98 protein-coding genes and 2 pseudogenes (1 of these 100 cut by a window edge) are annotated in these 114,016 nt (G+C 70.4%); 47 read left to right on the top strand and 53 right to left on the bottom strand.

Annotated elements, in window-relative coordinates:
- Positions 1-5,039, bottom strand: partial view of a CARDB domain-containing protein gene (locus V4F39_RS22365; protein ID WP_332292225.1) — the start only. 14,491 nt of this gene lie to the left of the window's left edge; only the first 5,039 of its 19,530 coding nucleotides appear in the window; the start codon lies at positions 5,037-5,039; its stop codon lies beyond the left edge, outside the window.
- Positions 5,040-5,186: 147 nt separating this feature from the next.
- The gene (locus V4F39_RS22360; RefSeq protein ID WP_332292224.1) at positions 5,187-5,804 is read right to left on the bottom strand and encodes a PEP-CTERM sorting domain-containing protein; all 618 of its coding nucleotides are present in this window, start codon (positions 5,802-5,804) and stop codon (positions 5,187-5,189) included.
- A 224-nt stretch (positions 5,805-6,028) separates the two neighbouring features.
- On the opposite strand from V4F39_RS22360, the gene V4F39_RS22355 reads away from it, so the two are divergent.
- From V4F39_RS22355 to sorU, 4 genes are all read left to right on the top strand, one after another.
- The gene (locus V4F39_RS22355; RefSeq protein WP_332292223.1) at positions 6,029-6,550 is read left to right on the top strand and encodes an RNA polymerase sigma factor; all 522 of its coding nucleotides are present in this window, start codon (positions 6,029-6,031) and stop codon (positions 6,548-6,550) included.
- Positions 6,551-6,552: 2 nt separating this feature from the next.
- Positions 6,553-7,149: a hypothetical protein gene (locus tag V4F39_RS22350; RefSeq protein WP_332292220.1), complete on the top strand. Its 597-nt coding sequence runs from the start codon at positions 6,553-6,555 to the stop codon at positions 7,147-7,149.
- 32 nt (positions 7,150-7,181) lie between these two features.
- Positions 7,182-8,408 carry a SorT family sulfite dehydrogenase catalytic subunit gene (gene sorT, locus V4F39_RS22345; RefSeq protein WP_332292219.1) on the top strand — a complete coding sequence of 409 codons (1,227 nt, stop codon included), beginning with the start codon at positions 7,182-7,184 and terminating at the stop codon, positions 8,406-8,408.
- 62 nt (positions 8,409-8,470) lie between these two features.
- Positions 8,471-8,773: a SorU family sulfite dehydrogenase c-type cytochrome subunit gene (gene sorU, locus V4F39_RS22340; RefSeq protein ID WP_332292336.1), complete on the top strand. Its 303-nt coding sequence runs from the start codon at positions 8,471-8,473 to the stop codon at positions 8,771-8,773.
- 106 nt (positions 8,774-8,879) lie between these two features.
- Here the strand turns inward: sorU and V4F39_RS27230 are convergent.
- A pseudogene (locus V4F39_RS27230) lies at positions 8,880-9,272 on the bottom strand (helix-turn-helix domain-containing protein); the annotation flags it as partial.
- Between the two features lie 456 nt (positions 9,273-9,728).
- Between V4F39_RS27230 and V4F39_RS22330 the strand changes: the two are divergent.
- The 6 genes from V4F39_RS22330 (at position 9,729) to V4F39_RS22305 (ending at position 17,065) form a co-directional block, all read left to right on the top strand.
- A complete protein-coding gene (locus V4F39_RS22330; RefSeq protein ID WP_332292216.1) occupies positions 9,729-12,461 on the top strand; it encodes a S8 family serine peptidase in 2,733 nt (910 codons plus the stop codon).
- A gap of 67 nt (positions 12,462-12,528) precedes the next feature.
- Positions 12,529-13,104, top strand: coding sequence for a PEP-CTERM sorting domain-containing protein (locus V4F39_RS22325; RefSeq protein ID WP_332292215.1), 576 nt, complete (start codon positions 12,529-12,531; stop codon positions 13,102-13,104).
- 451 nt (positions 13,105-13,555) lie between these two features.
- Entirely contained in the window at positions 13,556-13,978 is a 423-nt protein-coding gene (locus tag V4F39_RS22320; RefSeq protein WP_332292213.1) for a GreA/GreB family elongation factor, read from the top strand.
- 33 nt (positions 13,979-14,011) lie between these two features.
- Positions 14,012-15,100, top strand: coding sequence for a universal stress protein (locus V4F39_RS22315; protein WP_332292211.1), 1,089 nt, complete (start codon positions 14,012-14,014; stop codon positions 15,098-15,100).
- A gap of 139 nt (positions 15,101-15,239) precedes the next feature.
- Complete coding sequence (locus V4F39_RS22310) at positions 15,240-16,121, top strand: hypothetical protein (RefSeq protein ID WP_332292210.1); 882 nt, start codon at positions 15,240-15,242, stop codon at positions 16,119-16,121.
- 32 nt (positions 16,122-16,153) lie between these two features.
- Positions 16,154-17,065 (top strand): bifunctional GNAT family N-acetyltransferase/nucleoside diphosphate kinase regulator, encoded by a 912-nt coding sequence (locus V4F39_RS22305; protein WP_332292209.1) that lies wholly within the window; start codon positions 16,154-16,156, stop codon positions 17,063-17,065.
- Positions 17,066-17,143: 78 nt separating this feature from the next.
- Here V4F39_RS22305 and V4F39_RS22300 read toward each other — a convergent pair whose 3' ends face one another.
- From V4F39_RS22300 to V4F39_RS22285, 4 genes are all read right to left on the bottom strand, one after another.
- Positions 17,144-17,815: a PEP-CTERM sorting domain-containing protein gene (locus tag V4F39_RS22300; RefSeq protein WP_332292208.1), complete on the bottom strand. Its 672-nt coding sequence runs from the start codon at positions 17,813-17,815 to the stop codon at positions 17,144-17,146.
- Between the two features lie 80 nt (positions 17,816-17,895).
- Positions 17,896-20,616 (bottom strand): outer membrane protein assembly factor BamB family protein, encoded by a 2,721-nt coding sequence (locus V4F39_RS22295; RefSeq protein ID WP_332292207.1) that lies wholly within the window; start codon positions 20,614-20,616, stop codon positions 17,896-17,898.
- Positions 20,617-20,857: 241 nt separating this feature from the next.
- Complete coding sequence (locus tag V4F39_RS22290; protein ID WP_332292206.1) at positions 20,858-23,080, bottom strand: pentapeptide repeat-containing protein; 2,223 nt, start codon at positions 23,078-23,080, stop codon at positions 20,858-20,860.
- Positions 23,077-26,412 carry a hypothetical protein gene (locus tag V4F39_RS22285; protein ID WP_332292204.1) on the bottom strand — a complete coding sequence of 1,112 codons (3,336 nt, stop codon included), beginning with the start codon at positions 26,410-26,412 and terminating at the stop codon, positions 23,077-23,079. Before V4F39_RS22285 ends, V4F39_RS22290 begins: the two co-directional genes overlap by 4 nt.
- A gap of 227 nt (positions 26,413-26,639) precedes the next feature.
- Here V4F39_RS22285 and V4F39_RS22280 point away from each other — a divergent pair, with 227 nt between their 5' ends.
- The 8 genes from V4F39_RS22280 (at position 26,640) to V4F39_RS22245 (ending at position 37,310) form a co-directional block, all read left to right on the top strand.
- Positions 26,640-27,626 carry a 2-dehydropantoate 2-reductase gene (locus tag V4F39_RS22280; protein WP_332292334.1) on the top strand — a complete coding sequence of 329 codons (987 nt, stop codon included), beginning with the start codon at positions 26,640-26,642 and terminating at the stop codon, positions 27,624-27,626.
- 93 nt (positions 27,627-27,719) lie between these two features.
- Entirely contained in the window at positions 27,720-29,216 is a 1,497-nt protein-coding gene (locus V4F39_RS22275) for an efflux transporter outer membrane subunit (protein ID WP_332292203.1), read from the top strand.
- Complete coding sequence (locus V4F39_RS22270) at positions 29,216-30,289, top strand: HlyD family secretion protein (RefSeq protein ID WP_332292202.1); 1,074 nt, start codon at positions 29,216-29,218, stop codon at positions 30,287-30,289. The genes V4F39_RS22275 and V4F39_RS22270 overlap by 1 nt, the downstream gene beginning before the upstream one ends.
- A gap of 22 nt (positions 30,290-30,311) precedes the next feature.
- Positions 30,312-33,086: a ribosome-associated ATPase/putative transporter RbbA gene (gene rbbA, locus V4F39_RS22265; protein WP_332292200.1), complete on the top strand. Its 2,775-nt coding sequence runs from the start codon at positions 30,312-30,314 to the stop codon at positions 33,084-33,086.
- Complete coding sequence (locus tag V4F39_RS22260; protein ID WP_332292199.1) at positions 33,086-34,213, top strand: ABC transporter permease; 1,128 nt, start codon at positions 33,086-33,088, stop codon at positions 34,211-34,213. Before rbbA ends, V4F39_RS22260 begins: the two co-directional genes overlap by 1 nt.
- Positions 34,210-35,604 carry a bifunctional enoyl-CoA hydratase/phosphate acetyltransferase gene (locus V4F39_RS22255; protein WP_332292197.1) on the top strand — a complete coding sequence of 465 codons (1,395 nt, stop codon included), beginning with the start codon at positions 34,210-34,212 and terminating at the stop codon, positions 35,602-35,604. Before V4F39_RS22260 ends, V4F39_RS22255 begins: the two co-directional genes overlap by 4 nt.
- Positions 35,601-36,809, top strand: a complete 1,209-nt coding sequence (locus tag V4F39_RS22250; protein ID WP_332292196.1) for an acetate/propionate family kinase — start codon at positions 35,601-35,603, stop codon at positions 36,807-36,809. The genes V4F39_RS22255 and V4F39_RS22250 overlap by 4 nt, the downstream gene beginning before the upstream one ends.
- Positions 36,810-36,839: 30 nt before the next feature.
- Entirely contained in the window at positions 36,840-37,310 is a 471-nt protein-coding gene (locus tag V4F39_RS22245) for a universal stress protein (RefSeq protein WP_332292195.1), read from the top strand.
- 6 nt (positions 37,311-37,316) lie between these two features.
- Here the strand turns inward: V4F39_RS22245 and V4F39_RS22240 are convergent, their stop codons facing one another.
- From V4F39_RS22240 to V4F39_RS22200, 9 genes are read right to left on the bottom strand one after another with little or no spacing between them, the layout of a single operon-like run.
- Entirely contained in the window at positions 37,317-37,742 is a 426-nt protein-coding gene (locus tag V4F39_RS22240) for a DUF3830 family protein (protein WP_332292194.1), read from the bottom strand.
- A 23-nt stretch (positions 37,743-37,765) separates the two neighbouring features.
- Positions 37,766-38,386, bottom strand: coding sequence for an LOG family protein (locus V4F39_RS22235; RefSeq protein WP_332292193.1), 621 nt, complete (start codon positions 38,384-38,386; stop codon positions 37,766-37,768).
- Positions 38,387-38,438: 52 nt separating this feature from the next.
- Entirely contained in the window at positions 38,439-39,323 is an 885-nt protein-coding gene (locus V4F39_RS22230) for an ABC transporter permease (RefSeq protein WP_332292192.1), read from the bottom strand.
- Positions 39,320-40,144: an ABC transporter ATP-binding protein gene (locus tag V4F39_RS22225; protein WP_332292190.1), complete on the bottom strand. Its 825-nt coding sequence runs from the start codon at positions 40,142-40,144 to the stop codon at positions 39,320-39,322. Before V4F39_RS22225 ends, V4F39_RS22230 begins: the two co-directional genes overlap by 4 nt.
- Positions 40,145-40,163: 19 nt before the next feature.
- Positions 40,164-41,276 (bottom strand): cyanuric acid amidohydrolase, encoded by a 1,113-nt coding sequence (gene atzD / locus V4F39_RS22220; protein WP_332292189.1) that lies wholly within the window; start codon positions 41,274-41,276, stop codon positions 40,164-40,166.
- Entirely contained in the window at positions 41,273-42,733 is a 1,461-nt protein-coding gene (allB, locus tag V4F39_RS22215) for an allantoinase AllB (protein WP_332292188.1), read from the bottom strand. The genes atzD and allB overlap by 4 nt, the downstream gene beginning before the upstream one ends.
- Positions 42,734-42,745: 12 nt before the next feature.
- Positions 42,746-43,537: an SDR family NAD(P)-dependent oxidoreductase gene (locus V4F39_RS22210; protein WP_332292186.1), complete on the bottom strand. Its 792-nt coding sequence runs from the start codon at positions 43,535-43,537 to the stop codon at positions 42,746-42,748.
- Between the two features lie 8 nt (positions 43,538-43,545).
- Complete coding sequence (locus V4F39_RS22205; RefSeq protein ID WP_332292185.1) at positions 43,546-44,577, bottom strand: ABC transporter substrate-binding protein; 1,032 nt, start codon at positions 44,575-44,577, stop codon at positions 43,546-43,548.
- A 5-nt stretch (positions 44,578-44,582) separates the two neighbouring features.
- Positions 44,583-45,332, bottom strand: a complete 750-nt coding sequence (locus tag V4F39_RS22200; protein ID WP_332292184.1) for a cysteine hydrolase family protein — start codon at positions 45,330-45,332, stop codon at positions 44,583-44,585.
- A 192-nt stretch (positions 45,333-45,524) separates the two neighbouring features.
- Between V4F39_RS22200 and V4F39_RS22195 the strand changes: the two genes are divergently transcribed.
- Positions 45,525-46,427 (top strand): LysR family transcriptional regulator, encoded by a 903-nt coding sequence (locus V4F39_RS22195; protein ID WP_332292183.1) that lies wholly within the window; start codon positions 45,525-45,527, stop codon positions 46,425-46,427.
- A gap of 21 nt (positions 46,428-46,448) precedes the next feature.
- On the opposite strand, the gene V4F39_RS22190 is transcribed toward V4F39_RS22195, so the two are convergent.
- From V4F39_RS22190 to V4F39_RS22175, 4 genes are read right to left on the bottom strand one after another with little or no spacing between them, the layout of a single operon-like run.
- A complete protein-coding gene (locus tag V4F39_RS22190) occupies positions 46,449-46,772 on the bottom strand; it encodes a DUF3325 domain-containing protein (protein WP_332292182.1) in 324 nt (107 codons plus the stop codon).
- Entirely contained in the window at positions 46,765-48,447 is a 1,683-nt protein-coding gene (locus V4F39_RS22185; RefSeq protein WP_332292181.1) for a PepSY-associated TM helix domain-containing protein, read from the bottom strand. The genes V4F39_RS22190 and V4F39_RS22185 overlap by 8 nt, the downstream gene beginning before the upstream one ends.
- A gap of 20 nt (positions 48,448-48,467) precedes the next feature.
- The gene (locus V4F39_RS22180) at positions 48,468-48,764 is read right to left on the bottom strand and encodes an iron uptake protein (protein ID WP_332292179.1); all 297 of its coding nucleotides are present in this window, start codon (positions 48,762-48,764) and stop codon (positions 48,468-48,470) included.
- 11 nt (positions 48,765-48,775) lie between these two features.
- Positions 48,776-50,872 (bottom strand): TonB-dependent siderophore receptor, encoded by a 2,097-nt coding sequence (locus tag V4F39_RS22175; RefSeq protein ID WP_332292177.1) that lies wholly within the window; start codon positions 50,870-50,872, stop codon positions 48,776-48,778.
- A gap of 279 nt (positions 50,873-51,151) precedes the next feature.
- Between V4F39_RS22175 and V4F39_RS22170 the strand changes: the two genes are divergently transcribed.
- Both V4F39_RS22170 and V4F39_RS22165 read left to right on the top strand, forming a co-directional pair.
- Positions 51,152-51,466, top strand: a complete 315-nt coding sequence (locus tag V4F39_RS22170) for a hypothetical protein (RefSeq protein ID WP_332292176.1) — start codon at positions 51,152-51,154, stop codon at positions 51,464-51,466.
- A 52-nt stretch (positions 51,467-51,518) separates the two neighbouring features.
- Positions 51,519-52,814, top strand: a complete 1,296-nt coding sequence (locus V4F39_RS22165) for an NAD(P)/FAD-dependent oxidoreductase (protein ID WP_332292175.1) — start codon at positions 51,519-51,521, stop codon at positions 52,812-52,814.
- 16 nt (positions 52,815-52,830) lie between these two features.
- Here the strand turns inward: V4F39_RS22165 and V4F39_RS22160 are convergent, their stop codons facing one another.
- The 12 genes from V4F39_RS22160 to V4F39_RS22105 form a co-directional block, all read right to left on the bottom strand.
- Positions 52,831-53,535, bottom strand: coding sequence for an ABC transporter ATP-binding protein (locus tag V4F39_RS22160; protein ID WP_332292174.1), 705 nt, complete (start codon positions 53,533-53,535; stop codon positions 52,831-52,833).
- On the bottom strand, positions 53,522-54,349 hold the full coding sequence (locus V4F39_RS22155) for an ABC transporter ATP-binding protein (protein WP_332292173.1): 828 nt from the start codon (positions 54,347-54,349) through the stop codon (positions 53,522-53,524). Before V4F39_RS22155 ends, V4F39_RS22160 begins: the two co-directional genes overlap by 14 nt.
- The gene (locus tag V4F39_RS22150; protein ID WP_332292172.1) at positions 54,346-55,428 is read right to left on the bottom strand and encodes a branched-chain amino acid ABC transporter permease; all 1,083 of its coding nucleotides are present in this window, start codon (positions 55,426-55,428) and stop codon (positions 54,346-54,348) included. Before V4F39_RS22150 ends, V4F39_RS22155 begins: the two co-directional genes overlap by 4 nt.
- Positions 55,429-55,432: 4 nt before the next feature.
- The gene (locus V4F39_RS22145; protein ID WP_332292171.1) at positions 55,433-56,305 is read right to left on the bottom strand and encodes a branched-chain amino acid ABC transporter permease; all 873 of its coding nucleotides are present in this window, start codon (positions 56,303-56,305) and stop codon (positions 55,433-55,435) included.
- 12 nt (positions 56,306-56,317) lie between these two features.
- Entirely contained in the window at positions 56,318-57,475 is a 1,158-nt protein-coding gene (locus V4F39_RS22140; protein ID WP_332292170.1) for an ABC transporter substrate-binding protein, read from the bottom strand.
- Positions 57,476-57,590: 115 nt separating this feature from the next.
- Positions 57,591-58,289 (bottom strand): SRPBCC family protein, encoded by a 699-nt coding sequence (locus tag V4F39_RS22135; RefSeq protein WP_332292169.1) that lies wholly within the window; start codon positions 58,287-58,289, stop codon positions 57,591-57,593.
- Positions 58,279-58,821, bottom strand: a complete 543-nt coding sequence (locus V4F39_RS22130; protein WP_332292168.1) for a (2Fe-2S)-binding protein — start codon at positions 58,819-58,821, stop codon at positions 58,279-58,281. Before V4F39_RS22130 ends, V4F39_RS22135 begins: the two co-directional genes overlap by 11 nt.
- Positions 58,818-59,636: an FAD binding domain-containing protein gene (locus V4F39_RS22125; RefSeq protein ID WP_332292167.1), complete on the bottom strand. Its 819-nt coding sequence runs from the start codon at positions 59,634-59,636 to the stop codon at positions 58,818-58,820. Before V4F39_RS22125 ends, V4F39_RS22130 begins: the two co-directional genes overlap by 4 nt.
- Positions 59,633-62,044: a xanthine dehydrogenase family protein molybdopterin-binding subunit gene (locus V4F39_RS22120; RefSeq protein WP_332292165.1), complete on the bottom strand. Its 2,412-nt coding sequence runs from the start codon at positions 62,042-62,044 to the stop codon at positions 59,633-59,635. Before V4F39_RS22120 ends, V4F39_RS22125 begins: the two co-directional genes overlap by 4 nt.
- A 175-nt stretch (positions 62,045-62,219) precedes the next feature.
- Positions 62,220-63,188 carry an isopenicillin N synthase family dioxygenase gene (locus V4F39_RS22115; protein ID WP_332292163.1) on the bottom strand — a complete coding sequence of 323 codons (969 nt, stop codon included), beginning with the start codon at positions 63,186-63,188 and terminating at the stop codon, positions 62,220-62,222.
- A gap of 31 nt (positions 63,189-63,219) precedes the next feature.
- Entirely contained in the window at positions 63,220-63,975 is a 756-nt protein-coding gene (locus V4F39_RS22110; protein WP_332292162.1) for an SDR family NAD(P)-dependent oxidoreductase, read from the bottom strand.
- A gap of 307 nt (positions 63,976-64,282) precedes the next feature.
- Positions 64,283-64,789, bottom strand: coding sequence for a MarR family winged helix-turn-helix transcriptional regulator (locus tag V4F39_RS22105; RefSeq protein WP_332292161.1), 507 nt, complete (start codon positions 64,787-64,789; stop codon positions 64,283-64,285).
- 125 nt (positions 64,790-64,914) lie between these two features.
- Here V4F39_RS22105 and V4F39_RS22100 point away from each other — a divergent pair, with 125 nt between their 5' ends.
- From V4F39_RS22100 to V4F39_RS22035, 14 genes are all read left to right on the top strand, one after another.
- The gene (locus tag V4F39_RS22100; protein WP_332292160.1) at positions 64,915-66,183 is read left to right on the top strand and encodes an amidohydrolase/deacetylase family metallohydrolase; all 1,269 of its coding nucleotides are present in this window, start codon (positions 64,915-64,917) and stop codon (positions 66,181-66,183) included.
- Between the two features lie 2 nt (positions 66,184-66,185).
- Positions 66,186-67,436 carry an amidase gene (locus tag V4F39_RS22095; RefSeq protein ID WP_332292159.1) on the top strand — a complete coding sequence of 417 codons (1,251 nt, stop codon included), beginning with the start codon at positions 66,186-66,188 and terminating at the stop codon, positions 67,434-67,436.
- A gap of 2 nt (positions 67,437-67,438) precedes the next feature.
- On the top strand, positions 67,439-69,040 hold the full coding sequence (locus tag V4F39_RS22090) for a gamma-glutamyltransferase family protein (RefSeq protein WP_332292158.1): 1,602 nt from the start codon (positions 67,439-67,441) through the stop codon (positions 69,038-69,040).
- Between the two features lie 64 nt (positions 69,041-69,104).
- Positions 69,105-70,217, top strand: a complete 1,113-nt coding sequence (locus tag V4F39_RS22085; RefSeq protein ID WP_332292157.1) for an oxamate carbamoyltransferase subunit AllG family protein — start codon at positions 69,105-69,107, stop codon at positions 70,215-70,217.
- A 31-nt stretch (positions 70,218-70,248) separates the two neighbouring features.
- A complete protein-coding gene (locus V4F39_RS22080; protein WP_332292155.1) occupies positions 70,249-71,298 on the top strand; it encodes an ABC transporter substrate-binding protein in 1,050 nt (349 codons plus the stop codon).
- Positions 71,299-71,311: 13 nt separating this feature from the next.
- Positions 71,312-72,076 carry a GntR family transcriptional regulator gene (locus tag V4F39_RS22075; protein WP_332292154.1) on the top strand — a complete coding sequence of 255 codons (765 nt, stop codon included), beginning with the start codon at positions 71,312-71,314 and terminating at the stop codon, positions 72,074-72,076.
- A gap of 180 nt (positions 72,077-72,256) precedes the next feature.
- The gene (locus V4F39_RS22070) at positions 72,257-73,366 is read left to right on the top strand and encodes an ABC transporter ATP-binding protein (protein ID WP_332292153.1); all 1,110 of its coding nucleotides are present in this window, start codon (positions 72,257-72,259) and stop codon (positions 73,364-73,366) included.
- Entirely contained in the window at positions 73,360-74,523 is a 1,164-nt protein-coding gene (locus tag V4F39_RS22065; RefSeq protein WP_332292152.1) for an ABC transporter ATP-binding protein, read from the top strand. The genes V4F39_RS22070 and V4F39_RS22065 overlap by 7 nt, the downstream gene beginning before the upstream one ends.
- 69 nt (positions 74,524-74,592) lie before the next feature.
- Positions 74,593-75,999 (top strand): extracellular solute-binding protein, encoded by a 1,407-nt coding sequence (locus V4F39_RS22060; protein WP_332292151.1) that lies wholly within the window; start codon positions 74,593-74,595, stop codon positions 75,997-75,999.
- 167 nt (positions 76,000-76,166) lie between these two features.
- Positions 76,167-76,988 (top strand): carbohydrate ABC transporter permease, encoded by an 822-nt coding sequence (locus V4F39_RS22055; protein WP_332292150.1) that lies wholly within the window; start codon positions 76,167-76,169, stop codon positions 76,986-76,988.
- Between the two features lie 26 nt (positions 76,989-77,014).
- Positions 77,015-77,923 carry a carbohydrate ABC transporter permease gene (locus tag V4F39_RS22050; RefSeq protein WP_332292149.1) on the top strand — a complete coding sequence of 303 codons (909 nt, stop codon included), beginning with the start codon at positions 77,015-77,017 and terminating at the stop codon, positions 77,921-77,923.
- Positions 77,920-78,864, top strand: coding sequence for an acetamidase/formamidase family protein (locus V4F39_RS22045; protein WP_332292148.1), 945 nt, complete (start codon positions 77,920-77,922; stop codon positions 78,862-78,864). The genes V4F39_RS22050 and V4F39_RS22045 overlap by 4 nt, the downstream gene beginning before the upstream one ends.
- A gap of 39 nt (positions 78,865-78,903) precedes the next feature.
- On the top strand, positions 78,904-80,361 hold the full coding sequence (locus V4F39_RS22040; protein ID WP_332292146.1) for an aldehyde dehydrogenase family protein: 1,458 nt from the start codon (positions 78,904-78,906) through the stop codon (positions 80,359-80,361).
- A 9-nt stretch (positions 80,362-80,370) separates the two neighbouring features.
- Positions 80,371-81,951 (top strand): GMC family oxidoreductase, encoded by a 1,581-nt coding sequence (locus V4F39_RS22035; protein WP_332292145.1) that lies wholly within the window; start codon positions 80,371-80,373, stop codon positions 81,949-81,951.
- A gap of 39 nt (positions 81,952-81,990) precedes the next feature.
- On the opposite strand, the gene V4F39_RS22030 is transcribed toward V4F39_RS22035, so the two are convergent.
- Genes V4F39_RS22030 through V4F39_RS22010 form a run of 5 tightly spaced genes read right to left on the bottom strand, consistent with a single transcriptional unit; the run spans position 81,991 to position 88,141 of the window.
- Complete coding sequence (locus V4F39_RS22030) at positions 81,991-82,803, bottom strand: enoyl-CoA hydratase (RefSeq protein WP_332292144.1); 813 nt, start codon at positions 82,801-82,803, stop codon at positions 81,991-81,993.
- A complete protein-coding gene (locus V4F39_RS22025) occupies positions 82,800-84,245 on the bottom strand; it encodes an aldehyde dehydrogenase family protein (RefSeq protein ID WP_332292143.1) in 1,446 nt (481 codons plus the stop codon). Before V4F39_RS22025 ends, V4F39_RS22030 begins: the two co-directional genes overlap by 4 nt.
- A gap of 19 nt (positions 84,246-84,264) precedes the next feature.
- Positions 84,265-85,038 carry an enoyl-CoA hydratase/isomerase family protein gene (locus V4F39_RS22020; protein ID WP_332292142.1) on the bottom strand — a complete coding sequence of 258 codons (774 nt, stop codon included), beginning with the start codon at positions 85,036-85,038 and terminating at the stop codon, positions 84,265-84,267.
- A complete protein-coding gene (locus V4F39_RS22015; protein ID WP_332292140.1) occupies positions 85,035-87,155 on the bottom strand; it encodes an acetate--CoA ligase family protein in 2,121 nt (706 codons plus the stop codon). The genes V4F39_RS22020 and V4F39_RS22015 overlap by 4 nt, the downstream gene beginning before the upstream one ends.
- Positions 87,156-87,160: 5 nt before the next feature.
- Positions 87,161-88,141, bottom strand: a complete 981-nt coding sequence (locus V4F39_RS22010) for a tripartite tricarboxylate transporter substrate binding protein (RefSeq protein WP_332292139.1) — start codon at positions 88,139-88,141, stop codon at positions 87,161-87,163.
- 120 nt (positions 88,142-88,261) lie between these two features.
- Between V4F39_RS22010 and V4F39_RS22005 the strand changes: the two genes are divergently transcribed.
- The 3 genes from V4F39_RS22005 (at position 88,262) to V4F39_RS21995 (ending at position 90,677) form a co-directional block, all read left to right on the top strand.
- Positions 88,262-89,158: a LysR family transcriptional regulator gene (locus V4F39_RS22005; protein ID WP_332292138.1), complete on the top strand. Its 897-nt coding sequence runs from the start codon at positions 88,262-88,264 to the stop codon at positions 89,156-89,158.
- A gap of 192 nt (positions 89,159-89,350) precedes the next feature.
- Positions 89,351-90,046, top strand: a complete 696-nt coding sequence (locus V4F39_RS22000; RefSeq protein WP_332292137.1) for a PEP-CTERM sorting domain-containing protein — start codon at positions 89,351-89,353, stop codon at positions 90,044-90,046.
- 373 nt (positions 90,047-90,419) lie between these two features.
- The gene (locus tag V4F39_RS21995) at positions 90,420-90,677 is read left to right on the top strand and encodes a YeeE/YedE thiosulfate transporter family protein (protein ID WP_378235094.1); all 258 of its coding nucleotides are present in this window, start codon (positions 90,420-90,422) and stop codon (positions 90,675-90,677) included.
- Between the two features lie 14 nt (positions 90,678-90,691).
- On the opposite strand, the gene V4F39_RS21990 is transcribed toward V4F39_RS21995, so the two are convergent.
- Complete coding sequence (locus V4F39_RS21990; RefSeq protein WP_332292136.1) at positions 90,692-91,351, bottom strand: amino acid ABC transporter permease; 660 nt, start codon at positions 91,349-91,351, stop codon at positions 90,692-90,694.
- 90 nt (positions 91,352-91,441) lie between these two features.
- The gene (locus tag V4F39_RS21985; protein WP_332292135.1) at positions 91,442-92,236 is read right to left on the bottom strand and encodes a transporter substrate-binding domain-containing protein; all 795 of its coding nucleotides are present in this window, start codon (positions 92,234-92,236) and stop codon (positions 91,442-91,444) included.
- 227 nt (positions 92,237-92,463) lie between these two features.
- Here V4F39_RS21985 and V4F39_RS21980 point away from each other — a divergent pair.
- Positions 92,464-92,619 (top strand): annotated as a pseudogene (locus V4F39_RS21980) (IS3 family transposase); the annotation flags it as partial.
- A gap of 51 nt (positions 92,620-92,670) precedes the next feature.
- Here V4F39_RS21980 and V4F39_RS21975 read toward each other — a convergent pair.
- The 13 genes from V4F39_RS21975 to V4F39_RS21915 form a co-directional block, all read right to left on the bottom strand.
- Positions 92,671-92,796: a hypothetical protein gene (locus V4F39_RS21975; protein ID WP_332292134.1), complete on the bottom strand. Its 126-nt coding sequence runs from the start codon at positions 92,794-92,796 to the stop codon at positions 92,671-92,673.
- Positions 92,797-92,801: 5 nt separating this feature from the next.
- Positions 92,802-92,954, bottom strand: a complete 153-nt coding sequence (locus V4F39_RS21970) for a nitroreductase family protein (RefSeq protein WP_332292133.1) — start codon at positions 92,952-92,954, stop codon at positions 92,802-92,804.
- The gene (locus tag V4F39_RS21965; protein WP_332292132.1) at positions 92,881-93,444 is read right to left on the bottom strand and encodes a nitroreductase family protein; all 564 of its coding nucleotides are present in this window, start codon (positions 93,442-93,444) and stop codon (positions 92,881-92,883) included. Before V4F39_RS21965 ends, V4F39_RS21970 begins: the two co-directional genes overlap by 74 nt.
- Before the next feature lie 144 nt (positions 93,445-93,588).
- Positions 93,589-94,527: an electron transfer flavoprotein subunit alpha/FixB family protein gene (locus tag V4F39_RS21960; protein ID WP_332292131.1), complete on the bottom strand. Its 939-nt coding sequence runs from the start codon at positions 94,525-94,527 to the stop codon at positions 93,589-93,591.
- 16 nt (positions 94,528-94,543) lie between these two features.
- On the bottom strand, positions 94,544-95,293 hold the full coding sequence (locus tag V4F39_RS21955; RefSeq protein ID WP_332292130.1) for an electron transfer flavoprotein subunit beta/FixA family protein: 750 nt from the start codon (positions 95,291-95,293) through the stop codon (positions 94,544-94,546).
- Positions 95,294-95,304: 11 nt separating this feature from the next.
- Complete coding sequence (locus V4F39_RS21950) at positions 95,305-96,321, bottom strand: 2-hydroxyacid dehydrogenase (protein ID WP_332292129.1); 1,017 nt, start codon at positions 96,319-96,321, stop codon at positions 95,305-95,307.
- A gap of 14 nt (positions 96,322-96,335) precedes the next feature.
- Positions 96,336-97,235: an AEC family transporter gene (locus V4F39_RS21945; protein WP_332292128.1), complete on the bottom strand. Its 900-nt coding sequence runs from the start codon at positions 97,233-97,235 to the stop codon at positions 96,336-96,338.
- Positions 97,232-98,893, bottom strand: a complete 1,662-nt coding sequence (locus V4F39_RS21940; RefSeq protein ID WP_332292127.1) for a GMC family oxidoreductase — start codon at positions 98,891-98,893, stop codon at positions 97,232-97,234. Before V4F39_RS21940 ends, V4F39_RS21945 begins: the two co-directional genes overlap by 4 nt.
- Before the next feature lie 5 nt (positions 98,894-98,898).
- A complete protein-coding gene (locus V4F39_RS21935) occupies positions 98,899-100,161 on the bottom strand; it encodes a CaiB/BaiF CoA transferase family protein (RefSeq protein ID WP_332292126.1) in 1,263 nt (420 codons plus the stop codon).
- Between the two features lie 31 nt (positions 100,162-100,192).
- A complete protein-coding gene (locus V4F39_RS21930; RefSeq protein WP_332292124.1) occupies positions 100,193-101,962 on the bottom strand; it encodes an FAD-binding protein in 1,770 nt (589 codons plus the stop codon).
- Between the two features lie 8 nt (positions 101,963-101,970).
- Positions 101,971-103,152: an acyl-CoA dehydrogenase family protein gene (locus V4F39_RS21925; RefSeq protein WP_332292123.1), complete on the bottom strand. Its 1,182-nt coding sequence runs from the start codon at positions 103,150-103,152 to the stop codon at positions 101,971-101,973.
- A gap of 31 nt (positions 103,153-103,183) precedes the next feature.
- The gene (locus V4F39_RS21920) at positions 103,184-103,993 is read right to left on the bottom strand and encodes an HpcH/HpaI aldolase family protein (RefSeq protein ID WP_332292122.1); all 810 of its coding nucleotides are present in this window, start codon (positions 103,991-103,993) and stop codon (positions 103,184-103,186) included.
- Between the two features lie 32 nt (positions 103,994-104,025).
- Positions 104,026-105,489, bottom strand: coding sequence for an NAD-dependent succinate-semialdehyde dehydrogenase (locus tag V4F39_RS21915; protein WP_332292121.1), 1,464 nt, complete (start codon positions 105,487-105,489; stop codon positions 104,026-104,028).
- A 144-nt stretch (positions 105,490-105,633) separates the two neighbouring features.
- On the opposite strand from V4F39_RS21915, the gene V4F39_RS21910 reads away from it, so the two are divergent.
- From V4F39_RS21910 to V4F39_RS21880, 7 genes are all read left to right on the top strand, one after another.
- Complete coding sequence (locus V4F39_RS21910) at positions 105,634-106,317, top strand: GntR family transcriptional regulator (RefSeq protein WP_332292120.1); 684 nt, start codon at positions 105,634-105,636, stop codon at positions 106,315-106,317.
- Positions 106,317-107,111 carry an enoyl-CoA hydratase/isomerase family protein gene (locus tag V4F39_RS21905; protein ID WP_332292119.1) on the top strand — a complete coding sequence of 265 codons (795 nt, stop codon included), beginning with the start codon at positions 106,317-106,319 and terminating at the stop codon, positions 107,109-107,111. The genes V4F39_RS21910 and V4F39_RS21905 overlap by 1 nt, the downstream gene beginning before the upstream one ends.
- 197 nt (positions 107,112-107,308) lie before the next feature.
- Positions 107,309-108,292, top strand: a complete 984-nt coding sequence (locus V4F39_RS21900) for a tripartite tricarboxylate transporter substrate-binding protein (RefSeq protein WP_332292118.1) — start codon at positions 107,309-107,311, stop codon at positions 108,290-108,292.
- 44 nt (positions 108,293-108,336) lie between these two features.
- On the top strand, positions 108,337-109,389 hold the full coding sequence (locus V4F39_RS21895) for a TRAP transporter substrate-binding protein (protein ID WP_332292116.1): 1,053 nt from the start codon (positions 108,337-108,339) through the stop codon (positions 109,387-109,389).
- A complete protein-coding gene (locus V4F39_RS21890; protein ID WP_332292115.1) occupies positions 109,386-110,294 on the top strand; it encodes an NAD(P)-dependent oxidoreductase in 909 nt (302 codons plus the stop codon). The genes V4F39_RS21895 and V4F39_RS21890 overlap by 4 nt, the downstream gene beginning before the upstream one ends.
- Before the next feature lie 11 nt (positions 110,295-110,305).
- Complete coding sequence (locus tag V4F39_RS21885; protein WP_378235093.1) at positions 110,306-110,908, top strand: TRAP transporter small permease; 603 nt, start codon at positions 110,306-110,308, stop codon at positions 110,906-110,908.
- A 1-nt stretch (position 110,909) separates the two neighbouring features.
- Entirely contained in the window at positions 110,910-112,190 is a 1,281-nt protein-coding gene (locus V4F39_RS21880; protein WP_332292113.1) for a TRAP transporter large permease subunit, read from the top strand.
- Positions 112,191-112,273: 83 nt separating this feature from the next.
- Here the strand turns inward: V4F39_RS21880 and V4F39_RS21875 are convergent, their stop codons facing one another.
- Positions 112,274-113,575, bottom strand: coding sequence for a M28 family peptidase (locus tag V4F39_RS21875; protein ID WP_332292112.1), 1,302 nt, complete (start codon positions 113,573-113,575; stop codon positions 112,274-112,276).
- Between the two features lie 116 nt (positions 113,576-113,691).
- On the opposite strand from V4F39_RS21875, the gene V4F39_RS21870 reads away from it, so the two are divergent.
- A partial coding sequence (locus V4F39_RS21870; protein WP_332292111.1) for a hypothetical protein occupies positions 113,692-114,016 on the top strand: 325 nt, incomplete at its 3' end.

Genomic DNA, 114,016 nt, shown 5'->3' with positions numbered 1-114,016 from the left:
GAGGTGGAGGAGCCCGCGGCGTACACGGTCCAGCCCGTCGCCACGAGGCCGCCGCCGCCCTCGACCCACTGGCGCAGCGCCTGGGCGAAGGTGCCGTACTGGCCGTGGTTGTACTCGTCGCCGATCACGACCACGTCGTACTGCGACAGCTCCTCGACGGTGTCGATCTGGTTGGCGGTGACCGAGGTGGCGGTGAAGTCGAACCAGGTGTCGTCGTTGAGCTGGGCGACGAGCGAGGCGCCGCTGCCGCCGTTGAAGACCGCGACGCGCACGGCGCCCGACCCCACGCTGCCGCTGCCCGAGAGGTGGCCCAGCGCCTGGTGGGTGCCGCTGATGTCCTGCAGCGCCGTGCCGCCGGCCTGCGGCAGCTCGAACGAGAGGCTGCGGGTGACGGTGAGGTTGTAGAGCGCCTCGCTGTCGCCGCGCACGCGCAGCAGGTAGTCGCCGGCCGCGCCGGCCTTGAACTCGCGGATCGCCTGCACCGCGGCGCCGCCGCGGGCGTGGCTGGTGGCCAGCAGGTTGCCGTCGGCGTCGAGCAGGTCGACCACCAGGCTGCCGTCGAACTGGCCGCCGAGCGCGGGCGCGAGCACGATGGTCGCGTACTCGTCGGCCCGGAGCGTGAAGCGGTAGTAGTCGCCTTCGGTGTCGGCGTCCTGGGCGGTCAGCACCGGCTCGCCGCCGCCGCCGTCCTGCGGCGGGGTGACCAGCGAGCCGACCACCGCGCCGCGGCTGCCGCCGTTGCCCAGGTCGACGAAGCTGGAGGCGATGTCTTCCGCCGTTTGGGGCGTGTTGTTGGGCGTGCCCGGCTGCGCCAGCTCGCCCTCGGCGCGGGCGCCCAGCAGCAGCCCGAGCTCGTAGCCGCCGTCGCCGGCGAGGTTGCTCAGTTCGATGCGGTAGGTGCCGGCGGCCAGCAGGCCGCCGCCCGCGGCGCGCACGGTCTGCAGCACCGCGCCTTCGCCCTGCACGCCGTCGGCGGAGGCGACGAGGTTGCCGGCGGCGTCGAACACCTTCAGGCCGATGACCAGGTCGGACGGGTCGCCGAGGGGCGTGGGCGTGGCGCGCGCGAAGACGGTCAGCAGCTGGTCGCCGGTGAGCATCACCGTGAAGGCGTCGGTGTCGGCCTGGCCGTTCAGGCCCCCGGTCGCGAGGCGGCCGTGCACCAGCGAGCCCTGCGCCGCGAAGGGCGGCAGCTGGGCGAAATCCTGTTCGTCCTGGTCGACGATGAAGTCGAGCACGAAGTTGTCCGGCGTGTTGTCGCCGCCGCCCGACGGCAGCGGGTCGGACGGATCGCCGTTCAGCGGCAGGCCGAGCAGGTCCTTGAAGGCGTAGTAGCCCGACCACAGCGCGAGCTGGTAGCGGCCGTCCTCCAGCGCGGGCAGGCCGAGCTCGAGCCGGCGGTTCTCGGCGTCGTAGTGGAAGGAGGTCAGCGCGATCGAGTTGCCGGTGACCACGTCGACCAGCGACACGTCGCTGCTGTCGAGGTACTCGGTGTCCAGCGCCTCGCTGAAGTCGATCGTCAGCATCGACGGCGTGCCGTCGATGCGCCCCTGCTGCGCGATGCTGGCCGCGGTGACGACCGGCAGCGTGGTGTCGAGCTCGAAGCTGTGGCTCCAGGCCTCCAGCGCCTGGCCGCGGATGTCGGTCAGCGCGCCGGCGGCCAGGGCCAGCGTGTGCTCGCCGTCGGGCCAGGCGCTGCCGTCGAAGAAGAAGCGCACGCTGCTGCCGTCCAGCACGGTGAAGGACGAGGCGGCCTGGCCGTCGATCGTCAGGCTCTGTGCCGTCAGCGAGGTGAGCAGCAGCGGCTGGCCGAACTCGATGTCGACGTAGCCGGGGAAATAGGTCGTGCGCAGCAGGCCGTCCACCGACGAGGCGCTCACGCCGAAGGTGTCGGCGGCGGCGGCGGTGGAGCCGGCCACGCGCAGGATGACGTCGCCCTGGCCGCTCTCGGCGCCCAGGCGGATGCGGTAGCGCCCGGTGTCGCCGGCCACGAAGCTGAGGGAGCCGGTGGCGGAGCTGGCGACCACCGTGTTGTCCTCGTCGACCACTTCCAGCGTGGGCACCAGCGTGTTGCCGGGCTCGCCGTCGGCGCTGCCGACCGGCTCCGCGGTGACGGTCAGCGTGTCGCCTGCCGTCGCGCGCACGGTGTAGTCGTGCGTGCCGTCGCCGCTGGCCCAGACGACGGCCTGCTCCAGCAGCCGGTCGAGGTCGCCCTGGACGAGGTAGCTGTAGTCGAAGTAGGTCGGGCCGAGGTAGACGCCGCGGCCGGACTGCACCTCGCCCGCGACGACCGCCGCACGGCCGTTCAGCTCGGCGAGCGTCGTGGCGCCCGGGTCGGCGCCGCCGGCGGCGTACTCGACGTAGATGCTCGGGAGGTAGAAGTCGCCGAGGCCCTCGGTGATCGGGTGGGCGATGCTGCCGATGTCGAGCAGGCCGCTGTACTGCGAGTCGTAGCGGCCGCCGGTGGCGACTGGCACGATGGCGTCGATGTCGGGAATCGCGGTGCTGCTGTCGCCGCTGCTGCCGGCGTAGCCGGTGCCGGCGCCGTAGACGGTCCAGCCGGTGGCGATGACGCCGCCGCCGGCCTCGACCCAGTCGCGCAAGGCCGCGGCGAAGCCCTCGAACTCGTGCTCGTAGCTCGAGTGGCCGATCATCACCACGTCGTAGTTGGCGAGCTCGGCGGCGGTGTCGATGTCGGTGCCCGCCACCGACACCGCCTGGATGCCGTGCGTGCTGTCGTTGAGGCGGCTGATCAGCGTGCTGTCGCCGCGGTGGACCGCGACGCGGATCGTGCCCGAGGAGCCGCCCTGGGTCGGGGCCCGGAATCCGTCGACCACCACCGGCGTCGCGGTGATGTCCTCGGCGCGGGAGAGGGCGCCGCCCAGCAGCACGTCCTTGGTCACCGCGAGGTGGTATTCGCCGGCCTGGCTGCCGCCGACGCGCACGTAGTACGTGCCCGCCGCCGGGGCCGAGAAGCCGCTGATCGCCGCGCCGGTCGAGCCGGTGCGGGTGCCGAGGGTCAGCAGGCGGCCGTCGGCGTCGAACAGTTGCAGCGCACCCGCATCGGCCTGGCCGCCGGCGAACTGCAGCGCCAGCGACACGACGTCGCCGGCCTCGAGGTCGATGCGGTGCCAGTCCTGGTTGTCGCCGGCCTGCGTGCTGGTCATCACGCGGACTTCGCCGACGCCGAAGTAGTTGTCGTCGCCGCCGGTGGCGTACACGCGCAGCCACCGCGCCTCGACGGCCTCGAAGTCGATGCTGGCCTCGTACTCCGCCGCGCCGTCGATCGAGCTCAGCGTCTCCATGCCGTAGCCGACCTCGCCGGCATAGCGGCTGATGGTGGTGAGGCGGCTCCAGATCTCGCCGTCGAGCGAGTAGTCGACCGCGTAGTCGTCGTTGCCGTCGACGGACAGCTCCAGGTCGCTGACGAGCACGTTGCCGCCGAGGTCGAAGACCAGCTTCGTGTCCAGCGGGTACTGGCCCTCGACGTCGCCCAGCCAGGTCGTCGCGCTGTTCGTGTCGAGGTAGCTGCCTTCGGCCGGGGTGATGCCGTCGCCGAGCACGTCCAGCGAGCCGAAGAGGTTGCTGCCTTCGAAGGTGGTGGCCGCCGGCGCCACGCGGCGCAGGGTCTCGGCCTCGCGGATCGTCAGGTTGTCCCAGTAGCGGTAGCTGCGCACCAGTTCGCCGAATTCGCCGGTGTGCGGCGTGTCGGCGTGCTGGAACTTCAGGCGCAGCTCGGACGTGGGCGTGAGCCCGTGCGCGGCGAGCGCCGCGCTGAGGTCGATCGTGTGGTGGGCACGGCCGTTGTCGGCCGGCGCGGCGAGGGTGGCGACCGGCACCCAGGTGATGCCGTCGACGCTGGCCGCGATGCCGTCGGCGAACTCGGAGCCGGTGAAGGCGCTGCCCGAGAAGGCCTCGGCCACCGGGTCGTAGCCCCAGTGGTCGAATTCGAGGAGGAGGTTGCTGCGGCCCGCGACGTTGACCGTCCAGATCGCCTCGTTCAGCGCGTCGTCGTAGCCGCCGACGGCCTGCGTGCCGATGGTGGCGGCGGTGGGCTCGCCGCCGTAGCCGCCGTAGTCGCCGTAGCGGTCGCCCTCGCTGTAGAGCGCGGTGCCCCAGCTGCCGTAGCTGCCGCCGTTGCTGCCCTGGCCGTTGTCGTAGTAGCTGGTCGTGCCGATGGTGGCGTCGCCGTGGGAGGAGCTCAGCGACCACTGCTCGGCCAGCCCGTTCTCGAAGGTCTCGACGTACAGCGGCGCCGCGAGCCCCGCGGGATCGAGCCGGCCGATGATCGAGGTGTGGGAGCCTGTGCCGCCGGGCAGCGGCGCCAGCTGGGCGCTGAGGTCGACCGCATCGTCCATGCCGGTGCTGTCGGTGCCCTCGAGCACGGCATCGAGGAACAGCTCGACCTGGTAGGCGCCGGCGCCCGACAGGCTGCTGACGTCGATGCGCAGCGCGCCGCCGGCTCCGGCCGCGATGCGCAGGGCGAGCGCCTGGCCGGCCTCGCCTGCCTCGACGAAGCCGAGCGACTGGTCGGCCGCGTTGAAGACTTCCAGCTTGGCGCGCAGCAGGCTGTCGGCCAGCGCGGGGCTGAAGCGCAGCGACACCGAGCGGCCGGCCTCCACCGTGAGCGACAGGCTGTCGCGCTCGCCCTGCGCGGCGAGCTCGCCGGCCACTCCGCCCGCATGCACCAGGCTGCCGCGCGGCGACAGCGGCTGCAGCGGCGTGCTGAAGTCGTCGGTGTCGAAGTCGGCGACGAAGCGCGGGCCCCCGCCGTCGCCCTGCAGGCTGGCGAGGTCGACCGAGAGCGCGGCCGCGGCCGGCGCCACCTGCAGCGCGGCCACCGGCGCCGGGGCGCCGTTCGCGCCGGCGCCGGGCATCAGGTCCGCCGACATCAGCATCCGCTGCTCCAGCGGCTCGAAGTGCAGCGCGGGCAGCTCCGGCATCCGCCCCGTCGGCCGCGAGCCCGGCAGCTTCAGGCCGGTGATGGCGCGTTGGATGAGCGCCAGGGTGCGCGCGGGCAGGTGGGGAGCGGAGCGATGCATCGGAATCTCCAGAGCCGGCAGGCGCGGCCAGGTCAGGAGGCGGTGCGTTCCGCTGCCTTCCTGCTGGCGGGTCGAGGCGTTGCCGAGGTTCGTGCAGTGCCGGCGGTGCCCATCACCGCCGGTCCGGTCGACGACCGTGCGTCGAGGTCAGCAGGCCGCGCGGCGGCGGCGCGCGGCGGCCGCGAGCGCGGCCAGGCCGGCGCACAGCGACAGCCACGTGGCGGGCTCGGGCACGGCGGTGACGACCGAGCTGACCGCGAAGGTCGTCTCGAGGCCGGTGGCATCGTCGGCCAGGTCGCCGCTGAACTCGATCAGCGTCTGCTGCCCCGGCAGCGCCGAGGCGGCGAGGCGGAAGGCGGGCAGGAAGACCAGCGACTGCTGGACGGGCACGCTGGCCATCGGGATGTAGCTGTAGTCGGCGAACGCCAGGCCGGTGACCTCGTCGGTGCCGTACGTCGCCGAGAACTCCAGCGGCGGCAGGCCCGCGATGGCCGCGCCGAACGCCACCTCGACGCCGTCGAGGATCACCTTGGAGGCCGCTGCGTCGAAGGTCAGCAGGCTCGCGTCGTAGCTGAACTGCAGCCCGAACGACAGGACCGCGTAGGGGCTGTCGAAGCTGAACTGCAGGCTGGGCGCCACCAGCGCCTCGGGCGCACCCGAGGCCGCGCCAGCCTGGACGACCGGGGCCGCCTGTGCCGCGGCGACGCCGCCGAGCGCGGTGAACACCGCGACGAGACCCCGCAGGGCGAGTCGGTTACAACTCATCAAACGTCCTCCCGGGCTGTTGTAAAGAAAGCTTGCCCAATGCGTTTGATTGAATCTTAAGCGGGTGTTTTGTGACTTTGTGTGGCCGTGAGTGCCATTTCTCAACCTAAATAGGTGTTAACCCTTTCCCCCAAGGGAGGGTGGGTCGTGACCCTCAGGGTATGTGCTTAGGCCGATCGGCCGGCGCGAGGGAATGAGCCGGCGCGGCCCGCGCTCTTGTACGCATGTTCCAGTCGGCCGAGTCCCGCTACAACCAATGGGTGCGCGAGCACTACCGTTTCCTGCTGCGCAGCGCGTGGGCGCTGACCGGCTCGCGGGCGACGGCCGAGGACGTGGTGCAGGACTGCTTCGCCAACGCCTGGAAGCACCGGGCCCAGCTGCGCCAGGCGGGGCAGGCGCGGGCGTGGCTGTTCCAGATCATGCGGCGCAGTGCCTTCCGCTACCTGGAGCCCGGGCCCGTGCCGGCCGATGACGACGCGCCCGAGGCGCAGGCGCCCGACAGCGGCGCCGACGACCGGCTCGACGTGATCCGCGCGCTCGGCCGCATCGCCCCCATCCACCGCGAGGTGCTCGTGCTGTACTACTTCGACGACATGCCCACCGCGCAGATGGCCGAGGCGCTGGAGGTGGCGCCCGGCACCGTGCTGTCGCGCCTGCAGCGGGCGCGGCAGGCCCTGAGGGCGGCCATGGCGCCGCCGGCCCGGCCCGAGCCGGCGGCGCCGGTGGCCCGGCTGCGCCAGGTGTGATCATGGCCGGCATCGACCCCCGCGACCTCCCCGACCCGGCGCCCGACAGCGGCTTCGACCTGCGCACGCGCGCCGAGCTGGCCCTGGCCTGCGATCCGGGCGAGCCACCCGCCGGCCTGTTCCGCCACACCCCGTGGCGGCGCCGTGCCGGCGTGCACCGCGCCGCCGTGGCTCTGCTGGCGACGGCCGGCGTGTGGGGCGCCGTGATGGCGGTGCGCCCGCCCGAGCTGGTGCGCGGCGCCATCGAGCACGAGTACTACGAGCGCACGCTGCGCGGCAGCTTCATGGCGCCGGACGAGCTGCTGCGGCACCTCGGCCTGGCCGGGCAGCGCAGCGCCCCGGGCTACCCGCAGCTCATGCGCCCCTGCGACATCGACGGCCAGCGCGCCTACCACCTCACCACGTTCTTCGAGAAGGGCGGGATGGTCACCGTGCTGGCCTTCGACGGGCCGGTCGCGCTGGCCGACGGCGGCGGCTGGTGGAACAACGTGTACTGGCAGGTCATCCGCTCGCGGGCCGGCAAGCCGCTGGTGCTCGTCGCGCAGAAGAAGAAGGCCCTGGCCGTCGCACAGGCGAGCCTGGGCCGCCCCCCGGGCTGAACCCAGCCCATCCCACCCCAGGAGACGACCCCTTGAACTCGCAACCCACCTCGCACCCCCGGCGCCGCCTGCTGGCCGGCAGCGGCGCCGCCCTGGCCGCCGCCGGCCTGGGCGGCCTCGCCCCGGCCGCACGCGCCGCCGGCGACACCCCGGCCGCCGCCGCGGGCACCAAGCCGCTGCCCGGCTACGTCGCCTGGAAGGATCCGGCGAGCGTGATCGTGCACAGCACGACGACCATCGAGACCCGGCGCGGCAGCTTCGGCACCGGGGTGCTCACCCCCTCCGAGCAGCTCTACATCCGCAACAACCTGCCGGCGCCCGATGCATCCGTCGTGGCCGACCGGGATGCGTGGGAAGTGGAGATCGCGGGGGTGAAGAACCCGCGCAGGCTCAGCGTGCGCGAGCTCAAGTCCATGGGCCTGGAGACGCTGGCGATGGTGCTGCAGTGCTCAGGCAACGGCCGCGGCTACTTCCCCAGCAAGCCGAGCGGCACGCCCTGGCAGGTGGGCGCCGCGGGCTGCGTGATGTGGAGCGGCGTGCCGGTGCGCTGGGTGGCCGACGCGCTGGGCGGCGTCGCTGGCGGCATGGCCTTCATGACCGGCACCGGCGGCGAGAAGCTGCCCGAGGGCCTCGATCCGAAGACCGTGATCGTCGAGCGCTCGGTGCCCGTCGCGGCGATGGCGGATGCGATGCTGGCCTGGGAGATGAACGGCGCGCCGATCCCGCTGGCCCACGGCGGGCCGCTGCGGCTCATCGTGCCGGGCTATACCGGCGTCAACAACATCAAGTACGTCAAGCGGCTGGCCTTCACCGCCGCGGAGACCGACGCGCGCATCATGTCCCACGGCTACCGCCTGTCGCCGCCCGGCGGCAAGGGCGACCCGAGCCAGCCGTCGGTGCAGGAGATGAGCGTCAAGTCGTGGATCAACGGCCCCGGCGCCGACGGCGGCACCGTGAAGGCCGGCCTGGTGCAGGTGCACGGCGTGGCCTTCGGCGGGCTGCATGGGGTGAGCCGGGTCGAGGTGTCGCTCGACGGCGGCAAGCGCTGGCACGAGGCCCGCTTCGTGGGGCCGGACCTGGGGCGCTACGCATGGCGGCAGTTCGTGCTGTCGGCGCAGCTGCCGCCGGGCGCGCACGTGCTGGCCAGCCGTGCCACCGACAGCGCCGGCAACGTCCAGCCCGAGCAGCGCGCGGAGAACGCCGGCGGCTACAACAACACGAGCTGGGCGGACCACGCGCTGAAGGTGGTGGCGGCATGAGGCCGGGCGCAGGCAGGCCCGTGAGGGCCGGGTGGCGCGCCACGGCGCTGGCCGGTGCGGCGATGCTGGCCGCGGCGGCCACGCCGGCGGCCGCCGCCGACCGGCAGGCCCAGTTCGATGCCGGCCGCAAGCTCTTCCTGCAGGAAGCGGTGCCGGCCTGCGCGCTGTGCCATGCGTTGAAGGAGGCCGGCGCCGAAGGTGCGGTGGGCCCCGCGCTGGACGACCTGCAGCCGGACGCGGGGCGCGTCGCCGCGGCGCTGCGCAACGGCCTGGGGCAGATGCCCTCGTACGGCGGCCGCCTCAGCGACGCGGAGATCGACGCGCTGGCGGTCTACGTGTCGAGGGCGAGCGGGGGCGCGAAGTAGGGCGCCGCGACGCGGATCAGCTTGGCGTCACGGGGAGGTCGATGTCGTCGGCGGCCAGCCGCGGTGAGCGGTGCATGGACTCGGCCAGCGACTGCCCCGGCGCCTGGGAGGCGCGCGCCTCCCGGCGCACCGCCTGAGGCGGCACGCCGAAGCCGCGCAGGAACGCCTCGCGCAGGTGGCGCCGGTCCCGGCACCCCGTCTCGCGGGCGACCACCTCCAGCGGATGGCGGCTCTGCTCGATCACCAGCCGGGCGGCTTCCAGGCGCAGTCCCTGCACCGCCTTGGCCGGCGACTGGCCGGTCTCGGCCGTGAAGACGCGGCTGAACTGGCGCGGGCTCAGGCGGGCGACCTCGGCCAGTTCGTCCACGCGCAGCGGCCGGGCCAGGCGGCGCCGCGCATGCTCCAGCGCCTGCTGGATGCGGTCGGACCTGGGCGCAAGCCTCAGGATCTCGGAGTGCTGCGACTGCCCGCCCGCGCGGCGCTGGTGCATCACCAGCCGGCGGCGTTCCAGTTCGTCGGTGCTCGGGGCGGCGCAGGGGTCGAAGGCCAGGGCGGCACGCAGGTCGGCCAACACCTGCTGGTCGCCCTCCACGGCGTCCGGATGTTTGCGTGCCCGCGCAGAGCCGAGGATCGCGTAGATCAGGTCATTGATCTCGACGGTCTGGGAATCCCGGCCGCGGTTCCGAGGTTTGCGGCCCGGCGAGCAGCGTGCCGTCAGCGCGCGCGGCGACGAAGTAACCCGAACGTGGCGCCGCGCGGACACCCCGCCGGCGATCTGCTGCTCGAGCTCTCGAGCCAGCAATTCGTACCGGTATAGCCCGCGGCCGGTGGATCACGCATCGGTGTCGGCACCGCGCCCCGGTCAATTGCTGGCTGGGGTGGCGTCCTGGCAGCCTGGTGGTTGCACGCTGCGGTACAGGCATCGGCATGGCCGCTCGCCTCGGCGGGCGGGCAAGTGCGCCGCAGCAAGACGGAAAGCCGTTGCCCGGAACGCCCGTGCGACGGTTTCCCGATCCCGATGGGGCGGATGCCGATCGCCGGTCCCTGCAGTGGCAGGCCGCGGACCTGGCGTTGGGTGCTGGCATGGATTGTGCAAAAAGTCACGGGCTGTCCTTATCTTGGAAGCCATTCCACCGGCGCGCGCTGTTATTCGACGCCGGCACGCTTTGAGCACTGCGACGGCACGAAAATTTCAGAATCTCAACTGGAGGTCAGGATGGATCAACCAATTCGCCAATATGGCATGGTGGCAAAACGACAGCAGAGCAAGGGACTGAACACTTCCCTGGCGCCGATTGTTTGTTTGTCTTTGCTGGTCGTTGTCGGTTCTACCGCCAGCGCGAATGAGTGGTCGTATCCCGGAGATCCCGGCTTCGTCGCCCGGAGCCTCCAAGAAATGCCGGCGGCAAAAGCCAGCTGGGAAACGCCGGAATATGGCTATTTCACCGGCGTCAATCCGCTGACCGGTGGCACCACGGTCAATGCCCCGTGGCAGCTCGTCGCGGTCAACGCGTCCACCGCCTATGCCCTGGGGTATTACGGGCAGGGCGTCACGCTGGGCATGATGGACTCGGGCTACCGCGTCACGCACCAGGGATTCCAGACCGGGCTGATCGCGCCGGTGCGGGCAACGGGTGTCTACGGCACCTCCGGCTTCGGGTACCGCAACACCGCCAACCCGGGCAATCCGTTCACGGCGGGCGAAACGTTCACGGTGGACGGCGACACCGCGCGGACGAGCGACTACTCGCACGGGACGGGCATGCTGGGCGTGACCTCCGGCATACGCGATGGCCTGTCCCAGCACGGCATTTCCTTCGCTTCGATGATGTATGTCGCCAAGACGGGCGGCTCCGATACCCAGTCGCACGGCCCGTTCCACGATTACGTGTACTGGTATACGGCCAACAAGGCGCTGGTGGACGCGGGTGCCAAAGTCATCAACAGCAGCTGGGGCTCTTTTGTCCAGACCCTCAACCGCACCCAATTCGACGGTTCGGGCAACAATCTCGGCACCAACGGCAACCTCGTCAACGGGTATCAATTGCCTGGCAAGGACAGCGCCAGCCCCACGGCGATGGCGACGACCATCCCCAACGAGTACCTGAAGGACCTGGAGTACCAGTATTTCTTCACCAAGAAGAGCTATTCCGAAGGCGGCATTCAATACAATCCGAAGTACCCCGGGCGCTCCTTCATGGACGCCATCTGGGACGCCATCAAGGTCACCGGTACCGTCAACGTGAGATCGGCCGGCAATAACGACTGGAGCAACCCGTATTTCCGCCCGGCGTATCCCCTTTTCAATCCAGCGGCGGAAAACCAGTTCGTGGCCGTCGGCGGGGTGCAGCCGCCCACCGCCGCCAATCCCGAATACACCAAGCAGTTCGGATACAACGAGGCCGGGCTCGCCAAATGGTGGACCGTGTCGACCCCTTCCAACGCCGTCCGTACCACGGGCAGCGGGGGCGATACCACCTACTCGAACTCGAGCGGCACGTCGCCGGCCACGCCGGTGGCGACGGCAGCGATGGGTGTGCTGCTTTCGCGCTATCCGAACATGGATGCCAAGCAGGTCCGCGAGGTGATGCTCACCACCTCGAACAACAAGATGACCGACGGCGTGCGGTTCCTCGGCACCGGGCAGACCTCGCCCTCCGGCGCATCCATCGCCTGGACCGCGCCCGACGGCCTGCCGGACGACCGCTGGGGCTGGGGCATCCCCGACCTGGCCAAGGGCATGTACGGCCCCGCCCAGTTCCTGAGCCCCATGCTCTACAACATGAGCAAGGCGCCGGTGGACGTCTGGTCCAACGACATCAGCCAGGTCGCGATCAAGCAAAGGGAACGGGAAGACCTGCAGTGGCTGGCGAGCTACAAGCAGCAGGGCATCGCCTTCGCCGGTGAGTTCAGCCCCAACGTGCTGAACCCGAACGGCACGCTGAACAAGCAGGCCTTCGTGCTGCAGGGCCTGTTGAACGACCCTGCCGTCCAGGCGATCACCAACGGCCGTCCCGAGACCTACGACAAGATCAGCTACGAGGACGCCGTCAAGTGGCGCAAGGAATGGATGGACGCGCGCGCGGCCCACATCCAGAGCAAGATCGACCGCGGCCAGTACACGGCTTCGCTGACCAAGACCGGCGCCGGCACCTTGTTTCTCACCGGCAACAACACCTACGCCGGCGGCTCGACCGTCGCGGGTGGCAAGTTGTCGATCGTCGGCACCAACAGCTCCGGCGTGACCGTCAGCAACGGCGGGACGCTGGGCGGCACGGGCACCGTCGCGGGCACCATCGCCGTCCTGAAGGGCGGGGTGCTGTCGCCGGGCGTCAGCGCCGAGGAAGCCGCCGGCATCACCAGCGTGGTCGCCAGCGTTGCCGTCACGCCGGGTGACGTGCTGCGCGCCAGTGCGGTGAAGGTCGGCCTCGGCGGGGGCTTCAAGGCCACGCTCAAGGCGGGCGGGGAATCGTCACGCCTGATGGCGACCGGCCCCGTCGCGCTCGGCGGCAGCCTGGTCCTCGAGGCGACGGCCGTGCCCAGCGCAGGCGAGGTCTACACCCTGATCCAGGCCGCCAGCATCCAGGGCACGTTCACCGGCCTGCCTGAAGGCAGCGTGGTGACGGCCAACGGCCGCCAGTACCGGATCTCCTACCAAGGCAGCAAGGTGACGCTCACGGCCTCGTGATCGCATGGCCTCCGCTCATCCATCACTTCGTGTACTTCGTGCACCCGACAACCATAGGGAAATGATCGTGACAAAACGCGATTCTTGGGCCATGGGCCTGGTCCTGGCCGCCACGGCGGCTTTTGCAGCCCCCGCGCAGGCCAACCTGGTCACCAACGGCAGCTTCGAAACCGCCGACTTCTCCGGCTGGATCACCACCGGCGACTCGCTGTTCAACGGGGTGCAGTGCCCCGGCGCGGATGACAGCGTGTTTGCCGGCGCCTGCAGCGCGTACTTCGGCTCCGGAACCGACAGCGGCATCACGCAGACGATCAACGTCGGTGGCGCCGGCAAGACGTGGAACCTCTCGTTCGCGTTTCAGCCGGATGGCGCCATCCCCAGCAGCTTCAGCGTGATGTTCGGCGGGCAGACGCTGCTGTCGCTGACCACGCCGGCGGCCGGCGGCTACATGCTGTACGAGTTCAGCGGCCTCACCACCGGCGAGACCATGACGCTGGCCTTCAACTTCGTCGATCCGGTCGGCTTCCTGTTCCTCGATGCCGTCTCGGTCACCGCGGTGCCCGAACCGGCGACGATGGCCATGATGGGCATGGGCCTGGCAGGGCTCTTCGTCTCGCGGCGGCGCCTGCGGAAGACGGCGTAAGGCCTGACGCACGGCCGCCTCCAGGGTGATGGCCTGGCGGCCGTGCTGGCGACGAGCTGACCGTTACGGGCCGCCCGGGGCGATGGTGATCGGCGCCGGCCCGACCTCGCAACTCGCCGGGCGATACGCCTACATCCCAGTGCGACTTCACCTTGAAGAATGGCTCGCACAAGGCAATGCCGATAAAATCCGCCGCATGAGTTCCATTGTTTCCAAGTCCGCGTCCAGCGGTGCATCCTGCGAGGCGACCTGTCGTGTTGCTGTCTCGCTGTGCACGCCGCAGCCGCGTGCCGGGATGGGAACTCGCACCCGTCAGCCGGCCGCACATCCTTAGGCCCGGCGATCACTTCCACACCATTTGCGCAAACTTCAGATCGCCGGGCGCCTAGCTCGCGCGTAGATGCGTGTCTCCACGCCGGAGGCACTCAGCTTGACACTGAAGGAATGCCCCGTGGAAGCCGGCACCCTCGAGCGCACGCTCACTGAACTGGACCATGTCCGCCTCTTGAACCTGCTCCGCCGCGACACACGCGGCGACGGTTCCTCCCAGCAAGTCCGCGCCGTCGAAGACCTCCTGGACGCCTCTGCGCTCGTGCCTTCGCGCGAGGTGGCGCCAGACGTCGTGACGATGTACTCCCAGGTTCTCGTGCAGGACATCCAGACCGGCCAGCGAAACACGCTGACCCTGTGTTATCCCGCGGACGCTGAACCGGCGGTCGGATTCGTCTCGGTGCTGTCCCCGGTCGGCAGCGCCCTGCTCGGCCTGCGCGTCGGCAGCACTGCCCGCTGGGCCACCCCTGCTGGCGACGACAAGGCTGCCGAGATCCTGGCCATCCTCTTCCAGCCCGAGGCGAGCGGCGACTACGCGATGTAGCTGCCATGTGCAGCCCCGCAGCTGCACATCTCGATGGCGACGAAGGCGGGCGTGACCTTCACCTTTGGAGCGATGCACATCGCACCGGGGCACACGCTCGTCCGGCGTCTTTTGGACACGACCGTTCTTGAGGAAACACAAATGGCGTCATTCACTTCCATTCTGGCGGCAACCGACTTTTCGGCCGACGGAAACAATGCCGTGCGCCGCGCCGCGTGCTTGGCGCATGAGCTCGGAGCCCGTCTTCGCATCCTGCACGTGCTGAAGGCGACACGCCGCAAGGCGCTTCGCGACTGGTTCTCACCGACACCGGCCTTCGATCTCGAGGCCACCCAGGCGCGCGACGCGCTGCGGCGCCTGGCCATCGAGATGGCCGGCGAGCACGACTTGATCGCCACCGTCGAGGTCGCAGTCGGCGACCCCTTCGAGACCCTGCAGAAGGCGTCGGAGCACGTCGACCTGGTGGTCCTCGGATGGCGGCGTCACGGGCGCTTCAAGGGAATGCTCGGGGCCAGCACCGTCGATCGCATGATCCGGGTCGGCCGACGTCCTGTCCTCGTTGTCAAAACGTCGGTGCAGGGGTCCTATCGCCGTGTCCTGGTACCGATCGACTTCACGGCATCGTCGGATGCGGCAATCCGTGTGGCCGACCGGATGCGACGCGAAACGGGCATGCATGTATTCCATGCGATCGACTCCAAGCGCGAGGCCGTGCTGCGCGAAGCCGATGTGCCCGAGCACGTCATCAGGGAGACCCGCCTGATGGAAGAAGGCGCCATCAACGCTCGCATGCGTCGCCAGGTCGCCAGACTCGGGCTGGACAGCGCACCCATGAACTATGCGTTGGCACACGGACACCCGGTGCGCTCGACCCTGCGTCACGCCCACAGGCTCGGGGCCGACCTCATCGTCGCTGGGAAACAGGTTCGTTCAAGCTTGGGCAGTTCCCTCCTCGGCAGCGTCAGCAGCCGTGTTGTGTCCGAGGCGGGCTGCGACACGTTGATCGTGCCGTGGCGTCGGGAAAGCGCTGCGCCGCAGGCGTCGCGAGCGCATGCCGGAGCATGGACTCAAGGTCATTGGATCCACAAGAAGGCGCGCTTCGCATCGCGAAGAGCGTCATGAACCCGACAGGAGTTCCGTGGATCACCCGGATGCAGATGCAACCGCAGCGCAGGGGCATCGGGAACACTGTCGCGCCGGCAGCGCAGCAGGGGGTGGCCCACCACAGTGCTCGATCCGCCAGTCAAATTGGGCTGTTCTCATGAAGATCTCTTCAACCGCCCTCAAGGCAAAACGTTCGTGTGCCAGCGGCTATCGCTGGTTCGCCCGGCGCTTCACGAGCCCGACGGAGTATCAAGCCCTCATCGACGCACTCGTCGCCGACGGACGCGTCGACGACGCGTGCTGGCTGCTGGACCAGTTCGGGCCTGTCAAATCCGTGCTTGTGGTCGATGCCATCTCGGCGCACGCCTTCGTCTATGCGGGATCGGTCCAGGTGCGTGGCGAGGTGGATGTCGACACAGTACTTCGCACGGGGGGATCGTTGAACGCAGGCGGCAGCATTCGCGCCGGCAACACGGTCTGGATCGGCAACGACCTGCACGCCGGCGCGGGCCTGCGCACACTCGGCTCGCTGCGCACCGGGGGCAACCTGGTCTCGTCCTGGAGCGTCGAGGTGCAAGGGGCGCTGACGTGCGGCGGCGACCTGCGCGTCCGCGGAGCCCTGGCTTGTGGGGCGGCGTTGCGCGGCGAGGGTTCGGCCGTGGTGGCCGAGGATCTCGAGGTCGACGGCATGATCCATTGCGCCAAGAGCCTGCAGGTCGGCGGCCATCTGGCGTGCACGGAGGGCCTTCGCGCCGGACACGGGATCCAGGTCGGACAGTCGATTCGCAGCGGCATGCATATCGATGCCGGCTGGGGGATCGTTGCGGGATCCGACATCACGGGCGATGGTGCCATTCGGGCCGGCGAGAGCATCGTCAGCGGCGGCAGCGTTCGGGCCGGCGCCGGATTCAGCCTCTATGCCGGCCTGAGTGCTCGCCGCGATGCGTGGCCTTCGTGCGGCCGTGTGGTGTCGCGGGCTCGCCCCGAGAACCTGCTGAGCGGTTTCTGGGACGGTGTTCCGTTCGGCGTGTCGGCATGAAGGCCCCCGGTGGGCCTGCCCCTGGAGTGAACATGAACTGTCCCTTCGTGTCGCTGTGTCCCGAGATCACGCGGGCTCACGCGCTGACGCTGGTGGATTGGCTGGAAGACGAGTGCGTCACCCGCCATCTCAGCGATTCGCGCCATGTCTCCCGCTTCATCGAGCAGGTCGTCGGCCGGGTTCAGCTGCCCATCCTGACGCACCTGTTCAACCAGGGCGGCCGGTTCTTCATGGTCTGTGATGGGCATGACGTTCCGGTGGGATTCGTGCGCCTCGTCCACACGGGATCCGAATGCGAGATGGTCCTGGTCATCGGCAACCGCGACAACTGGGGCCGTCAGCTCGGCGCCAGCGCGATCCGGGAAGCCATGAAGATCGCCTTCTTCCAGATGCGCGCCGTCAAGCTCATCGCCAAGGTTCACCCGGACAACGCGCGCTCGTTGAAGGTTTTCCAGCGCTGCGGCTTCCTGCTCGAAAGCGAAACCCCCGCGCTGAAGAGCTTTGCAATGACTTCGGAGCGCTATGTCCGGCTCTTGCGTGAAAGCCCCGCAGGCCAGGCCGGCACCATCCACATCACCGAGCCTGACCAGGCGCGGCTCAGGAACCTGCTCGCGTCCGAGCATGCCCCGGCCAGCTTCGAGCTGGAGCACGAGCTTGAACGAGCCATCGTCGTCGATGCCCGGCAAGTGCCGCACGATGTGGTGACGATGAACTCCCGCGCCTTGCTCCAACTGGACGACGAAGAGGTGGAAGTGGCGCTCGTGTATCCGTACGACGCGGACGACAGTGCCGGCAGGCTGTCGGTCGGTGCCGGCGTCGGCACCGCGATCCTGGGTTACCGGGAGGGAGATGCTTTCGCATGGCGGCTACGGGACCGGACCTGCCGCATCCGGATCGTGAACGTGCTGTACCAGCCGGAAGCAGCTGGCGCCTTCCACTTGTAGCCCGTCGCGCTGCACGCAAAAAAAACCGGCGCTGACCCCGCAGCGCCGGCCAACGGAGAGGAACTTGGGAGCGTGCGCTTAGCGCCGGCGGGCGCGCGCCAGGAGCGCCAGGCCGCCGAGCATCAGCAGGTAGGTCGATGGCTCAGGCACCGCGCTGACCGCGAAGGTGGCCAGGCCGGTGGCCGAAGCGTTGCCCAGGCCCAGGGCCGACACGCCGGCGGCGGACTCGGCGGTGAGGGTCAGTTGCAGCGAGGCCAGCGTGCCGGCCGCAGGCGTGTACGAGAACTCCCAGGGGCCGGTGACGAAGTCGCTGTACAGCGTCACGCCGCTGCTGATCAGCTCCACGAAGAGCGACGCCGACGAATTGGCCGTGCCCGAGGCGAAGCTGGACGCGTCGAAGCCGATGCTCAGCGTGACCATGGGCGCGCTGTTGGTGAACGAGCCGATGAACGAGGCCGAGCCAACGGCGCTCGCGATGCCGCCGGCCGACACGTCGGCACTCGCGCTGAGCAGCCCGGCACCCGAGATCGCGCCCGCGGTGGCCAGGTCGGTCGTGAGACCGTCCGAGGCCGCCGAGGCGAACAGGGTGAGATCGTCCGGCGGGCTCGCCTTGGACTCGACGCTGGGGTCGCCGTCGGTCAGCGCAATCGCGTCGACCGTGTACAGCGTGTTGGTGAACGTGACCGGGGCGGCGTGGGCGGACGACAGCGCCAGGGCGGCCAGGCAGGTGACGATGATTCTCTTGATCATGGGATCCCTCTCATCTTGATGTAGGCGCCCGGGGCGCTCTCGCGAGCGCCCCGGGAAGCGTTGCTGCTTCGTGCGGAGGCTTACTTCACCACGCGCACGTTGGCCGTGGAGGTCAGCTTCTTCTGCACGCCTTCGTGCATGAAGTTGGCCGTCACGATCAGCGGCACCGCATCACCGACAGGGATGTTGCTGTCGATCAGCGCCTTGTCGAAGCTCAGCACCAGCGACTTGCCGTCGGACGTGGCCTTGGCCTGCACCGGCGTGAACAGCTCGTTGGTCAACGGCGTCTTCAGCTTCACGCTGTCCATGCCGTCCAGCACGTAGCCTGCCGGCAGCTTGAACGTGGCCGTGACCAGGCCCTGCACGCTGGTGAACACGCCGTTGGCGGGGCGCAGGTTCAGCACGTTCGGCACGAACTGCAGCGCTCCAGGTTGCTCCACCGCGTCGAGCGTGACGATGATGCGGCCCACGGGGCGCGGATCCGTGCAGTCGTTGTAGTAGTACTCGCCCTCGCGGTCGAACTTGTACTGCGCGGTCTGGCCCGGCTGCAACCTGAAGTTGAACTTGCCTTCGAAGAACTGCGTGGCGCAATGCTCCTTCTGGTTCGGCGAGTTCGGGAAGGTCTCGATGCCGGGGTTGCGGAAGGTCACCGTGGTGCCCACCGGAACGCGACGCTGCGACGGGATCATCGAAGCGGTCGCCACCGAGTCGGGCGTCGAGGTGGCGGTGCCGTTCGAGCGGGCCATCCACACCTCGTTGTCCGGAACGATGCCAGCCGCGGCGTTGTCCGTCGGACGGCGCCAGTTCGGAATCGGCAGCGGCGCCGGGGCCTCGCTGCCGCCCGTCACGTAGACGGGGTCGGCGCGCGTACCGGTGTAGTACTTCGCCTTGCCGCCGATCTTGAAGGCCCAGACCGACTGGCCGTTGCCGCCTTGCGAATAAGGCTGGCCGCCCGCCATGTTGGTCGTCGCGATGTACTGCTCGCCGTTGACCTCGTACGAGATCGTGCCGGTCTGCGAGGGGGCACCCATCTGGAAGCGCCACAGTTCCTTGCCGGTCGCGGCATCGCGGCCCACGAGCCAGCCGTCCATCTGGGTGTGGAACAGCAGGTCGGTGGCGGTGACCAGCGGGTTGTGCTGGCGCGAGAGGTCGTACTTCAGCGGTTCGTACCAGACCACCTGGCCGGTCGAGTTGTTCACGCCGAGGATGGCGCCGGTCTGGTAGCCGCCGATCATCCGCAGGCCGTTGCCGCCTTGCTGCAGCGGGTGGCCGCCGGGCATGTACGACAGGCCGACGTAGCGCATGTTGAGCTTGGGGCTCATCGTCGTGACGGTCATGTCATTGCCGCCGTTCTGGCTCGGCGGGTAGACATAGACGAAGCCGTCGTACGAGCCTTCGTACAGGCAACCCTTGCGGGGCGGCCCGACCAGGAAGGGCTCCTGATCTGACAGGTAGTTGGGCGAGCGGTAGACGAGCTTCATCTGGCCGGGGTTGGCCGGATCGGGCTCGGCCTGGTAGCCGTTCCAGTTCGGCGCCAGGCGGTTCGGATGCCCCGGCACCTCGCTGCCCAGGTTCTGCAGCACCATGCACTGCTCGCTGTAGATGCTTTGCAGCGGGAAGGGCTGCGTGGGCGCGGGGTTGTTGCGCGAGTCGCCGCCGATGGCGCGGTATTCGATCGGCAGCACCGGCTTGCCGGTGGCGCGGTCGAGCGTGAACTGGTGGGCCGACTTGCTGCCGTAGAAGATGACCTTCTTCGTTTCGCCGCCGATCTGCACGTCCGCGAGCGTCGGGGTCAGCACGTTGTCCATGTCCCAGATGTCATGGCGCACCGACTGGAAGTGCCACTTGTAGGCACCGGTCTTGTAGTCCAGCGCGACGACCGAGCTGCCGAACAGGTTGTCGCCCGGCCGGCCTGCGCCGTTTTGCGAGCCGCCGCACGAACGCACGTTGCCGAAGGCGACGTAGAGCATGCCGAGCTCGGGGTCGATCGAGCCTTGCTGCCACGGCGCCGCACCGGCCGTGCGATAGCACTCGTTCGGCGTGTCGTTGGGGGTGTCCTTGGTGGTGAAGGTGTCGCCGGCGTCGAAGGTGGTGCCGTTCACGTCGGTGAACGAGGTGCCGTGGGGGTAGGTGCTGTAGAACACCCAGGCGGTCGAGCCGTCGCTGGCCTTCAACGCGAAGGCAGCGCCGCGGGCGTTGTCGTTGGTGCCCATGATGATCAGGCCGTCGTGGTAGCGCGGCGGCACCTTGGCGATGCCCGAGAGCGCGGTGCCGGTGGTGTCGGTGGGCTGGACGGCCCAGACGACGGCGCCGGTTTCCTGGTCCAGCGCGACGACGCGGTTGCCGCTGGCCGTGGTGTAGACCTTGCCTTCACCGACCGAGACGCCACGTTGCGTGGAAGTCGGGCCGTAGCCGTTGAGCGTCGCAGACGGCACCCACTTCCACTTCACCGCGCCGGTGGCGGCGTTGAGCGCCACGACGCCGCCGCCCGGCGGGTTGACGTACATCACGCCGTTGACAACGATCGGCGTGGATTGTCCGCCGGTGTTGGTGGTGCCTGGTGCGGCTGCGGGCGAAGTGATGGGTTCGGAGGCCAGGTTGGTCTGCCAGGCGGGGCCGAGGTTCCCGATGTTCGACTTGTTGATCTGCGTCAGCGACGTATAACCCTGGGCGCCCAGGTTGCCGGTGATGTGCGGCCAGTCCTTGCCGGCCGGCACCGTCGGTGATTGCGCGAAGGCTGTCGCCGTGCAGGCCGCGGCGATGGCAGTCATCACCAACGCGACCGGGAATCTTTGCTTCATCGTGTTCTCCTCTTTACATGTATGAGACGACGTGGACAGTCGACGCGCCGAGCAGTGGCACGCCGTCGTGGAGCGGGGCGATGTGGCTTCCGCGATCGCCCACAACCAACCACGACCCATCTCTACGTTGACAGAGGGACAACAAAAAGGCAGTCAGCAACGCTTTGGTTTAAGGGAACCAACTAGGCGGAGAAACGCGCATGCGAAGGGCTTCGCGCGCCGAGCGCGCCGGAGCGGGGCGCTATGGATGCCGGCTCGACTGGCAGGTCAGGCTGATCACGTTGCCGTCGGCGTCGAAGTCCTTCGGCACGCAGTTCGTCGGCTGCAGCGGCTGCTGCTGCGCCACCCAGTTCGGGCTGCCGGGCGGGCCGCAGGGCCCGAAGGCGCCGCTGGGGCAGCGGGTGCCGGCGGTGGTGATGACGGCGACGCTGCTGCCGCTGCCGAGCTGCGTGGCGGGCTGCGCGACCGCGAAGTACTCGTAGACCTGCGGCGCCTCGTAGTGCCCCGGGTCGGCCAGCACCTGGATGTAGACGGTCTGGCCGGCGGCCGGGGAGACCAGGCCGTCCTGCAGCACGGCGCAGCTCAGGTCGGCGCCCAGCAGGTTCGCGCCGACCAGGTAGGCGCCCGACAGCGTCGTCGATTGCACGCAGCTGGCCACCGTGCCGATCGGGCCCAGCCAGGCGTCGGTGAGGTTCGCGCCGGTCAGCTGCACGCTGGTCATGGTCGCGCCCTGCAGGTGGGCGCCGGTGAGGTCGAGTCCGGGCAGGTCCGCCGTGTTGAAGCTCGCGCCGTTCAGGAAGGCGCCGGCGCCGGTGGCCGTCGTGAGCGCGGGGTTCACGTTGAACCACGACACGCGGTCGAGCACGACCCCCGTCATGTGCGCGCCGGCGAGCCGCGTGTCGCGCATGTAGGAGCCGGCCAGCGTCGCCGCGCGGTAGGTGCCGTCACCCTCGAACCAGGCGCCCGACAGGTCGGCGCCGCCGAGGTTGGCCGGGTTCATCCGGGCATTGCGGAAGTAGGCGCCCGGCAGCGATGCGTTCTTGAGCGACGCGAACACGAGCGTCGCGCCGTTGAAGACAGCGGGACGCAGTTCGTCCGCGCTCGCGGCGTCGAGTACCGCGCGGGTCAGGTCGGCGCCGGTGAAGTCGGTGCCGTCGATCACCGCCCCGGCGAACGTCGCGCCGATGGCGCTCACGCCGGCCATCACCACGTCGTCGAACCGGGTGCCGTTCAGCGAGGCGCCATCGAGGACCGCCGTCGGGTAGCTGCCGCTGCCGTCGGGCAGCGGGCCGTCGCTCTGGAAGCTCGCCTGCGTCAGCACCGCGCCGTCGAAACGCGTGCCTTTCAGGTGGGCGCTGGCGAAGTACGCCCGCGCCAGCCGCGTGTTGCTGAGGTCGGTGCCGGTGAGCTCGGCATGCGAGAAGTCGGCGTCGTTCAGCGACGCGCCGGCCAGGTCCAGGCCGCTCAGGTCCGCCCCTTGGAAGCTGCAGCCGTTGCAGGCGTTGGTGGAGATCAGCGTCGTGGTGCTTTCTGCCGGCGTGCCGATCTCGATCAGCATCGAGCGCCCCTGCGGGCTGTTGACGCCGTTGTAGTCGAACCATCGCCCCGGTTGCGTGAGGCTGGTGCCGGTGGCCTTGCCGAACTGGCTGCGCGCGCCGCGGAAGCCGGTTTCGGCATAGACGCGCACCGTCGTGCCCGCGCCCACCTCCATCAACTGGTACGTGTAGTTGATGCCGGCCGCGATGGCGCCCGACAGCAGCAGGTCGCTGCAGGCGCCGTGGACGACGAAGGGCTTCAGCGCCGTGCCCACGAGCATCACCGTGCCGCGCACGATGCTGCTGCTGTTGACGTACGGCAGCGTCGGGCAGGCCGGCGCCGGCGCGGCCACCGCGAGCCGGCGTGCGCGTGCGGCCGCGGCCTGGGGCGAGGCCTGCGGCGTCAGGAAGACCAGCTCGCGGTGGCCCGCGCGCCCGGCGCCCCGGCGCAGCGTTGCCACGTAGCGGCCCGCGGGCATCGACACGCGGGTGCAGCCGCTGCCTTCCTCGAGGTGCAGCACCTGCCGGCCGGAGGCCCGCTCGCGCAGCGTGAAGGTGTGCGGGCCGCCTGGGCCGCCCTGCGGCGGCGCATCGCCGTGCCAGCAGTAGGTGCGCTCGCCGCCGGCCGGATGGTCGTACGGCACGGTGGCCGAACCCGCGGCCGCGGCGCCCCGCTGTTCGGCGCTCGCCTCGCCGCTCCACAACGCGACGAGCACGCTGTCGCCCGGGTTGGCGACACGGGCCGCATCGGCCAGCAGCGCACGGTCGCTGTGGAAGCTGAAGGGGCTGGACTGCGGCCCGGCCGGCTCGGCGCCGTCGTCGCCGCTCCCGCTGCCGCCGCCGCCGTCGCCGCAACCGGCCAGCGTGAGCGCCGCGGCGGCTCCGCACGCCGCGGCCCGCCGGCACGCCGATCGCGCGGCGGGTCTCATGGCGCCGGCAACGAAGGTTGCCACACGCTCACCGTCGGCTCGACGATGGGGCTGCCCTTCAGCGTCTCGTAGTTCAGCGTGTAGAGCCCGCGGAACTTGTCCACCGTCATGCGGGCGGCGGCGATGCCGGTGTTGCGCATGATGTGTCCTCCGGTGTTGCTGTCGTAGACGTCGAGCCGGTAATCGGAGACCTGCGTGCCCGCGCCGGTGTGCGACAGCACGTACAGCAGGTTGGTCGGCTCGATGCAGATGTCCAGCCAGGTCACCGCGGCGGTGTCGGGCACCAGCGGCAGGGTGCTCAGCCGGCCGTTGCTGAAGAAGCGCCACGGCTTGCCGTCGAAGTCGAAGGCCTTCACGCTCTTCTGCGCACCGCCCTGCAGCACGAGCACGGCGCCGCCGTCGGCGATCGTCAGCGCGCTCGGGTTCAGCATCAGCGCATCGCTGCCTTCGCCGCGCCCGCTGAACACCTTGGCGTTGTTGACAACGTCGGCGTCGGCCGACGGCGCGTTCGGCAGCACGAGCACGGCGAGCTTGTGGTAGCGCTTCGAGATCCCGACGACTCGCGGGCGCAGCCCCTTGTTGTAGACCGCCATGCGGTCGATGGGCAGCCGGAAGCGGCCCCAGCTCTGCGTCGGGTGCATCGCCACCGGGGTGCTGTTGTCGAGCACGATGCGCCGCAGGTGGTACTCCGGGTCCACGTCGCTGATGCGCACCGGGTCGAGGAAGAAGTGCCGGCCGTTCGGGTCGCCGACGCGCACCGTGCCGTCGTAGGCGATGGCGCTGGTCGCCGGGGTGCCGCAGCCGCGGGCCTTCACCCCCGGCGTCGGGTCGAACGCGAGGCTGACGTTGCGGAAGTTCCAGAGCTGGCCCGTGGTGCCGCCGTTGCAGCTCGCCACGCCGGGTGAACTCGCGAGCCACGCGTAGCCGATCATCCCGCCCGGCAGCCACAGCGTGATGTTGCCGGGCTCGCAGAGCCCGCCCGTGCCGCAGGCCAGCGGTTCGAGCGCCGGTGGCGTCTTCGTGTAGCTCCACTGGTAGTGGCCGGATGCGTAGCGCAGCACCTGGTGGTGGTCGTAGTGCGTCGTCGCGGTGATCGGCACGGGGTTCTCGATCAGCACCACCTCCACCATCAGGCTGCCGCTGGCAGGCGTCTTGTTGAGGAAGAACACGTCGCCGGCCTGGGGCTTGCCGTCGGCGTCGAGCACGCGCTGGCCGTTCACGTCGACCGCCGCGCTGTGCGCGAGCACGAAGCCGTTGGCCGCCACCACCTGCACGGTGACGCAGGCCGCCGCCCCGGTGGCCGGCACGGCGGCGACCGGTATGTCGCGCAGGGTCGCGCCGTCGATCTGGCCGATCGGCACGATGGTGGAGGGCTCCATCGCCTTGTCGCCCGCGGTGACCTGGACGATGACGTTGAACGAGTTCGACGGGAAGGCGTTGTGGTCGGGGTCGGGCTTGACGCGCACGGTGACGGTGTGCGTGAACGAGACCGTGTTGCTGATCACCATCGGGTTGGCGCAGATCTCCGCCGTCGTCGCGAGCATCGCCGCGCCGGTGCCGGCGATCGACACGGCCCGCAGCACCCAGCCGGCGAAGGGCACGCCTTCCTCGATCTCCTCCGCGCTGAACTCGCCGACGATCCACTCCCACAGCTCCGGCGAGAAGCGCTCCAGCGGGATCAGCAGGAAGTTCTGCACCATCGCGGCGAAGAGGCTGGTCAGCGTGCCGGCCAGCCCGATTTGGTTCTTGGTCTCCTCGCCCTCGGCGGCCATGTAAATCCCGAGGCCGGCTGACAGCGTCTTCAGCCAGATGCCCGGCTTGTTGACGATCAGGTCGACCAGCGAGGCGGTCGAGTTGATCCCGGTGCCCTTGGTGAGGAACCAGGCGGGCATGGCGTACTGGATCACGGCGGTCATCACCGCGCCGGCCCAGGTCGCGCGGTCGAGGGGCACGTCGCCGTAGAAGCCCGGGCCGATGAGGCTGATGCGCACCTGCGAGGCGCCGGCCGGCAGGCGCAGGCCGATCTGGTAGGGGAAGGGGATCGGGATGCCGAAGATCGCCGGCGGGCTGCTGATCATGTCGTAGAACACCAGCGTGTCGGTCTCCAGCGTCGATGCGCCGGGGATGCCGCCCAGCACGTCGCTGCCGTTCGCGGCGATGGGCACGCCGTCGGCGTTCAGGTATTCGAGGTACAGCCCGTACCACACGTAGTTCATGTTCAGGATGCGCAGGCTGAACTGCCCGGCCGCCGGCCCGACCTGCTGCCCGTAGAACAGCACGTTGTGGTGGTAGCCGAGGGCGCTGAAGCTCACGTTCTGGTCCGCCGCCCCCAGCACCGGGGGCGCGGCCGGCGCGCCGCCGTCGGCCACCAGCGGCGTGGGGTTGGGCGCGGGCAGGCCCGCGGTGTCGATGGGGTCGCCGTGGTAGAGCACCTCGTACTGCTGGCCGTCGAGCGAGGCGTCGTTGTGCACCGACTGCACGATCGCGGCGATGGCCGGCTGCAGGTCGGTGCTGGTCTTGTCGCTGTAGACGTAGTCGAAGGTCGGGTCGCCCTGAGAATCGCGGATCGGGCTGCCGTCCTCGTTGAGCCGCGGCGCCAGCACCGCCCAGCCGTCGGGCGTGCCGTCGCGGTGCTCGTAGGCCGGGCCCTGCATGCAGATCGACAGCGACAGGTTGTCGACCGCCGCCGCCTGCTCGCCGTCCATGAGCGCCTCGACCTGGGCCGAGACCTCCGAGTCGAGCGTCATGATGTCCGGGTAGTGCGTGATCAGCGCCTTCGCCGTGCTGCGGCCGGTGAGGAAGTCGTCCTCGATCTGGTCCGTCACGCAGCAGAACTCGCTGGCGGGGCAGGTGGGCGGGCCGGCCTGCGTCGCGCCCAGCCCGCGCGCCCGCCGCGCCTTCACCCGCGCGGCGAGCGGGATGTGCATCGCCACCAGCGCCACGCCGTGGCCGCGGGCGCGGTTGAAGGTGGTCACGTGCAGCCGCTGCTGCTGCACCGCGCTGACGGCCACGCCGTCCACGTAATGCGTGAGGTGGCCGTCGGGCACCTGCGCCAGCCGCGGCCGCGCCAGGCGCAGCGCGCGGCGCGTCGCCTCGGTGTGGCGTTGCAGGGCATAGCGCCGGCCGCCCACGCGCAGCACCGCGTCGTCGCCCTCGGGCAGGAAGAACAGGTCGAGGTGGAACGACTTGACGTCCGATCCGGCGGGCGGCGGCAGCGGCGCGTCGTCGCCCGGCCCGCCGTCGCCGCCGCAGGCCGCCAGCAGGCCGCCTGCCGTCCAGCCCATGCCCAGGCTCATCAGCGCCTGGGTGAGTTGCCTTCGCGTGATCGCCATGGCCGCTCCTCGCGCTCCGCACCGGGGGCTGCTTGTACGCCGCTGGCCCCGGGCGCGCAGGCGTACAAATCCCAGGCCCGGTTTGGGATCCATGGACTAAACGCGGTGCGCCCCGGCGGCTGCATCCCTAGCTTCGCCATCAGAATGCCGGCGTGGTGTGGAACAACGAAGGGATGCACATGGATTCGCAAGCCGGCGCGGCAGCGCCGCAGAACGAGGCGCCGCGCATGAAGGTCTGCATCGTCGGCGCGGGCGCGATCGGCGGCTTCATCGGCACGCGGCTGGCGCTGGAGGGCAGCACCCAGGTCAGCGCCGTCGCGCGCGGGGCCACGCTGGCGGCGCTGCGCGAGCACGGCTGGCGGCTGCACAGCGGCGGCATGCTGGTGCGGGCGCCGGCGGAGGCCACCGACCGGCCGGCCGAGCTGGGCGTGCAGGACCTCGTCGTCATCGCCGTCAAGGGTCCGGCGCTCACCGCGGTGGCCGCCGGCCTGGCGCCGCTGCTCGGCCCGCACACCGTGGTGCTGCCGGCGATGAACGGCGTGCCCTGGTGGTTCTGCCAGGGGCGGCCGGGCTTCGGGTCGGCACCGCTGGCCAGCGTCGATCCGGGCGGTGCGATCGCCCGTGCGATCCCGCTGCGGCAGGTGGTGGGCTGCGTGGTGCATGCCAGCGCCTCGACGGCCGAGCCAGGCGTGGTGCGGCACGGCGTGGGCCTGGGGCTGATCGTCGGCGAGCCGGCCGGCGGCCTGAGCGAGCGCGCGCAGCGCATCGCCGGGCTGCTGGGCCGCGCGGGCTTCGAGGCCCGGGCCTCGGCCGATGTGCGCCACGACATCTGGTTCAAGCTGTGGGGCAACCTGACGATGAACCCGGTGGCCGCCCTCACCGGCGCCACCATCGACCGCGTGCTCGCCGACCCGCTGGTGCGCGGCTTCTGCTCCGCGGCGATGGCGGAGGCCGCGGCGATCGGCGAGCGCATCGGCTGCGCGGTGGCCCAGACGCCCGAGGACCGGCACGCGTTGACCGCGCGGCTCGGCGCGGTCAAGCCCTCGATGCTGCAGGACGTCGAGGCCGGCCGCCCGGTGGAGCTGGACGCGATCGTCGCCGCGGTGCAGGAGATCGGCCGGCACGTGGGCGTGGCCACGCCCTGCATCGATGCGCTGCTGGGCCTCGCCCGGCTGCATGCGCAGGTGCGCGGGCTGTACCCGCGCGGGGCCTGAGGCTGTGCGGTTGACCTGGATCAAGCGCCCCGGCCACCCACCCCTTTAGGCTCAGCGCCGCCCAGGGCGATCCCTGGAGTCTGAAGGAGCGGGATGACACCGACGCCGCGCGCGTCCACCGCCTGGTCTGAACCGACGCAGGTGCCGGGCCTCGCCGCGCTGGCCCTCGCGATGCTGGCGGGCTGCGCCTCGGTGGCCCCGCCGCCCGTGGTGCCGCCGCTGCCGGTGCCGGCCGCTTACCCCGAGGCCGCCCCCGCGGCGGCCGGTGCCGCGGACGCCGCCGGGCTGGCCTGGCGGCAGGCCTTCGGCGACGCGCAGCTGCAGCGGCTCGTCGTGCTGGCGCTCGCGAACAACCGCGACCTGCGCCGCGCCGTGCTGCGTGTGCAGGAGGCGCGTACCGCCTACGGCCTGCAGCGGGCCGATGCCCTGCCTGCGCTGGCCGTGTCCGCCGAGGCCAGCCGCGCACGCCTGCCGGGCGACCTCAACGCCAGCGGCCGGCCGGTGACCGCCGGCGAGTACCGAGCGGGCCTGGGGCTGGCCGCGTGGGAGCTGGATTTCTGGGGTCGCGTGCGCAGCCTGCAGGCGGCCGCGCTGGAACGCTACCTCGCCAGCGACGCCGCGCGCCGCGCTCTCACGATGGTGCTGGTCACGCAGGTGGCCCAGGGCTACCTCGTGCTGCGCGAGCTCGACGAGCGTGTCGCGCTGGCCGGGCAGACCGTGCGCAGCCGCGATGAATCGCTGCGGATCTTCCGGCGTCGCTTCGAGGTCGGCGCGGTCTCCCGGCTGGAGCTGGCCCAGGTGCAGACGCTGGCCACGCAGGCCCGCGCGCTGGCCGCGCAGCTGGCGCAGGCCCGTGCGGCGCAGGCCCACGCGCTGGCCCTGCTGGTCGGCGCGCCGATCGAGCTGCCGGCCGACGGCAGCCGCCTGGACGATGCCTCGACGGTGCCGCCGCTGCGCGCCGGCCTGCCGTCGGACCTGCTGCAGGACCGGCCCGACATCGTCGCCGCGGAGCACCGCCTGCGGGCCGCGCAGGCGGACATCGGCGCGGCGCGCGCGGCGTTCTTCCCGCGCATCACGCTCACCGGCAGCGTGGGCACGGCCAGCGCGGCGCTCGACGGCCTCTTCGCCTCCGGCAGCCGGGCCTGGGCCTTTGCGCCGAGCGTGCTGCTGCCGGTCTTCGACGGCGGGCGGCGGCAGGCCGGCCTCGACCTGGCCGCACTGCGCCGCGACCTGGCCGTGGCCGATTACGAGACCGCCGTGCAGACCGCGTTCCGCGAGGTCGCGGATGCCCTCTCGGCGCAGCGCTGGCTGGGCGAGCAGCTGCTCGCCGAACGCGAGGCGCTGGCGTCGCAGGCCGAGCGCGCCCGGCTCGCGCAGCTGCGCTACGACGCCGGGTCGGCCACCTTCCTCGAAGTGCTCGATGCGCAACGCGACCTGCTGGCCGCCGGCCAGCAGCTGGTGCAGACGCAGCGTGCACTGCTCTCCGCCCGCGTGGCGCTGTATGCCGCGCTGGGCGGGGGCTCGCGCGAGGTCGCCGCCACCGATCCGCCGCCCGGCCCGCCCGCCGCGTCGGCGCACGCACCGCCGTGATGAACCCTCTCCTGCGCAACCGCCTGCTGCCCGCGGCCATCGTGCTGGCGCTGGCCGTGGCCGGCTACTCGGCGTGGCAGCAGCGCCAGCCCCGCGGGCCGGGCGAAGGCTTCGCGAGCGGCAACGGCCGCATCGAGGCCACCGAGGTCGACGTCGCCACCCAGCTGCCCGGCCGGCTGCAGGAGATCCTGGTCGAGGAGGGCGCCTTCGTCAAGGCAGGGCAGCCGCTCGCGCGGATGCGGGTGCAGTCGCTGGAGGCCCAGCGCGACGAGGCCCGTGCCCGGCAGCAGCAGGCCGTGACCGGCGTGGCGGCGGCCGATGCCCAGGTGGCCATGCGCACGAGCGACAAGCACTCGGTCGAGGCCACCGTCGCGCAGCGCGAGAGCGAGCTCGATGCGGCCCGGCGCCGGCTGGCCCGCTCCGAGACGCTGGCGCGCGAGGGCGCCTCGTCGGTGCAGGAGCTGGACGACGACCGCGCCCGGGTGCGCAACGCGCAGGCCGCGCTCGGTGCGGCGCGCGCGCAGGTCGCCGCGGCCCAGGCCGCGATCGATGCGGCACGCGCCCAGCACGTGGGCGCGGTGTCGGCGGTCGCAGCGGCCGAGGCCACCATCGCGCGCATCGAATCGGACATCGCCGACAGCCTGCTCACCGCACCGCGGGACGGGCGCGTGCAGTACCGCGTCGCGCAGCCGGGCGAGGTGCTGGCCGGCGGCGGCAAGGTGATGAACCTGGTCGATCTGTCGGACGTCTACATGAGCTTCTTCCTGCCCGAGACCGTCGCCGGCCGGGTGGCGCTGGGCAGCGAGGTGCGGCTGCTGCTGGACGCGGCGCCGGGCTACGTGATCCCGGCCCGGGTCAGCTTCGTCGCGGCCACCGCGCAGTTCACGCCCAAGACGGTGGAGACCGCCAGCGAGCGGCAGAAGCTGATGTTCCGCGTCAAGGCGCGCATCGACCGGGCGCTGCTGCTGGAGCATCTCGACCAGGTCAAGACCGGCGTGCCCGGCGTGGCCTGGGTGCGGGTCGACCCGCAGCGCCCCTGGCCCGCCGAGCTGGCGGTGAACGTGGGCCGCTGAGCGCCATCCGGCCCTGCACGACGTGGACGACGCCGACCCGCCCGTGGCCCCCGAGCCGCCCGCCGGCGCGCCAGTGGTGAGCCTGCGCGGCGTGCGGTTCGCGTATGGCAGGACCGTCGCGCTGCGCGGCGTGGACCTCGACGTGCCGGCCGGCTGCACCGTCGGGTTGATCGGGCCGGACGGGGTGGGCAAGTCCAGCCTGCTGTCGCTGATCGCCGGGGCGCGTGCGGTACAGCAGGGCACGGTGGAGGCGCTGGGCGGCAGCATGGCCGAGCGGCGCCACCGCGAGGCCGTGTGCCCGCGCGTGGCCTACATGCCGCAGGGCCTGGGCCGCAACCTCTACCCGACGCTGTCGGTCGAGGAGAACCTGCAGTTCTTCGCGCGCCTCTTCGGCCACGACGCGGCCGAGCGCCGGCGCCGCATCGACGACCTGACCGGCAGCACCGGCCTGCATCCCTTCCTCGGCCGGCCGGCGGGCAAGCTCTCGGGCGGCATGAAGCAGAAGCTCGGGCTGTGTTGCGCGCTGATCCACGACCCCGACCTGCTGATCCTCGACGAGCCGACGACCGGCGTCGACCCGCTGGCGCGGGCCCAGTTCTGGGAGCTGATCGGCCGCATCCGGCAGGCCCGGCAGCAGGCAGGCATCCCGGTGACCGTGCTGGTCGCGACCGCCTACATGGACGAGGCCCAGCGTTTCGATCGCCTGGTGGCGATGGACGACGGCCAGGTGCTGGCGAGCGACACGCCGGCCGGGCTGCTGGCCAGCACGGGCAGCGCCTCGCTCGAGGAGGCCTTCGTCCACCTGCTGCCCGAGGACAAGAAGCGCGGCCACGCGCCGGTGCGCATCCCGCCGCTGCAGGCCGACGAGCACGACATCGCGATCGAGGCGAGGGAGCTGACGATGCGCTTCGGCGACTTCGTCGCCGTCGACCGCGTGAGCTTCCGCATCCGCCGCGGCGAGATCTTCGGCTTCCTCGGCTCCAACGGCTGCGGCAAGTCGACGACGATGAAGATGCTGACCGGCCTGCTGCCTGCGAGCGAAGGGCAGGCACGGCTCTTCGGCGAGGCGGTCGACCCGCGCCGCATCGACACGCGGCGCCGGGTCGGCTACATGTCGCAGGCGTTCTCGCTGTACGGCGAGCTGACGGTGCGCCAGAACCTGGAGCTGCACGCACGGCTCTTCCACGTGCCCGAGTCGGAGATGCCGCGGCGCGTGCAGGAGATGCTGGAGCGATTCTCGCTCGCGGCGGTACAGGGCAGCCTGCCGGAAAGCCTGCCGCTGGGCATGCGCCAGCGCCTGTCGCTCGCGGTGGCGATGGTGCACCGCCCGGAACTGCTGATCCTCGACGAGCCCACCTCCGGCGTGGACCCGGTCGCGCGCGACGGCTTCTGGCGGCTGCTGGCCGAGCTGTCGCGGCGCGACAAGGTCACGATCTTCCTGTCGACCCACTTCATGAACGAGGCCGAGCGCTGCGACCGCATGTCGATGATGCATGCCGGCAAGGTGCTCGACAGCGACACCCCCGCGGCGCTCGTGGCGCGGCGCGGCGCCGCGTCGCTGGAGGAGGCCTTCATCGGCTACCTGGTCGAGGCCGGCGGTGCTGCACCCGTCGCGCCGGCCCCCGTGCTCCCGGCGCCCGGCGGGCCGGCGCCGCACCCGGCGCGGCCGGCCCGCTTCAGCCTGCGGCGGCTGTGGAGCTACGTGTGGCGCGAGGCGCTGGAACTGCAGCGCGACCCCGTGCGTGCCACGCTGGCGCTTGGCGGCTCGCTGATCCTCATGGTCGTGATCGGCTTCGGCATGTCGATGGACGTGGAGAACCTCACCTACGCGGTGCTCGACCGCGACCAGACCACGCTGAGCCGCGACTACACGCTGAACCTGTCGGGCTCGCGCTACTTCGTCGAGAAGCCCCCGATCGCGGACGACCAGGACATGGACCGCCGCATGCGCAGCGGCGAGCTGTCGCTGGCCATCGAGATCCCGCCGGGCTTCGCGCGCGATGCGATGCGCGGCAGCCCGGTGCAGGTCGGGGCGTGGATCGACGGCGCCATGCCGCAGCGGGCCGAGACCGTGCAGGGCTATGTGCAGGGCATGCACCAGCACTGGCTCGCCGAGCAGGCCCGCGCGCGCGGGCTCGCCCCGCAGGCCGCCGGCGCGCAGGTGGAAACGCGCTTCCGCTACAACCCCGACGTGAAGAGCCTGCCCGCGATGGTGCCGGCCGTGATCCCGATGCTGCTGCTGATGATGCCGGCGATGCTCACCGCGCTGGCCGTGGTGCGCGAGAAGGAGCTGGGCTCCATCGTCAACCTCTACGTCACGCCGGTCACGCGCAGCGAGTTCCTGCTCGGCAAGCAGCTGCCCTACGTGGCGCTGGCGATGTTGAACTTCGGGCTGATGAGCCTGATGGCCGTCACGCTCTTCGGCGTGCCGGTCACCGGCAGCTTCCCGGTGCTGGCGCTCGGCGCCTTCGTCTTCTGCCTCGCGTCCACCGGCATGGGCCTGCTGGCCTCGGCCGTCACCCGCAGCCAGATCGCCGCGATGTTCTTCGCGATGATCGGCACGATGATCCCCGTGGTGCAGTACGCCGGGCTGCTGAACCCGGTGACCTCGCTGAGCGGCCCGGCGCGCCTGATCGGCGAGATGTACCCGGCCACCCACATGATCACCATCAGCCGCGGCGTGTTCAGCAAGGCGCTGGGGCTCGGCGATCTGCACGGCGCGTTCTGGCCGCTGGCGGCCAGCGTGCCGGTGATCGTCTGCGCGGCCATCGCGCTGCTGAAGAAGCAGGACGCCTGATGCGCCGCCATCTCGCCAACCTCTACCGCCTGGGCGTGAAGGAGCTGTGGAGCCTGTGGCGCGACCCGACGATGCTGGTGCTGATCGTCTTCAGCTTCACCGTGTCGATCCACCTGGCGGCCACCTCGATGCCGGAGACGCTGCACAACGCGCCGATCGCCATCGTCGACGAGGACGACTCGCCGCTGTCGGTGCGCATCGCCGCGGCCTTCTACCCGCCAGCCTTCATGCCGCCGGCACGCATCACGCTGCGGGAGATGGATGCCGGCATGGACGCCGGCCTCTACACCTTCGTGCTCAACATCCCGCCGGGCTTCCAGCGCGAAGTGCTGGCCGGCCGCAGCCCGGCGCTGCAGCTCAACGTCGACGCCACCCGCATGAGCCAGGCCTTCGCGGGCAGCGGCTCGGTGCAGCAGATCGTGCTCGGCGAGGTGGCCGAGTTCGTGCAGCGTTACCGGGGCGCCGCCGCGCCGCCGGTGGAGCTCGCGCTGCGCGCGCGCTTCAATCCGGCGCTGGACAGGGCCTGGTTCGGCAGCCTGATGGAGATCATCAACCACATCACGATGGTGTCCATCATCCTGACCGGTGCGGCGCTGATCCGCGAACGCGAGCACGGCACGATCGAGCACCTGCTGGTCATGCCGGTGACACCGGCCGAGATCATGCTGGCCAAGGTGTGGTCGATGGGGCTGGTGGTGCTGGTGGCGTCCGCGCTGTCGCTGAACCTGGTGGTGCGGGGCGCGCTGCAGGTGCCCATCGAGGGCTCGCTGCCGCTGTTCTTCTGCGGCAGCGCGCTGCACCTCTTCGCCACCAGCTCGATGGGCATCTTCATGGCGACGATCGCCCGCAGCATGCCGCAGTTCGGCCTGCTGATGGTGCTGACGATGATGCCGCTGCAGATGCTCTCCGGCGCCAGCACCCCGCGGGAGAGCATGCCCGCGCTGGTGCAGGACCTGATGCTGGCCGCGCCGACCACGCACTTCGTCGAGCTGGGCCAGGCCATCCTGTACCGTGGCGCGGGGCTGCAGGTGGTGTGGCCCCAGTTCGCAGCGCTGCTGGCGATCGGCAGCGTGCTGTTCCTGTTGTCGCTGCGGCGATTCCGCAAGACCATCAGCCAGATGACATGACCAACACCCTGCGCAACCGGACCTTCGACGAGATCGCCGTAGGCGACAGCGCCAGCATCGAGCGCACGCTCAAGCCCGAGGACATCCAGCTCTTTGCGGTGATGTCCGGCGACGTCAACCCCGCGCACCTGGACGCGGCCTACGCCGACGCCGCGGGCCGGCAGGGCGTGATCGCGCACGGCATGTGGGGCGGGGCGCTGATCTCCGCCGTGCTGGGCACGCGCCTGCCGGGGCCAGGCACGGTGTACCTCTCGCAGACGCTGGCCTTCCGCGCACCGGTGCGCATCGGCGACACGCTGACGATCCGCGTCGAGGTGACGGCCAAGTCAGAGGCCGGCCGCCGCGTGACGCTGGCCTGCACCGGCGTCAACCAGCGCGGCGAGACGGTCATCGACGGCGAGGCCGGGGTGGCGGCGCCGGCCGAGCGGATCGAGCGTGCCGCCGCCACGCTGCCGGAGGTGCGGTTGTCGGCCGGCAGCGGCCTGCCACGCCTGCTGGAGCACGTGCGGCCGCTGGGGGCGATCCGCGTGGCCGTCGTGCACCCCTGCGACGTGCTGAGCCTGGGCGGCGCGCTCGACGCCCGGGCGGCCGGGCTGATCGATCCGGTGCTGGTGGCGCCGCGCGCCCGGCTGGAGGCGCTGGCCGCGGAGGCGGGGCTCGACCTCGCGGGCCTCCCCATCGAGGACGTGCCGCACAGCCATGCGGCCGCGCAGCATGCCGCCGGCATGGCGGGCAAGGGGCAGGTGGAGGCGCTGATGAAGGGCAGCCTGCACACCGACGAACTGATGGGCGCCGTGCTCGACGCCGCCGCCGGCCTGCGCACCAAGCGGCGGCTGAGCCACTGCTTCCTGATGCAGACGCCGGCCTATCCGCGTCCCTTCATCATCACCGACGCCGCGGTCAACATCGCCCCCACGCTCGCCGAGAAGGCCGACATCGTGCGCAACGCGATCGAGCTGGCGCATGCGATCGGCGTGCAGCGCCCCCGCGTGGCCATCCTGGCGGCGGTGGAGACCGTCAACCCGAACATGCCCGCCACGCTGGATGCCGCCGCGCTGTGCAAGATGGCCGACCGCGGCCAGATCGCCGGAGCGGTCCTCGACGGGCCGCTGGCCTTCGACAACGCCGTATCGGCCGCCGCCGCGCGGGTCAAGGGCATCGATTCCCCGGTGGCCGGCCAGGCGGACGTGCTGGTGGTGCCCGACCTGGAAAGCGGCAACATGCTGGCCAAGCAGCTGGAGTACATGGGCGATGCGGCCACCGCCGGCATCGTGCTGGGCGCGAAGGTGCCCATCGTGCTGACCAGCCGCGCCGATTCGCGCGAGACGCGCATCGCCTCCTGCGCCGTCGCCGTGCTGCTGGCGCACCACTACCGGGCCACGCCGCCATGAACGACGACGCCTACATCCTCGTGCTGAACTGCGGCTCGTCGAGCATCAAGTTCGGCCTGTTCGCCACGGGGGCCGGCGGGCCGCCGCGGCAGCCCGCCTGGAACGGCAAGGTGCAGGGCATCGGCGGGCCGGCGCCCGACTTCGGCGCCAGCAGCGTGCCGGTGGCGCCGGTGGTGCTCGATGCACGGCGGCCGTACCCGGCGGCGCTGGAGGTCATCCGCGGGCACGTGCTGCAGTGGCTGGCCGGGCGGCGGATCGCCGCGGTGGCGCACCGCGTGGTGCACGGCGGCAGCCGCTACTTCGCGCCGGTGCGGATCGATGCGCGGGTGCTGGACGACCTGCAAGCCCTGGTCCCGCTGGCGCCGCTGCACCAGCCCTTCGCGCTGGAGGCGATGCGCATCCTGCTGGCGGAGCAGCCCGGGCTGCCGCAGGTCGCGTGCTTCGACACGGCCTTCCACCACACCGTGCCGCGGGTGGAGCAGATGCTGCCGCTGCCCTACACGGCCTGGGAGCGCGGCCTGCGCCGCTATGGCTTCCACGGCCTGTCGTACGAATACATGGCCGTGGCGCTGGCGGAGCGCCACGGCGATGCGGCGCGCGGCCGCACGCTCGTGGCCCACCTCGGCAGCGGCGCCAGCCTGTGCGCCATGCAGGGGCTGCGCAGCGTGGCGACGACGATGGGCTTCTCGGCGCTCGACGGCCTGATGATGGGCACGCGCACCGGCGCCCTCGACCCCGGTGCGGTGATCTACCTGATGGAGATCGAGAAGCTGACGCTGGCGCAGGTGGGCCACGTGCTGTACCACGAGTCGGGGCTGCTCGGGGTCTCGGGCCTGTCGTCGGACCCGCGGGCGCTGCTGGCCCGCGAAGGCGACGGCAGCGCCGAGGGCGAGCGCGCGCGCATGGCGCTCGCGCTCTACGTGCGCCGCATCGTGCGCGAGATCGGCGCGCTGGTCGCGGTGCTCGGCGGGCTCGACCTGCTGGTGTTCACCGCCGGCATCGGCGAGCACAGCACGGCCCTGCGCGGGCGCGTGTGCGCGGCGCTCGGCTACCTGGGCGTGGCACTCGACGACGCCGCCAATGCCTCCCATGCGCCCGTGATCTCCACCGCCGCCAGCGCCGTGCGCGTGGGCGTGGAGCCTACGAACGAGGAGTGGATCGCGGCGCGCCATGCGGCGGCGATCCTGCGCCTGCCCGTCGGCTGAGGCCCGTCTCCCTTCTGCAAAGGAACCGCGATGTACCGCAAGATCCTCGTCCCCGTCGATGGCAGCCCGACCGCACATGCGGCGCTGGGCGATGCGATCGCGCTGGCCCGCCTGGCCGGCGCGCCGCTGGTGCTGCTGAACGTCGTCGACGCGATGGAACACATCAACGGCTTCGAATGCCCGGCGATCTACCTGGGGGAGGTGCGCCCGCGGTTCCTGGCTGCCGCCCGGGCGATGCTCGATGCCCTGCGCGACGAGGCCGTGGCGCAGGGCGTGGCCGCCGAGACCGTGCTGGTGGAAAGCGCCGGGGCGCGTGTGTCGGAGCTGATCGTCGCGCAGGCGCAGCAGTCGGGCGCCGACCTCATCGTGCTCGGCACCCACGGCCGCCGCGGCGTGGACCGCCTGCTGATCGGCAGCGATGCCGAGCAGGTCGCGCGGCTGGCGCAGGTGCCGGTCCTGCTGGTGCGCCGCACCACGGGAGCGGCACCGCCCCCGCGCTGAGCGGCGCTAAGCCCGCTCGAACAGCACCTCCTGCGCGCCCTCCCACAGCACCTTCGTGCCGAGCGCGCGCAGGTGCTCCTTCCCTTCGACGATCGTCAGGAAGTGGTTGCCGGCCAGCTGCCCCATCTTGCTCGAGAAGCTGCAGGCGCCATACGCGAGGATGATCTCGGTCTCGCTGTAGCCGCCCGGGTAGAAGAGGACATCGCCGACCGACGGGTGGCTGGTGTGGTTCTCGAAGCCGACCGGCGTGCCGCCGTTCTCCAGCTTGAACTCGCCCAGCGGCACCCAGCAGCCTTCGCCGCTCCAGCGCACGTGGATGAGCTTTTGCCGGTAGGGCAGCAGCTTCAGGAAGGCGGCCACGGTCTGCGGGGCATCGGGGTGGGTCTCGGCCATGAAGGTATGGCCGCCGGCGGTCATGCGGATGCGGGTCATCTTGTCCAGTCAGGTTGCAGGGGTCAGGAGCCCGGCTGGCCGATCCACTTGGTGACGGTGGGGGCCTGCCAGGCCTGCAGCGCGTCGAGCAGGCGCTGCGGGTCGGCGTCGATCACCACCATGTCGCGGTGCTCGGCCTTCAGGAAGCCTTCGTCCACCGCGCGGTCGAGCATCGTGCGCATCGGGTCGTAGAAGCCGCGCACGTTGAGCGCGCCGCAGGCCTTGCTGTGGTCGCCCAGCTGGGTGAGCGTCGCGGCCTCGAACAGCTCTTCCAGCGTGCCCAGGCCGCCGGGCATCGCGACGAAGGCATCGGCCAGTTCGGCCATGCGCGCCTTGCGGATGCGCATGTGGTCGACCACCTCGTGGGCGGTGAGGGCGGGGTGCAGGTGGCCGCGCTCGTGCAGCCGGCGGTTGATGACGCCGACGGCTTCGCCGCCGGCGCCGAGCACCGCGTCGGCCAGCACGCCCATCAGGCCCTTGTTCGTGCCGCCGTAGACGAGCCGGATGCCGCGTGTGGCCAGCGCCGCGCCCAGCGCGCGGGCCGCCTCGGCGTACTCGGCCGAGGCGCCGAAGTTGGAGCCGCAGAACACCGCGACGCTGCGCAGCGCCGCGGCGGGGGAGGGAACAACGGGTCGGTCGGTCATGCTCATGCAGCCATCATCTCAGTTGCGCCGAAGGTGCTGCCGGGGTGGGCCATCACGCCGGCAGGTCGGCCTTGCGCTGCGTCCAGCCGGTCAGGCGGCTCTCGAACAGAGCGAACACGCCGTACAGCGCCACGCCCAGCGCCGCCAGGATGATGAGCCCCGCGAAGACCAGCGGCACGTCGAAGTTGCCGCTGGCGATCATCATCACGTTGCCGATGCCCTTGTTGGCGGCCACCGTCTCGCTCAGCACGGTGCCGACGAAGGCGAGCGTGATCGCGATCTTCAGCGACGCGAAGAGGTACGGCAGCGCACGCGGCAGGCCCACGTTCCAGAGGATGTCGCGCTTGCTGGCGCCGAGCACCTTGAACACATCCTCCAGCTCCGGCTCGGTGGTGGCCAGGCCGGTGGCCACGTTGACGACGACCGGGAAGATGCTGATCACCATCGACGTGAGGATGGCCGGCACCGTGCCCGCGCCGAACCACACGACGAAGATCGGCACCACGGCCACCTTCGGGATGCTGGAAAAACCAACCAGCAGCGGATAGGCCACGTTGTAGGCCAGCTTTGAGGAGCCGATGACCACGCCGATCAGCACGCCCGCCAGCACGCCCAGCACGAAGCCGGCGGTGGTCGTGTAGAGCGTCTGCACCGTGTGAGGCCACAGCAGCGGGGCCTTGTCGACCAGCACCGCGGCGATCTGGCTCGGCCGCGGCAGCACCAGGTCGGAGATGCCGCTGGCCAGGCAGCCCAGCTCCCACAGCAGGAAGAACGCGACCAGCGCGGTGGCGGAGAGCAGCCGCTGCTTCGCCAGCGGCGACAGGCCCGGCGACGCGGTGATCGCCGGCGCGAGGGGCCGCCTCGCCGCGGAAGGGGCGGGCGCCCGGGTGGCGGCGGGCGTGGCGGGGGCCGGCGAATGGTGTTCGAGGGGTTTCATGCGGTCTCCAACTCGGTGGCTGCAGGCTCGGCCGAGCGGGCCTCGGCGATGCGCATGCGAAGCTGCTGCACCAGCGTCGCGAACTCGGGGGCGTAGCTCGATTCGAGCGTGCGCGGCCGGCCGAAGGGCACGGCGCGGTCTTCGAGGATGCGGCCGGGCCGCGAGCTCATCACGCAGATGCGGTTGGCCAGGTAGGCCGATTCGCGCAGGTCGTGCGTCACCAGCAGCACCGTCGGGCGCTTGGTGGTCCACAGGTCCTGCATGATGGCCCACAGCTCCTCGCGGGTGAACTGGTCGAGCGCACCGAAGGGCTCGTCGAGCAGCAGCAGCTGCGGGTCGTGGATCAGCGCGCGGCAGAGCGATGCGCGCTGCAACATGCCGCCCGAGAGCTGCCACGGCCGCTTGTCGCCGAAGCCCTTGAGTCCCACCTGCGCCAGCAGCGCCTCGGCGCGCTCGGCGAACTCGGTCTTCTTCAGCCGCGCGTAGTCGGCGCGGAAGGGCTGCACGATCTTCAGCGGCACCATCACGTTCTCGCGGATGGTGAGCCACGGCAGCATCGTCGGGTTCTGGAACGCGAGGCCGATGCGGGTGCGCCCGGCGCCGGCCGCGCCCACCTCGCGGCCGCCGACGATCACGCCGCCCGCGGTGGGCTGCAGCAGCCCGGCCACCAGCTTCAGGATGGTCGACTTGCCGCAGCCGCTGGGGCCGACGAGCGCGACGAAGTCGCCCTGCGCGATGCGCAGGTCGGTGCGGTCCAGCGCGATCGTGCCGCCGCCGTAGCGCACCGACACGTCGGAGAGGTCGATCAAGGGGTTGTCCATGGGCCTCGTGCCTCGCTGTTCAGATGTGGAGGATCGCGGCGACCGGGCCGCCACCGGGCGGGCCCTGGTGCTCGGCACCGCCGGAGACGTAGAGCCGCGTGCGCCCCACCAGTGCGCCGAGCACGCCGCCCACGGCCGCGCGGGCATGCCGCGTCGCGTTGATGTCGGAGTCGTTCAGCATCGTGTGGCGCGCGCCGCGCACGCGCCCGTCGGGGCTCGCTTCGGCCTTGGCCAGCAGGTTGACCAGCCGGCGCGCCACCTCGTCCGCGTCCCGCTCCGGGTCGAGCCCGAAGGACTCGCGGAACATCGTGCGCACGCTCTGCGCATCCACCGCGTCCTTCATCACCGCATGGCCGATGCGGAAGGCCGACACGGCGCCCGCGGCCTCGCCCAGCACGATGACGACGTTGTTCTCGAGCTCGATGCCGGCCGAGACCGAGGCACGGCCCGACCAGGGCGCACCGTCGGCCAGCACCAGGCCGTCGTGCACCGTGTCCGCGGGCAGTTCGCCCAGCGCCACGGCCACGCCCAGCGCCGAGGCGCCGCGCGAGAAGCCCATCGACGCATAGGTGTCTTGCGTGACCGGCGCCGCCCCGCGCCCGGCGGCATCGGCCATCCGGTCGGAGGTGAGCAGCGGGCATTTGATCTGCACGAAGTGCACGTCGGCCGGGTCCTCGATGCCGGCGTCGCGCATCGCCCCGCGCACCGCCTCGGCCGTCGCCTCGATCTGCGCGCGCCTGCCGATCTCCTCCGGCAAAAACGTGCGTGTCTGCGCCACGCCGACGACGAGCCGCTTGTCGTCCGCCGCCGGCGCGCCGACGATGAAGCGCCGCGTGATCACCGTGAAGTGCGGCGAGAGCACGCCCTCGGTGCCGCCCGACATCACCAGCGACACACGGGCCTCGACCTCGGCCGGCGTGCACTGGAGATGGCTGGACAGGTAGTGCTGCCAGGCCATGGTCGCGAAGTCGCGCGTGTGATCGTTGACGCAGCCGTTGCCTTCGGTCTTGCCCATCACCGCGACGATGTCGCGCGGGTCGAGCTCACCGGCCTCGGCCAGGGCCTGCACGCCGCTCAGGTCGGCCGGCCCGCGGCACGGCACGCACCACACGCCGACGTCCTGCGCCTTCATTCCGCCACCTCCGAGGTGGGCGTGGCGCTGCGCGGCACGCCGGCCGGCGTTTCCAGCACGGCGCCGATGTAGTGCTCGGTGTTGCGGGCGCGCGGCGCGGGCATGCGCTGCACGCTCTTCACCGAACGGCCCCAGCCCGCGGCGTCGGCCACCAGCGCGCCGTCGCGCATCACGAAGCGGCCGCGCACCAGCGTGTGCAGCGGGTAGCCCTGCACCTTGCGGCCGTTCCACGGCGAGATCTTGCTGATCGACTGCAGCCGGTTCTGCGACAGCACGCCGGCACGCGCCATGTCGACGATGGCGATGTCGGCGTGCGCGCCCGGCGCGATCACGCCCTTGGTGCCGTACAGGCCCCAGGCGCGTGCCGGGTTCACCGCGCTCCAGCGCACGTAGTCCATCAGGCTAGCCCGGTCGCGGTTCACCTCGGTCAGCATCAGCGGCATCTGCGTCTCGACGCCGGGGAAGCCGCAGTCGCATTCCCAGATGTTGGCGCGTGTCTTTTCCTCGGGCGTGTGCGGCGCGTGGTCGGTGGCGATCATGTCCAGCGTGCCGTCCATCAACGCGTCCCACAGCGGCTGGTTGTGGCGCGCCTCGCGGATGGGCGGGTTCAGCCGCATCACGCCGCCCAGCTTGAGCATGTGGTCGGTGTTGAGCAGCAGGTACTGCGGGCAGGTCTCGGCCGTCACGTCCACGCCGCGGCGCTTGGCGTCGCGCAGCAGGAAGAGCGAATCGGCCGCGCTGTGGTGCGCGATGTGCACACGCGCGCCGGTCCATTCGGCCAGCGTCAGCACGCGGCCGATGGCCTCGATCTCGGCCACCGCCGGGCGGGCCGCCAGGTGGGCCAGCGCATCGGTGCGGCCGGCGGCCTGCATGCGCTGCTGGCGGCGCAGCAGGATCGACGAGTTCTCGGCGTGCACCACGGTGCGGATGCCCAGCGGCGCCAGCTTCTCGAAGCCTTCGAGCAGCGCGCCGTCGGTGGGCGCAGGCAGGTTGCCGAAGGTGTTGCCGACGAAGGCCTTGAAGCTGGTGACGCCGCCTTCCAGCAGTTCCTCGAGCCGCTCGATCGTGTCGTCGCCCAGCAGGCCGTGGATGCCGAAGTCGACGTACGACGATTCCGCCGCCTTCTGCTTGATGCGTAGCGCCTCGATGGTGCCGGTGGCCGGGTTGGTGTTGGGCATCTCGAAGACGGTCGTCACGCCGCCGCAGGCCGCGGCGGCGGAGCCGGTCTTCCACGTCTCCTTGTGCGGATAGCCCGGGTCGCGGAAATGCACGTGGCTGTCGATCGCGCCGGGCAGCAGGTAGAGCCCGTCGGCGCGCATCTCCTGCGCGGCGGGCGGCATCAGGTCGTCGTGGCCCACGGCGACGATGCGTTCGCCGGCGATGGCCACGGCGGCGTCGATGATCTGGTCGGCGGACACCACCTTGGCGCCGCGGATCACGAGGTCGGCTGATTTCATGCGTGCGGCTCCTTACAGCGAGGCCCAGCCGCCGTCGACCGCGAGGTCGGCGCCGGTGATCTGGCGTGCGCGGTCGCTGGCCAGGAACAGGCAGGCATCGGCCACGTCGTCGTCGAGCGTCACGCGGCGCAGCGCGTAGTCGGCCGCGTGGCGTTCCATCGCGGCCTCGAGCGTGATGCCCAGCTTGGCGGCCATGTTGGCGCAGACCTTCTCGCGGAAACGCGGGCCGTCGACCATGCCCGGCGCCACGCAGTTGACGTTGACGTTGTAGGGCCCGGCTTCGAGCGCAAAGCTCTTGGTGATGCCGCGCAGCCCCCACTTCGAGGCCGAATAGGCCATGCGCCCCGCGCGACCGCGCATGCCGAAGGTGCCGCCGACGTTGACCACCTTGCCGGCCTTCTGCTCGATCATGGCCGGCAGCACTGCGCGCATCGTGTTGAAGCAGCCCTTCATGTTGAGCTCGACGATCTCGTCGAACTCCTCGGGCGTGGTCTCCCAGCCCGTCTTGCCGATGGGGCCGGAGCCGCCGGCCACGTTCACCAGCACGTCGATGCGGCCGAAGGCGGCCAGCGCCGCGGTGGCGAGCGCAGCGGTCTGCTTCGCGTCCGTCAGGTCGCAGGGCACCACGATGGCCGGCACGCCCAGCGCGCGTGCCTCGGCGGCCACCGGCTCGATGGCCGCGGTGTCGCGGCCGGCCAGCACCAGCCGGGCGCCTTCCTGCGCGAAGGCCAGCGTCACCGCGCGGCCCATGCCCTTGGCGGGGCCGGTGATCACGGTCACCTTGTCTTTGAGTTTCAGGTCCATGGGAGCTTTCAGAACAACTTGGAGGGGCGGTCGGCGCGCGCCGGCAGGAAGCTGCGGTCGAAGACCTCGGCGGGCTGCGGCGTGCGCGGCAGCTGGTTGGCCTCGACGACGATGTCGATGGCGTTCTTCAGGCGCGCGTCGTCCACGTCGCCCAGGCCGATGCGCGCCACCTCGGGGTGGCTCATGTCGTTGCGCATCGTCGCGATCAGCTTGTCGCGTTCCAGCTCGCGCTTGAGCAGCGGCTCGCGCTTGAGCGAGTGGTCGGTGGCGGCGGCCGGGTCGGCGATCACGTCCTTGATCGCGCGGTTCAGCGCCTTCACGAAGCCCTGCACGGCCTGCGGGTTCTCCTTCACGAAGCTGCGCGAGAAGAACACGGCGTTGGAGTAGAGGTCCATGCCGTTGTCGCCGTAGCGGATGAAGCGCAGGTCCTTCGCCGGGTCGAGGCCCATGCCGCGCGCGCTGAACGACACCGTGGTGACGTAGCCGAAGGCCGCGTCGATCTGGCCGCGCGACAGCATCTGCTCGCGCAGGTTGGGCGCCATGTTGGTCACGCTGACCTTGGACGCGTCGATCTTGGCGTATTTGGCGAAGGCCGGGAACAGCTTCAGCGCGCCGTCGTTGGCCGGGCCGCCGACCGTCTTGCCTTCCAGGTCCTTCGGCGTCTTGATCGGGCTGTCCTGCTTCACCACGATGGTGAAGGGCGGCGTGTTGTAGAGCATGTAGACGGCCACCGGCGCATCGGCCGGGCGCTTGGCCGCGAGGTCGATCAGCGTGTTCAGGTCGCCGAAGCCGGCTTGGTAGGCACCCGAGGCCACCTTGGGGATCGAGGCCGACGAGCCTTCGCCCTGGTCGAACTGCACCTCGAGCCCTTCTTCCTTGAAGTAGCCCTTGTCCTGCGCCATGAAGAACCAGGCCTGCGGGCCTTCGTACTTCCAGTTCAGCACCATCTTGATCTTGGTCTGCGCGAACGAGGCCGCGGGTGCGGCGGCGAGCGCGACACCCAGCGCAAGCGCCTTGAGAACCTGGGAGGGGAACGTCATGGGATTTACTCCTTGGGGGTAGTGCGGGTGGGTCGGGAGGGCAGCGCGGCGAGCAGCCCTTCGGCCGTGGCCACGAAGCCATGGATCTGCTCGACGATGAAATGGATGGCCCGCGTCACGTACGCGGGCGAGACGGTGCTGCTGGCGTCTTCCAGCAGCACGCAGTCGTAGCCGAGGAAGCCGGCGTCCTGCAGCGTCGAGAAGACGCAGCGGTCGGTGTTGACGCCGGCGAACAGCAGCGTGGTCAGGCCCTGCTGGCGCAGCACGCTGTCGAGCTCGTTGTCGAAGAAGCCGCTCAGCCGGTGCTTGAAGACGGTGATGTCGCCGGCCAGGACCGGCAGCTCCTCGACGACCTGCGCGCCCCATTCGCCGGGCACCAGCGAGCGGCCGCGGTCGAGCGGGGAGCGTTCGGCATAGCCCACGCCGCTGGCACTGCGCTTGCCTTTGAAGTGCACGGCGGGCGGCAGGTTGAGCCGGTCGGGCCGAACGCCCCAGTTGAGCCACACCACCGTGCCGCCGGCGGCGCGCCAGGCGGGCAGCAGCCGGGCGAGCATGGGGATGGGCTTGCGGGTGGCGCGCAGGTTCGCGCCCTTCTGGCCGAACCAGCCCTCGGGGTGGCAGAAGTCGTTCTGCATGTCGACCACCACCAAGGCACTGCGGTGCAGGTCGATCTGCACCGGCTGCGGGCGTGCGCCAAGCATCAGCGGCCGGGCAGGCCGGGGCTTGCGCACCAGGCTGATGCCTTGCTCGCTCAATGCCCAACTGTTGTGCGTTGCCGGTCCGAACGCCGCGTCGGCGGTGCCGCGGCGTCCGGTTTTGGTGCGAAGGGGTGGCGAGGGGCGCGTCATGTCCCTTCACTACGCAGCCGGCGTGCCGGAAAGCGTTGCTCAGACCTGCTGTTTTGCGTAAGGTGCGTTGCCGTTGCGGCAGCACTCACCACCATCCGAATGAACCACCTGCGCTTTCTCCGCTACGTCGACGAAGTGGCCCGCTGCGGCTCGATCCGCCAGGCCGCGGAGCGGCTGCACGTGGCCGCCTCGGCGGTCAACCGCCGGGTGCAGGACATCGAGGAGGAGCTGGGCACGCCGCTCTTCGAGCGCCTGCCGCGCGGCATGCGGCTCACCGCCGCGGGCGAGCTGTTCGTGCGCTACATCCGCGACCGTGCCTCGCACATGGAGCAGGTGCGCTCGCAGATCGAGGAGCTGCAGGGCCTGCGCCGCGGCACGGTGCGCATCGTCGCCAGCCAGGCGCTGGCGCCGGCCTTCCTGCCCGATGCGCTGGCGGCCTTCCGGCCCTCGCACCCGCTGGTGGCCTTCCAGGTGCACATCGGCGACCACCTGAACGCGCTGGAGCGGCTGCGCAGCTTCGAGGCCGACCTGGCGCTGGTCTTCAACCTCGCGCCCGAGGGCGACGTGGAGGTGATGGCCGAGGTCGAGCAGCGGCTGATGTGCCTGATGCACAAGCGCCACCCGCTGGCCGCCCGCGAAGGCGGCCTGCGGCTGCGCGAATGTGCCGAGTACCCGGTGGTGCTGCCCAACCCGGACATCGGCGGGCGGCAGCTGCTCGATCGCTTCCTGCTGCGCAGCTCGGTCAAGCTGCGCCCCACGGTCGAGAGCAACAGCTTCGAGTTCCTGCGCGGCTGCCTCTACAACGACAACGCGCTGTCGTTCCAGATCGCGATCGGGGCGATCACCGACCGCGAGGAGATCGTCGCCAAGGAGATCGAGGACCGCGGGTTCCCGCGCGGGCGGCTGGTGCTGGCCTGCCTGCGCTCACGGCAGCTGCCGGTGATGGCGCATGCCTTCGCGCGCTACCTGCTGCGCTCGATGGGGGCGGCGGCCGGCGGGTGAGCCGGCGCGCAGCCGCGGCCGTCAGCGCGCGGCCGGCATCCAGGCGAGCAGCCAGCGCAGCCAGGCGGCGCGCCAGGCCAGCGTGAAGGCGACGACGAGGGCGCCGCCGGCCAGCGTCATCACCCACACGATCGCCGCCATCGATGCATGGTCGACCTGCAGGCACAGCCCCAGCGAGCCTGCCAGCGCCACGGCGGCCACGCCGCGCAGCACCGCCGCGGCGCGCGGCGGCATCGGCGACGTGCCGCACACCTGCCGCCAGTGCGCTTCCATCGCGAGCGCGAACCAGCCCAGGCCGGCCACGTTCATCGCCACCGCGGCCAGCAGGAGCAGGCCGTCACGCACGGGCACCCTCCGGTGGCAGGGCGGGCTGCCGGCCAGGGGCGCCGGCGGCGCGGCGCTTCAGGCGGTGCGCCGCCACCAGCGCCAGCAGCGCCGACGCCAGCAGCGCCAGGTCGACGCCGGCCACCGGCCAGTAGCCCGCGGCGAGCGTGCGCAGCAGGTGGTCGCCGGTCGTGATGCCGTTCAGCAGCACGGCGGCCACGGCCATCACCACGATCGCGCCGCACTGTTCCCGCCATGCGGGCGCCAGGCGCGCCTGGGCGACCGGCGCGGTACGCCAGAGCGCGTGGGCGGCGGCGAGTGCCCAGGTGCCCCAGAACGCGTACTGCTCCAGGTCGCCGCGGCCGGGCCAGCCGGCGGGCAGCTGGTCGGGCAGCAGCCGGTTGGCGACGAGGATGCCGAGCGCGGCGATCACCGTGCCGGTGACGGTGGTGACCGCGAGCGCATCGACCCAGCGGGCGCCGCCCTGTCCCAGCCGGGCGTGCTGCCGCTTGCGCTTCTCCACGAAGAAGATGAACCCCGTCGCGATGCAGGCGCAGCCCGAGAGCCCGCCCAGCACGTAGAGCCAGCGCAGCAGCCAGTGGCGGAAGTGCTGCAGGTGCAGGCCGGTGAGGAACTCGTTGACGCTGGCCACCGCGGTGCGCGGCGGGTCCTCGCGCAGCAGCTCGCCGGTCGATGCCTTGAAGTGGATGCCTTCGCCGGTCAGCGCCACGCGGTCGGTGCCGGCGCGGTAGACGCTGACGTAGGCGTTGGCATCGCCCACGTGCTGCACCTGCAGGTAGCCCACGTCGCCGGCCATGCCGCGCGCGGCCCAGCGGCGCTGCGCCTCGGCCACCATCGCATCCACCGACGCGAGCGGCGCGGCGACGCCGGCACGTTCATGCGGCAACCCGGTGGCCTCGGCCTCCTGGCGTTCATGCAATTCGTGCAGCGGGGCGAGCTGCGTGTGGGTGACGGGGAAGTAGATGCCGCCGAAGATCACCAGCCCGGTGAACGCGAACATGAAGTGGAACGGCAGCGCGACGACGCCGGTCAGGTTGTGCAGGTCCAGCGTGCTGCGCGGCGTGCTCTTGGCCGGGCGGAAGGTGAACAGCTCGCGGAACAGCTTGCGGTGCATGACCACGCCGCTGACCAGGGCCACGAGCATCACCAGCGCCGCGAGGCCCACGATCCAGGTGCCGAGCGCCATCCAGTTCAGGTTCAGGCTGTAGTGCAGCGGATAGAAGAACTGGCTGCCGATCTTCAGCCGGTCGTCGGGCAGCGGCTGGCCGTTGCGCGGATCGATGGTGCGCGTGCCCCAGACCGCGTCTTCCGGGTCCTTCGCGCCCGGCAGCTCGAAGCCTGCGAAGAGGCCCAGCACCGGGTCGCGGTGCGTGGTGTAGGCCGCCCAGGTGCGCACGACCGCGAAGCGCTCGGGCATCGGCCCGTCGATGCGCGAGCGCGCCGCCTCGATGTTGGCGGCGTCGGGCTGCATGCGCTCGAAGGCCGGGCGCAGCAGCTGGTCGAACGACGGCATGGGCTGCGGCTCGAAGCGCGACGACGGGATCGCCCAGCGGTCGATCTCGCGGTCGAACACCGACAGCGAGCCGAAGAAGAACACGACCATCAGCACGAAGCCGAGCACCAGGCCGAACCAGGTGTGCAGCCACGTCATGGATTGCCGGAAGTTCTGGAACATCGCGAACTCCTTTTTGCTGTCTAGACGAGCAGGCCCTGCACGAGCCAGGCGGCGCCGGTCATCGAGACGCCGCCGCCGGCCAGCACGAGCCACACGTGCGCGAGGCTGCGCGCCGCGAAGGCCCACAGGAAGGCGGCGAGGAACACGAGGAAGCCAGCGATGGTGCCGAAGGCTTCGGCATCGTGGAACTCCATCCGCGCCGCGAAGAGCGTGGCGACCGCGAGCGCGATGAAGCCCCAGGTGAAGGCATAGCCGCCGAGCAGGCCGGCGGCGATGCGCAGCACGACGTGCAGGGCACCGGGGGAGGGGGCGTTCACGGCCGGGCCCGTCAGAGCTTGAACTCGACCGTCAGCGCCGCGTTGCGGGGCGCGCCGTAGATGGCCCCGTACGCCAGCCCGCCGATGTACTTCTTGTCGAACAGGTTGTTGACGTTGAGGCGCACGGTGGTGGTGTCGTTGAGCTCGTAGGCCGCGAACGCGTTGGCCAGCAGGTAGCCGCCCTGGGTGGCGCCGCCGGCCTTGTAGGCGTCGGACTGCCAGCGCGCGTTGGCGCCCAGCCGCAGCCCGGGCACGATGGGCAGGCGGGTGTCGAAGCGGAGGTTGAAGGTATTGCGCGGCACCCACTCGTAGATGTCGTTGCCGTCCGGGCCCGTGAGCTTCAGGTGCGTGTAGCCCACCGTCATGCGGGTGTTCAGGCTGATGCGGCCCGTGGCCTCGAGCTCGAGGCCCTTGGACTTCACGTCCTTGGCCTCGTAGTAGGAGATCTGTCCCGGCAGGGTGCCGGCGTAGGTCGCCAGGCCCTTCTGCTCGGCGGTGAAGAGCGCCGCGGTCGTCAGCAGCTTCTTGTCCAGCCATTCGGCCTTGAGGCCGACCTCGGCATTGACGCCCTTCACCGGGTCGAGGAAGTTGCCGCCGCGGTCCTTCTGTTCCTGGACCTGGAAGATGTCGGAGTACGACGCATAGGCCATCACGTCGGGGGTGACGTCGTAGGTGATGCCCACGTACGGGCTCACCTCGTCGAGGTCGGGCGAGGGCGCCGGCGCGGTGTCGCCGTACAGCGTGCTGCCCTTGCGCTCGAAGTGCACGGCGTTGGCGCCGAGGATGCCGGTCAGCCGGTCGGTGAGGGACCAGCGCGAAGCGACATAAAAGCGGGTCAGCTCCTGCTCGCCGTTGGAATCGGGCGTGCGCGCGCCCCAGGTGGGCTCGGGGTAGACGTCGCCACCGTACGGGAACGCCGGCAGCGGCAGGTACATCTGGTCGGCCGGCGCGGCGTAGAGGGCGGTGGCGCTGCGGCTGCGCGAATGGGTCAGGCCCAGCAGCAGGTCGTGCGTGCGGCCGAAGGCCTTGAACGGGCCGTTGACCTTGGCGTCCAGCGCCGAGGCGATGGTGGTGGTGTAGCCGCGGTACGGCCAGCCCTTGAGGCCGGTGTTGTCGTCGTTCAGCGTGCCCGAGTCCGAGTACGCATACAGCAGCTTGGTGTCTTCCTCGCCATGCCGGTAGTTGTAGGTCAGCTTGGCTTCCCAGCCGTTGCCCAGGTCATGGGCGTATTCGACGAAGGCGCTCTGCGTCAGCGTGTTCCAGTAGGTCCACTTCTGCGAGGTCGAGGCGGAATCGTCGAACTCCGCCTGGCTGCCGTCGGCGCGCCGCAGCGTCAGCGAGCCCCACATCGGCGACTGCTGCTTGTCGCGCTGGAAGGTGAAGCCTGCCGTCAGCACGCCGCGGTCGCCGATCTGGCCGTCGACCACGCCGTACACGGTGCTGCGCCGGTCGTGCAGGTCGCGCAGGTGGGAGTCCTTGTCCTCGTGCGCGACGACCAGCCGGCCGGCCCACGAGCCGTCTTCGGTGAGCCGCTTGTTGTAGTCGGCGGCGATGCGGCGCTGGCCGTACGAGCCGGCGGTCACCTGGACCTGGCCTTCGTCCTTGTTGGTCGGGCGCTTGCGCACGTAGTTGATCGTGCCCGAGGCGTTGCCCATGCCGGTCAGCAGGCCGTTGGCGCCGCGGATGAACTCGACCCGCTCGAAGAGGAAGGTGTCCATCTGGCCGACCACCGTGCCCCAGCTGTTGCTGAGGCCCAGGCCGTCGACCTGGGTGAACTGCACCTCGAAGCCGCGCGAGTTGAAGACCGCCCGGTTGGTCTCGTACTGCTCGACGTTGATGCCGGTGCCCAGGCGCAGCGCATCGATGCTGCCGGTGATGCCGAAGTCGGCCAGCTCCTGCTGATCGACGGTGCTGATGGATTGCGGCGTGTCCTTGATCTCCATCGCCAGGCCGGTCGCGCCGCTGGAGATGCGGTTGATGCGCTTGCCGGTGACGACGATGCTGTCGCTCTGGGCCGTCTGGGCGTGGGCATCGCCGAGGGCGATGCAGGCGGCGATGGCGCAGGCGCTCATCAGCAGGGGATCTTGGCGGCGGTACTTCTGAAACATGGCGTCCGGGATTGCGACGTGGAAAAGTCGGTAGGTGAATAAAGAATGAGAATGATTCTCGCTTAAGACGTGACGTTTCCTGAAGCATTTGTGTGTTGAACGCAACAGATTGGTGATTCCATCCGGTGCGGGCCGCCGCCGTGCCCGCGGTGCGTCGGACAGCCGGACGCGTCGATGTCGCACCTGGAGACCTCCACCGTCCTACACCGCTGGCGCGGCCGCTCCGCAGAATGGACTGACCGCATCGCGCGACAGGTGCCGCGCACAGGAGGTGTCCCGATGAACCGAACCGCTCTGCTGCTCACCGCGCTCTGCACGGCACTCACGGCCCTGCCGGCGAGGTCGGGCGACCTCGTGGCCTACGAAGGGGGCGACCTGATCCGACTGTCGGAGGCCGCCTGCACCAACGAGGCGGTGCTCAACCGCATCGAGCCCGATGCGCGGCGGCACTTCCGCACCGCGTCGGCGGTCGTGCAGGGGCAGACCTACCAGGCCTGCTGGGGCGCCCTGCCCACCGCCGTCTACCTGATCTACGAGGACGGCGACCAAGGCGTGTTGCCGATGAGCCGGCTGCAGGTGCCTGTCGACATCTGACGACAGCCCGCAGCGCGAGGCGCGGGGCGGCGTCGCTCTATAAACTGGGCCGATGACAACCCCGCAGAGAGTTCTCGTCGTCGGCGGCGGGATCGCCGGCCTGTTGCTTGCGACCCGCCTGGGTGAACAGCTCGGGCGCTCCGGCCAGGCCGAGGTGGCGCTGATCGACCGCAGCGCGACCTACGTGTGGAAGCCGATGCTGCACACGATCGCGGCCGGCACCTGGGACGTGCACCAGCAGCAGGTCAGCTACATCGAGCACGCACGCCGGCACGGCTTCAGCTACCAGCCCGGCGTGCCCTGCGGCCTGGACCGCCAGGCGCGCGAGCTCACGCTGGCGCCGCTGCTGATGCCCGAAGGCGAGGTGCTGCTCGAGCAGCGCAGCCTGCGCTACGACGCGCTGGTGCTCGCCATCGGCAGCCGGGCCAACGATTTCGGCACGCCGGGGGTGGCCGAGCACTGCCACTTCATCGACAGCCAGGCCCAGGCCGAGGCCTTCAATGCCCAGTTGCGCGGCAGGGTGCTGCGCAGCGTGGTGCACCGCGAGCCGCTGCGCATCGCGATCGTCGGCGGCGGTGCCACGGGGGTCGAGTTGTGCGCGGAGCTGCGCAACCTGCTGGACATCGCCGCGGGCTACGGCGATCCCACCGTGCGCGAGCGCGTGCACGTGACGCTGCTGGAAAGCGGGCCGCGCATCCTGCCCGCCTTCCCGGAGGCGGTCTCCGCGTCGAGCGCCGGGCAGTTGCGCCGGCTTGGCATCGAGCTGCACGTCGACACCCGCGTGACGGGCGCGGAGGCGGGCGGTTTCCGCCTGGGCGACGGCAGGCTGATCGAGGCCGACATGTTGGTCTGGGCGGCCGGCGTCAAGGCGGACGACTTCCTGGCCACGGCCGGCGGCTTGAGCGTCAACCGGACGAACCAGGTGGTGATCGGTCCGAGCCTGCACAGCGTGGACGACCCGCGCATCTTCGCGCTCGGCGATTGCGCGAGCCTCGTGCCGACCGAGGGCGCACAGCCCCTGCCTCCCACCGCGCAGGTCGCCAACCAGCAGGCCCACCACCTGGCACGCCACCTCGGCCCCTGGCTGGCGGAGGGCCGGGCGGTGCCCGCCTTCCGGTTCCGCGACCGCGGCGCGCTGGTCTCGCTGAGCCAGTACAACGCCTTCGGCACGCTCGGCAAGTTCGGCTTCTTCGAGGGCGGCTTCATCCAGGGGCGCTTCGCCCAGATGAGCCACGTGCTGCTGTACCGCCAGCACCAGATCGGCCTGCACGGCGTGCTGCGCGCCGCGGCCATGTGGGCGGCGGAGCGGCTGAACGGTTGGGTGCGGCCGAAGATCCGGCTCAGCTGAGGCCCCGCCGGGCCGCTCAGCCGCCCAGGTAGGCCTTGCGGATGTCGGGATTGGCGAGCATCTCCCGCGAGGTGCCGGTGGTCACCACGTGCCCGCCTTCGAGCAGGTAGGCGCGGTCGCACATCTCCAGCGCGGCGTAGGCGTTCTGTTCCACCATCAGCACCGTGGTGCCGCTGCGCCGCACCTCGAGGATCAGCTCGAAGATCATCTCGACGAAGTTGGGCGCGAGGCCGAGCGAGGGCTCGTCGAACATCACCAGCCGCGGCCGCGACATCAGCGCGCGGGCGATGGCCAGCATCTGCTGCTCGCCGCCCGACAGGGTCCCGGCCGCCTGGCCGCTGCGCTCGCGCAGGCGGGGGAACTTGTCGAACATGCGCTCCATGTCCTGGCGCGCGCGCTGGCGGTCGCTGCGCCGGTAGGCGCCCATCTCCAGGTTCTCGCGCACCGTGAGCTGAGGGAACACGCGGCGGCCTTCCGGGCAGTGCGCGATGCCGCGGTCGATGATCTGCGCCGGCGGCGCGCCCGAGATGCGGTGGCCGTCGAAGTGGATCTGCCCGTGGGCGAGCGGCTCCAGCCCGCTGATGGCGCGCAGCGTCGTCGACTTGCCGGCGCCGTTGGCGCCGATCAGCGTGACGAGCTCTCCTTCCCGCACCTCGATCGAGAGGCGGTCGATGCCGACGGTGGCGCCGTAGCGCACGGTGACTTGGTCAAGCTTGAGCACGTTGCAGCCCCGATCCGAGGTAGGCGCGAATGACTTCCGGGTGCTGCTGGATGGCTTGCGGGCCGCCGGTGGCGATCAGCTTGCCGTGGTTCAGCACGACGATGTGGTCGGAGATCGACATCACCATGTGCATGTCGTGTTCCACCAGCAGCACGGTGATGCCGCTGTCGCGGATGCGGCGCACCATCTCCTTGAACGCTTCCGTCTCCGACGGGTTCAGGCCGGCGGCGGGTTCGTCGAGCAGCAGCATGCGCGGGCGTGCGGCCAGTGCCAGGCCCACGCCCAGCAGCCGCTGTTCGCCGTAGGAGAGGCCGCTGGCCAGTTCGCCGGCCCGCGCTTCGAGGCCGAGGAAGGCCAGCATCTCTCGCGCCTCGGCGCGCAGCCGTTCCTCCTCGCGGCGGAAGCCGGCGCCGCGCATCAGCGCCTGCAGCACGCCGCTGCCGCCGCGCAGGTGCAGGCCGGTGAGGATGTTGTCGAACACCGTGCAGCCGGCGAACACGCTGGTGCGCTGGAAGCTGCGCACCAGGCCGCGCTGCGCGATGCGCTCCGGCGGCTGCGCGGTGGCGTCCTCGCCGAACAGCAGCACGCGGCCGGCGGTGGGCCGCATGTAGCCCGAGATCACGTTGAACGTGGTGGTCTTGCCGGCGCCGTTGGGGCCGATCAGGCTCACGATCTGGCCGGCCTGCACCGAGAAGCTCAGGTGGTCGACGGCGGTGAGGCCGGCGATCTGCATCGTCACGTCTTCGAGGCGCAGCACCTCCTGTGCGGTGCCGGCGGCCGCGGCAGGCATGGCCGTGGATGGGGGTGCGCTCATGCGGCTTCTCCGGCGGCGCGCGCGGGCGGTTGGACGGCGGGCGCCGCAGCCGGCGCGGCTGCGGACTGCGGGCGGGCCTGAGGTGCGCGCTTGCGGCGGCGCAGGCCCGACAGCGCGGGCACGATGCCGCGCGGCATGAAGATCAGGATCACGATCATCAGCGTGCCGTAGAGGATCCACTGCACCTCGGGCGCGAGCCGGCCGCGCAGCAGCTCGGGCAGCAGGCCGAACAGCAGCCCGCCCACCACCGGGCCGGCCAGTGTGCCCTTGCCGCCGACGATCACCATGATGACCATCGTGATCGTGAACATGAACATGAAGACGTCGGGGTCGATGATGCGCACGGTGTGCGCGTAGAGCCCGCCCGCGGCACCCGCGATGGCAGCGGCGCCCACCGCGGCGATGCGCAGGTAGTGCGTGACGGGCACGCCGATCGAGCGGGCCAGCGTCTCGTTCTCGCGCAGCGCGATCATGGCGCGGCCGGTGCGGCTGTGCACCAGCGCGGCCACCAGCAGCCAGGCGATCACCGCCACCGCCAGCACCAGCCAGTAGGTGCTGGCCTTGGTGACGAGGTCGACCACGCCTTCGCCCGGCACCCACAGCGTGAGCGGCGGGATGCTGTTCAGCGCCATCGGGCCTTCGGTCAGGTCGACCCAGTTGGTGGCCACCATGCGCATCACCTGCGCGAAGCTGATGGTGACGATGACGAAGTACGCGCCGCGCACGCGGAACGCCAGCTTGCCCACCAGCCAGCCGAAGAGGCCGGCGACGACGATGCCGCTGGCGAAGGCCAGCCACACCGGCTTGGGTGCGACGACGAAGGGTTCGTCGGAGCCCGGCAGCGTGACGTCGAAGCCCAGCGACATCAGCGCGCTGGTGTAGGCGCCGATGCCGAAGAACGCCACGTGCCCCAGGCTCAGCTGGCCGGTGTAGCCCAGCAGCAGGTTCAGGCTGATCGCGGCGATGATGAAGATGCCGGCCGAGGCCACGACCGACAGCACGTACGGGTCGGGCCACAGCACGGGCAGGGCGGCGAGCAGCAGCACGCTGGCCACGAACAGGATCGAAGAGGATTTCATCGCGTCACCCCACGCGTTCTTTCATCGTGAACAGGCCCTGCGGCCGCAGCATCATCACCAGGAGGATGACGAGGAAGCCGATGGCGTCGCGGTAGGCCGTGGAGATGTAGCCGGCGCCGAACTCCTCGATCAGCGCCAGCGCGAAGCCGCCCAGCGCCGCGCCGGCCAGGTTGCCCAGGCCGCCGAGGATCACGATCGCGAAGGCCTTCAGGCTGGCCAGGTCGCCCATCGTCGGGTTGACGACGAACACCGGCGCCAGCAGCGCGCCCGCCACCGCGGCCAGGCCCGAGCCCAGCGCGAAGGTGAGCGTGTAGATGCGCGAGACGTTGACGCCGACGATCTTGGCGGCGTCCTTGTCCTGGAAGGTGGCACGCATCGACAGGCCCAGCCGCGAGCGCTCGATCAGCAGGTAGAACGCGACCAGCAGCACCAGCGCCGTGCACAGCACGAAGAGCCGGATCGGCGAGACCGACACCGCGCCGAACACCACCGGCTCCTGCGAGAAGGGCGAAGGCACGGCCTTGGCCACGCCGCCCCAGGCCAGCAGCTCGGCGTTCTGCAGCACGATCATCACGCCGATCATGATGAGCATCACCTCGTCGATCGCCGCGAGGTTGCGCCTGCGCAGCAGCAGCCATTCGATCAGCGCGCCGGCCGCGATGCCGACGACGGCCGCCATCAGCACCGAGCCGAAGTAGTTGAGCCCCAGCAGCGACACGAAGCCGTAGGCCACGTAGGCGCCCAGCGTGTAGAGCTCGCCGTGCGCCATGTTGACCACCTTCATGATGCCGAAGATCAGCGTGAGGCCGATGCCCAGCAGCGCGTAGGTGGCCCCCAGCACGAGGCCGTTCAGGAGGTGTTGGAGGAACTGGTCCACGGCCGCAGGCGCTTACTTGACGGTGACCGCGCCGTCCTTGAGCTCGACGACGTAGATGTTGGGCTCGTTCTGGCCGCTCTCCTTGCCGGCCGGGCCTTCCTTGACGAAGCCGACGTCGCCGTTGACGCCCTTGACCTTCACCTTCCACAGCGCGTCGCGGATGGCGGCGGGTTCGGCCTTGCCGGCGATCTTGATAGCCTCGGCGATGGTCAGGATCGCGTCATAGCCGCGGAAGCCTTCGGTCTGGCCGGCGAAGTCGAGCTTGCGGGCGTTCCATTCCTCGACGTACTCCTTGGCCACGTCGGGGTACTTGGCGCGCTGCACTTCCCACGGGGCGAAGAACAGCAGGTGCTGGCTGGCGTAGCCCTTGGGGCCGGGCGTCTTCAGCAAGGGCTCGGGGAACGAGCCGCCGGTGGTGATGATGCGCTGCGGCAGGCGCTGCTCGCCGGCCTGGCGGATGGCCAGCGTGAGCTGCTCGATGCCCGAGGTGACGATCAGCGTGTCGGCGCCCGTGCCCTTGAGCGCGGCGAGCTGGGCCGACAGGTCGGTGGCATCGGGGGCCATGGTCTCGGTGCGGCCGATGGCCACGCCCTTGGCCTCGAACATCTTCTTGAACTCGGCCGCGGCGCCCAGGCCCCAGTCGTTGTTGACCGACAGGAAGTCGACCTTCTTGATGGTGGGCGTGAAGCTGTCGAGCTGCTTGCCGAAGGCCGTGGCCTCCATCGCCGACGTGGGGCTGGTGCGGAAGATCCAGGGGTTGCCGGCGGTGGTGATCTTGCCGGAGGAGGCGGTCTCCACCACCATCGGCACGCCGTACTCCATCAGCTTGGGCATGATGGCCAGCGTGAAGGTGGAGCTCCAGGCGCCCATCATCACGGGCACCTTGTCCTTCAGGATGAGCTTTTCGGCCGAGTTGACGGCCTCCCGCGGGTTGGACTTGTTGTCCTCGATCACCAGCTCGAGCTTCTTGCCGAGCACGCCGCCCTTCTTGTTGATGATGTCCGCGGCGATGCGGGCGCCGTTGGTCACGTAGGTGCCGGAGGCGGCGACGGCGCCGGTCAGCGGCTGCGAGACGCCGACCTTGATGGTGTCCTGGGCGTAGGACGGCGTGGCTGCGGCAACGAGGGCCGATGCGGCCAGGGCGGCGCGCAGGGTCGGAAGCGTGTTCATGGCGGGGTCCTTCGGGCGGGTCGACAACAAAAAGCGGGACAAAGGGATGCCCGGGCCGCCTGCGGGGCGGCTGCTGGGCGACGGTGGCGGTGAGGAAACGGGGCGGGTTCTGCGATCAGGCGCGGGGCCGCGCGAACAGGCCGCGCAACCATGCTTTGAGCAGGCTCCAGAGGTCGATCGACGAGGTGTCGGCAGCCGCAGCGGCAGGACGTCGCGGCGCCGGTGCGGCGACCGCGGGGCCCACCGCTGCCGCCGTCGCGGACAGGTCGGGCGCGGATGCGGTGATGCCGGCCGCGGCCAGCGTTGCCGCGCCGTCGGCCACGGGCGCGGCCGACGGCGCGGGCGCCTGCGGCAGGCGGGCCTGCAGGTTGTCGGCGAACTGCTTGGTCAGCTGCTCGGCCAGCGCGCGCACGATGCCCTCGCGGCTGAACTGCGCGAGCGTGCCGGTGATGGTGTAGTCCACCACCATCGCCACGCGCACGCCGGCCGCTTCGGGCTGCAGCGCAAAGCGCGCCTCGCCCTTCACGCGGGTGTTGGTCTTCGTGTCGATCGCGCTGCCGGCGAAGCTGCCGCTGCGGGCCGCCTCGTCGAGCGTGAGCTGGCCCTGACCGGCAAACCCCGCGGCGATGGGCCCCAACTTCACCTTGAACATCAGCGGGATGTCAGTGCCTATCGCCTCGCCGGCGGCAGGCACTGGCGTGCCGGGCTTGAGCGATGCACCCGGCAGGCAGTCGACCAGCAGGGCGACATCGTGGAAGGCCTGCCACACCGCATCGGGCGCGGCGGCGAGCGTGAAGGCTTGTTCAAGCTGCATGGGCGATCTCCTGGGAGGCCGAAGTGGCGCCGGCGACGCGTGCATCGAGCACGCGCCGGATGGCCTGCACGATGCCCTGGTAGCCGGTGCAGCGGCAGAGGTTGCCGGCGAGCTCCTCCCGCACGCGGTCGTCGTCGGCGTGCGGCAGGCGCAGCACGATGTCGCGGGCCGTCATCAGCATGCCGGGGGTGCAGTAGCCGCACTGCAGCGCGTGCTCGGCCGAGAAGGCGGCGCGCAGCTCGGCCATCACGGGGTCGTCGTCGAAGGCTTCCAGCGTGCGCACCGGCTTGCCGACGAAGCGCACCGCCGACTGCAGGCAGCTGCGCTGCGGCGCGCCGTCCACCTCGACGGTGCAGGCGCCGCACACACCGTGCTCGCAGCCCAGGTGCGTGGCGGTGAGGCCGCAGTGCTCGCGCAGCGCGTCGGCCAGGTGGGTGCGCGGCTCCACGTGCAGCTCGTGCACGCGGCCGTTGACGTCGAGCCGGATGGTCTCGGTCGCCACCGGCGGGAATGCCAGCAAGGGCGTGGTCATCGGGCGGTCTCCAGGTCGAGCAGGGCCAGGCGCAGCATCTCGCCGAGCATCGTGAAGCGGGGGGTGTCGAGGCCGAGGCCCAGGCTGTGCAGCCAGTCGGCGCGGTGGCGCTCCGCCTTCAGGCTGGCGATCAGGCCGGGGCCGTCGGCCATGTGCGGTGCGCCGTCGAGTGCGCCGAGCACGATGCGCTCGGTGCCGTCGGCCGGGTCGACGAGGCAGGCGGCCAGTGCGTTGGCGAACTCGCCGGTCTTGCGGCAGAACTTGCGATAGGCCCAGCGTGTGGCGGCCGAACGGCGCGGCACGCGGATGGCGGCCAGCAGCTCGCCATCGGCCAGCTGCGTCTCGAAGGCGGTGAGCATGAAGCCCGCGGCCGGCACCTCGCGGCGGCCCTCGGGGCCGGCCAGCACCAGCGTGGCACCCGCCAGCGGCATTGTGCTGACCCAGTCCGCGGCCGGGTCGGCATGGCACAGGCTGCCGCCCAGCGTGCCGCGGTTGCGTACGGCGCGGTAGGCGATGCCGCGGGCCACGTGCGGCATCAGGCCGCGGGTGGGGTCGGGCACGCGGCCGTCTTCGATCTGCGCATGGGTGACCATGGCGCCGAAGGTCACGGCGTCGGCCGTCTCTTGCACGGCGCGCAGCTCGGGCAGCGTGTCGAGGTCGACCAGCGTGTCGGGCTGGGCGAGCCGCAGGTTCAGCATGGCACCGAGCGACTGGCCGCCGGCGACGGGCTTGCAGCCCCAGCCGCCGTCGCGCAGCTGTGCGGCCGCTGCGGCCAGCGCGGCGGGGCGCTGGAAGGTGTAGGCGGTGGCCTTCATGCGCGGGCTCCTGCGGCGCTTGCCGACGCCAGCGCAGCCAGCACGCGCTCCGGGCTGGCCGGGCATTCGGTGAGCTCGGCGCCCAGCGCGAACAGCGCGTCGTTCACCGCGTTGATGATGGCCGCGGGCGGGGCGATGGCACCGCCTTCGCCGATGCCCTTCTGGCCGAAGAGGCTGTGCGGGCTAGGGGTTTCCATGTGCAGCACCTTCAGCGGCGGCATTTCGCCGGCGCCGGGCAGGAGGTAGTCGGCCATCGTCGAGGCCAGCGGCTGGCCTTCGGCGTCGAAGGGCATCTCCTCGTACAGCGCAGTGCCGATGCCCTGCGCCAGGCCGCCGATGAGCTGGCCTTCGACGATCAGCGGGTTCAACAGCACGCCGCCGTCCTCGCAGATGGCGTAGTCGAGCAGGCGCACCTGGCCGGTGGCGGTGTCCACCTCCACCGCGCAGGCGTGGCAGGCGTAGCTGAAGGTGCCGGTGTCGGGCTGGGTCTTGTAGCCGGCCACCACCTCCAGGCCACCGGGCTCGATGCCGGGCGGGATCTTCTGCGGCGCGCGGTACCAGATGTAGGCGATCTCGGTGAGCGTGAGCGCGGCGGTGCCGTCGGCCGTGGCGAAGCGGCCGCCTTCCAGCCGCAGCGATTCGGCAGGTGCGCCCAGCAGCACCGCGGCCATCGCGCGCATGCGGTCGGCCAGCGCCTGGCAGGCCGTGCCCACCGCGCCGCCCGACATCACTGCGCAGCGCGAACCCCAGGTGCCGGTGGAGTAGGGCGATTGCGCGGTGTCGCCATGCACCAGCCGCACCTGCTCGATGCCGATGCCCAGCACCGAATGCGCCACTTGCGCCATCGAGGTCTCCATGCCCTGGCCGTGCGAATGCGCGCCGATGCGCAGCTCCAGCACGCCGTCGGGCGTGAAGCGGGCGGCGCACTGCTCGTAGCCCGGCACCATCGGGATGCCCCAGCCGTGGTAGACGGAGGTGCCGTGCGCGCCCTGCTCGCAGAACACCGCCAGGCCCAGGCCGATGCGCTTCGTCGCCGGGTTGCCGTCGGCGCGCGGCGTGTGCGCGGCCTGCTGGCGCTGGCGCCAGCCGGTCCAGTCCAGTGCCGCCACCGCCTGGTCCATCGCGGCCTGGTAGTTGCCGGAGTCGAACAGCTTGTGCGTGATGTTCGTGTAGGGCATGGCGCTGGCCGGCACCAGGCTCTTCGAGCGCAGCTCGAAGGGCTCGATGCCCAGCTCGCGCGCGGCGGCGTCGAGCATCAGCTCCAGCGCGAAGCACACGCCGGTGCGGGCCACGCCGCGGTACGGCAGGATGGGCGGCTTGTTCGTCGCGGCCGAGCGGGTGCGGCAGCGGAAGTAGTCCATCACGTAGGGGCCGGGCAGGATCGAGCCGATCTGCGCGGCCTCCAGGCAGGCGCTGAAGGGGTACGACGAATAGGCGCCCGAGTCCACCACCGCGTCGCACTCGATGCCGACCAGGCGGCCGTCGGCCTCCACTTCCACTGCGATGTCGTAGGCGTGTTCGCGGCAGTTGGCGTTGGCGCTGAGCTGCTCGCGCCGGTCTTCCAGCCAGCGCACCGGGCGGCCCAGGTGGCGGGCCAGCCAGGCGCAGCAGATCTCTTCCGGCAGCAGGATGCCCTTGTAGCCAAAGCCGCCGCCCACGTCGGGCGAGATCACGCGGATCTGCCCCTGGTCGAGCCCCAGGCATCCGGCCAAGCCGGTGCGGTTGATGTGCGGCAGCTGCGCGGCCGAGTACATCACCAGTTGGTCGAGCCGGTGGTCCCACCAGCACAGCACCGCGCGGCCTTCGAGCGGCATCATGCATTGGCGTGAGGTTCGCAGCTGGCGGCGCAGCGTGCGGGTGGGCGCGCTGCCTTCGGCCACGCGGCGGTCGACACGCGTCTCGGCGAAGACGTTGTCGCTCCAGTCGTCGTGCAGCCGGGTGGGCGCTTCCATCGCGGCGTGCATGTCGGCCAACACGGGCAGCTCGGCGTAGTCCACCTCCACCCTCGCGGCGATGTCCTCGGCGCGCGCGCGGTTGGGGGCCACGCAGGCGGCCACCAGCTCGCCCACGTGCCGCACCTTGCCGTGCGCCAGCGGGTGCTGCACCGAGCGCTTGAAGCCCGGCAGCGACGAGGCCGCGAGGATGGGCTTCACGCCGGCCAGGTCGGCCATCGTGTAGACCATGTTCTCCAGCCCCTCGGGTTTGGTGATGCCGTTCAGCCGGGCGTGGGCCAGCGGGGCGCGCACGAAGGCCACGTCCAGCATGTCCGGCATGCGGATGTCGCCGACGAACTGGCCGCGGCCCAGCAGCAGGCGCCGGTCTTCCTTGCGTTGCACGCGCTCGCCGATGCCCTGGGCGGAGGCCGGGGTTTCGGGGCGCAGCAGGGCGGGGGGTGTCAGGGCGTTCATGGGCTGGACAAATTGGGATCCCGTTCAGGACACACAGCTATCGCAACGAGCGTGCCAGTGTTCATGCGGGGGAGAGCTACCTGTTTATGTGGTGTGCCACGTATTTGTGGCGGCAAGCCGTGCGTGCATGCCCGATCCGGGTGCACGGTGCACGCTGCCGTGCACCCGGCCGGGTTCAGACGCGTGTCTGGCGGTACTTCTGCGTGCGGTAGTCGCCGGAGCGCACCGGTGGGTACTTGGCCTGCCCCGGCGGTGCGACGCATTCGACGAGCGCGTCGTAGTTCGGATGGTGGAAGAACGCGATCGAGATGCGTTGCGCCTCGGCGCCGGCCTCGACGGGCGGGTTCACCACCCGGTGCACGTTCGACACCCAGCGGTCGTTCGTCCAGCGCATCAGCAGATCGCCGATGTTGACGACGAAGGTGTCGGGCGCCGTCTCCACCGGCAGCCAGTCGCCCTGGCGCGTCTGCACCTGCAGGCCGCCGGCCGTGTTCTCGCCGTTGAGGATGGTGAGCAGGCCGTAGTCGGTGTGCGCACCGGCGCGCAGCTGGCCGGGTTCGGGCGCGGCGGTCTGCGCCGGGTAGAAGTTGATGCGCATCGCCGTGATGTGGCGGTCGATCTTGTCGGCGAAGAAGCGCTCGTCCAGGCCCAGCGCCAGCGCGACGAGCGCCATCATCTCGTTCGTCAGCCGCTCCATGTGGCCGTAGTAGGCTGCGGCGGTGTCGGCCCAGCCTTGGGGCTCCTTCGGCCAGCGGTTCGGCACGAAGTAGCGGCGGCCTTCCTCGCCGGTGTAGTAGGGCGCGTCGGGCCACCGCTCGCGGCCGAAGTGGTAGTACTCCTTCAGGTCGCCGGGTGCCTGCCCCGCGTTGCCGCGGGAGAGGGCGTCGAAGCCCAGTGCGCGGTAGCCGCGCGGCACGGCCGGGTCTTCCGGCTGCGCTTCGAGCTTGCGCTCCAGCGGCAGGTTGAAGAAGTGCTTCGCATGGCTGCGCAGGCCGTCGATCAGTGCCAGCGGCACGCCGTGGCCGCGGATCGTGAAGAAGCCGATGTCGGTGCAGGCCGCCTCCATCTGGCGGGCCACGGCCATGCGCGCCTCGGCGGTGCCGCCCAGCGCGGGGGCGAGGTCGATCACGGGGATGGTGGTCATGCCGGTGTCTCCATCGTGGACTGGTGGCGGTTCAATGGAAGTACGCGCCGCCGTCCACCACCAGCGTCTGGCCGGTGATGAAGGCAGCTTGCGCACCGGCGAAGAATTCGATCGCGCCCACCAGGTCGGCCGGCACCATGTCGCGCGCCAGCACGCGGCCGCGCAACGAGGGGCCCTTCACGCCCTCCACCAGGGTCGGGTTGGCGTGCACGCCGTCGCTGAGCGTGAAGCCGGGTGCGACGCTGTTCACCAGCACCTGGTGCGCGCCCAGTTCGGTGGCGAGCGCCCGCGTCAGCGAGATCACGGCGCCCTTGCTGGCCACGTAGTGCGCCATCCAGGGGTTGCCCTTGAACGCGACCCCGGAGGAGATGTTGACGATGCGCCCGCCGCCCGCGCGCTTGAAAGCCGGCAGCACGGCCTGGCACGCGAGGAAGACGCCGATCACGTTGACGTCGAGCACCTGGCGCCAGTCCTGCATCGTGAGCTGCTCGAAGGGCGTGGGTTTCAGCGACGAGTAGATGCCGGCGTTGTTCACCAGCACGTCGATGCGGCCGAAGTGCGCCTCGGCGCGCTGCGCCATGGCGGCGACCTGCTCGGGCTGCGAGACGTCGACGTCGACCGCGATCGCGTCGAAGCCGCTTTCGCGCAGCGCACGGGCCGCGGCCTCGGCGCCGCTGCGGTCGGCGACCACCAGCCTGGCGCCGCGTTCGCCCAGCCGCTGCGCGGCGGCGAAACCGATGCCCTGCGCACCCCCGGTGACGATGGCCACCGCATTGTCCAGACTCATTCGTTTGCTCCCGGTCGCGGCTCCGCGCCGGCGGGCTGCCGTACGGGTGGATCGCGCTGCCGGTGGCTAGCAACCGCTATGCCATTGAGCAGGATGGACGGGATGGCGCTTGATCCAAGTCATTGACACGACGGAAAAATTCGACGAACGAAACTGTGTGGTGCACCACGTATATGACCTATCGAGGAGCCGGCGTTTCGCACGCCGCAGCCTCCCTCTGCACCCGGATGGTGAGCCGTCTGCGTCGCCTTGCGCAGAAATGGGGCATACCAACTATTTGCTGCGCACAGGGGTGGGCATCGGGCCCTCAGCGCAGGCGCAGCGGCACCACGCTGCCGTCGTTGTTGGCCTCGACGAGCTTGATGAGCTGCAACATGAACTGCTCGCGCTCCTCGGGCGGCAGCAGCTCGATCGTGCGGTCGTGCGCGCGCTGCGCCGCCGCGGCCATGCGCTTGGCCAGCGCGCGGCCCTTGCGGCTGATCTTCACCAGCTTCACGCGCCTGTCCAGTGGCGACTGCCGGCGCTCCACGACGCCGCGCGCTTCCAGCCGCGGCAGCACCTCGGCCACGCTGGTACGTTCCAGGCCGATCTCGTAGGCGAGCGTGTTCTGGTCCATCTCGCCGTGCTCGGCCAGCGCGGTAAGCAGGCTGTACTGCACCGGCGTGATGTTGTAGGCCTGCGTTTCCTCGGCGAAGAGCCAGGTGTGGATCTGGTGCAGCCGGCGGATCAGGAAGCCGGGGCGGCTGAACAGCGCCGAACGGTCGTGGTACTGCGCAAGTTCGGCCTGCACGGCTGGATCTTTTTGTTCGCTCATGCAAAAAGTCTAGCCGCAAGGCGGCCTGCGCGGGCGCGGCATGCACCACCTGGGCGCATGCTGCGTGGCACAGATTGTGCGGTACACCACCTATTAGGTTCCAAACTTCCACGCCAGGTGACAAGATGACCAGCATGGTTCTGAAAGGGGGTCGCGTCATCGACCCGACCGCCGGCCGCGACGGCCCCTTAGATGTTCTCGTCGTCGACGACAGGATCGCCGGCATCGCCGCGGACCTCGGCGACACGGTGCCTGCCGGCGCCCAGGTGGTCGACTGCCGCGGCAAGCTCGTGCTGCCGGGCCTGATCGACACCCACGGCCACATTTACCAGGGCGTCACCGGCCGCTTCGGCCTCAATGCCGACATGTGCGGCGTGCATTCCGGCGTCACCACGGTGATCGACCAGGGCGGGCCGAGCTGCATTACGCTGCCCGGTTTCCGCCAGTACGTGGTGGAGCCTTCGCACACGCGGGTGCTGGCCTACCTGTCCGCCTACCTCGTCGGCGGCCTGGAAGGCCACTACTACCCCGACCTGTACCGGCCCGAATGCCTGGACGTGGCCGCCACGGTCAAGTCGGCACGCCAGAACCGCGACCTCGTGCGCGGGCTGAAGGCGCACGCCGAGATCGGCGGCTTCGCGCGCTGGGGCGTGCAGGTGATGCGCACCGCCTCGCGCATCGGCCGCGAGGCCGAGCTGCCGGTCTACATCCACTTCGGCCAGCTCTGGCCCAAGCCCGACGAGGGCGGCCTGCCCGTCAGTCCGGATTCGATCTTCAACCAGGTCGTCGAGATGCTGAAGCCCGGCGACATCCTGGCGCATCCTTTCAGCCGCCACCCGGGCGGCTTCGTCGAGGAGAACGGCCGCATCCACCCGATGGTGCCCGAGGCGATCGCCCGCGGCTTGAAGATCGACGTGGGCCACGGCTCGCATTTCAGCTACAAGACGGCGCGCATCGTGCTCGATGCCGGCGTGGTGCCCGACACGCTGGGCGCCGACATGCACGGCTACAACACCTCGGTGCCCGCGCCCTCCGGCACGCCGGACAGCCACCCGGACGAGGAAGACCACATGTTCAAGGGCAAGACGCGCTTCAGCCTCGTCTCGGCGATGACCAGCATGCTGGCGCTGGGCCTGCCGCTGGACCACGTGGTGGCCATGGTGACGCGCAACGCCGCGCGCATGGCGGGCCTGGAAGGCGAGATCGGCACGCTGAAGGTGGGCGGCGTGGCCGACGTGAGCGTGTTGAACGACGACCGCGGCCGCTGGCGGCTGAGCGACAACGAGGGCACGCAGGTCTTCACCGACCGGCTGCTGACGCCCGGCTTCTGCCTGCGCGCCGGCCGGCGTTTCGAGGCCGACGCGCCGATCCTGCCGGTGACGCAGGAGGCGTGAGCATGACGGGTGTGCTGCCCGGCCGACACGGCGCATTCGTGCGCGATGGCCACGACCGTGCGCCCGCGGCAGTGAGGCGGTCTGCCGCGCTGGCCGGCCTGCGGCTGGCGGCCAAGGACGTCTACGACGTTGAAGGCCTGCGCACCGGTGCCGGCAACCCCGCGTGGCGGGCCGCGCAGGCGCCTGCGGCGCGCAGCGCACTGGCCGTCGAGCGGCTGCTGGCCGCGAGCGCCGCATGGGTGGGCCGCACCGTCACCGACGAGCTGACCTACAGCCTCGCCGGCATCAACATGCACTACGGGACGCCGGTGAACCCGGCCAGCCCGGGGCGCCTGCCCGGCGGCTCGTCGTCGGGCTCCGCCGTGGCGGTGGCGGCGGGCGATGCCGACATCGCGCTCGGCACCGATTGCGGCGGCTCGGTGCGCCTGCCGGCCAGCTACTGCGGCCTGTGGGGCATGCGGCCCACCCACGGCCGCATCGCCACGGCCGGCTGCTTCACGCTGGCGCACAGCTTCGACACGGTCGGCTGGTTCGCGCGCAATGCCGGGGCGCTGGCCGCGGTGTTCGCGGTGCTGTCCGGCGCGGCGCCATCGGGCGGGCTGCTGCCGGCGGGCGAGGGCGAGGCCGCGAGCACGGTCCGCTGGCTGCACGCCGGCTGCATCGGTCCGCTGCTGGACGCGTCGGTGCGCGACGCCTGGGAGACCTGGCTGCCCGCGCTCGCACGCCACGGCGGCGGTGCGCGCCTGGCGCCCCCGGTTGCGCGGGACCTCGCCCTGGCCGACTGGGCCGCGGCGTTCCGGACCCTGCAGGCGGCCGAGGTGTGGCTGCAGCACGGCGCCTGGTTCGAGCGCCACGGCGCCACGCTGGGCGACGACGTGCGCGGGCGTTTCGAGAAGGCCGCGCGCGTCACGCCGGCCGAAGTGGCCGAGGCGCAAAGGAGGCGCGTCGACGCGTCGGCCGTGATGGCGCGTGTGCTGGCCGAGCCCGGCAGCGTGCTGGTGATGCCGACGGTGCCGACCATCGCGCCGTCGCTCGACGACGATGCCGCGCGGGTCGACGACGTGCGCCAGCGTTCACAGCAGCTGCTGTGCCTTGCCGGGCTGGCCGGCCTGCCGCAGGTGAGCCTGCCCTGGCTGCGCATCGACGGCGCACCGGTCGGCCTGTCGGTGATCGGCGCCCGCGGCGATGATGAAGGTGTCCTGTCCGCAGCGCATCGGCTGCACGGATGGCTGTCACCTACCGGAGGTTCCTGAACATGACCCAACCCACACGAGGCCGCCGCGGCATGGCGGTCGCTCCCCACGCGCTGGCGTCGCAGGCGGCGCTGGCCGTGTTGCGCGAAGGCGGCAACGCGATCGAGGCGATGGTGGCCGCGGCCGCGACCATCGCGGTGGCCTATCCCCACATGAACGGCATCGGCGGCGACAGCTTCTGGCTGGTCGGCCTGCCGTCGGGGGGCAGCACCGAAGTCATCGGCATCGACGCCTGCGGCGCCTCGGCCGCCGGCGTGCGCCGCGAAGACTACGCCGGCCGCAGCGCCATCCCGTTCCGCGGCGGCTCGGCCGCCCTCACGGTCGCCGGTACGCTGTCGGGCTGGGCACAGGCGCTGGAACTCAGCCGCACGCGGCTGGGCGGCCGGCTGCCGCTCGAACGTCTGCTGGCCGATGCGATCGACGGCGCGCGCCACGGCGTGCCTGTCACGAACAGCCAGCACCTCAACAGCGCCCACAAGCGCAAGGAGCTGATCCCGATCAGCGGCTTCGCGGATACCTTCCTGCCGGGCGGCCAGGCGCCGCCGATCGGCTCGCTGTTCACCCAGCCGCGGCTGGCCGCCACCTTCGGGCACCTGGCCCGCGCCGGCCTCGACGACTTCTACCGCGGCGACCTGGCACGCAGCCTCGCGCGCGACCTGCAGGCCGCCGGCAGCCCGCTGTCGCTGGACGACCTGGCGCAGCACCAGGCGCTGCTGCGGACGCCGCTGGCGCTGCGCCACCGCGCCGGCACGGTCTACAACATGCCACCGCCCACGCAGGGCCTGGTGTCGCTCATCATCCTCGGGCTGATGGACCGGCTCGGCGTGGAACGCTTCGACCACCTGGGCGCCGACTACGTGCACGCCGCGGCCGAATCGGTGAAGCAGGCCTTCGCGGTGCGCGACCGCCACATCACCGACCCGGCCAGCATGACGGTCGATCCGGCGAGCTTCCTGGAGCCCGCCGCGCTGGACGCCATGGCCGCGCGCATCGACATGCACCGCGCCGCCGCGTGGGGCGCCGGCAAGGGCCCGGCCGACACGGTGTGGATGGGCGTGATCGACGGCGAGGGCAATGCCGTCTCGATGATCCAGAGCATCTACCACGAGTTCGGTTCCGGCGTGGTGCTGGCCGAGAGCGGCGTGAACTGGCAGAACCGCGGCGCGTCGTTCTCGCTCGACCCGTCGCACATCAACACGCTGGCGCCGCGCAAGAAGCCGTTCCACACGCTGAACCCGGCGATGGCGCTGCTGGACGACGGCCGCACGATGGTCTACGGGAACATGGGCGGCGACGGCCAGCCGCAGAGCCAGTCGGCGGTGTTCACCCGCAGCGTGATGCACGGGCTCGATCCGCAGGCCGCCATCGAGGCGCCGCGCTGGCTGCTGGGCCGCACCTGGGGCCAGACCAGCGATTCGCTCAAGCTCGAAAGCCGCTTCCCGCCCGAGACGGTGCAGGCGCTGATCGAACGCGGCCACGAGGTGGAAGTGCTCGGCGAGTTCGACGAGACCTTCGGCCATGCCGGCTGCATCTTCCGCCGTCCCGACGGCAGCCTCGAGGGCGGGTTCGATCCGCGCTCCGACGGCGGCGTCGCGTCCTTCTGATGGGGTCCCCAAGCATCGCGGATGCCTGGATCAGTCGGCAGTGCGCGGCACCATGACCAATGACATGAACGAATCCTTCCTTCCCGATCCTGCCCGCTGGGCCTCCCCGTTCGCTGGTGCACGATGGCTGGACGTCGCGCGTCGCAGCGACGTGCTGCCGTCGCTCGGCCGCGGGGTGCTGCTGCACGCCGGCCCGCCGTTCGAAGGCACGCCACCGGCCCCGGTGCGGCAGGCGGCGGTGCAGGCGCTGATCTTCGAGGGCCTGGCGGCCGACGTGCCGACCGCGCACGCGCTGCTGGCGATCGGCGAAGCGCGGCTGGCGCCGGCGCAGGACCATGGCGTCGTCACGCCGCTGGCGCAGGTGGTGTCGGCGTCGATGCCGATGGCGGTGGTGGGCGATGGGCGGCAGACGGCCTGGGCGCCGCTGGTCGAAGGGCCGCCGCCGGCGCTGCGCTTCGGCACGCTGGATGCGGGGGCGCTTGATCGCTTGCGCGCCATCACCACGCTCGGGCTGGAGCGGCTGGCGCCGCTGCTGCGGCAGCAGCCGGTGGCGCTGGGCCCGGTGATCGAACACGCGCTCGGCGAGGGCGACGAATGCCATGGCCGCACGGGCGTGGCCAACCAGGCGCTGCTGGCCCAACTGGCCAGCCTGGCCGACAGCGACCGGGTGCTGCTGGCCGGCAGCCCGGGCTTCGTGCTGACGATCCTGATGGCCGCCGCCGCGTGCCAGCTGCGCGGCCGCACGCAGGGCATCGCGGCGGTGGGCGGCAACGGGTTGCGCTTCGGCCTGCGGCTGCACGGCGAGCCCGCCTGGCACAGCGTGCCGGCGACGCCCCCGCAAGGCCTGCGGCTGCCCGGCCATGCGGCGACGACGGCGCTCGGTGCCATCGGCGACAGCGCGGTGCTCGACTTCTGCGGCCTCGGCGGCCAGGCGCTCGCCGCGGCGCCGGCCTTGTGCGACGAATGGCGCGCCGTGCTGCCGGCCGACCTGCCGCAGCGCCGTGCGGCCGTGGTCGACGAAGCCAGCGGCGTGGTCGACCCGGCGCGTGCCGCGCACCACCGTCTCGCGCCCCTGGTCAACCTTGCCATCCTCGATGCCGCCGGCGAGGCCGGCCTCATCGGCCGCGGCTGCTTCGCGCCCGACCTGGCGTTGTTCGACACGGCAGCCGCCCCCTGATTCCCGATCCCTGCTTCTCCAAGGCCCTTCGATGACCCCGCTGCAATCCAAGCCCCGCACCGCGCGCACGCTGCGCCTCACCGCCCTGGCCATCCTGGCTGCCTCGGCCTGCGCCGCGCAGGCCCAGAGCCCCACCAAGCTGCGCTTCGCGCTCGACTGGGTGATGCAGGGGCCGCAGGCGCCGTTCCTGGTGCCGCACGAGAACGGCTGCTACGAAAAGGCCGGGCTCGACGTCGTCACCGACCGCGGCTTCGGCTCGGGCGACACGGTGATCAAGGTTGCGGCCGGCACCTACGACGTCGGCTTCGCCGACATCAACGCGATGATCGAATACAACGCGAAGCAGTCCAAGCCCGAGGAGCGGCTGATCTCGTTCTTCATGATCTACGACGGTGCCGCGTTGTCGATCATCACCCGCAAGGACGTCGGCGTCGCCAAGCCGGCCGACCTGGTCGGCAAGTCGATCGCCGCGCCGCCGGGCGACGCCTCGCGCCGGCTGTTCCCGGTGCTGGCCAAGGCCAACGGCTTCGATGCCAACGCGGTCAAGTGGATCAACGTGTCGCCCGAGCTGCGCGAGACGATGCTCGCGCGCAAGACGGCCGATGCGATCAGCGGCGCCGCGTTCACCGGCTACATGGGCGCGCGCGCCGTCGGCATCCCGAAGGAAGACCTGGTGGTGATGCGCTTTCCGCAGTTCGGCGCCTCGCTGTACGGCAGCGCGCTCGTCGTCAAGCCGGCCTTCGCCTCGGCCCATGCGGCGGCCATCACCGCGCTCACGCAGTGCGTGGCCGACGGCATCGTGCAGAGCATCCGCCAGCCCGAGACCGCCATCGACGCGCTCTACAAGCGCGACCGCCTGATCAACCGCCAGGTCGAGATGGAGCGCATGCAGCTCTCGCTCGACTGGTCGATCGTCACGCCCTGGGTGCGCGAGAAGGGCTTCAGCCAGATCGACCCGGTGCGGATGGAGAAATCGCTGCAGGACGTGGCGGCCGCGCTGGCCATTCCGGTGCCCGCGGCGTCCGATGTCTACACCGACCGGTACCTGCCGCCGCGCGCGAAGCTGATGCTGCCCAAGTGAGGGCGCACGGCTCATGAAACGACCGAACGGGGGCCGCGCCGAAGCGCGCGTGGTGGTGGTGCACGAGTCTTCGCGCGACGGCGAGAAATCCACGCTGGCCCAGGCCGTGTACGAGCGGCTGAAAGACGACATCTTCGAGTTCCGCATGGCGCCCGGCGAGCGCTACGCGGAGCAGGAGCTGGCCGACGCACTGGGCGTGTCGCGCACGCCGCTGCGCTTCGCGCTGCACCTGCTGGCGCGCGAGGGCTACCTCGACCGCGTCGGCGGCCACGCCGGCTGGCTCGTCAAGCCGCTCGACCTGGCCTACTACGAGGACCTGTACGAGTTCCGCACGCAGATCGAGCTGATCGCCGTGCGTCGGCTGTGCACGATGGACCCGGCACCCGACCTGGGCGAGCTGCGCGCCTTCTGGTGCGTGCCGCGCCGGGCGCGAGTGATGGACGGCAAGACCGTCGCGCGCGAGGACGAGAAGCTGCACAGCACGCTGGTGGCGCTGGCCGGCAGCCGCGAGATGCTGCGCACGCACACCGACCTGACCGAGCGCATCCGCATCATCCGCCGGCTCGACTTCATCGAGCCCGCGCGCATCCATGCCGCGTTCGACGAACACGAGAAGATCCTCGCCGCGTTGCGCGCCCGCAAGGCCGGCGACGCGCAGATGCTGATCCGCGCGCACATCGGCGCCTCGCGCGCGGAGATCCGCCACATCACGCTGCACCGGCTCGCGCTCGCGGCGCAGCAGGTGGAGGCGGCACCCTCGGTTGCGCGCGAAGCCTGATACGCCCCACGCGCGATCGGAATCTGGTTCGGGATCCCGAGTTGGTGCCAACCAGATATGTGGTGTACCAACGATGGTGCTGCCTCGCCCCAGCATGCGACGCATCCGGGCCGTGCCGCCCGGCATGCATGTTGCTCCATGGGACTCAACTTCATTGATCCAGATCAGGACGCCGCAACCATGGCCGAGGTAGTGCTGCAGCGGGTGTGCAAGTCGTACGACGGCCAGGCCCTGGCCGTGAAGGACCTCGACCTGTCGTGCCCGCAGGGCGAGATGCTGGCGCTGCTCGGGCCGTCGGGCTGCGGCAAGTCGTCGACGTTGAAGATGGTGGCCGGTATCGAGACGGTGAGCTCGGGCGCCATCCTGTTCGACGGGCTCGACGTGACCGAGCGCGACAGCGCGGGCCGCAACGTGGCGATGGTGTTCGAGGACTACTCGCTCTACCCGCACATGTCGACGTTCGAGAACATCGCTTTTCCGTTGCGTGTACGTGGCATACCGCCTGACGAGGTGAAGCGCCGCGTCGGCGAGGTGGTGGAGCTGCTCGGCCTGGGCGCGCTGCTCGGCGAACCGGTGCGCTCACTCAGCGGCGGCGCGCAGCAGCGCGTGTCGATCGGCCGCGCGCTGGTGCGCGAACCGGCGCTGGTGATGTTCGACGAACCGCTGAGCCACCTCGACGCCGACCAGAAGGTGGTGCTGCGCACCGAGATCCGCCGCCTGCAGACTACCGCCGGGCTCACCTCGGTGCTCGTCACGCACGACCAGACGGAGGCGATGGCGATGGCCGACCGCATCGCGGTGATGAACCACGGCGTGCTGCAGCAGGTGGGCTCGCCCGCGGCGCTGTACGACACGCCCGCCAACCTGTTCGTCGCCGGCTTCATCGGCGAATCACCGATGAACTTCTTCGCCGCGCAACGCGAGGGCGGCCGGTGGCTGCTGAAGGATCTGCCGGGCGTGTCGCTGCCGGTCGAGAAGCTGGGCCTGCCGCCCGGCACCGCGGCGCCTGACAGTGTGACGCTCGGGATCCGGCCCGAGCATGTGCTGCTGCAGCCGCCGGCCGAAGGCCACGCGCTCACCCTGTACGGGCAGGTGCTGGACCGCGAATGCTGCGGCGACCGCGACGTGCTGTGGGTGGCCAGCGGGAACGCCCGCCTGCACCTGGAGCTGCCGGCGCCGGCCGGTGCGCGGGCCGGCGACGAGATCGCCTGCCACCTGCCGCTCGCGCGCCTGCACGGCTTCGACGCGGCCACCGGCCAGTCGCTGGACCTGCGGAGGGCGGCATGCTGACGCTTTTCCGGCGTGAGCCGGCGCTGCAGATGGCCGACACCGGCATGTTGGCCATCGACGGCCTGGGCAAGCGCTTCGGCAAGCTGCAGGCGCTGCAGGACGTGTCGCTGTCCGTGCGCGAGGGCGAGGTCTTCGCCATCACCGGTCCCTCGGGCGCGGGCAAGACCACGCTGGCGCGGCTCATCAGCGGGCTGGAACGGCCCGATGCCGGTGGCCTCACGCTGGGCGGGCGGCCCTTCGGCACGCTGCCGGCCCAGGCCCGCCGCGTGGCGCACATGTTCGAGTCCTATGCGCTGTACCCCACATTGACGGTGGCGCAGAACGTGGCCTCGCCGCTGGCGGCGCCGGCCAGTGCCGGCCGCTGGACCGCGGCGCAGCAGCGCCAGCGCGTCGACGAGGTGCTGGCGCTGACCGAGATCGCCCACCTGCGCGACCGGCTGCCGTCGCAGCTCTCGGGCGGGCAGAAGCAGCGCGTGGCGCTGTGCCGCGCGCTGGCGCAGGACCCGTCGGTCTTCGTGCTCGACGAACCTATCGGCCACCTCGACGCCAAGCTGCGCCACCTGCTGCGCGGCGAGATCCGCCGCCGCCAGAGCCAGCTGCGCCCCGGCACGCTGTGGCTGACGCCCGACGGCATCGAGGCGATGGCGGTCTCGCATCGCATGGCGGTGCTGATCGGCGGGCGCATCCAGCAGATCGGCACGCCGGACGAGGTGTTCGCGCGGCCGGCCAACGTGCAGGTGGCGCGCCTGATCGGCGACCCGGCGATGAACGTGTTGTCGGTGGCCCTGGCGCAGGGCACATCGCCCAGCCTGGCGCCGGACGGCGGGGCGCCGCAGGCCGTTTCCGGCGCCCTCGCGCAGCGCCTGGCGCCTATGGCCCGCGGGGGCCGGCTGGTGCTGGGCCTGCGGCCCGGCGACCTGGCCTTGCGGCCGCCCGGCACGGCGCTGCTGGAGGGCGAGGACAGCTTCGCGGCCCAGGTGTACGCGGTGGAGCCGCTGGGCAAGCACCGCATCGTCACGCTCAGCGTGGGCAGCCAACGCCTGCGCGCCAAGGTGGCCGCCGATGCCGGCTGGCAGGCGCAGCAGCCGGTGCAGGTGGTGGTGCGCGGCGAGCGGCTGTTGTCCTTCGATGCCGACAGCGGCGTGCTGCAGGGCTGAGCGCCACCCGTTTCCCACCCCTCCCGTTCGACCTTTCGCCCTTCTCCTTTCGATGAGGACATGCCCGAGATGAACACTTTCTCCTTCCGCCCGGCGCTGCGCGCCACCGCCAAGGCCTTGCTGCCCCTGCTGGCCGGTGTCGGCGTGGCCGGCGGCGCCTGGGCGCAGACGTGGTCGTACAAGGAAGCCGCCAAGCCCTATGCCGGCACCACCATCCGCGTGCTGGACGAGATCACCCCGCTGCAGGAAACGCTGAAGACGCTGGTGCCGCAGTTCACGGCCGAGACCGGCATCAAGGTCGAGTACGAGCTGCTGAACCACTTCGAGGTCATCAACAAGGGCCAGGCCGACATGCTGTCGCGCCGCGGCTACTACGACGGCGTGATGCTGCACGGCGTGCAGATGGGCCAGATGCTGGCGGCCAACGTCGTCGAGCCGATCGACGGCTACATGAAGGACAAGGCGCTGTTCAACCCCGCGCTCGACCTGAAGGACATGATCGAGCCGGCGTTCGACTCGCTGTCGAAGTTCAAGGGCCAGACCTACAGCTTTCTGAACTGGAACTACAACTTCATCTACTGGACGCGCGCCGACCTGATGGCCGACGCGGGCGAGAAGGCCGCGTTCAAGGCCAAGTACGGCTACGAGCTGGCGCCCGCCAAGACGTTCAAGGAGTTCCTGGACATCGGCGAGTTCTTCACCCGCAAGGCCGGGCAGACACTGGCCGGCCAGCCGCTGAAGACCGACTTCTACGGCATCCTGCACGAAGGCATCACCGGCGGCGCGACGCTGGTCTCGGTGTGGGACAACCTGATGAAGAACTACGGCGCCGACCTGTTCGACGCCAGTGGCGCACCCGCCTTCAACAGCCCGCAGACCGTGCAGGCGCTGACCGTGTGGGCCCGCATGTGGAAGTACGCGCCCCCGGGGCAGGCCGAGTACTCGCTGGTCGACGTGCCGACCGTGATGGGCAACGGCATCGCCGCGCAGACCATCGCCTTCAGCGACTTCGTGCTGGGCGTCGACAGGCCGGGCGCCTCGGCGCTGGCCGGCAAGTTCACGTACGCGCCGATCCCGTCGAACCCGGAGATGAAGGGGCGGCAGAGCGCCGGCGGCGAGCCTTCGGCCATCGTGATCAACAAGGCCTCGAAGAACAAGCAGGCGACCTACCTCTTCATGCAGTGGCTGGTCGAGAAGGAAACGCAGAAGAAGCTGATCGAGGCGGGCAAGGGCGGGGTGCCGATCCGCACCAGCAGCTTCGCGCTGCCGCAGCTCGGCAACTCGGCCTTTTACAGCGCGATGAAGGCCAACCTCGAGGTGGTGCAGGCCAAGCCCAAGGCGCCCAAGATCTTCGAGATCTACGACGCGCTGGGCCCCATCGTGCAGCAGGTGGGCCAAGGCAAGCTGACGCCGGAGCAGGGCGCCAAGCTCGGCCAGGAGAAGATGCTGGCCATCTGCAAGAAGTGCGTGTTGTGAACCACCCCCGTAGCGCCTTCGGCGCTCCCCCTCAAGGGGGCCACACCAGTGGACCGGCGGAGCCGGATCCACGGTGTGCGCTTGAGCGGGCCGGGGCTCGCGCTTACAGGCGGCGGTTCAGCGACTCTGCAGCCTATCCCTACGCGCTGATCGCGCCGGCGCTGCTGGTGCTGGTCATCGTGAGCCTGGTGCCCTTCTGCTATGCGGTGTACCTGAGCTTCCACAGCGTGGAGTACGGTCAGGTGGGCGAGTGGAGCGGCTTCGACAACTTCCGCCTGCTGCTGGCCAACGACCGGTTCTGGAACAGCCTGAAGGTGGCGGGCATCTTCATGGCCATCGCGGTGCCGCTGGAGTTCGTGCTCGGGCTCGGCGGCGCGCTGGTGCTGAACCAGAAGGTGTGGGGCCGCAGCCTCTGGCTGCCGCTGCTGTTCATCCCCAGCATGATGGCGCCCATCGTCGTCGGCCTGCTGTGGAAGATCATGCTGGCCGGCTCGTGGGGGCTGCTGTCGCACAACGTCATCGAGCGCTTCGGCTGGCTGGAAGGCGCCTCGGTGTTCGCGTCGTCCGACCATGCGCTGATCGCGCTGGCGCTGGTGGACGTGTGGCAGTGGACGCCGTTCATGATGCTGGCCTTCTTCGCCGGGCGCCAGGCGCTGCCCGAGAGCCCGTACCGCGCCGCCGCGGTCGACGGCGCCAACGCGTTCCAGACCTTCTTCCGCCTCACGCTGCCGCTGATGACGCCGCTGCTGGTGGTGATCGGCATGCTGCGCTTCATCGACGCGTTCAAGATCTTCGACTCGATCTTCATCCTCACCTCGGGCGGGCCCGGCGTGTCCACCGAATCGCCCAGCGTGCTGGCCTACAAGATGACGTTCGAGCAGTGGCGCATCGGCGAATCGGCCGCGCTGGCGGTGCTGGTGTGGATCAGCTTCTTCGTGCTGTGCAACCTGTTCTACCAGGTGGCCAAGAAGCGGCTGAACGCGTTCTGACCTCCTGCGAACCGGAGCACTCTTCCATGGCCCTCACTTCCGCCCTCAGCTCGGCCCTGCCGGCGCCCCCGCTGGCTGCCGGCCCGCCTGCCGGTGCCGCGGCGGCGCGCACGCTGCGCAGCCCGCGCCGCTTCTCCGTCGGCTGGACGCTGCTGACCATCGCGCTCGCGCTGTTCCTGCTGTTCCCGGTCGGCTGGCTGGCGACCATGGCGTTCAAGCCCGACGAGGTGATGTTCACGCGCCCCACGGCCTGGACCTTCGCGCCGACGATGGAGCACTTCCGCTACGTGATCGACAGCGGTTTCCTGGGCTACCTCGGCTCGTCGGTGCTGCTGGCGCTGGCCAGCACGGCGATGGTGGTGCTGGTGGGCACGCCCGCGGCCTATGCGTTCGCGCGCTTCGAGCTGCGCGGCCGCGACGACCTGTTCCTCTTCATCCTCGCCACGCGCATGGCGCCGCCCATCTGCCTGGTGATCCCGTTCTACCTGATCTTCACGCAGGTGGGCCTGCTCGACACCTTCCTCGGCCTGTCGCTCGCCTACCTCACCTTCAACCTCTCGTTCTACATCTGGGTGCTGCGCAGCTTCTGCCGCGACCTGCCGGTGCAGCTCGAGGAGGCCGCGATGGTGGAGGGCTACTCGCGCTTCGCGGTGTTCCTGCGCGTGGCGCTGCCGCTGCTGAAGTCGGGCATCGTCTCCACGGCCATGCTGTGCTTCATCTTCGCGTGGAACGAGTTCCTGTTCGCCTTCATGCTGGGCGGGCAGAACGTAAAGACGCTGCCGGTGGCGATCCCGCTGCTCATCACCGCGCAGGGCGTGCGCTGGGGCGAGATGGCGGTGGTGGGCATGGTGGCGCTGCTGCCGGTGCTGCTGGCGGTGTTCTTCCTGCAGAAGCAGATCGTGCGCGGCCTGACCATGGGGGCGGTGAAGGGATGAGCCACCACCACCTGCCCGCCACGCCCGAGACGGTGGCCTGGGGCTACTGGGACGCCGAACGTCCGCCCATGCTGCGCGTGGCCTCCGGCGACACCGTCACCATCGACACGCTCTCCGGCGAACCCGAAGATCTGCCCGACGACGAGGCGCTGGTGCTGCCCGAGCACCGCGCCGTGCTGGCGGGCCAACGCGGGCCGGGGCCGCACCTGCTGACCGGCCCGGTGTGGGTCGAAGGTGCCGAGCCCGGCGACGTGCTGGAGGTGAAGGTCGAGGAAGTCAGCCTGCGGCAGGACTGGGGCTGGAACATCGTGAAGCCGCTGCTGGGCACGCTGCCGGAAGACTTCCCGATCAGCCGCCGGCTGCACATTCCGCTCGACCGCGATCGGCGCACCGCGCGGCTGCCCTGGGGGCTGGAGTTGCCGCTGGCGCCGTTCTTCGGCAACTTCGGCGTGGCACCGCCGCCGGCCTACGGCCGCATCACGTCGATCATCCCGCGAGAGTTCGGCGGCAACCTCGACAACCGCGCGCTCGTCGAAGGCTGCACCGTCTACTTCCCGGTGTTCAACCGCGGCGCGCTGTTCTCGGCCGGCGACGGCCACGCCGCGCAGGGCGACGGCGAGGTGTGCCTCACCGCGATCGAGACCAGTCTGCGCGGCACCTTCCGCCTCACCGTGCGCAAGGACTTGAAGCTGGCCTTCCCGCGTGCCGAGACGGCCGAGCACTACATCGCGATGGGCCTGAACGAAGACCTGGACGACGCCGCGCGCCAGGCGCTGCGCGAAATGATCCGGTGGATCACCGAGCTCTCCGGCCTGGCCGCGGTGGACGCCTACACGCTGTGCAGCATCGCCGCCGACCTGCGCGTGACGCAGATGGTCGACGTCAACAAGGGCGTGCACTGCATGCTGCCCAAGAGTGCGCTGCACGTGCCGGCGCGCTGAGCACCTTCCCATTTCTTGAAGACCCAGGAGCCTGAGCCCATGGCATCCCCCGAACTTCCGATCCGCCCGCTCTACATCAACGGCCAATGGCGCCCAGGCAGCGAAGGCGCCTGGGCCGAGGACGTGAACCCCGCCACCGGCAGGGTGTTCGCGCGCATCGCGCAGGCGAGCCCGGCCGACGTGGAGGAGGCCATCGCCACCGCGCACGCCGCGCGCGTGCCGTGGGGCCGCATGCTGGCCGGCGAACGCTCCACGCTGCTGCTGAAGGCGGCCGACGTCATCGCGTCGCGTGCCGACGAGATCCGCGACCTCATCATCGAGGAGAACGGCTCGGCCTTCATCAAGGCGCCGTGGGAGGTGAGCTACGCGGTGGAATGCCTGCGCGTGGCCGCGGGCTTGTGCTACTTCGTCGGCGGCGACACCTTCCCGGCCAGCACGCCGGGGCAGATCGGCATGACGATCCGCCAGCCGCTGGGCGTGATCGGCGGCATCGCGCCGTTCAACTCGCCCTTCCTGCTCACGATGAAGAAGGTGGCGTTCGCGCTGGCCGCGGGCAACACCTTCGTGCTGAAGCCGTCGGAGATGACGCCGCTGTCGGGCCTGGTGATGGCCGAATGCTTCGAGCAGGCGGGCCTGCCGCCCGGCGTGTTCAACGTGGTCCCCGGCCCGGCCGAGGTGGTGGGCAGCGCGCTGGTGGCCGACCCGCGCGTGCGCATGATCACCTTCACCGGCTCGGGCCGCGTGGGCCGGCTGCTGGCCGCGCAGGCGGGCGCGCAGATGAAGCGCTTCACGCTGGAGATGGGCGGCAAGAACCCGCTGGTGGTGCTGGCCGATGCCGACCTGAAGTACGCGGTCGACTCGGCCGCCTTCGGCATCTTCTTCCACCAGGGGCAGGTGTGCATGGCCAACTCGAAGGTGATCGTCGAGGACGCGCTGTTCGACCGCTTCGCCGAAGCCTTTGCCGAAAAGGCGCGGGGCATCCAGGTGGGCGACCCGCGCGACCCCGCCACGGTGGTGGGCCCGCTGATCCGCCCGCAGCAGTGCACGTTCATCCGCGGCCAGATCGACGACGCGCTGGCCAAGGGCGCGCGGCTGCTGGCCGGCGGCACGCACGAGGGCCCCTTCTTCCAGCCCACGGTGCTGGCCGGCGTGACGCCGGAGATGGCGATCTACCATGAGGAATCGTTCGGGCCCGTCACCTCGCTGCTGCGCGCGAGCGATTTCGAGCATGCGCTGGCCATCGCCAACGACACGGCCTACGGCCTGTCGTCCGCCGTCATCACCAACGACCTGCAGAAGGCCTTCGACTTTGCGATGCGCGCCGAGGCCGGCATGGTCCACATCAACGACACCACCATCTCCGACGAACCGCACATCGCGTTCGGCGGCGTGAAGAACTCGGGCTTCGGCCGCGAGGGCGGGCACACGTCGATCGAGGAGATGACCGAGCTGAAGTGGATCACCGTGCAGATGGGCCAGCGGGCCTATCCGTTCTGAGGTCGCGCCGTGCACCCCGAGCTGCTGGCCGAGACCGTGCGCCCGCACTACGACTTCATCGTCTGCGGCGGCGGCACCGCCGGCTGCGTGATCGCGCGCCGGCTGGCCGAAGATCCTGAGGCCAGCGTGCTGCTGATCGAGGCCGGTGGCAGCGACCGCGTGCCGGCGGTGATCGACTCCACGCTGTGGATGTCCAACATCGGCGGCGAGCGCGACTGGGGCTACAAGGCCCAGCCCGGCCCGTCGCTCAACGGCCGCACGCCGGTGCTGCCGATGGGCAAGGTGCTGGGCGGCGGGTCGAGCATCAATGGCTCGATCTGGGCCCGCGGCCACCGGCACGACTACGACGACTGGGCCGAGGCGGCCGGCGACCCGGGCTGGGGCTACGAGGCCGTGCTGGGCATCTACCGCCGCATCGAGGACTGGCAGGGCCCGCCCGATGCGCACCGGCGCGGCACCGGCGGCCTGCTGACGGTGCAGCAGCCGCAGGACCCGATCCCGCTGGTGCCGGCGCTGATGCAGGCCGCCTCGGCGATCGGCATCCCCGCGGTGGACGACATCAACGGCGCCGCGATGGAAGGCGAGGGCGGCTGCGGCCTGGCCAACGTGCTGGTGCAGGACGGCAACCAGCGCGTGTCGATGGCGGCGACGTACATCCATCCCTTCCTCGGCCGGCCGAACCTCGACGTGCTGCTGTGTGCCGAGGTCACGCGCATCACCTTCGACGGCCGGCGCGCCAGCGGCATCGAGTTCGTGCGCCGCGGCCAGCGCCATCGCGTGCGCGCCGGGCGCGAGGTGGTCGTCTCGCTCGGCGCCATCAACACGCCCAAGCTGCTGATGCTGTCGGGCATCGGCGACGACGCGCAGCTGCGCCGCCACGGCATCGCGACGCGGCAACACCTGCCGGGCGTGGGCCGCAACTTCCAGGACCACATCCTGCTGGCCGGCTGCTGCTGGGAATACGTGACGCCCGAGCCGCCGCGCAACAACGCGGCCGAGTTCGTGTTCTACGCCAAGAGCGACGCCGCGCTGCGCACGCCCGACCTGATGCCGGTGCTGGAGGAAACGCCGTTCGCCAGCGAGGTGATCGCGCAGCGCTATGACGTGCCGAAGGGCGCGGCCTCGGCCTGGACGCTGGCGCCCGGCCTGGCGCGGCCCGACAGCCGCGGCGAGGTGCTGCTGGCCAGCGCCGACCCGTTCGCCGCGCCGCTGATCCACGCCAACTTCCTGGCCGAGCCCAGCGACATGAAGGCGATGGTGCGCTGCGTAGAGCTGTGCCGCGAGATCGGCAATTCGGCCGTGTGCGAACCCTTCCGCCGGCGCGAGGTGTTCCCCGGCGACCTGAAGGGCCGGGCGCTGGAGGACTTCATCCGCAACGCGGCCGGCACCTACTTCCACCAGAGTGGTACGGCGCGCATGGGCCGCGGCGACGACGCGGTGGTCGACGGTGCGCTGCGCGTCTACGGGACCGAGGGCCTGCGCGTGGCCGATGCGTCGATCATGCCGAGCATCGCGACCGGCAACACGATGGCACCGACCGTCGTGATCGCCGAGCGTGCGGCCGAGCTGCTGCGCGCGGCGCACCGCTGAGCATCGCGGCGGCCCTTCGATCTCGCCGAGCGCTTTCGCTCAGCGGCCGGTGAACCGTGGCGCACGCTTCTCCACGAAGTGCGCCACGCCTTCCTTGAAATCCTCGCTGCGCAGGCTGTCCACCATCTCGGCATTGGCCATCGCCACGGCCTCGCCCAGGCCCTGGAACGGGGCTTCCCAGAGCTGGCGCTTCATCACGGCCACCGACCGCGGCGACACCTCGGTCGACAGGCTGTCGGCCAGCGCCAGCGCGTCGGCCATCAAGCGCCCGGCAGGCACCACGCGGTGCACGAGCCCCATCGCCAGCGCTTCGGCGGCGTCCACCTTGCGCGAGGTCATCAGCAGGTCGGTGGCGTGCGCATGGCCCACCACGCGCGGCAGCATCCAGGCGATGCCGTGCTCGGCGATCAGCCCGCGCTTGGCGAAGGCGGTCGCGAACACCGCCTTGTCGGAGGCGATGCGGAAGTCGCTGTACAGCGCCATCACCAGGCCCAGGCCGGCGGCGGCGCCGTTGATCGCGCTGATGATCGGCTTGGGCGCCGCGGGAAAGTAGCTGTAGCGGGTCTGCCAGTCGGCGCGGCGGTTCATGTCGTAGGGCCGCATCCACGATTCGGCACGGATGTCCTCCGGCGGCAGCACTTCCAGTTCCTCCATGTCCATGCCGGCGCAGAAGGCACGGCCCGCGCCGGTGAGCACGATGGCGCGCACGGCCGCGTCGCGGCCCGCGGCCTCGATCGCGCTGCGCAGCTCCGCCTCCAGCACCTTCGTCAGCGCATTCATGCGGTCGGGCCGGGCCAGCGTCACGATGGCGACCGGGCCTTCGTGGTGGACGGTGATCTGCTCGTAGGTCATGCGTGGTATTCCTCGGGTGCGTCGAAATAGTCGGCCGGCAGCTGGATGGCCATGGGTTCGATGAATTCCTCGATGCCGTAGCGGCCGTTCTCGCGGCCGAGGCCGGAGCGCTTGAAGCCGCCGAACGGTGCCGCGGGATTGAAGGGCGCGCCGTTGATGTCGAGCTGCCCGGTGCGCAGACGGCGCGCAACGGCCAGCGCCTGCCGCGCCGTCGCGGCCCACACGCTGCCGGCCAGGCCGTAGTCGGTGCCGTTGGCGATGGCGACGGCCTCGTCCACGCCGTCGTAGCCGATCACCGCCAGCACCGGGCCGAACACTTCCTCGCGGGCGATCGCCATGCCGGGCGTCACGCCCAGCAGCACCGTGGGCGGCACGAAAAAGCCGGTGGGCGGCGGCGCGGCCTGCGGCGTCAGCGCTTCGGCACCTTCGGCCACCGCGGCCTCGATCAATGACAGCACCTTGCGCTGCTGCGCCTTCGAGATCAACGGCCCCAGGCGGGTCGCGGCGTCGGCCGGATCGCCCATGCGCCAGGCCGCCAGGCCGGTGCGCAACAGTTCGGTCACCGCGGGCATGTCGGCCCTCGGCACGAGCAGCCGGGTCGTGGCCGAGCAGGTCTGCCCCGCATTGAGGAAACAGCCGGCCAGCGTGGCCTTGACGGCCGCGGCCAGGTCGGCACCCGGCAGCAGCAGCGCGGCCGACTTGCCCCCGAGTTCCAGCGACACGCGCTTGACGTCGGAGCCTGCCTGCGCCGCGATGCGCCGGCCCGCGGCGGTGGAGCCGGTGAACGACACCATGTCGATGCCCGGATGCCGCACCAGCGCCTCCCCCACCTCCGGACCGGTGCCGTGCACCAGGTTGAAGACGCCGGGCGGCAGGCCCGCCTGGTCGATGGCCTCGGCCAGCAGGAAAGCGCTCGACGGTGCCAGCTCGGAAGGCTTCAGCACCACGGTGCAGCCGGCGAGCAGGGCGGGTGCCACCTTGCCGGTGATCTGGTGCAGCGGATAGTTCCACGGCGTGATGCAGCCCACCACGCCAACGGGCAGCTGCTGCACCAGCGAATGGCCAACGCGGCGCAGCCACTCGACGTCGGCCGCGAGGTCGGCGTACATCGTCCATGCGGCGATGGGCGCGGCGACCTGGATGCGGGCAGCCAGCTTGGCCGGCATGCCGACCTCGCGCGAGATCACCGCGCCGATGGCGCCGCTGCGCTCCTGCAGCGCGCCGGCCACGCGGCGCACGGCGTCGATGCGCTGCGCCAACGGCGTGGCGGACCAGCCGTCGAAGGCGCGCTGCGCGGCGCGCACCGCTGCATCCACGTCGGCGGGGGAGGCCGCTCGGTAGTGGGCGAAGACCGCTTCGCTGAAACTGTCGGTCACCGGCAGGTCGGCCGTGCCGCCGGCCGGCACCCAGGCGCCGTCGATGTAGAGCTGATGGAAGTTCAAGGTCAATTCCTTCGGAAGGTCAGGTGGCTTGGCGCCGGGCGATGAAGGCCTGCATCACGCGCTGCGGTTCGCCGGTCGCGTAGCACTCGAGCTGGTAGCGGATGCCGGCGCTGCAGGCCTCCTCGAAGCCCGCCTGCGTGCGCTCGCGAAAGCGCTGCTTGGTGGTGCGCAGCGCCGCACCGGGCAGCGCGGCCAGGGCCCGTGCGCGTTCGATCGCTCGGGGCAGCACGTCGGCCGGCGCGACCAGGTCGTTGACGAGCCCGAGCTGCCACGCACGCTCGCCGTCGATCAGCTCGCCCGTGAGCGAGAGCTGCTGGTTCAGCGAATGCCCGATCTGCAGCGACATGAGGTACGAACCCACGACACTGGCCAGGCCGGCCTTCACTTCGGGCTGGCCCATCTTCAACCGCGCATGGGCCACCCGCAGGTCGCACATCAGCGCCATCTGGAAGCCGGCACCCACCGCCGTGCCGTTGATCGCGGCGACCAAGGGCTTCATCACGTCGCGCACGGCCTGGTACATCGCATGCTGGCGGTTGAGCCAGCCGGCCAGCGTGGCGGTGTCGATGGTGGCGCTCTCGTCCAGGTCCTGGCCGGCGCAGAACGCCCGCTCGCCGGCGCCGGTGAGCACGATGGCCTGCACCTCGTCGTCGGCGTCCAGCGCCTGCAGCGTGCGGGTCAGGTCGGCACGCAACACGGCGTCCACCGCGTTCATCGCGGCGGGGCGGTTCAGTCGCACGATCGCCGTGTGTTGCTGCATCTCCACCGTCACGGACGGCTGCTCGATGTTCATGACAGGGCTCCCATCTCGATCACGGCATCCACCGCCCAGCCGCCTTCGCCGCGGCTGCCGGCGATCAACGGGTTCAGGTCCACCGAGGCGATGGCGCCTTGCTGCGCGTCCACCAGTTCGGCCAGCGCCACCGCGCAGCGGGCCACCACGTCCAGGTCGACCGGTGCTTCGCCGCGCACCCCTGCGAGCACGGGCGCAATGCGCAGCCGCTGCAGCTTGTCGATCACGTCCTGCTCGCTGAACGGATGCAGCAGCACCGCGAAGTCGGCCAGCGCTTCGACGTATTTGCCGCCATCGCTCACCATCACCACGGTACCGAACCTCGCGTCGTGGCGGGCCCCCAGCGCGAACTCCCGCCGGCCGTGCACCCGCTGCGCGACGATCACGCCCTCGAGCGGCGCGCCCAGCGCGGCCGTGCGCTCCACGCAAAGGCGGTAGGCCTCGTGCAGGGCCGCCTCGCTCGCCACGCCGACGAACACCAGCCCGTGCTCCGACTTGTGCGGCAGCGCCGATGAGCAGGCCTTGACCACCGCATCGCCGCCCAGCGCCTGCCACGCGGCGACCGCTTCCTCGGGGCTGTGGCACAGCCGGTGCGGCGCCAGCGGCACGCCCGCGGCAGCCAGCGCGGCGAGGCTCGCGGCCTCGCTCAGGAAGCGGCCAGCGGCCGGCGCGGGCAGGCGCAGCGCGGCGAGCGCGGCGCTCGGCGGCCGGGCCGCGCGGCGCACGGCCTGCTGTTGCAGCAGGGCGTGGCGGCTGAGCTGGTCCAGCGCCTCGATGGCGTCGCTCTCGTGCGGAAAGGTGGGCACGCCCTCGGCGCGGAACGCCTCGCGCACGGCAGCCTGGGGGGCCGAAACCGCCACCGGCCTGCCGGTGCTGCGCAGCAGGTGCGCCGTGTCGCGCGCCATGCCGGCGACGTCGTAGCCTTCGCCGGCCACCGGCACGCCGATCAGGAACATGTCGGCCTGCGGATCGGCAGCCAGCACCTCCAGCGTGTGTGCGTACATCCCGCCGTTGGTCAGCAAGCCAGCGGTCAGGTCGACCGGGTTCTGTGCAGTGGCGAAGCTGGGCATGATGGTGGACAGCGACTGCACCGTCGCCGGCGCGAGCTCGGCCAGCGGCAGCCCCAGCGGCTCGGCGGCATCGGCGCACAGCACCCCCACGGCGCCGCTGTGGCTCATCACCACCAGACGCCGCGCCGGCTGCAGGCCGGTGGCCAGCAGCAGCTCGGTGGTATTCACCAGGCCGTGCACGTCGGCGGCACGCCGGATGCCGTGGCGCTCGAAGAAGGCATCGACCACCACGTCGTCGTTGACCATCGCGCCGGTGTGCGAGGCGGCAGCCTGCGCGCCGCGGGCGCTGCGCCCGGACTTCAGCGCCACCACCGCCGCGCCGCGGGCACGGACCACGCGCGCCACTTCGGCCAGCATCGCGGGATCCGCCAGCGATTCGATGTAGAGCAGCACCACGCGGATCGCCGGGTCGGCCGCGGCGGCGAGGGCCAGTTCGCACACCGAGGCGTCGGCGTCGTTGCCGGACGCCACCAGGTAGCGCACGCCGACGCCGCGCTCGCGCAGCATCGCGTAGGGCATCACGCTGGCCGCGCCGCTCTGGCTGACGATGGCCACGGGCCCGTCCTGCGGCGGCACCTCCATGAACATCGTGCTGAAGTTCAGCACCGCGCCGGTCGCGAAGTTGGCGATGCCCTGGGCGTTGGGGCCGATCATCCGCACGCCCAGCCGCCGGGCGTCGTCGACCAGCGCCTGCTGCCGTGCGCGGCCCTCGGCGCCGGTCTCGCCGAAGCCCGAGCTCATCACCACCGCGGCGCCGATGCCGCGTGCCGCGCACTGGCGGATCACCTCGGGCACCTGGTCCTGGCCGACGGCCACGATGGCCACGTCGGGCGTTTCAGGCAGGGCAGCCAGAGAGGCCCAGGCCTTCAGGCCCTGCACCGCGTCGCGTTTCGGGTTGAGGGGGTAGATGCGGCCGGCGAAGCCGAAGCGCTGCAGGTAGTGCAGGGGCCGGCCGCCCACCTTGTTGCGGTCCTCGGTGGCACCGACGATGGCCACGCACCGGGGATCGAAGGCGCGCTGCAGGCGCGGGTCGCAAGCGTTGTCCATGGCGTTCAATCCAGCGAGGCGCCCGAGGCCTTGACCACCGGCGCCCACTTGGCGGTGTCGCGCTTGATCAGCGCGGCGAACTCGGCCGGCGTGGTGCTGGCGGCCTGCGCGCCGTCGGCCTGCATGCGCTGCTTCATCTCGTCGGTGGCCATCACCGCCGCGATCTCCTTGTGCAGCCGCTCGATCACCGGTGCGGGCGTGGCGGCGGGGGCCAGTACGCCATACCAAATGGTCACGTCGAAGCCCTGGAGGCCGGCTTCCTGCACGGTCGGCACGTCGGGCAGCAGCGGCGAGCGCTTGGGCCCGGTGACGGCGATCGCGCGCACCTTGCCGGTGGCGATGTTCTGCGTCTGCTGCGCGATCGTGTCGAACATCATCGACAGGCGCCCGCCCAGCAGGTCGATCATTGCCGGGGCCGAGCCCTTGTAGGGCACGTGGCTCAGCTCGATGCCGGCCATGCTGCGGAACAGCTCCCCAGAGAGGTGGTTGGAACTGCCGTTGCCGGCCGAGCCGTAGTTCAGCGTGCCGGGCTTGGCCTTGGCCAGCTTGACGAGCTCCGCGGTGCTGTGGGCCGGCACGGCAGGGTCGACTACCAGCACGTTCATCGTGGTGGCCATCAGGCTGACCGGCGCGAAGTCCTTCACCGGGTCGTAGCGCAGCCTGCTGTAGAGGCTGGGGTTGATCGCCATCGTGCCGGTGGTGCCGAAGAACAGCGTGTGGCCGTCGGCGGGCGAGCGCGCCACCGCCTCGGCGGCGATGCCGCCACCGGCGCCGCCGCGGTTGTCGACCACCACCTGCTGGCCGAGGCGTTCGCCCAGCTTGAGCGCCAGCAGCCGGGCCATGGCGTCGGTGGGGCCGCCGGCAGGGAAGGGCACGACGAGCGAGACGGGCTTCTGCGGCCAGGCGGGCGGCTGCGCATGGGCGGCGGGCGCCAGTGCACACAGCGTGGCGGCCAGCAGGCCCGCGAAGGTGCCGAGGGTCTTCATGGGGTTGTCTCCGTTGGGATGTTGATGTCGTGTCGGGAAGGGCTGGAACGAAGGTTAGGCAAGGTCGAGGATTGCGGAAAGACGCAAGACACGATTTCAGGTTTCCAATAAAGTGAAGGCATGAACCTCAAGCACCTGAGCACCTTCGTGCAAGTGGCGGAGCTGCAATCCCTGGCGCGCGCGGCCGTGGCCAGCGACACGGCCGCCTCGCTGGTGAGCCGGCAGATCGCGATGCTGGAGAGCGAGTGGGGCGGCAAGCTGTTCGACCGCACCGGCCGGGGCATGGTGTTGAGCGACTTCGGCCGGCGCATGCTGCCCGAGGTGCAGCAGGTGATCGAGCAGCTCGGGCGGCTGGACGCCGCGGCGCGCGAGGCCGCCGGCACGCTCACCGGCACGGTGCACGTGGGGGTGCTGCCGTCGATGTCACGCGAGCTGCTGCCTGCGCTGTTTGCCGACATCCGGGCACGGGCGCCCGACGTCCGGCTGCATGCGGTGGAAGGGTTCAGCGGCGACCTGGACGAGGCGCTGGCCTCCGGCCGGCTCGACATGACGGTGGTGAACCGGTACGGCGCCTCACTGCGCGGCGAGGACGCGCTCGGCACGGTCGAGACCTGCCTGATCGGCCGCCCCGACGGCCTGGCGGGCGCGGCGCCCACGGTGCCGTTCAGGGCGCTGGCGGGCCTGCCGCTGGTGCTGCCTTCCACGCCCAACGGGCTGCGCGCCACGCTCGACCAGTTGTCGCGCAAGCACCGGATCGCCCTCGACGTGGTGATGGAGGTGGACACCGGCACCGCGATGAAGGATGTGGCGCTGAGCGGCCATGCCTTCACGCTGCTGCCGCTGATGGCCGTCAAGGCCGAACGCGACGCCGGCCTGTTGGCGGCCGCCCGCATCGTGCGGCCCGGCATCGTCCGGACGATCTCGCTGAGCCTGGGCCGACGCCGGCCACTGTCGAAGGCGGCACGGCTGGTCGCGGGGCGGCTGCGCCAGTTGGCGACGGAACTGCTGCGAGGCTGACCATGGATGGGGGGCATGCAGAATCGACAATCAATCTTATGTAAATAAGAAGATCGAACTGCCCCATCGCGTCACGCTCCGAAACCCTTGCCGGCCCCCCGGGACCGGGGGGCCGCGCGCCCCTAGAACCAGACTCAACACCGGCAGAGGCCGCGCCTACGCTGGTCGATCTGCTGTAACCCGAGTTCGATCATGCGCCGTCAAGCTCTCTCCGCCGCCCTCCTGATGATCACCGGTTCGGCGTTCGCCGACACGGTCAATTGGGCCGACTGGCTCAGCGGCACGGCCGGCGCCAACGGCTCGGCCGGCGGCACGTTCGTGACGGCTGACGGCCCTGTCAGCATCAGCTACACGGGCGAAGTCGCCTTCATCCAGACCGGTCCCAGCGGCAGCAACCTCACCGACTACTTCGTCCAGCGCACGCCGGCACCTTTCACCAGCACGCTCGTCGACAACCGGCCGCCGGCGGCCGAGATGATCGCCCTGTCTACTGCCTCGTCGAAGACGCTCACGTTCTCGCAGCCGGTGAACAACCTGTTCTTCGCGGTCGTCAGCCTCAACGGCAATGGTTACCAGTTCGACCAGGACTTCGAGATCGTCAGCACGGGCTGCGGGTACTGGGGCTGCGGCGGCCTGACGAAGGTCGACGTCGGCAACGGCCAGTTCCAGGCCAACAGCACGGGGGGTGAGCCGCACGGCGTCATCCGCTTCACGGGCGCCGTGTCGTCGATCACCTGGACCAGCCTCACCAACGAGTACTGGAACGGATTCACGGTCGGCACCTACGGCATTGCGCCCGCAATACCCGAGCCATCGACCTATGCGCTGATGGCGTTGGGCCTCGCTGCAGTCGGGATCGCGACGCGCCGTCAACGCCGCACCGGATGATCGAGCAACGACCCCAGTCGACGCACACCAGCCTCGCGGGCTACCGGCGCCGGTTCGGCTTGGAAGTCCAACGGCGGCCTCGGACAGCCACACCATGCCATCCCTGCCGCGCCGTAACAATTCGGTTGTCCACAGTGGGTGTGGATAACCTTGTGTGAAACCGGTTGATGCTTCAGACGGATTGGCGTCTTTCGTAGCACCGCCGTTGCAGTGCTGCATAAGGCAGCAACCCACGGCCATCCGGCGCATACATCCGCAAAAGCAGCGCTCCGCATCCACGCGGGTGGGCTCGGTGCCGTTGCCGGTGTTCTGCGACATCGCCTTGTCAGCGCGGCGAGTGACGTCAGGCCCATCCCTTCGCTGGCGTCCACGCATGCAGCCATATCGTGCTCCTGTCGTATTGCTGTCAGGCCAGTTCCAGCCCTGCTTGCCGCGCCCCGCACAGGCCGTGCGCGGCCTGGCCGGCGGCGTGCTGCTCGGCTGGGGGGCGATGACGGGACTGGGCTGCACCGTGGGCAACCTGCTGTCGGGCACCATGGCCGGCGCAGTGTCCGGCTGGGTCTTCGGGCTGTCGACCCTGGTGGCGGTGTGGGCCGGCCTGAAGGCCGGTTGGGCGCCCCGCCGGCGCTGACATGGCTGCGCAGCCTACGCCCGGTGCGCCTGGTTCAGGCGCCGCTCCACGCGTGCCTGCAGCCGCTCGAACGCAAAGCTCAGCAGCCAATAGATCGCCGCGGCCATCAGGTAGATGGGCAGCGGCCGGAAGGTGATCGCGATCACCTCCTTGGCTGCCAGCATCAGCTCGGTGACGGTGATCACCGACACGAGAGAGGTGTCCTTGATCAGGCTGATCAGCGTGTTGCTCATGCCGGGCACCGCGGTGCGCAGGGCCTGCGGCAGCACGACGAAGCGCAACGTCTGCGGGTAGGTGAGGCCCAGGCTGTATCCGGCCGACCACTGCCCCGCCGTCACGCCCAACAGCGCGCCCCGCAGCGCTTCGGACAGGTAGGCCGCGGCGTTCAGGCTCAGCGCGAGCGTGCCGGCCGCCACGGGTGAGAACTCGATGCCGACGCTCGGAAGCCCGTAGTAGATGAGGAACACCTGCACCAGCAGCGGGGTGCCGCGCATCATGCTGACGTAGGCTGCGGCCAGGCGTTGCAGCCACGGCCAGGGCACGATGCGCGCGATGGCGAGCGGAAAGCCCAGCAGCGTGCCGCCCAGCATGGCGGCGACGGCGAACAGCAGCGTGTAGCCCGTGCCGCGCAGCAGCACCGGCAGCGCGTCGTTCAACAGATCAAGAAGGTTCATGGCTCGTCACCCGAGGCGAAGCAGAAAAGCAGAATCCCCGCTCGGCGGGGATTCTCGTTGCAGGCGCCCCAAGGGCCGGGCGGCGGCGCTTCAGCGCTGCGCGGGCGGCTTGCTCACGTCGGTGCCGAACCACTTGACCGACACCGCCTTGAAGGTCCCGTCCCTGAAGGCGTCTTCCAAGGCCTTGTCGAGCGCGGCCTTCAGTTGCGGATTGCCCTTGACCAGCGGGATGGCGTTCTTGTCGGCCTCGCCGACCACCGCGCCCACGCGGATCGGCAACGGTGAATTCTTCACCAGGTAGGCCGCCATCAGGCTGTCGTTCAGCGCGGCATCCACGCGCCCGGCCGCGAGGTCGGCCAGGTATTCCGGTGCGCCGGGGTAGCTGCGCACCTCGACCCCGGCGGTGGCCTTGGCCTTCTGCTCGAAGTTGCTGCCCTGCCCCACGCCGAGCTTGTGGCCCCTCAGTGCTTCCAGGCTCTTCCATTCGCGCTTCTCGTCCTTGCGCACGATGAGCTGCGGCGCCGAATAGACGTAGGGCACCGTGAAGTCGAAGGTTTCCTGGCGCTTGGCGGTCACGCCGACCTGGTTGACGATCACGTCGTACTTGCCCGCGGCCAGCCCGGCCAGGATGCCGCTCCATTCGACCGTCACGAACTCGGCCTTCACGCCGAGCTTCTGCGCGACGAGCTTCGCCACGTCGACGTCAAAGCCGGCCAGTTCGCCCTTGTCCTTGTAGTTGAATGGCGGGTAGGTGCCTTCGACCGCCACGCGCAGCGTGCCTCGGGACTTGACGGAGTCGAGCAGGTCGGCGGCCTGCGCGCTGGTGGCTGCACTCGCGGCGACGGCACCAAGCAGCAGGAGAATCGAGGTCTGGGTGTTCTTCATACAGAGGCAGTTTTCTGGGGGGCATGCACGTTAGCGCTAAAAGGTGCCCTGAACAAGGAAGGAAAGTAACTGTCCTTCATCGCAGCGGCCCGGCCCGCGGTCTCATCCACCATTGCCGAAACGATCTGCACCAGCCGCCGCAGCCTGACCTTCCGCTAGGAGGTCCATTCGTAGTTGAACCGCCCCGGGTTTTTTGAGGAGGCTCCACCCTTTGAGAGGATGGAGCCATGAAGAAGTCAGTGAAGTTTTCGCCCGAGGTCCAGGAGCGGGCGGTGCGGATGATCGCCGAGGCGCAAGGCCGGCACGACTCGCAGTGCGCTGCCATCAAGTCTATTGCGGCCAAGATCGCCTGCACGGCCGAGACGCTGCGCCGCTGCGTGCGCGGCGCTGGCCTGCCGAACGGATGAGCAAGCGTTCAACCACGCAGGTCGGAACTAGAAGGGGCGGTCGTCGTCGCGCACAGGCAGGCCGTGGCCCTGCGCCCACTCCTTGGCCTTGGCGCGCGCCGCAGCGCCGAGGTGCCGCATCGAAGCCGGGAAGTTCGCCTCGTCCCAAGGCATGACGCTCAGACCTTCCTACGGCCCACGGTCTGCGCCAGCAAAAGTTGTTGGTCGTTGCCCAGGCCCATCGCCTTGGTCAGCGCATCACGGTCGAACCACGCGCGCACCACCGTCGCCAACCCGACCGAGGCGCAGAACAGGTAGACGTTCTGCGCCATTGCGCCCGCGGCTGCGCAAGCGTACGCGGTGCGCCGCCGGCACCATGTCCATGCGCCCATGGTCGCCGACATAGACGAGGTCCAGTGCCGCGTCGTCGACGAAGTCCTGGTAGCCGGTGACACGGCGTACGTCGCTGGTCTCGGGGAGTTGCAGCTCGTGTGCCACCGGCTCGTAAAGGTACAGGCCTTGCGGCATGGCGGCGTAGAGCAGCACCTCCTGCGCGTTCATCGCGCTCGGTGTGGTGCGCCCACCCAGCGCCGGGCGGTTGACGCCCGCGGCGGCCCACAGCAGGTCGGACAAGGTCTGCTCGTCCAGCGCCGTGGGCGCGAACTCGCGCAAAGACTGGCGTCGCGCCAGCGCTTCCATCAACGGCAACCCGCCCTCGCGGTGCGGCGGCGGCAAGGCGAGCGTCTGTTTCGCATCACCCACCGACGGACGCGGCGGGTTGTGGCCCATCAAGCCCAGGGCCAGCTTGGTCAGCGTGTTCATCGTCGCTACCTCCGGTCGATCAGAAGCAGCCTAGGCGCAACGCGCCGCAGTGGCTTTGATGAGCCTCAAGCCCATCCTGATCAGCACCACGACACCGTGCGGTCGGCACTGACCTGCCCAACATGGCCACCGGTCTCGATGGCTTCACCCGCCTAGCGCCGCCGTCATCTCCGGCACGGCCGTGAACAGGTCCGCCTCGAGGCCATAGTCCGCCACCGCGAAGATCGGCGCCTCGGGATCCTTGTTGATCGCGACGATCACCTTTGAATCCTTCATGCCCGCCAGGTGCTGGATCGCACCCGAGATGCCGGCCGCGATGTAGAGCTGCGGTGCGACGATCTTGCCCGTCTGCCCGACCTGCCAGTCGTTGGGCGCGTAGCCCGCGTCCACCGCCGCCCGGCTCGCGCCGAGCGCCGCGCCGAGCTTGTCCGCCAGCGGGGTCAGCACCTCGTTGAACCGGTCGCTGCTGCCGAGCGCCCGCCCGCCCGAGACGATGACCTTGGCCGCCGTCAGCTCAGGCCGGTCGCTGCGGGTCACCTCGCGGCCGACGAAGGCGATCTGGTCGCTCGCCGGCGGCACCTCCACCGTCTCGACCGGCGCCCTGCCGCCTTCGGCGGCTGCCGGATCGAAGCCGGTGGTGCGCACGGTGATGACCTTGACCCGGTCGGCGCTTCGCACCGTCGCGATCGCGTTGCCGGCGTAGATCGGCCGCTCGAAGGTATCGGGCGCATCGACCTGCGTGATGTCGCTGATCTGTGCGACATCGAGCTTGGCGGCCACGCGCGGCGCGGCGTTCTTGCCGGCCGCCGTCGCCGGGAAGAGGATGTGGCTGTAGTCGCCGGCGAGCTGCAGCACGACGGCGGCGACGTTCTCGGCCAGCCCCTCGGCGAGGCCGGCGCTGTCGGCGTGCAGCACCTTGGCGACGCCTTGCACGGCCGCGGCCTGGCGCGCGACCTCGCCGGCGTTCTGCCCGGCGACGAGCACGTGCACGTCCGGCGCACAGGCGAGCGCGGCGGTGACGGTGTGGAGCGTGGCGCCCTTCAGCTGGGCGTGGTCGTGCTCCGCGATAACGAGTGCGGTCATGGTGTTCCGTTCTTCCTCAGATGACTTTGGCCTCGGTCTTCAGCCTCGTGACGAGCGTCGCCACGTCCGGCACCTTCACCCCTGCGTGGCGCTTCGCCGGCTCCGCCACCTTCAGGGTCTTCAGCCGCGGCGCGACGTCCACGCCGAGGTCCGCCGGCGTCACCACCTCCAGCGGCTTCTTCTTCGCCTTCATGATGTTGGGCAGCGTCACGTAGCGCGGCTCGTTGAGCCGCAGGTCCGTCGTCACGACGGCCGGCAGGTGCAGCGCCACCGTCTCCAGGCCGCCGTCGACCTCGCGGCTGACGACCGCCTTGCCATCGGCCAGCTCGACCTTGCTCGCGAAGGTCGCCTGCGGCCAGTCCGCCAGGGCGGCCAGCATCTGCCCGGTCTGGTTGCAGTCGTCGTCGATCGCCTGCTTGCCGAGGATGACGAGCGCGGGCTGCTCCTTGTCGGCCAGCGCCTTCAGCAGCTTGGCCACGCCCAGCGGCTCCAGCGCCTCGGGCGTCTCGACCAGGATCGCCCGGTCCGCGCCGATCGCCATCGCGGTGCGCAGCGTCTCCTGGCACTGCGTGACCCCGCAGGACACCGCGACGATCTCCGTCACACCGCCCTTCTCTTTCAGCCTCACCGCCTCTTCCACCGCGATCTCGTCGAACGGGTTCATCGACATCTTCACGTTGGCGGTGTCCACCCCCGTGCCGTCGCCCTTCACACGGACCTTCACGTTGTAATCGACGACGCGCTTGACTGCGACCAGGATCTTCATGGAAAGCACCTTCACGACACTGCGTGGCTCGATGCGACGTCGTACGCCGCGGGGTTCAGGAGGTTGCTCGCTCGCGTGCCGGTGAAGTGCGAGCGAAGCCCGTCGAGTGCCAGCATGCCCATGGCGCTTCTCACCTCCCGGGTGGCGCTGCCGATGTGGGGCAGCAGCGTGCTGTGGGGAAGCGCCAGCCACCGCCGGTCGATCGCCGGCTCCCGCTGGAACACGTCGATGCCCACGGCACCGACCTGGCCCGCATGGACCGCTTCGAACAACGCCGACTCGTCGATCAGCTCGCCCCGCGCGATGTTGACGACCATCGCCCCACGGGGCAGCAAGGCGAGCCGCCGGGCGTCCAGCGAGTGCCGCAGCGCGGGGGTCGACGGCGCGCACACGCACAGCACGTCGCTGCTCGGCAGGAGATCCTCCAGCGTTTCGTGGAACGCCCCGCCCCTCTCCAGCTCGGCCGGCAGGCGCGACCGGTTGTGGTAATGGATCGCCATGCCGAACGCCGCGGCCCGCCTGGCCACTGCCTGCCCGATGCGGCCCATGCCGAAGATCCCCAGCCGCATGACGTTCAGCGACCGGCCCAGGTAGTGGCTCGGGGCCCATCGCCCCCACCGCCCCTCGCGCAGGGAGGCCTCCGCGCCCGTCGTGTTCCGGGCCGCGGCGAGCACGAGGAACATGGCCAGGTCCGCGACGGCCTCGGTCAGCACGTCGGGGGTGTTGAAGACCGGGATCCCCCGCCGTGTCGCCGCCGACACATCGACATGGTCGAACCCGACGGAGTGCGTGGCGATGGCCTTCACGCTCGCCGGAAGACGCTGGATCATGGACGCGTCGAGCTTGTCACCGGGCATCACCAGCAGGGCATCGAAGCCCGCGGCCTCGTCGATCAGCCGCTCGCCGATGGCATCGCCCTCGCGCCACACCTTCAGATCGAACTCCCGCTGCGCGCGCTCGAGCACGTCGGGGGTGGGGACACCTGTGGCCAGGAGTCGTGGTCTCGCGTGGAGGGAATGGGTACTCATGGGGGATGAAGCCTTCATGCGGCAAGGCGCATGACGATGGGTGAAAGAACCACAAAAACGAGGGTGGAGACCAGCACGGCGCCTGCGGCCACGTCGCCCTGGCCGCTGAAGCGCTGCACGTAGATCGCGCTGACCACGGCGACCGGCATCGCCAGCTGCAGCGCCACCACGCTGGCCGTCAGCGGCGGCACTTGCAGGAAGTACACGACGACCGCACCCGCCGAGAGCCCGGCGATCAGGCGCACGGCACCGAGCACGGCCCCCCGCCAGAGGCCCGCCCTCGAGGCCGTCAGGAGCGCATGGCCGAGGCTCACGAGCATCAGCGGCACGGCCAGGGATCCGACCAGCCGGGCCGACTCCAGCAGCGGCGCGGGGAGCTGCACGCCCGACAAGCGGACCAGGATGGCGAGGAGACAAGCGATCGCCACGCCCTTGGGCCAGCGGTGCCCTTCCCTTCCTCCCCCGCTGGTGAACCACACGCCGAGGGTGTGCTGCACCATCGAGTTGATCGCGAAGAACGCGACCGCGATCGTCAAGCCGACGTCGCCGAAGGCGAGGTGGGCGATCGGCAAGCCGAGGTTGCCCGCATTCGGAAACGTCGCCGCGGCCGTGAACGCGCGCACCGGCCACTTGAAGGCCGCCAGCGCCGCCGCACTGACGGCGGCCGACACGGCCAGCCCGACCCCGGTGGCGATCGCGACCTCGCCGAGCTGCGCGTTGTCCAGGTGCGTCGTCACCAGCGTGTGGAAGACCAGGGCCGGCGTGCTGACCACCGTCGCCAGGCGGGCGACGAAGTCAGCCGGGTAGGCCGTCCCTCGCCGGGCCCAGAACGCACCGATGCCGGCACAACAGACGACGGGCAGGAGCAGCGCGGCGAACTGGGCGTAAGCGGCAACCAAGCCCTGGACAGTCATGCGGCATGCGCCTGGGCCGTCCGCTGCGGCGCCTTGTTCAGCAGCATGTCGGCAGCGCGCTCCGCGATCATCAGGACCGTGGCATTGGTGTTGGTCGACGTGACCGTCGGCATGATGGAGCCATCGACGATGCGCAGGCCCTGGATGCCGTGGACGCGGAGCTCGCTGTCGACGACGCAGCCCTCGGAGGCATCGGGCCCCATCCGGCAGGTCCCGACGCCGTGGTAGACGGTCGATCCGTTGTCGCGTGCGTATTTCAGCAGCGCCTCGTCGGCCACCGCCTGCGCGCCGGGCAGCGTCTCGTTGACCACGTAGGGCGCCAGCGAAGGCTGCTCGGCCAGCCGCCGTCCGATGCGCAGCCCTTCCACCACCGTGGCCCGGTCGACGGCATGGCTGAGGTAGGCCGGGTCGATGACCGGCGCGCTGCCCGGATCCTTGGAGGTCATGTGCACCGACCCGCGGCTTTCAGGCCGCATCTGCCAGACGCCCAGCGACAAGCCCGGCAGGTCCTCGAGCTCGCCGATCCGGCCTTCCTTGAAGCTCCCCGGCGCGATCACGCACTGGATGTCGGGACGATCGGCCAGCCCGGTGGAAGCAAAGACGCCGACCACCGCCGCGCTGTAGGTCAGGATGCCGCTTCCGGAGAGCACGTACTTCGCGACTTCACCGGCAAGCGCCGCCCCGTGCGCACGCTCGTTGGCGGTCGCTATGCCCTTGATGCGGAAGCACAGCCGGGTGACGTAGTGATCCTGCAGGTTCTTGCCGACGCCACGCAGCGCCACCTGGGTCGCAATCCCCGCGTTGTCGAGCACGTCGGGGTCTCCGACGCCGCTGAGTTCGAGCAGCCGGGGCGTCCCGATGACACCCGCGCTCAGGATCACTTCCTTGCGTGCCTTGATCACGGTCACGCGGCCGTCGGCATGACGGCACTCGATGCCCACGGCCCTGCGCGCGGGGCCCTCGCCCTCGATCAGCACGCGCAGGACCTGCAGCCCGGTCCGCACCGCCAGGTTCGGCCGGCCGGCCACGGGCCAGAGGTAGCCCCGTGCGGCGCTGGAGCGCACACGACCCTGCCGCGTCTGCTGGTAGTACCAGATCGAGGGGCCCCGCGTGGTGGCGTTGGGGTCATCGAGGAACTCGAGCCCGAGCTCCTGCCCCGCCTTGACCACTTGCGCGCACACCGGCGGCGGGGCCAGCACGCGCGTCACCTTGATGGGGCCGTCATGCCCTCGGCGCGGGTCGGCGCCGTCCTGCCATGTCTCGCACTTGATGTAGTAGGGCAGGCAGTTCTCGTAGGACCAGCCCTGCGCGCCCTGCGCCTCCCAGCCGTCGATGTCCGACGGCAACGGCCGGACGTACAACAGGCCGTTGATCGAACTCGAGCCGCCCAGCCCCCGCCCTCGCGGAAACAGGATCTGGCGCCCGCCCGTCTCCGCGCCGGGGGCCGTCTTGTAGCTCCAGGTGATCTCCGGGTGGTCGAGGAGCCGCATGAAGCCGGCGGGGATGTGGATCATGGGATGCCGGTCCCGGCCGCCCGCTTCCACCAGTTGCACCTGGCTCGTGCCATCGGCGGACAAGCGGTTCGCGAGCACGCAACCTGCGGTCCCTGCACCCACGATGACGTAGTCGGTCAGCTCGACCGGTTCGGACGACGCCATGCCGGTCACCCCGCCACGGCTGCAGCGGACGCAGCGTCTTTCACCGCCACGCGTGCGCCTTTGACCGTGCCCTGTGCGAGCAGCCCTTCGATCTCGGCCGGCGTGAAACCGAACTCGCGCAGGACCTCCTCGCTGTGCTGGCCCAGCACCGGCGGCGGCCGCTGCACCGACACCGGCGTCGCCTGGAAGTTGATCGGGTTGGCCAGGTTGGTCAGGGCACCGGCGACCGGGTGGTCGAGGTGGAGCAACGCACCCGTGTGCTTGATCTGCGGGTCGGTGGTGAGCGCGGTGTGGTAGTCCTGCACCGCGGCGCAAGGAACGTCGGCCTCCGACAGCGTGTGCACCCAATGGGCGGCGGGGTGCTTGACGAACTCGTCCTCGAGGATGGCGTCCAGCAGGTGCCGGTTCGCGGTGCGCTGCGTGTTGTCGGTGAAGCGCTCGTCGTCCAGCAGGTCCGGGCGGCCCAGCACGCGGCAGAGGTTGGTCCAGAACTTCTCGGTGAAGCAGGCGGCAAAGAAGAACTTGCCGTCGGAGCCTTCGTAGTTGCGGTAGGGCACCATCGTCGGGTGGCCGCTCCCGAGCCGGGACGGCGACTTCCCGCTGCGGATCGTCTCGCCGTCACGCGGAATCGTGCTGAACAGGGCGGCCCCCAGCAAGGAGGTGTCGATGGCCTGGCCGACGCCGGTCCGCTCGCGGTGCAGCAAGGCCGTGCTGATGCCGAGCGCGAGCATCGCGGCCGCGCCGAAGTCGGGCAGCGGGGCCCCGAGGCGTACCGGCAGGCCTTCGGCCTCGCCCGTCATGTCCATCAAGCCGGCGACCGCCTGCACGATCGGATCGTTGGCAGGCCATCCCGCGTAGGGGCCGCTCTGCCCGAACGCCGAAGCGCTGGCATAGATGATCCCCGGGTTCACCGCGCGAACCGCCTCGTAGCCGATGCCGAGCCGGTTCACCGTGCCGGGCCGGAAGTTCTCGACGATGACGTCCGCCGTCTTGGCCAGGCGCAGGAAAACGGCCTTGCCTTCCGGCGATTTCAGATCGAGCCGGAGGCTGCGCTTGTTCCGGTTCTGCGACATGAACTGGACGCTCTCGCCGTTCACGAACTGGTTGCCCAGGTCGCGTGCCAGGTCGCCCTTCCCGGGTTCTTCGATCTTGATCACGTCGGCCCCCATGTCGCCCAGCAGCATGGTGCCGACCGGCCCGGCCGTCATGACGCTCAGATCGAGAATGGTGTAGCCGCTCAGCGGCAGGGACGAGGTCTGTTCAGGCATGATGATCTGTCTCCGGTGTATCGGCGTGGGTTCAGTCGGCGGCCGGATAGGCCAGCGGACTGAAGCGGCTGCGCCCGTCTTCGCCGCGTGTCTGGACGAAGGCGTGTCCGTAGTGGGCGTCGTCCTTGTCCGGGTAGTCGGTCCGCAAGTGGCCGCTGCGTGTCTCCTTGCGCGCGAGGCAGGCCTCCAGGATGAGCGACGCCGTGGTCGCCATGTTCTGCAGCGTCAGGATCGACGACAAGGTGTCCGGCGTGGCGCCGCCGGCCTCGGTCACGTCGGTCTCGATGCGCTTGGCCAGCGCCAGCGCCTCGGTCAAGCCCGCCTCGTTCTTCTCGACGAGGGCGTGGCGCTGCATCGCGGCTTGCAGTGCCCGGGCGCTCTCCTCGGCCCGCAGGCCGGGATTCGGCGCCAGCGCCCGGCGCAGCCGGTCGACCACCCCATCGACGGCAAGCGCCGACGAGGCCTGGTCGCCGGCCAGCGCCGCGCGGCCGGCGGCGTCGCCGGCACGATGCCCGAACACCTGGCCTTCGGCGAGGGAGTTGCCGCCCGGACGATCCGGCCCGCGGACACCGCCGGACAGCTCGCCGATCACGTGCACGCCGGGGAGGGTCGACCGTGCATCCGCGTCGACCATCCGGACGCCGCCGTTGAGGCACTGGAACGCGATGCCCACGTCCATCAGGTCGGTGGTCGGATCCACGCCGTTGGCCTTCATCCAGCGCATCGTGTTCGGGATCGTTGCTTCCATCCGGTCGAGCGGCACGTGGGCCAGCGACAGGTGGATCGTCCCCCGCGGGGTGCCACGCCCGGCCGCGATCTCGGCAGCGATGGCGATGTCGAGGTACCGCGAGACGTTGCTGACCGTGAACGGGAAGACCTTCTCGTCCATCACTTCCGCTTCGGTCACGCCCTCGGGGAGGTAGTCGGCGAGGAATTCGTGCCCTTGCCCGTTGGTCAGCTTCGGATGCAGCACAAAACACGACTTGGAGAACAGCTGCACGTAGGGATGGACCAGCGCGGGGCCGAACTGGTGGAACTCCATGTTGACGAGCTCGGCACCTGCCCGGTACATCACGGCCTGCGCGTCGCCGGTCATCTCGCTGGTCGAGACCTGCTGCGAGAAGAGACCGTGCGCACCGCCCGTGCCGAGCACGATCGCCTTGGCACGGACCACCAGCCAGCGGCGCGCGGCCGAGTCGAACGCCAGCACGCCGGCTGCGCGGCCTTGTTGATCGAGCAGCACATCGACCAGGCCGGCGGGCGCCCTGACCTTCACGCCGCGTTCGAGGGCCTGCGCGTTCAGCGCCGCCACGAAGGCCTTGCCCGTCTTCCCGGAAACGCCGAGCGCCCGCGCGTAGCTGCCGAAGTCGCTCTGGATCAGCTTGTAGTCGGTCGATCGGCCGGCCACCTGCTTGTCCGCCGAAAGGCGGTCGAAGGCCACGCCGTACTCGATCAGATCCGCAATGCGCTTCGGCGCGTCTTCCGCCAGCACACGCACCAGGTCCCGGTCGATGAACCCGCTGGCGGCAGCCATCGTGTCGCGGTAGTGGACCTCGGGGCCATCGGCCACGTCGCCGTAGCCGGAGGCGCCCATGCTCATGATCTCGCTCGCACCGTGGACCGTGCTGCCCCCGGTGCCCAGCGGGGCCTTGGACAGCACCAGAACCTCGGCACCGGTGAGCCTGGCCGACAGCGCAGCACGTGATGCGGCGCCGCCGCCGCCGACGATGGCGACGTCCGTTTCGAGCTGCTCGACATCGAGACCGAGCGCCTGGAGTTGTTCGACGAACTTGTTGATCATGTGACTGCTCATGACTTGAGGGCGCGCGCGACGATGTTGCGCTGGATCTGGTTGGTGCCGCCGAAGATCTGGAAGAGCTTCGATTCGCGGTAGTGGCGCTGCATCGCGTACTCCATGGCGTACCCGTTGGCGCCCATGATCTGTAGGCCGTCGGTGGCCACCTTGACGTACACGTCGGAGGCGAAGTACTTGGCCTGCGACGACTCGGCGTCGCACGGGTGGCCGTCGACGAGCAGCTTCGCCGCGCGGTAGGCCATCATGCGCGCCGCATCGACCTGCGTCTGCATGTCGACCAGCATGTGCGAGACCGCCTGGAAGTCGAAGATCGGCTGGCCGAACTGCTTGCGGTCCAGGGCATACCAGCGCGCCAGGTCGACGGCCGCCTGGGCGGCACCGGCGCACATGGCCGCCAGCGCCACCCGCTCCTTGGCCAGCACGGCGGTCAGGCGCTTCCAGCCCATGTGCAGCTCGCCGACCATCAGGCGCCTGGGAACACGCACGCCGACGTAGTTGACTTCACAGGTGCGGATCGCGCTGCCGCCCAGCAGGTCGATGGGACGGATCTCCAGGCCGGGCGCATCGGTCGGCACCAGGAACAGGCTGATGCCGTTGTGCTTCTTCGCCTCCTTGTCGGTCCGGACTGCGGTCAGGATGTACTTGGCCTGCAGGGCACCGGTGATCCACATCTTGGTGCCGTCGATGACGAAGTCGTCGCCGTCGGCCACGCCGCGGGTGGTCAGGGAGGCGGCGTCCGATCCGGAGCCGTTCTCGCTGAGCGCAAAAGCCAGCCAGCCCTGCCCCTGGCTCAGCGCCGGCAGGACGTCGGACTTGATCTCCTCGCTGGCGAATCGGGCGACGGCGCCGCCGACCATGTTGATGTTCGCGTTCCAGAACCGGCTCAGCGCCACGCTGTAGTACGCGGCGATCTCGAGGAACGCGGTCATGTCCATGTAGTCGCCGATGCCGCCGTAGGCTTCCGGCAGGGTCAGCGCGAACCACCCCTGCTCCACGCCGACGTCGATCAGCGCCTGGGGGAAACGCTTCTCCTCGTCGCACTTGCCGATGTACTCGGGGCTGGCGTGCTTGGAGAGGACACGATGGATGCTGCGACGAAACTCGAACTGCTCGTCGGAGAGATAGGGCCGCAGGTCGTTTCGTTCGAGCAGCGCCAGGGTGTAGGCAGGATTCATGGTTCTGGGGTCCAGTGCGGTTCAGCGCGGATCAGCCGACAGTGGCCAACCGGTCCGTCAGGGCGATGCTGCGAAGCATCGAGGACCGGCTGCGGGCGCCGGCCACGAGGAACGCCAGGTCCGATCCGCTGAGGATCAAACGTGCGCCCTTGCCGACGTACTCTGCCATCAGCGCTTCGTCGTAGACGCCGCCGACGCCGCAGAACTTGCCGTGACGCCGGCAGGCGGCGAACACCGCGTCGAGCGTGGCCTTGACGGAAGGGTGCCCCAACTGGCCCGGCACGCCGAGCTCGGCCGCCATGTCGGTGCAACCTACCAGCAGCGCGTCGATGCCCGGCACGGCCGCGATCTCGTCGACGTTGTCCCGCCCCTCGATGGTCTCGATCATGGCCACCACCAGGGTTTCCGCATTGATCAGCGCCACGGTCTCGGGCACCGGCAGCGGCATGAAGCGGGTCTGCGGCAGCATCCCCGGGATCGAACGATGGCCGAGCGGCGTGAAGCGGCAGAACGCCACGACCGCGCGGGCCTGCTCCACCGTGCTCACGTGGGGAATCACGATGCCCTGGGCGCCGGTGTCCAGCAAGCGGGTGCTGTGGAACGCTTCGTGGGCGGGCACGCGGATCATCGGCGTGACGCCCACGGCGAGCGCGGCCTGGCAGATCTGCGCGGCGGTGTCGACGCTCATGGAGTTGTGCTCCATGTCGATGAAGAGCCAGTCGAAATCGCAGCTCTGGGCGATCTGCGCAATGTCGACGGTCCGCGCTTGGCGCAGCCCCATGCCGAGTGCGAGTTCTCCCTGCTGCAGGCGAGCCTTGGCGTGGTTGGCGATGACTTTCATGGAAGGTGGCCCTTTGAGCGAAGCAGCGCGTCTTACTCGGCTTCAGCCGGCATCGCGACGTTGATGAACTTGGAGTCGAGGTAGTCGCGGATGGCGTGGGGACCGCCCTCGCGACCGTAGCCGCTGTCCTTCGACCCGCCGAATGGCGTCTCGGCCGTGGAAGCGACAAAAGTGTTGACGCCGATCACCCCGGCCTCGAGCCGGTCCACGGTGGCGTGGGTCTTGGCCAGCGACCGGGTGAAGACGTAAGCCGCCAGCGCGAAGGGCAGCCGGTTCGCTTCGGCGATCACTTCGTCGAGCGTGGCGAACGGCGCGATCGTCCCGATCGGCCCGAACGGCTCTTCGTTCAAGACACTGGCACTCGGCTGGAGCTGCGTCAGCCACGTCGGGGCGTAGAAGTAGCCTCGGTCGAGGCCCTGCGGCCGCGTTCCGCCGGTGATCACGCGGGCGCCCGTGCTGACGGCCTCGTCGACCATCTTCTCGATCGCCTCGCGCCGCCGGGCGGTGGTCAGGGGGCCCAGGTCGGTGACGTCGTCCAGAGGCGACCCGACCGTCAGGGCGCGCGTCGCCTCGGCGAGCTTCTCCTCGACCTTCGCCGCGATGGATTCGTGGACGTAGAACCGGGTCGGGGAGGCGCAGACCTGCCCGGCATTGCGGAACTTGCCCTGTGCAGCCAGCTTCGCGAAGGCGTCGATGTCCGCGTCGGCGTGCACGATCACCGGCGCGTGTCCGCCGAGTTCCATGCTCACACGCTTCAGCGTGGCCGCGGACTGCGCGACGATCTGCCGTCCCACGGGCACCGACCCGGTGAAGCTGACCTTGGCCACACGGGCGTCGTCCATGATGGCGGGAGTGACGTCGGCCGGCCGCCCGATGACGAGGTTGATCGAGCCCGGCGGAAAGCCCGCGTCCTGGAAGCACTTGACCAGGGCCATCGTCGCCCCCGCCGCTTCACTGGACGGGCGGATGACGAGCGTGTTGCCGGCGGCCAGCGCCGGCGCCATCTTGCGGGCGAGCAGCAGCAGCGGGAAGTTCCAGGGCACGAAGGCGGCCACCACACCCAGCGGCTCCATGTGCACCAGGTAGCGGTCGCCCTTGACGCGGCTCTCGTAGCTCTGCCCGAAGATGCGCCGCGCCTCGTCCGCGAACCAGTCGATCGACTCGGCGGAGGCCTTCGCCTCGCCCACGGCCTGGCGGATCGGCTTGCCCGTCTCGAGCGCGACCAGCCGCCCGAGCGACTCGGAGCGCTCGAGGATCAGCGCCGCGGCCCGCCTCAGCAGCGCAGACCGCTCCCACGCCGTGAGGGCCCGGACGGCGCCGCGCCCGCAGTAGGCGGCATCGATGGCTGCCCGCACCTGCGCCGCGCTGGCCGGCTTCACCGCCCCCAGCACGCCCTCGGTGGCCGGATTCAGCATCTCCACGCTGCCCTGTTCTCCGGGCAGCCAGGTGCCACCGATGAACTGGCCGTGCGACGAATAGTGGTCTTGAAGTTCCATGTGGGTGGCTCTGTGCTTCGACGAACACATTGTCAGGTCGGAAGCGCTGAAGTGTCAACAAACATCTATTATTTGTTTGCACTTGAAGACATGTCGCGCACACGTCGTGTAGACTGGCCACCTCCCAAGGTTTCACCTCGTGCCATGAGCAAAGTCGCCACTCGAGATGCAGAAGTGATCACCACCCGGCTCGACGAGATCCAGGATCGCGTGCGCCAGATGATCAAGGACGGCGTTCTCAAGCCGGGCGAACGTGTCAACGAGAACGCGCTCGCCACGGAACTCGGCGTGGGCCGGAACTCCGCGCGGGAAGCCCTGCGCGGGCTCGAGCGCACCGGCCTCGTGCGGATCGTCCCGAATCGCGGTGCGGAGGTGCGCAAGGTGTCGCTCGAGGCGGCGCTGGATCTCTATGACGTCCGGGCGGGCATCGCCCGGACCGCCGGAAGGCTCGTGGCGACCCGCCTGGAACCGGACGAGGAAACCGGCCTGCTGGACCTGATGCGCCAGATGGGCGATGCGCTCAACGCGCGCGACGGCGCCGCGTACCACCGCTTGAACAAGGCCTTCCACGACCTTCTGATGGCCATCACCAAGAACCCGCGCCTGATCGAGTTCAACGAGACGATCGAGACCGAGCTGAGCCTCTACATCCGCAAGGGGGTCTACACGATGGCCCAGATGCAGTTGTCGCATGCCGAGCACACCCGGCTCGTCGAGGCCGTCTGCTCCGGCAAGGTCGTCGAAGCCGCCGAGTGTTTCGAATCGCACATCCTGACGGGCAAGCAGCGGATGCTCGATACCGTCACCCGCACGCTGTCGGTGTCTTGATGGCCCCGCCTTCCTGGTCTGCACTGGTGGTGCGGGACGATCCCGCAACGGCGATCCGGCGCGTGGTGATCGACAACCCGCCCCTCGGCGTGCTGAACCAGGACGTCCGGCGCGAGCTGGGCGACGTCTTCCTCGCGACCCAGTCCGACCGGGCCATCCGTTGCCTGGTGTTCGGCAGCGGCCCGCGCAGCTTCTGCGCGGGGGCCGACCTGCGGGAGTTCGCCCTGCGCTTCGATCCGCTGGTGGCACGCGCGCACGTCGAGAACGCGCACCGCATGATCCTGGCGCTGGTCGAACTGGACGTGCCCACGATCGCGTCGATCCACGGCGCCTGCATGGGTGGGGGGCTGGAGCTGGCGCTCGGGTGCACCTACCGCATCGCTGCTCGCAGCGCCAAGCTGGCGCTGCCGGAGGTGAACCGCGGCGCCTGGCCCGGCACGGGCGGATGCCTGCTGCTGTCTCGCCAGGTGCGGCCTGCCCTGTCGAAGCGGCTGCTGTACACCGGCGAGACGCTGGATGCCTCGACCGCCTGCGCGCTGGGCGTGATCGACGAGGTGGTGGAGGACGACGCGCTCGAGGCGCGGACGCAGGCGCTGGCGCTGCAGTGGGCGAGCCAGCCCGGCTCGTCCATCCGGACGCTCACGACGCTCGTGGACCGGGACTTCCGCGCCCGCTTCCGCAGCCATCTCCAGTACGAGGCTGAATGTTTCGTTCAGGCCTACCAAACGCCGGCAGCCCGGGAGGGCTACCAGGCGTTTTTTGAGAAGCGCCCGCCGCAGTGGCAGCAGGCCTGATCGACCTGGCGTAGACCCCCTCATCCGCTCCTGTCGATGCAAAAGAGCGCCAGCGGCGCTCCGGTCGTTCGTGTCCGCTATTTTTTAGTCCTACAACGTTCTTCAAAGAGTCGGCACTTGAATTCTATTTGTTGACACTTGCGAATCGATGGATGACACTTGCTTCGTCAAAGCACGCACTACAGGAGACGCCCGACATGTCGCTCATCAAAAGATTCGCCGCCGCATGCCTTCTGGCGGGCGTGGCCGTCGGCTCGGTGGCCCAGCCCTACCCCAGCAAGCCCATCCGCCTCGTGGTCGGCTTCGCGCCCGGCGGTGCCACGGACATCCTGGCGCGGGTGTGGGCCGACGCGGCCAGCAGGGAGCTCGGGCAAACCGTCGTCGTCGAGAACCGGGCCGGCGCGGGCGGCGCCGTCGGTGCCCTGGCCGTGGCCAAGGCGCCGGCCGACGGCTACACCCTGGGGCTCGCGACGGTCGGGACCCACGCGGCCAACGTGGCGTGCAACCCGAAGGGCGGCTACGACCCCGTCCAGGACTTCACGCCGATCAGCAACCTGGCCCGGACCCCCAACGTGCTGGTGATGAACGTCGATGTGCCGGCAAGCAACTTCGCTGAACTGAAGGCCTACATCGCCAAGCAGCCGCCAGGCGGCGTCCGCTACGCCACCGGCGGGACCTGCGGCGTCCACCACCTGACCGGCGCGATGTTCTCTTCGCTGATCGGCGCCCAGTTGACGCATGTGCCGTACCGGGGCTCCGGCCCGGCGCTGACCGACCTGATCGGTGGCCAGTTGGAGCTGTTCTTCGACAGCATGCCGGGCTCGATCCAGGCGATCCAGAGCAAACGTGCCCGTCCGGTCGCGGTGGCCTGGAACAAGCGCCTGGACTCGCTGCCCGACGTGCCGACCTATGCCGAACTCGGCCTCGGCGCGATCAACGACAGCGTCTGGTACGGCCTCGTCGCACCGGCCAACCTCCCGGCCGATATCCAGGCCAAGCTCAACCAGGTGACCAGGAAGGTCATGGCACAGCCGGACGTGCAAGCGCGCGTGGCGCAGACGGGCTCTGAGCCGGTGAGCACCACGCCGCAGGAGTTCGGGGCCGAGATCAAGAAGGCCCTGGAGCGGCTCAAGGCGGTCGTCCAAAGCCAGGGCATCAAGTTCGATACCAGCGGTAGCTGATTTCGCAGTCGGCGCACAGCGCCATCATTCTTGGAGACAAACGTATGAGCTTCACGGTTCAGAGCTTCTGCCGACCGCTCGGCAGTGTCCTCGGCGCAGGCCTGATCGGCATGGCGATGCTGCTGGGTTCGACGGCGAACGCGCAGGACGCCAAAGTCCTCCGCCTGTCGTTCGTCAACGTCAAGGAGCACCCGCACGGCGTCGGTGCCGAGCGCTTCGCCGAACTGGTCAGCAAGAAGAGCGGCGGCAAGCTGCAGGTTCGCCTGTACCCGGGTGGCACGCTGGGCAGCGACATGCAGGTGATTTCGTCCCTGCAGGGAGGAACGATCGACCTCTCCGTCATGGTGCCGGGCTCGTTGGCCGGTGTCAGCAAGGAATTCGGGCTGTTCGACCTGCCATTCATGTTCCGCAGCGCGACGGAGGCCGATGCGGTGCTCGACGGTCCCTTCGGCACGAAGCTGATGGACATCCTGCCCGGCAAGGGCCTGGTGGGGCTGAGTTTCTGGGACCACGGCTTCCGCAACTTCACCAACAGCAAGAAGCCGATCGCGACGGTCGAGGACTTCCAGGGCCTGAAGGTCCGGGTGCAGCAGATCCCGATCTACATCGACATGATGCGTGCGCTCGGCGCGAACCCCGTGCCCCTGTCGTTCCCCGAGCTGTACGGCGCGCTGGAAAGCCGCGCGGTGGACGGCCAGGAGAATCCGCTGACCTCGATCGTCGGCTCGCGCCTGCACGAGGCCCAGAAGTTCCTCTCGATCACGCGCCACACCTACAACCCGTTGCTGGTGGTCGGCAGCAAGCGCTCGTGGGACAAGCTCAGCGAGGCCGATCGCAAGATCCTCCTGGAGGCGGCCAACGAGGCCAAGCCGTATCAGCGGCAGTTCTCGCGTGATGCGGAGGCCAAGGCCCAGGCGGTGATCGAGGCTGCCGGCGTCAAGGTCAACGAGCTGGCGCCCGCCGAGATCGAGCGCATGCATCAGAAGGTGCGGCCCGTCTCGGACAAGTTCGCGGCCGATGTCAACGCCGCCCTCGTCGCGGATCTGCGCGACCAGATCGCCAAGGCACGCGCCGCGACTTCGTCCCCTCGGCCATGACCGACGCGCCGCCCCTCACGCCCCGGCCTCGGGTCATCGGCTTCGTCGGACTGGGCCTGCTGGGCCTGGCGCTGGCGCTGCGGCTGCGCGCGAAGGGCTTCGAGCTGGTGGGCTGGAACAGGGAGCCGCATCGCCTGGACGCGCTGGCGCACGCGGGCGGCTCGATCGCAGCCACGCCCCGCGAGGTGGCCGAGCGCGCCGACATCCTGTGCCTGTGCGTCCTCGACGGCAACGCCGTCCGCGACGTGGTCTTCGGCCCTGACGGCTTGTCCGCCGCGCCGGCCAACGGCAAGCCCATCCTGGACTTCTCGACGGTCGACCCCGAAGAGACCGTCGCCATCGCCCGGCGCGCCGCGGCGCTCGGGTTCACCTGGATCGACGCACCCGTGTCGGGCGGGCCGGCCGCCGCCGCCGTCGGGGGCCTCACGGTGATGGTCGGTGGCGAGGACGCGGCCATCGACCGCGTCCAGCACGTGCTGGACGCCGTCGCGTCGCGCGTGACCCGGCTGGGCCCCGTGGGCACCGGACAAGCGATGAAGGTCGTCAACCAGGCCCTGGTGGGCGGCACATTCGTCCTGGTGGCCGAGGCCCTGGCGCTGGCACGTGAACTCGGCCTCCCGGTCGAGGCGGTGCCTGGTTGTCTCGCAGGCGGCATGGCGGATTCCGCTGCGCTGCAGCGCGCGTGGCCCCGGATGGTGGCGGAGGAATTCGATCCGCCCACCGGCAGGGCGGCGCAGATGTTGAAAGACCTCGACGCCGTGGATCGCGCGAGCTGCGCCGCGGGCCTCGCCCTGCCCATGCTGGCGCTGGCCCGGGAACGCTATCGCCAGTACGTCGACGGCGGCGCGGGGGAACAGGAAACGGTGTCGATCGCGAGGCTCTACGGGCCTCGACGGCCTGGATAGTGGAGGCAGCGGTGTCGAGAATCTTCGGTTGGTATTGCAGAGGCCTGGAAGGCCTCATGGCGGTGATGTTGGCCATCATGGTCCTCATGGTGTTCGGGAACGTCGTGCTCCGGTACGGCTTCAACTCGGGCATCACGGTGTCCGAAGAGGTCTCGCGCTGGCTCTTCGTGTGGATGACGTTCCTCGGCGCGATCGTCGCCGTTCGCGAGCATGGTCATCTCGGCACTGACATGCTCGTCGGCAAGCTGCCTCGCGCGGGCAAGAAGCTCTGTCTGGTTGTCTCGCACCTGCTGATGCTGTATGCGACATGGCTCCTGCTGACGGGAAGCTGGCAGCAGACGGTGATCAACCTCGAAGTGGGAGCGCCCACCACAGGCGCTTCGGTCGCCATCTTCTACGCCGTCGGCGTGGTCTTCGCGGTGTCGACGGCGGTGTTCCTCTTCCACGACCTGTGGCGCGTCGCGAGCGGCCGGCTTCGTGACGAAGAGCTGGTGATGGTCCATGAATCCGAGGAACAGGCCGAGATCGACCGCATCAACGCCGAGCTGGCCCATGGTGACGCGGCCCGCGCACCGGGCACACCCGACACGAACCTGAACCCGCGCGAGCGCTGACATGACCATCGCCATCTTCCTCGGCGCGCTGCTCGGCTGCATGGCCATCGGCGTGCCCATCGCGTACTCGCTGCTGCTGTGCGGCGTCGCATTGATGTGGCACCTCGACTTGTTCGATGCCCAAATCCTGGCGCAGAACGTGATCAACGGCGCCGACAGTTTCCCGCTGCTCGCCGTGCCCTTCTTCATGCTGGCGGGCGAGGCGATGAACCAGGGCGGCCTGTCGCGGCGCATCGTCAACCTGGCCTTGACGCTGGTCGGGCACGTCAGGGGCGGGCTGGGCTACGTGGCCATCGTGTCCGCATGCCTGCTGTCGGCGCTGTCCGGCTCGGCGGTGGCGGACGCCGCGGCACTGTCCGCATTGCTCATCCCGATGATGGTCGCGGCGGGCCATGACAAGGCGAGATCGGGCGGCCTGATCGCGGCTTCCGGCGTGATCGGGCCCATCATCCCCCCGTCCATCGGCTTCGTGATCTTCGGCGTTACCGCCAACGTCTCGATCTCCAAGCTCTTTCTCGCGGGCATCTTTCCCGGCCTCCTCATCGGTGCCTCGCTCTGGTTCACCTGGTGGTGGCTGGCCCGGAAGGAGAAGATCGTTCCGCCCCCGCGGAAATCGGCGCGCGAGGTTGCCGCCGCCCTGCGGGAGGCGACGTGGGCCCTGATGCTGCCGCTCATCATCCTGGTGGGGCTGCGGTTCGGCGTCTTCACGCCGACGGAAGCCGCCGTGGTGGCGGCGGTCTACGCGCTCTTCGTCGCCACGGTCGTGTACCGCGAATTGAAGCCGCGGCAGTTCTACGGGCTCTTCGTCACGGCAGCGAAGACCAGCGCCGTGGTGATGTTCCTGGTGGCCGCCGCGATGGTGTCCGCCTGGCTGATCACGATCGCGGACCTGCCGACGATGCTGGTCGATCTGCTGGAGCCGCTGATCTCCAACCCCATGCTGCTCATGGTGCTCATCATGTTCTTGGTGATGATCGTGGGCACGGCCATGGACATGACCCCCACGATCCTGATCCTGACGCCCGTGCTGATGCCGATCGTCAAGGCCGCGGGCATCGATCCGATCTACTTCGGGGTTCTTTTCATCATCAACAACTCGATCGGGCTGATCACCCCCCCGGTCGGCGTCGTGCTGAACGTCGTCGCAGGCGTCGCGCGCATGAAGATGGACCGCATCATGGTCGGCGTGCTGCCGTTCGCGGCCGCCGAGTTCCTGATGATGTTCCTGATGGTGCTGTTTCCCGCCCTGGTCATCGTGCCGGCGCGCTTCCTTGGAGGATGACCACCGCACCCGGCGTGGTGCCGGCAGCGTGCCCCGGTGGCCAGCGCCAGCCAGCCGTAGCGCAGCAAGGGCGCGTCGGTGGCTCAACCGCCCCGCCGACCCAGCACGGCGCGCAGGGTGATTTCTTGACCCTGCCTCAGCACGCCCAGATCGACCTCGTCGCCTGGGCGGTGCGCCTGCAAAGCGTTGGTGAAGCCCTGCAGATCCCGGACATCCTGCCCGCCCAGGCGGACGAGGATGTCGCCGCGCCGCATGCCCGCGCGGTCACCCGGCGAGCCCGGCGTGACGCCGCTGAGCAGCACGCCGCGCGGCACCGGGGAGAAGTCGGGCACCGTCCCCAGGTACGCCCGCGTGCCGTCGTCCAACATGCGCGCCGGCTTCTCCTCGCCCGGCACGAACGTGAGCCGCGCTGCCGGCTCGCCGAGCGTGCGGGCGAGGCCGGCCACCATCGTGGCCACCTTGTCGATGCTTGCCGCGTCGATCTTCTGCCAGTCGTCGGTGGGCTTGTGGTAGTCGGCATGCACGTTCGTGAACAGGTGGAGCACGGGCATGCCCTGCGTGTAGAACGATGTGTGATCGCTGAAGCCGTAGCCCTCGGGATGTTCCGCCAACCGGATGCCGGCGGCGCCGGCCTGGTGCTTCAACAGGGCCTGCCACTCCCGCGCCGTCCCGACGCCGTACACGATCAGTTCGCCATCGCCCAGGCGCCCGACCATGTCCATGTTGATCATCGCGCGCGCATCGCGCAGCGGGATCGTGAGCGCGTGCACGAAGTACGCCGAGCCCAGCAGCCCGAGTTCCTCGCCGGTGAACGCCGTGAAGAGCACCGAACGCGCCGGCCGCTGCCCCTGCGCGAGCAGGGCCGCCACGCGCAGCATGGCGGAGATGCCCGAGGCGTTGTCGTCCGCGCCGTTGTGGACGGCACGTGTGTTGTCGAGCGAACTGAACGCGCCCCACCCGAGGTGGTCGTGGTGCGCGCCGACCACGATGATCTCGTGCTTCAGCGATGGATCGCTCCCCTCCAGCAGCCCGACCACGTTGCGCCCGGTTCCCGGTGGCGCGTGCGGCTGCAGCGCCGATGCCAGCGGGACCTGCTGGAAATACGAGCCGCCCTCGCCCGCACCGCGCAGCCCGATCGATGCCATGCGTGCCGCGATGAACTCGCCCGCGCAGTGCTCTCCGTCGGACCCGGACATCCGTCCTTCCAGCGCATCGTCCGCCAGGTAGCGGACCGTCGCCAGCGGCTCCGTGAAGCCGGCCGCGATCTCTGCAGGGTCGGGGCAGGCGGGCCTCGTGGCCTCTCTCGTCGCGCACCCCGGTAGGCCGCACAGCAGCACGGCGCACAGCATCGAAGCCATGCCGCCCCGAACAATTTGCAAGTTCATGAAGGGTTCCGGCTCGCCCTTCACAAGGATCGATCGCCGCAGTCGATGACGGGGGCCGAATCTTAGTGCGCTCGGCGTCCCTGAACACATGCCGCGCGCGAACCAGCCTGCCGGGCATGCTCGCCTGGGCGATGGGCGGGGCCGGCACCGCGGCGCCGTTTGTGCGGCAGACCACCGACCCGTTGTTGACCGTCACCGGCGGCCACATGCTCGAGCTCAACAACCGGATGCAGCTCATCATGGGCAACAACTTCGTGGGCGAATACCTGCCCACGCGCTCCGGGACCTACACCCGCCAGATCCGCGGCGTGGACGGTGCCGGTCGACATCGACCCGACCGGCGTACCCTCCATGGCCAGCGCCGCTGCCGCGACGACGTTCAAGCAGGGCTTCAACGGCTACGAAACCGCATCGCTGGGGCTTTATGGCGCGGCAAGCCGC

The organism is Aquincola agrisoli (assembly GCF_036621135.1).
Lineage (GTDB): Bacteria > Pseudomonadota > Gammaproteobacteria > Burkholderiales > Burkholderiaceae_C > Aquincola > Aquincola agrisoli.
The sequence above is the reverse complement of the archived record's forward strand: the minus strand, read 5'-3'. Positions and strand labels throughout refer to the sequence as shown.

Excerpts from the sequence above, each read along its gene's own strand:
- V4F39_RS22350 (WP_332292220.1), top strand. The coding sequence starts at position 6,553 with ATGGCCGGCATCGACCCCCGCGACCTCCCCGACCCGGCGCCCGACAGC.
- V4F39_RS22355 (WP_332292223.1), top strand. The coding sequence starts at position 6,029 with ATGTTCCAGTCGGCCGAGTCCCGCTACAACCAATGGGTGCGCGAGCAC.
- V4F39_RS22010 (WP_332292139.1), bottom strand. The coding sequence starts at position 88,141 with ATGAAGACCCTCGGCACCTTCGCGGGCCTGCTGGCCGCCACGCTGTGT.
- V4F39_RS22095 (WP_332292159.1), top strand. The coding sequence starts at position 66,186 with ATGACGGGTGTGCTGCCCGGCCGACACGGCGCATTCGTGCGCGATGGC.
- V4F39_RS22050 (WP_332292149.1), top strand. The coding sequence starts at position 77,015 with ATGGCCCTCACTTCCGCCCTCAGCTCGGCCCTGCCGGCGCCCCCGCTG.
- V4F39_RS22170 (WP_332292176.1), top strand. The coding sequence starts at position 51,152 with ATGAACCGAACCGCTCTGCTGCTCACCGCGCTCTGCACGGCACTCACG.
- V4F39_RS22015 (WP_332292140.1), bottom strand. The coding sequence starts at position 87,155 with ATGGACAACGCTTGCGACCCGCGCCTGCAGCGCGCCTTCGATCCCCGG.
- V4F39_RS21880 (WP_332292113.1), top strand. The coding sequence starts at position 110,910 with ATGACCATCGCCATCTTCCTCGGCGCGCTGCTCGGCTGCATGGCCATC.
- V4F39_RS21940 (WP_332292127.1), bottom strand. The coding sequence starts at position 98,893 with ATGGCGTCGTCCGAACCGGTCGAGCTGACCGACTACGTCATCGTGGGT.
- V4F39_RS21990 (WP_332292136.1), bottom strand. The coding sequence starts at position 91,351 with ATGAACCTTCTTGATCTGTTGAACGACGCGCTGCCGGTGCTGCTGCGC.
- V4F39_RS22045 (WP_332292148.1), top strand. The coding sequence starts at position 77,920 with ATGAGCCACCACCACCTGCCCGCCACGCCCGAGACGGTGGCCTGGGGC.
- V4F39_RS22270 (WP_332292202.1), top strand. The coding sequence starts at position 29,216 with ATGAACCCTCTCCTGCGCAACCGCCTGCTGCCCGCGGCCATCGTGCTG.
- V4F39_RS21930 (WP_332292124.1), bottom strand. The coding sequence starts at position 101,962 with ATGATCAACAAGTTCGTCGAACAACTCCAGGCGCTCGGTCTCGATGTC.
- V4F39_RS21890 (WP_332292115.1), top strand. The coding sequence starts at position 109,386 with ATGACCGACGCGCCGCCCCTCACGCCCCGGCCTCGGGTCATCGGCTTC.
- V4F39_RS22080 (WP_332292155.1), top strand. The coding sequence starts at position 70,249 with ATGACCCCGCTGCAATCCAAGCCCCGCACCGCGCGCACGCTGCGCCTC.
- V4F39_RS21915 (WP_332292121.1), bottom strand. The coding sequence starts at position 105,489 with ATGGAACTTCAAGACCACTATTCGTCGCACGGCCAGTTCATCGGTGGC.
- V4F39_RS21975 (WP_332292134.1), bottom strand. The coding sequence starts at position 92,796 with ATGCCTTGGGACGAGGCGAACTTCCCGGCTTCGATGCGGCACCTCGGC.
- V4F39_RS22315 (WP_332292211.1), top strand. The coding sequence starts at position 14,012 with ATGGCGACGAAGGCGGGCGTGACCTTCACCTTTGGAGCGATGCACATC.
- V4F39_RS22250 (WP_332292196.1), top strand. The coding sequence starts at position 35,601 with ATGAACGACGACGCCTACATCCTCGTGCTGAACTGCGGCTCGTCGAGC.
- V4F39_RS22165 (WP_332292175.1), top strand. The coding sequence starts at position 51,519 with ATGACAACCCCGCAGAGAGTTCTCGTCGTCGGCGGCGGGATCGCCGGC.
- V4F39_RS22135 (WP_332292169.1), bottom strand. The coding sequence starts at position 58,289 with ATGCAGCTTGAACAAGCCTTCACGCTCGCCGCCGCGCCCGATGCGGTG.
- V4F39_RS22305 (WP_332292209.1), top strand. The coding sequence starts at position 16,154 with ATGAACTGTCCCTTCGTGTCGCTGTGTCCCGAGATCACGCGGGCTCAC.
- V4F39_RS22060 (WP_332292151.1), top strand. The coding sequence starts at position 74,593 with ATGAACACTTTCTCCTTCCGCCCGGCGCTGCGCGCCACCGCCAAGGCC.
- V4F39_RS22195 (WP_332292183.1), top strand. The coding sequence starts at position 45,525 with ATGAACCACCTGCGCTTTCTCCGCTACGTCGACGAAGTGGCCCGCTGC.
- V4F39_RS22120 (WP_332292165.1), bottom strand. The coding sequence starts at position 62,044 with ATGAACGCCCTGACACCCCCCGCCCTGCTGCGCCCCGAAACCCCGGCC.
- V4F39_RS22020 (WP_332292142.1), bottom strand. The coding sequence starts at position 85,038 with ATGAACATCGAGCAGCCGTCCGTGACGGTGGAGATGCAGCAACACACG.
- V4F39_RS22150 (WP_332292172.1), bottom strand. The coding sequence starts at position 55,428 with ATGAAATCCTCTTCGATCCTGTTCGTGGCCAGCGTGCTGCTGCTCGCC.
- V4F39_RS21900 (WP_332292118.1), top strand. The coding sequence starts at position 107,309 with ATGTCGCTCATCAAAAGATTCGCCGCCGCATGCCTTCTGGCGGGCGTG.
- V4F39_RS22255 (WP_332292197.1), top strand. The coding sequence starts at position 34,210 with ATGACCAACACCCTGCGCAACCGGACCTTCGACGAGATCGCCGTAGGC.
- V4F39_RS21965 (WP_332292132.1), bottom strand. The coding sequence starts at position 93,444 with ATGAACACGCTGACCAAGCTGGCCCTGGGCTTGATGGGCCACAACCCG.
- V4F39_RS21925 (WP_332292123.1), bottom strand. The coding sequence starts at position 103,152 with ATGAATCCTGCCTACACCCTGGCGCTGCTCGAACGAAACGACCTGCGG.
- V4F39_RS22175 (WP_332292177.1), bottom strand. The coding sequence starts at position 50,872 with ATGTTTCAGAAGTACCGCCGCCAAGATCCCCTGCTGATGAGCGCCTGC.
- V4F39_RS21970 (WP_332292133.1), bottom strand. The coding sequence starts at position 92,954 with ATGGCGCAGAACGTCTACCTGTTCTGCGCCTCGGTCGGGTTGGCGACG.
- V4F39_RS21910 (WP_332292120.1), top strand. The coding sequence starts at position 105,634 with ATGAGCAAAGTCGCCACTCGAGATGCAGAAGTGATCACCACCCGGCTC.
- V4F39_RS22000 (WP_332292137.1), top strand. The coding sequence starts at position 89,351 with ATGCGCCGTCAAGCTCTCTCCGCCGCCCTCCTGATGATCACCGGTTCG.
- V4F39_RS22075 (WP_332292154.1), top strand. The coding sequence starts at position 71,312 with ATGAAACGACCGAACGGGGGCCGCGCCGAAGCGCGCGTGGTGGTGGTG.
- V4F39_RS21920 (WP_332292122.1), bottom strand. The coding sequence starts at position 103,993 with ATGAAAGTCATCGCCAACCACGCCAAGGCTCGCCTGCAGCAGGGAGAA.
- V4F39_RS22065 (WP_332292152.1), top strand. The coding sequence starts at position 73,360 with ATGCTGACGCTTTTCCGGCGTGAGCCGGCGCTGCAGATGGCCGACACC.
- V4F39_RS22360 (WP_332292224.1), bottom strand. The coding sequence starts at position 5,804 with ATGAGTTGTAACCGACTCGCCCTGCGGGGTCTCGTCGCGGTGTTCACC.
- V4F39_RS22245 (WP_332292195.1), top strand. The coding sequence starts at position 36,840 with ATGTACCGCAAGATCCTCGTCCCCGTCGATGGCAGCCCGACCGCACAT.
- V4F39_RS22070 (WP_332292153.1), top strand. The coding sequence starts at position 72,257 with ATGGCCGAGGTAGTGCTGCAGCGGGTGTGCAAGTCGTACGACGGCCAG.
- V4F39_RS22290 (WP_332292206.1), bottom strand. The coding sequence starts at position 23,080 with ATGAGACCCGCCGCGCGATCGGCGTGCCGGCGGGCCGCGGCGTGCGGA.
- V4F39_RS22240 (WP_332292194.1), bottom strand. The coding sequence starts at position 37,742 with ATGACCCGCATCCGCATGACCGCCGGCGGCCATACCTTCATGGCCGAG.
- V4F39_RS22140 (WP_332292170.1), bottom strand. The coding sequence starts at position 57,475 with ATGAACACGCTTCCGACCCTGCGCGCCGCCCTGGCCGCATCGGCCCTC.
- V4F39_RS21945 (WP_332292128.1), bottom strand. The coding sequence starts at position 97,235 with ATGACTGTCCAGGGCTTGGTTGCCGCTTACGCCCAGTTCGCCGCGCTG.
- V4F39_RS21995 (WP_378235094.1), top strand. The coding sequence starts at position 90,420 with ATGCAGCCATATCGTGCTCCTGTCGTATTGCTGTCAGGCCAGTTCCAG.
- V4F39_RS22100 (WP_332292160.1), top strand. The coding sequence starts at position 64,915 with ATGACCAGCATGGTTCTGAAAGGGGGTCGCGTCATCGACCCGACCGCC.
- V4F39_RS21875 (WP_332292112.1), bottom strand. The coding sequence starts at position 113,575 with ATGAACTTGCAAATTGTTCGGGGCGGCATGGCTTCGATGCTGTGCGCC.
- V4F39_RS22130 (WP_332292168.1), bottom strand. The coding sequence starts at position 58,821 with ATGACCACGCCCTTGCTGGCATTCCCGCCGGTGGCGACCGAGACCATC.
- V4F39_RS21950 (WP_332292129.1), bottom strand. The coding sequence starts at position 96,321 with ATGAGTACCCATTCCCTCCACGCGAGACCACGACTCCTGGCCACAGGT.
- V4F39_RS22295 (WP_332292207.1), bottom strand. The coding sequence starts at position 20,616 with ATGAAGCAAAGATTCCCGGTCGCGTTGGTGATGACTGCCATCGCCGCG.
- V4F39_RS22105 (WP_332292161.1), bottom strand. The coding sequence starts at position 64,789 with ATGAGCGAACAAAAAGATCCAGCCGTGCAGGCCGAACTTGCGCAGTAC.
- V4F39_RS22275 (WP_332292203.1), top strand. The coding sequence starts at position 27,720 with ATGACACCGACGCCGCGCGCGTCCACCGCCTGGTCTGAACCGACGCAG.
- V4F39_RS22230 (WP_332292192.1), bottom strand. The coding sequence starts at position 39,323 with ATGAAACCCCTCGAACACCATTCGCCGGCCCCCGCCACGCCCGCCGCC.
- V4F39_RS22110 (WP_332292162.1), bottom strand. The coding sequence starts at position 63,975 with ATGAGTCTGGACAATGCGGTGGCCATCGTCACCGGGGGTGCGCAGGGC.
- V4F39_RS22310 (WP_332292210.1), top strand. The coding sequence starts at position 15,240 with ATGAAGATCTCTTCAACCGCCCTCAAGGCAAAACGTTCGTGTGCCAGC.
- V4F39_RS22280 (WP_332292334.1), top strand. The coding sequence starts at position 26,640 with ATGAAGGTCTGCATCGTCGGCGCGGGCGCGATCGGCGGCTTCATCGGC.
- V4F39_RS22260 (WP_332292199.1), top strand. The coding sequence starts at position 33,086 with ATGCGCCGCCATCTCGCCAACCTCTACCGCCTGGGCGTGAAGGAGCTG.
- V4F39_RS22090 (WP_332292158.1), top strand. The coding sequence starts at position 67,439 with ATGACCCAACCCACACGAGGCCGCCGCGGCATGGCGGTCGCTCCCCAC.
- V4F39_RS22285 (WP_332292204.1), bottom strand. The coding sequence starts at position 26,412 with ATGGCGATCACGCGAAGGCAACTCACCCAGGCGCTGATGAGCCTGGGC.
- V4F39_RS22225 (WP_332292190.1), bottom strand. The coding sequence starts at position 40,144 with ATGGACAACCCCTTGATCGACCTCTCCGACGTGTCGGTGCGCTACGGC.
- atzD (WP_332292189.1), bottom strand. The coding sequence starts at position 41,276 with ATGAAGGCGCAGGACGTCGGCGTGTGGTGCGTGCCGTGCCGCGGGCCG.
- V4F39_RS22205 (WP_332292185.1), bottom strand. The coding sequence starts at position 44,577 with ATGACGTTCCCCTCCCAGGTTCTCAAGGCGCTTGCGCTGGGTGTCGCG.
- V4F39_RS22085 (WP_332292157.1), top strand. The coding sequence starts at position 69,105 with ATGAACGAATCCTTCCTTCCCGATCCTGCCCGCTGGGCCTCCCCGTTC.
- V4F39_RS22125 (WP_332292167.1), bottom strand. The coding sequence starts at position 59,636 with ATGAAGGCCACCGCCTACACCTTCCAGCGCCCCGCCGCGCTGGCCGCA.
- V4F39_RS22030 (WP_332292144.1), bottom strand. The coding sequence starts at position 82,803 with ATGACCTACGAGCAGATCACCGTCCACCACGAAGGCCCGGTCGCCATC.
- V4F39_RS21955 (WP_332292130.1), bottom strand. The coding sequence starts at position 95,293 with ATGAAGATCCTGGTCGCAGTCAAGCGCGTCGTCGATTACAACGTGAAG.
- V4F39_RS22210 (WP_332292186.1), bottom strand. The coding sequence starts at position 43,537 with ATGGACCTGAAACTCAAAGACAAGGTGACCGTGATCACCGGCCCCGCC.
- V4F39_RS21960 (WP_332292131.1), bottom strand. The coding sequence starts at position 94,527 with ATGACCGCACTCGTTATCGCGGAGCACGACCACGCCCAGCTGAAGGGC.
- V4F39_RS22040 (WP_332292146.1), top strand. The coding sequence starts at position 78,904 with ATGGCATCCCCCGAACTTCCGATCCGCCCGCTCTACATCAACGGCCAA.
- V4F39_RS21985 (WP_332292135.1), bottom strand. The coding sequence starts at position 92,236 with ATGAAGAACACCCAGACCTCGATTCTCCTGCTGCTTGGTGCCGTCGCC.
- V4F39_RS21895 (WP_332292116.1), top strand. The coding sequence starts at position 108,337 with ATGAGCTTCACGGTTCAGAGCTTCTGCCGACCGCTCGGCAGTGTCCTC.
- sorU (WP_332292336.1), top strand. The coding sequence starts at position 8,471 with ATGCTGGCCGCGGCGGCCACGCCGGCGGCCGCCGCCGACCGGCAGGCC.
- V4F39_RS22185 (WP_332292181.1), bottom strand. The coding sequence starts at position 48,447 with ATGTTCCAGAACTTCCGGCAATCCATGACGTGGCTGCACACCTGGTTC.
- V4F39_RS22235 (WP_332292193.1), bottom strand. The coding sequence starts at position 38,386 with ATGACCGACCGACCCGTTGTTCCCTCCCCCGCCGCGGCGCTGCGCAGC.
- V4F39_RS21935 (WP_332292126.1), bottom strand. The coding sequence starts at position 100,161 with ATGCCTGAACAGACCTCGTCCCTGCCGCTGAGCGGCTACACCATTCTC.
- V4F39_RS22005 (WP_332292138.1), top strand. The coding sequence starts at position 88,262 with ATGAACCTCAAGCACCTGAGCACCTTCGTGCAAGTGGCGGAGCTGCAA.
- V4F39_RS21905 (WP_332292119.1), top strand. The coding sequence starts at position 106,317 with ATGGCCCCGCCTTCCTGGTCTGCACTGGTGGTGCGGGACGATCCCGCA.
- allB (WP_332292188.1), bottom strand. The coding sequence starts at position 42,733 with ATGAAATCAGCCGACCTCGTGATCCGCGGCGCCAAGGTGGTGTCCGCC.
- V4F39_RS22115 (WP_332292163.1), bottom strand. The coding sequence starts at position 63,188 with ATGACCACCATCCCCGTGATCGACCTCGCCCCCGCGCTGGGCGGCACC.
- V4F39_RS22155 (WP_332292173.1), bottom strand. The coding sequence starts at position 54,349 with ATGAGCGCACCCCCATCCACGGCCATGCCTGCCGCGGCCGCCGGCACC.
- V4F39_RS22300 (WP_332292208.1), bottom strand. The coding sequence starts at position 17,815 with ATGATCAAGAGAATCATCGTCACCTGCCTGGCCGCCCTGGCGCTGTCG.